Origin of the sequence: Pontibacter chinhatensis (assembly GCF_900113285.1) — a bacterium.
GTDB classification, from domain to species: Bacteria; Bacteroidota; Bacteroidia; order Cytophagales; family Hymenobacteraceae; genus Pontibacter; species Pontibacter chinhatensis.
In genome coordinates this window covers 1-115,343 of record NZ_FOOT01000006.1, presented here as the reverse complement: position 1 = coordinate 115,343, position 115,343 = coordinate 1, and the positions used below count along the sequence as shown (strand labels likewise).

At 52.1% G+C, this 115,343-nt stretch carries 96 protein-coding genes, 1 tRNA gene and 1 other RNA gene (1 of these 98 running past the window's edge); 58 read left to right on the top strand and 40 right to left on the bottom strand.

What is annotated here, in order from left to right:
* The 7 genes from BM040_RS16950 to BM040_RS16920 form a co-directional block, all read left to right on the top strand.
* Nucleotides 1-261, top strand: partial view of a lytic transglycosylase domain-containing protein gene (locus tag BM040_RS16950; RefSeq protein ID WP_092104024.1) — the end only. Its footprint begins 669 nt before the window's first position; only the last 261 of its 930 coding nucleotides appear in the window; its start codon lies beyond the left edge, outside the window; it ends in the stop codon at nucleotides 259-261.
* Nucleotides 262-525: 264 nt separating this feature from the next.
* The gene (locus BM040_RS16945) at nucleotides 526-1,065 is read left to right on the top strand and encodes a YceI family protein (protein WP_092104022.1); all 540 of its coding nucleotides are present in this window, start codon (nucleotides 526-528) and stop codon (nucleotides 1,063-1,065) included.
* 285 nt (nucleotides 1,066-1,350) lie between these two features.
* Nucleotides 1,351-2,286 (top strand): ring-cleaving dioxygenase, encoded by a 936-nt coding sequence (locus BM040_RS16940; protein ID WP_092104019.1) that lies wholly within the window; start codon nucleotides 1,351-1,353, stop codon nucleotides 2,284-2,286.
* A 350-nt stretch (nucleotides 2,287-2,636) separates the two neighbouring features.
* Complete coding sequence (locus tag BM040_RS16935) at nucleotides 2,637-3,002, top strand: cupin domain-containing protein (protein WP_245756276.1); 366 nt, start codon at nucleotides 2,637-2,639, stop codon at nucleotides 3,000-3,002.
* A 26-nt stretch (nucleotides 3,003-3,028) separates the two neighbouring features.
* Nucleotides 3,029-3,652 (top strand): alpha/beta hydrolase, encoded by a 624-nt coding sequence (locus BM040_RS16930; RefSeq protein ID WP_092104017.1) that lies wholly within the window; start codon nucleotides 3,029-3,031, stop codon nucleotides 3,650-3,652.
* Nucleotides 3,653-3,668: 16 nt separating this feature from the next.
* Nucleotides 3,669-3,950 carry a GNAT family N-acetyltransferase gene (locus tag BM040_RS16925; RefSeq protein WP_092104015.1) on the top strand — a complete coding sequence of 94 codons (282 nt, stop codon included), beginning with the start codon at nucleotides 3,669-3,671 and terminating at the stop codon, nucleotides 3,948-3,950.
* 34 nt (nucleotides 3,951-3,984) lie between these two features.
* Nucleotides 3,985-4,941, top strand: coding sequence for an adenylate/guanylate cyclase domain-containing protein (locus BM040_RS16920; RefSeq protein WP_092104014.1), 957 nt, complete (start codon nucleotides 3,985-3,987; stop codon nucleotides 4,939-4,941).
* On the opposite strand, the gene BM040_RS16915 is transcribed toward BM040_RS16920, so the two are convergent.
* From BM040_RS16915 to BM040_RS16905, 3 genes are all read right to left on the bottom strand, one after another.
* A complete protein-coding gene (locus BM040_RS16915) occupies nucleotides 4,934-5,506 on the bottom strand; it encodes an NADPH-dependent FMN reductase (protein ID WP_092104012.1) in 573 nt (190 codons plus the stop codon). The two genes, BM040_RS16920 and BM040_RS16915, sit on opposite strands and share 8 nt — an antisense overlap.
* A gap of 333 nt (nucleotides 5,507-5,839) precedes the next feature.
* The gene (locus BM040_RS16910; protein WP_092104010.1) at nucleotides 5,840-6,169 is read right to left on the bottom strand and encodes a 4a-hydroxytetrahydrobiopterin dehydratase; all 330 of its coding nucleotides are present in this window, start codon (nucleotides 6,167-6,169) and stop codon (nucleotides 5,840-5,842) included.
* Between the two features lie 76 nt (nucleotides 6,170-6,245).
* Nucleotides 6,246-6,749: a DUF421 domain-containing protein gene (locus BM040_RS16905; RefSeq protein WP_092104008.1), complete on the bottom strand. Its 504-nt coding sequence runs from the start codon at nucleotides 6,747-6,749 to the stop codon at nucleotides 6,246-6,248.
* Nucleotides 6,750-7,074: 325 nt separating this feature from the next.
* Between BM040_RS16905 and BM040_RS16900 the strand changes: the two genes are divergently transcribed.
* Both BM040_RS16900 and BM040_RS16895 read left to right on the top strand, forming a co-directional pair.
* Nucleotides 7,075-8,376 carry a DUF5690 family protein gene (locus tag BM040_RS16900; RefSeq protein WP_092104006.1) on the top strand — a complete coding sequence of 434 codons (1,302 nt, stop codon included), beginning with the start codon at nucleotides 7,075-7,077 and terminating at the stop codon, nucleotides 8,374-8,376.
* A gap of 8 nt (nucleotides 8,377-8,384) precedes the next feature.
* The gene (locus tag BM040_RS16895) at nucleotides 8,385-8,870 is read left to right on the top strand and encodes a hypothetical protein (RefSeq protein ID WP_092104004.1); all 486 of its coding nucleotides are present in this window, start codon (nucleotides 8,385-8,387) and stop codon (nucleotides 8,868-8,870) included.
* A gap of 69 nt (nucleotides 8,871-8,939) precedes the next feature.
* On the opposite strand, the gene BM040_RS16890 is transcribed toward BM040_RS16895, so the two are convergent.
* Nucleotides 8,940-9,311, bottom strand: coding sequence for a hypothetical protein (locus BM040_RS16890; protein WP_139217837.1), 372 nt, complete (start codon nucleotides 9,309-9,311; stop codon nucleotides 8,940-8,942).
* Nucleotides 9,284-9,580, bottom strand: a complete 297-nt coding sequence (locus BM040_RS16885) for a hypothetical protein (protein ID WP_092104000.1) — start codon at nucleotides 9,578-9,580, stop codon at nucleotides 9,284-9,286. Before BM040_RS16885 ends, BM040_RS16890 begins: the two co-directional genes overlap by 28 nt.
* 153 nt (nucleotides 9,581-9,733) lie before the next feature.
* Between BM040_RS16885 and BM040_RS16880 the strand changes: the two genes are divergently transcribed.
* From BM040_RS16880 to BM040_RS16860, 4 genes are all read left to right on the top strand, one after another.
* Nucleotides 9,734-10,357: a TetR/AcrR family transcriptional regulator gene (locus BM040_RS16880; protein ID WP_092103999.1), complete on the top strand. Its 624-nt coding sequence runs from the start codon at nucleotides 9,734-9,736 to the stop codon at nucleotides 10,355-10,357.
* Between the two features lie 683 nt (nucleotides 10,358-11,040).
* Nucleotides 11,041-12,444 carry a vanadium-dependent haloperoxidase gene (locus tag BM040_RS16875; protein WP_092103997.1) on the top strand — a complete coding sequence of 468 codons (1,404 nt, stop codon included), beginning with the start codon at nucleotides 11,041-11,043 and terminating at the stop codon, nucleotides 12,442-12,444.
* A 619-nt stretch (nucleotides 12,445-13,063) separates the two neighbouring features.
* Nucleotides 13,064-14,860, top strand: a complete 1,797-nt coding sequence (locus tag BM040_RS16865; RefSeq protein WP_092103994.1) for an arylsulfatase — start codon at nucleotides 13,064-13,066, stop codon at nucleotides 14,858-14,860.
* Nucleotides 14,861-15,001: 141 nt separating this feature from the next.
* A complete protein-coding gene (locus BM040_RS16860) occupies nucleotides 15,002-17,332 on the top strand; it encodes an ABC transporter permease (protein ID WP_092103992.1) in 2,331 nt (776 codons plus the stop codon).
* 210 nt (nucleotides 17,333-17,542) lie between these two features.
* Here the strand turns inward: BM040_RS16860 and BM040_RS16855 are convergent.
* The 4 genes from BM040_RS16855 to BM040_RS16840 form a co-directional block, all read right to left on the bottom strand.
* Nucleotides 17,543-17,617 (bottom strand) — tRNA-Glu (locus BM040_RS16855).
* 109 nt (nucleotides 17,618-17,726) lie between these two features.
* The gene (locus tag BM040_RS16850) at nucleotides 17,727-18,617 is read right to left on the bottom strand and encodes a transglutaminase domain-containing protein (RefSeq protein ID WP_092103990.1); all 891 of its coding nucleotides are present in this window, start codon (nucleotides 18,615-18,617) and stop codon (nucleotides 17,727-17,729) included.
* A 411-nt stretch (nucleotides 18,618-19,028) separates the two neighbouring features.
* Entirely contained in the window at nucleotides 19,029-20,147 is a 1,119-nt protein-coding gene (locus BM040_RS16845; protein ID WP_245756275.1) for a hypothetical protein, read from the bottom strand.
* Nucleotides 20,148-20,235: 88 nt separating this feature from the next.
* A complete protein-coding gene (locus BM040_RS16840) occupies nucleotides 20,236-21,027 on the bottom strand; it encodes an FRG domain-containing protein (protein ID WP_092103988.1) in 792 nt (263 codons plus the stop codon).
* A gap of 307 nt (nucleotides 21,028-21,334) precedes the next feature.
* Between BM040_RS16840 and BM040_RS16835 the strand changes: the two genes are divergently transcribed.
* Complete coding sequence (locus BM040_RS16835) at nucleotides 21,335-22,189, top strand: manganese catalase (protein ID WP_092103986.1); 855 nt, start codon at nucleotides 21,335-21,337, stop codon at nucleotides 22,187-22,189.
* Nucleotides 22,190-22,289: 100 nt separating this feature from the next.
* On the opposite strand, the gene BM040_RS16830 is transcribed toward BM040_RS16835, so the two are convergent.
* The 3 genes from BM040_RS16830 to BM040_RS16820 all read right to left on the bottom strand — a co-directional run bounded on the left by BM040_RS16830 (nucleotide 22,290) and on the right by BM040_RS16820 (nucleotide 25,220).
* Nucleotides 22,290-23,132, bottom strand: a complete 843-nt coding sequence (locus BM040_RS16830) for a DUF3298 and DUF4163 domain-containing protein (RefSeq protein ID WP_175491096.1) — start codon at nucleotides 23,130-23,132, stop codon at nucleotides 22,290-22,292.
* Between the two features lie 130 nt (nucleotides 23,133-23,262).
* Entirely contained in the window at nucleotides 23,263-23,736 is a 474-nt protein-coding gene (locus BM040_RS16825) for a lipocalin family protein (protein ID WP_092103982.1), read from the bottom strand.
* Between the two features lie 419 nt (nucleotides 23,737-24,155).
* Nucleotides 24,156-25,220, bottom strand: a complete 1,065-nt coding sequence (locus BM040_RS16820; protein ID WP_092103980.1) for a PA0069 family radical SAM protein — start codon at nucleotides 25,218-25,220, stop codon at nucleotides 24,156-24,158.
* A gap of 528 nt (nucleotides 25,221-25,748) precedes the next feature.
* Here BM040_RS16820 and BM040_RS16815 point away from each other — a divergent pair.
* From BM040_RS16815 to BM040_RS16805, 3 genes are all read left to right on the top strand, one after another.
* Nucleotides 25,749-29,192, top strand: a complete 3,444-nt coding sequence (locus tag BM040_RS16815) for a pyruvate carboxylase (RefSeq protein ID WP_092103978.1) — start codon at nucleotides 25,749-25,751, stop codon at nucleotides 29,190-29,192.
* A gap of 446 nt (nucleotides 29,193-29,638) precedes the next feature.
* Nucleotides 29,639-31,876, top strand: a complete 2,238-nt coding sequence (locus BM040_RS16810) for an ATP-binding protein (protein ID WP_092103976.1) — start codon at nucleotides 29,639-29,641, stop codon at nucleotides 31,874-31,876.
* Between the two features lie 49 nt (nucleotides 31,877-31,925).
* Nucleotides 31,926-32,222: an antibiotic biosynthesis monooxygenase family protein gene (locus tag BM040_RS16805; RefSeq protein WP_092103974.1), complete on the top strand. Its 297-nt coding sequence runs from the start codon at nucleotides 31,926-31,928 to the stop codon at nucleotides 32,220-32,222.
* Between the two features lie 738 nt (nucleotides 32,223-32,960).
* Here the strand turns inward: BM040_RS16805 and BM040_RS16800 are convergent.
* Complete coding sequence (locus BM040_RS16800; RefSeq protein ID WP_092103972.1) at nucleotides 32,961-33,293, bottom strand: tetratricopeptide repeat protein; 333 nt, start codon at nucleotides 33,291-33,293, stop codon at nucleotides 32,961-32,963.
* 65 nt (nucleotides 33,294-33,358) lie between these two features.
* Between BM040_RS16800 and BM040_RS16795 the strand changes: the two genes are divergently transcribed.
* The 4 genes from BM040_RS16795 to BM040_RS16780 all read left to right on the top strand — a co-directional run bounded on the left by BM040_RS16795 (nucleotide 33,359) and on the right by BM040_RS16780 (nucleotide 37,119).
* A complete protein-coding gene (locus BM040_RS16795) occupies nucleotides 33,359-34,099 on the top strand; it encodes an electron transfer flavoprotein subunit beta/FixA family protein (RefSeq protein WP_092103970.1) in 741 nt (246 codons plus the stop codon).
* Nucleotides 34,100-34,101: 2 nt separating this feature from the next.
* Entirely contained in the window at nucleotides 34,102-35,082 is a 981-nt protein-coding gene (locus tag BM040_RS16790; protein WP_092103968.1) for an electron transfer flavoprotein subunit alpha/FixB family protein, read from the top strand.
* Between the two features lie 18 nt (nucleotides 35,083-35,100).
* Nucleotides 35,101-35,706, top strand: coding sequence for a bifunctional nuclease family protein (locus BM040_RS16785; RefSeq protein ID WP_092103966.1), 606 nt, complete (start codon nucleotides 35,101-35,103; stop codon nucleotides 35,704-35,706).
* A 111-nt stretch (nucleotides 35,707-35,817) separates the two neighbouring features.
* A complete protein-coding gene (locus BM040_RS16780) occupies nucleotides 35,818-37,119 on the top strand; it encodes a NupC/NupG family nucleoside CNT transporter (RefSeq protein ID WP_092103964.1) in 1,302 nt (433 codons plus the stop codon).
* Nucleotides 37,120-37,196: 77 nt separating this feature from the next.
* Here the strand turns inward: BM040_RS16780 and BM040_RS16775 are convergent, their stop codons facing one another.
* A complete protein-coding gene (locus tag BM040_RS16775) occupies nucleotides 37,197-37,973 on the bottom strand; it encodes an ABC transporter ATP-binding protein (RefSeq protein WP_092103963.1) in 777 nt (258 codons plus the stop codon).
* Nucleotides 37,974-38,030: 57 nt separating this feature from the next.
* On the bottom strand, nucleotides 38,031-38,762 hold the full coding sequence (locus BM040_RS16770) for an MlaE family ABC transporter permease (protein WP_175491095.1): 732 nt from the start codon (nucleotides 38,760-38,762) through the stop codon (nucleotides 38,031-38,033).
* Nucleotides 38,763-38,873: 111 nt separating this feature from the next.
* Between BM040_RS16770 and BM040_RS16765 the strand changes: the two genes are divergently transcribed.
* From BM040_RS16765 to BM040_RS16735, 7 genes are all read left to right on the top strand, one after another.
* Nucleotides 38,874-39,581: an SDR family oxidoreductase gene (locus BM040_RS16765; RefSeq protein WP_092103961.1), complete on the top strand. Its 708-nt coding sequence runs from the start codon at nucleotides 38,874-38,876 to the stop codon at nucleotides 39,579-39,581.
* Nucleotides 39,582-39,748: 167 nt separating this feature from the next.
* Nucleotides 39,749-40,456, top strand: coding sequence for an SDR family oxidoreductase (locus BM040_RS16760; RefSeq protein ID WP_092103959.1), 708 nt, complete (start codon nucleotides 39,749-39,751; stop codon nucleotides 40,454-40,456).
* A gap of 88 nt (nucleotides 40,457-40,544) precedes the next feature.
* Nucleotides 40,545-41,462 carry a gliding motility-associated ABC transporter ATP-binding subunit GldA gene (gene gldA, locus BM040_RS16755; RefSeq protein ID WP_092103957.1) on the top strand — a complete coding sequence of 306 codons (918 nt, stop codon included), beginning with the start codon at nucleotides 40,545-40,547 and terminating at the stop codon, nucleotides 41,460-41,462.
* 91 nt (nucleotides 41,463-41,553) lie between these two features.
* A complete protein-coding gene (gene gldF / locus BM040_RS16750; RefSeq protein ID WP_092103955.1) occupies nucleotides 41,554-42,282 on the top strand; it encodes a gliding motility-associated ABC transporter permease subunit GldF in 729 nt (242 codons plus the stop codon).
* Nucleotides 42,276-43,967: a gliding motility-associated ABC transporter substrate-binding protein GldG gene (gldG, locus tag BM040_RS16745; protein ID WP_092103953.1), complete on the top strand. Its 1,692-nt coding sequence runs from the start codon at nucleotides 42,276-42,278 to the stop codon at nucleotides 43,965-43,967. The genes gldF and gldG overlap by 7 nt, the downstream gene beginning before the upstream one ends.
* A gap of 107 nt (nucleotides 43,968-44,074) precedes the next feature.
* The gene (gene dnaN / locus BM040_RS16740) at nucleotides 44,075-45,199 is read left to right on the top strand and encodes a DNA polymerase III subunit beta (protein WP_092103951.1); all 1,125 of its coding nucleotides are present in this window, start codon (nucleotides 44,075-44,077) and stop codon (nucleotides 45,197-45,199) included.
* Between the two features lie 160 nt (nucleotides 45,200-45,359).
* The gene (locus BM040_RS16735) at nucleotides 45,360-46,691 is read left to right on the top strand and encodes a sensor histidine kinase (protein ID WP_092103949.1); all 1,332 of its coding nucleotides are present in this window, start codon (nucleotides 45,360-45,362) and stop codon (nucleotides 46,689-46,691) included.
* Here the strand turns inward: BM040_RS16735 and BM040_RS16730 are convergent, their stop codons facing one another.
* The gene (locus tag BM040_RS16730) at nucleotides 46,692-47,759 is read right to left on the bottom strand and encodes an endonuclease/exonuclease/phosphatase family protein (protein ID WP_092103946.1); all 1,068 of its coding nucleotides are present in this window, start codon (nucleotides 47,757-47,759) and stop codon (nucleotides 46,692-46,694) included. It abuts the gene before it with no gap.
* A gap of 53 nt (nucleotides 47,760-47,812) precedes the next feature.
* Here BM040_RS16730 and gldC point away from each other — a divergent pair, with 53 nt between their 5' ends.
* Nucleotides 47,813-48,166, top strand: a complete 354-nt coding sequence (gene gldC, locus BM040_RS16725) for a gliding motility protein GldC (protein ID WP_092103944.1) — start codon at nucleotides 47,813-47,815, stop codon at nucleotides 48,164-48,166.
* Between the two features lie 104 nt (nucleotides 48,167-48,270).
* Here the strand turns inward: gldC and BM040_RS16720 are convergent, their stop codons facing one another.
* From BM040_RS16720 to guaA, 5 genes are all read right to left on the bottom strand, one after another.
* Entirely contained in the window at nucleotides 48,271-48,732 is a 462-nt protein-coding gene (locus BM040_RS16720; protein WP_092103941.1) for a hypothetical protein, read from the bottom strand.
* 177 nt (nucleotides 48,733-48,909) lie between these two features.
* Nucleotides 48,910-49,446 (bottom strand): dCTP deaminase, encoded by a 537-nt coding sequence (dcd, locus tag BM040_RS16715; RefSeq protein ID WP_092103939.1) that lies wholly within the window; start codon nucleotides 49,444-49,446, stop codon nucleotides 48,910-48,912.
* Between the two features lie 145 nt (nucleotides 49,447-49,591).
* Nucleotides 49,592-50,890, bottom strand: coding sequence for a glutamate-1-semialdehyde 2,1-aminomutase (gene hemL, locus BM040_RS16710; protein ID WP_092103937.1), 1,299 nt, complete (start codon nucleotides 50,888-50,890; stop codon nucleotides 49,592-49,594).
* Nucleotides 50,891-50,919: 29 nt separating this feature from the next.
* Nucleotides 50,920-52,620 (bottom strand): ABC transporter substrate-binding protein, encoded by a 1,701-nt coding sequence (locus tag BM040_RS16705; protein ID WP_245756274.1) that lies wholly within the window; start codon nucleotides 52,618-52,620, stop codon nucleotides 50,920-50,922.
* A gap of 99 nt (nucleotides 52,621-52,719) precedes the next feature.
* Nucleotides 52,720-54,249 carry a glutamine-hydrolyzing GMP synthase gene (guaA, locus tag BM040_RS16700; protein ID WP_092103934.1) on the bottom strand — a complete coding sequence of 510 codons (1,530 nt, stop codon included), beginning with the start codon at nucleotides 54,247-54,249 and terminating at the stop codon, nucleotides 52,720-52,722.
* Between the two features lie 833 nt (nucleotides 54,250-55,082).
* Between guaA and ffs the strand changes: the two genes are divergently transcribed.
* From ffs to BM040_RS16675, 5 genes are all read left to right on the top strand, one after another.
* Nucleotides 55,083-55,180: signal recognition particle sRNA small type (gene ffs / locus BM040_RS16695), an RNA gene on the top strand.
* A gap of 107 nt (nucleotides 55,181-55,287) precedes the next feature.
* Nucleotides 55,288-55,944, top strand: coding sequence for a fructose-6-phosphate aldolase (gene fsa, locus BM040_RS16690; protein WP_092103932.1), 657 nt, complete (start codon nucleotides 55,288-55,290; stop codon nucleotides 55,942-55,944).
* 83 nt (nucleotides 55,945-56,027) lie between these two features.
* The gene (locus BM040_RS16685) at nucleotides 56,028-56,231 is read left to right on the top strand and encodes a fructose-6-phosphate aldolase (RefSeq protein ID WP_092103929.1); all 204 of its coding nucleotides are present in this window, start codon (nucleotides 56,028-56,030) and stop codon (nucleotides 56,229-56,231) included.
* 9 nt (nucleotides 56,232-56,240) lie between these two features.
* A complete protein-coding gene (locus tag BM040_RS16680; RefSeq protein ID WP_092103926.1) occupies nucleotides 56,241-56,954 on the top strand; it encodes a cell division ATP-binding protein FtsE in 714 nt (237 codons plus the stop codon).
* Nucleotides 56,955-57,213: 259 nt separating this feature from the next.
* Entirely contained in the window at nucleotides 57,214-58,335 is a 1,122-nt protein-coding gene (locus BM040_RS16675) for a DegT/DnrJ/EryC1/StrS family aminotransferase (RefSeq protein WP_092103923.1), read from the top strand.
* Between the two features lie 363 nt (nucleotides 58,336-58,698).
* Here the strand turns inward: BM040_RS16675 and BM040_RS16670 are convergent, their stop codons facing one another.
* The 10 genes from BM040_RS16670 to BM040_RS16625 all read right to left on the bottom strand — a co-directional run bounded on the left by BM040_RS16670 (nucleotide 58,699) and on the right by BM040_RS16625 (nucleotide 71,818).
* Complete coding sequence (locus tag BM040_RS16670; protein WP_092103921.1) at nucleotides 58,699-60,186, bottom strand: lipopolysaccharide biosynthesis protein; 1,488 nt, start codon at nucleotides 60,184-60,186, stop codon at nucleotides 58,699-58,701.
* 68 nt (nucleotides 60,187-60,254) lie between these two features.
* Nucleotides 60,255-61,610: a polysaccharide deacetylase family protein gene (locus tag BM040_RS16665; protein ID WP_092103918.1), complete on the bottom strand. Its 1,356-nt coding sequence runs from the start codon at nucleotides 61,608-61,610 to the stop codon at nucleotides 60,255-60,257.
* A gap of 6 nt (nucleotides 61,611-61,616) precedes the next feature.
* Nucleotides 61,617-62,780, bottom strand: a complete 1,164-nt coding sequence (locus BM040_RS16660; protein ID WP_245756273.1) for a hypothetical protein — start codon at nucleotides 62,778-62,780, stop codon at nucleotides 61,617-61,619.
* 114 nt (nucleotides 62,781-62,894) lie between these two features.
* A complete protein-coding gene (gene pseI / locus BM040_RS16655) occupies nucleotides 62,895-63,938 on the bottom strand; it encodes a pseudaminic acid synthase (RefSeq protein ID WP_092103914.1) in 1,044 nt (347 codons plus the stop codon).
* A 19-nt stretch (nucleotides 63,939-63,957) separates the two neighbouring features.
* Complete coding sequence (pseG, locus tag BM040_RS16650; protein WP_245756272.1) at nucleotides 63,958-65,460, bottom strand: UDP-2,4-diacetamido-2,4,6-trideoxy-beta-L-altropyranose hydrolase; 1,503 nt, start codon at nucleotides 65,458-65,460, stop codon at nucleotides 63,958-63,960.
* Nucleotides 65,453-66,145 carry a pseudaminic acid cytidylyltransferase gene (gene pseF / locus BM040_RS16645; protein ID WP_092103912.1) on the bottom strand — a complete coding sequence of 231 codons (693 nt, stop codon included), beginning with the start codon at nucleotides 66,143-66,145 and terminating at the stop codon, nucleotides 65,453-65,455. The genes pseG and pseF overlap by 8 nt, the downstream gene beginning before the upstream one ends.
* The gene (gene pseC / locus BM040_RS16640) at nucleotides 66,142-67,317 is read right to left on the bottom strand and encodes a UDP-4-amino-4,6-dideoxy-N-acetyl-beta-L-altrosamine transaminase (RefSeq protein ID WP_092103910.1); all 1,176 of its coding nucleotides are present in this window, start codon (nucleotides 67,315-67,317) and stop codon (nucleotides 66,142-66,144) included. Before pseC ends, pseF begins: the two co-directional genes overlap by 4 nt.
* Before the next feature lie 111 nt (nucleotides 67,318-67,428).
* Entirely contained in the window at nucleotides 67,429-68,448 is a 1,020-nt protein-coding gene (gene pseB / locus BM040_RS16635; RefSeq protein WP_092103908.1) for a UDP-N-acetylglucosamine 4,6-dehydratase (inverting), read from the bottom strand.
* Between the two features lie 142 nt (nucleotides 68,449-68,590).
* On the bottom strand, nucleotides 68,591-70,222 hold the full coding sequence (locus tag BM040_RS16630) for an AMP-binding protein (protein ID WP_092103906.1): 1,632 nt from the start codon (nucleotides 70,220-70,222) through the stop codon (nucleotides 68,591-68,593).
* 273 nt (nucleotides 70,223-70,495) lie between these two features.
* Nucleotides 70,496-71,818 carry a glycosyltransferase family 4 protein gene (locus BM040_RS16625; protein ID WP_092103904.1) on the bottom strand — a complete coding sequence of 441 codons (1,323 nt, stop codon included), beginning with the start codon at nucleotides 71,816-71,818 and terminating at the stop codon, nucleotides 70,496-70,498.
* Between the two features lie 187 nt (nucleotides 71,819-72,005).
* Here BM040_RS16625 and ffh point away from each other — a divergent pair, with 187 nt between their 5' ends.
* Entirely contained in the window at nucleotides 72,006-73,340 is a 1,335-nt protein-coding gene (ffh, locus tag BM040_RS16620) for a signal recognition particle protein (protein ID WP_092103901.1), read from the top strand.
* Between the two features lie 847 nt (nucleotides 73,341-74,187).
* Here ffh and BM040_RS16615 read toward each other — a convergent pair.
* Nucleotides 74,188-74,673 carry a nucleoside deaminase gene (locus BM040_RS16615; protein ID WP_092103899.1) on the bottom strand — a complete coding sequence of 162 codons (486 nt, stop codon included), beginning with the start codon at nucleotides 74,671-74,673 and terminating at the stop codon, nucleotides 74,188-74,190.
* A gap of 647 nt (nucleotides 74,674-75,320) precedes the next feature.
* On the opposite strand from BM040_RS16615, the gene BM040_RS16610 reads away from it, so the two are divergent.
* A complete protein-coding gene (locus BM040_RS16610) occupies nucleotides 75,321-75,914 on the top strand; it encodes a hypothetical protein (protein WP_092103897.1) in 594 nt (197 codons plus the stop codon).
* Between the two features lie 7 nt (nucleotides 75,915-75,921).
* Here the strand turns inward: BM040_RS16610 and BM040_RS16605 are convergent, their stop codons facing one another.
* Nucleotides 75,922-76,515 carry a DUF429 domain-containing protein gene (locus BM040_RS16605; protein ID WP_092103895.1) on the bottom strand — a complete coding sequence of 198 codons (594 nt, stop codon included), beginning with the start codon at nucleotides 76,513-76,515 and terminating at the stop codon, nucleotides 75,922-75,924.
* Nucleotides 76,516-76,726: 211 nt separating this feature from the next.
* A complete protein-coding gene (locus BM040_RS16600) occupies nucleotides 76,727-77,305 on the bottom strand; it encodes a DinB family protein (protein WP_245756271.1) in 579 nt (192 codons plus the stop codon).
* 203 nt (nucleotides 77,306-77,508) lie between these two features.
* Here BM040_RS16600 and BM040_RS16595 point away from each other — a divergent pair, with 203 nt between their 5' ends.
* The 3 genes from BM040_RS16595 (at nucleotide 77,509) to BM040_RS16585 (ending at nucleotide 79,854) form a co-directional block, all read left to right on the top strand.
* The gene (locus BM040_RS16595; RefSeq protein WP_092103893.1) at nucleotides 77,509-78,216 is read left to right on the top strand and encodes a class I SAM-dependent methyltransferase; all 708 of its coding nucleotides are present in this window, start codon (nucleotides 77,509-77,511) and stop codon (nucleotides 78,214-78,216) included.
* Between the two features lie 15 nt (nucleotides 78,217-78,231).
* Nucleotides 78,232-78,867 (top strand): hypothetical protein, encoded by a 636-nt coding sequence (locus tag BM040_RS16590; RefSeq protein WP_092103891.1) that lies wholly within the window; start codon nucleotides 78,232-78,234, stop codon nucleotides 78,865-78,867.
* Between the two features lie 75 nt (nucleotides 78,868-78,942).
* Nucleotides 78,943-79,854 (top strand): YihY/virulence factor BrkB family protein, encoded by a 912-nt coding sequence (locus BM040_RS16585; protein ID WP_092103889.1) that lies wholly within the window; start codon nucleotides 78,943-78,945, stop codon nucleotides 79,852-79,854.
* A gap of 68 nt (nucleotides 79,855-79,922) precedes the next feature.
* On the opposite strand, the gene BM040_RS16580 is transcribed toward BM040_RS16585, so the two are convergent.
* Nucleotides 79,923-80,420 (bottom strand): hypothetical protein, encoded by a 498-nt coding sequence (locus BM040_RS16580; RefSeq protein WP_139217836.1) that lies wholly within the window; start codon nucleotides 80,418-80,420, stop codon nucleotides 79,923-79,925.
* Nucleotides 80,421-80,529: 109 nt separating this feature from the next.
* Nucleotides 80,530-81,546 carry a UDP-N-acetylmuramate dehydrogenase gene (murB, locus tag BM040_RS16575; protein ID WP_092103885.1) on the bottom strand — a complete coding sequence of 339 codons (1,017 nt, stop codon included), beginning with the start codon at nucleotides 81,544-81,546 and terminating at the stop codon, nucleotides 80,530-80,532.
* Nucleotides 81,547-81,776: 230 nt separating this feature from the next.
* Here murB and BM040_RS16570 point away from each other — a divergent pair, with 230 nt between their 5' ends.
* Nucleotides 81,777-82,961 carry a THUMP domain-containing class I SAM-dependent RNA methyltransferase gene (locus BM040_RS16570; protein ID WP_092103883.1) on the top strand — a complete coding sequence of 395 codons (1,185 nt, stop codon included), beginning with the start codon at nucleotides 81,777-81,779 and terminating at the stop codon, nucleotides 82,959-82,961.
* A 272-nt stretch (nucleotides 82,962-83,233) separates the two neighbouring features.
* On the opposite strand, the gene topA is transcribed toward BM040_RS16570, so the two are convergent.
* Nucleotides 83,234-85,669, bottom strand: a complete 2,436-nt coding sequence (gene topA, locus BM040_RS16565; protein WP_092103881.1) for a type I DNA topoisomerase — start codon at nucleotides 85,667-85,669, stop codon at nucleotides 83,234-83,236.
* Nucleotides 85,670-85,833: 164 nt separating this feature from the next.
* On the opposite strand from topA, the gene BM040_RS16560 reads away from it, so the two are divergent.
* The 10 genes from BM040_RS16560 (at nucleotide 85,834) to BM040_RS16510 (ending at nucleotide 98,520) form a co-directional block, all read left to right on the top strand.
* On the top strand, nucleotides 85,834-86,322 hold the full coding sequence (locus tag BM040_RS16560) for a SixA phosphatase family protein (RefSeq protein ID WP_092103879.1): 489 nt from the start codon (nucleotides 85,834-85,836) through the stop codon (nucleotides 86,320-86,322).
* A 102-nt stretch (nucleotides 86,323-86,424) separates the two neighbouring features.
* The gene (locus BM040_RS16555) at nucleotides 86,425-87,171 is read left to right on the top strand and encodes a ParA family protein (protein ID WP_092103876.1); all 747 of its coding nucleotides are present in this window, start codon (nucleotides 86,425-86,427) and stop codon (nucleotides 87,169-87,171) included.
* A gap of 150 nt (nucleotides 87,172-87,321) precedes the next feature.
* Nucleotides 87,322-91,563: a HAMP domain-containing protein gene (locus tag BM040_RS16550; RefSeq protein WP_245756270.1), complete on the top strand. Its 4,242-nt coding sequence runs from the start codon at nucleotides 87,322-87,324 to the stop codon at nucleotides 91,561-91,563.
* Nucleotides 91,563-92,171 carry a chemotaxis protein CheW gene (locus tag BM040_RS16545; RefSeq protein ID WP_092103874.1) on the top strand — a complete coding sequence of 203 codons (609 nt, stop codon included), beginning with the start codon at nucleotides 91,563-91,565 and terminating at the stop codon, nucleotides 92,169-92,171. The genes BM040_RS16550 and BM040_RS16545 overlap by 1 nt, the downstream gene beginning before the upstream one ends.
* A gap of 27 nt (nucleotides 92,172-92,198) precedes the next feature.
* On the top strand, nucleotides 92,199-92,576 hold the full coding sequence (locus BM040_RS16540) for a response regulator (protein WP_092103872.1): 378 nt from the start codon (nucleotides 92,199-92,201) through the stop codon (nucleotides 92,574-92,576).
* Between the two features lie 225 nt (nucleotides 92,577-92,801).
* Nucleotides 92,802-94,442 carry a chemotaxis protein CheA gene (locus tag BM040_RS16535; RefSeq protein WP_092103870.1) on the top strand — a complete coding sequence of 547 codons (1,641 nt, stop codon included), beginning with the start codon at nucleotides 92,802-92,804 and terminating at the stop codon, nucleotides 94,440-94,442.
* A 34-nt stretch (nucleotides 94,443-94,476) separates the two neighbouring features.
* The gene (locus BM040_RS16530) at nucleotides 94,477-95,124 is read left to right on the top strand and encodes a chemotaxis protein CheC (RefSeq protein ID WP_245756269.1); all 648 of its coding nucleotides are present in this window, start codon (nucleotides 94,477-94,479) and stop codon (nucleotides 95,122-95,124) included.
* A 507-nt stretch (nucleotides 95,125-95,631) separates the two neighbouring features.
* Nucleotides 95,632-96,966, top strand: a complete 1,335-nt coding sequence (gene speE, locus BM040_RS16520; RefSeq protein ID WP_092103866.1) for a polyamine aminopropyltransferase — start codon at nucleotides 95,632-95,634, stop codon at nucleotides 96,964-96,966.
* Nucleotides 96,956-98,026 carry an agmatinase family protein gene (locus BM040_RS16515; RefSeq protein WP_092103864.1) on the top strand — a complete coding sequence of 357 codons (1,071 nt, stop codon included), beginning with the start codon at nucleotides 96,956-96,958 and terminating at the stop codon, nucleotides 98,024-98,026. Before speE ends, BM040_RS16515 begins: the two co-directional genes overlap by 11 nt.
* A gap of 161 nt (nucleotides 98,027-98,187) precedes the next feature.
* Nucleotides 98,188-98,520, top strand: coding sequence for a phage holin family protein (locus BM040_RS16510; RefSeq protein ID WP_092103862.1), 333 nt, complete (start codon nucleotides 98,188-98,190; stop codon nucleotides 98,518-98,520).
* 78 nt (nucleotides 98,521-98,598) lie between these two features.
* Here the strand turns inward: BM040_RS16510 and BM040_RS16505 are convergent, their stop codons facing one another.
* The gene (locus BM040_RS16505) at nucleotides 98,599-98,934 is read right to left on the bottom strand and encodes a four-helix bundle copper-binding protein (RefSeq protein WP_092103859.1); all 336 of its coding nucleotides are present in this window, start codon (nucleotides 98,932-98,934) and stop codon (nucleotides 98,599-98,601) included.
* 173 nt (nucleotides 98,935-99,107) lie between these two features.
* On the opposite strand from BM040_RS16505, the gene recQ reads away from it, so the two are divergent.
* The gene (recQ, locus tag BM040_RS16500; protein WP_092104304.1) at nucleotides 99,108-101,240 is read left to right on the top strand and encodes a DNA helicase RecQ; all 2,133 of its coding nucleotides are present in this window, start codon (nucleotides 99,108-99,110) and stop codon (nucleotides 101,238-101,240) included.
* Between the two features lie 845 nt (nucleotides 101,241-102,085).
* Here the strand turns inward: recQ and BM040_RS16495 are convergent.
* Nucleotides 102,086-103,642: a S8 family serine peptidase gene (locus BM040_RS16495; protein ID WP_245756268.1), complete on the bottom strand. Its 1,557-nt coding sequence runs from the start codon at nucleotides 103,640-103,642 to the stop codon at nucleotides 102,086-102,088.
* Nucleotides 103,643-104,224: 582 nt separating this feature from the next.
* On the opposite strand from BM040_RS16495, the gene BM040_RS16490 reads away from it, so the two are divergent.
* Together BM040_RS16490 and BM040_RS16485 are read left to right on the top strand one after the other, a co-directional pair.
* Entirely contained in the window at nucleotides 104,225-104,980 is a 756-nt protein-coding gene (locus BM040_RS16490; protein ID WP_317040190.1) for a helix-turn-helix domain-containing protein, read from the top strand.
* A gap of 168 nt (nucleotides 104,981-105,148) precedes the next feature.
* Nucleotides 105,149-105,868 carry a pirin family protein gene (locus BM040_RS16485; protein ID WP_092104299.1) on the top strand — a complete coding sequence of 240 codons (720 nt, stop codon included), beginning with the start codon at nucleotides 105,149-105,151 and terminating at the stop codon, nucleotides 105,866-105,868.
* Nucleotides 105,869-105,985: 117 nt separating this feature from the next.
* Here BM040_RS16485 and BM040_RS16480 read toward each other — a convergent pair whose 3' ends face one another.
* A complete protein-coding gene (locus tag BM040_RS16480) occupies nucleotides 105,986-108,391 on the bottom strand; it encodes an ABC transporter permease (protein WP_092103855.1) in 2,406 nt (801 codons plus the stop codon).
* Between the two features lie 275 nt (nucleotides 108,392-108,666).
* Here BM040_RS16480 and BM040_RS16475 point away from each other — a divergent pair, with 275 nt between their 5' ends.
* The 5 genes from BM040_RS16475 (at nucleotide 108,667) to BM040_RS16450 (ending at nucleotide 114,513) form a co-directional block, all read left to right on the top strand.
* The gene (locus BM040_RS16475) at nucleotides 108,667-110,052 is read left to right on the top strand and encodes a sigma-54-dependent transcriptional regulator (RefSeq protein ID WP_092103852.1); all 1,386 of its coding nucleotides are present in this window, start codon (nucleotides 108,667-108,669) and stop codon (nucleotides 110,050-110,052) included.
* Nucleotides 110,042-111,397 (top strand): sensor histidine kinase, encoded by a 1,356-nt coding sequence (locus BM040_RS16470; protein ID WP_092103850.1) that lies wholly within the window; start codon nucleotides 110,042-110,044, stop codon nucleotides 111,395-111,397. The genes BM040_RS16475 and BM040_RS16470 overlap by 11 nt, the downstream gene beginning before the upstream one ends.
* Nucleotides 111,398-112,093: 696 nt before the next feature.
* Nucleotides 112,094-112,543, top strand: coding sequence for an OsmC family protein (locus BM040_RS16460; protein ID WP_092103846.1), 450 nt, complete (start codon nucleotides 112,094-112,096; stop codon nucleotides 112,541-112,543).
* 146 nt (nucleotides 112,544-112,689) lie between these two features.
* The gene (locus BM040_RS16455) at nucleotides 112,690-113,979 is read left to right on the top strand and encodes a type IX secretion system plug protein (protein WP_245756267.1); all 1,290 of its coding nucleotides are present in this window, start codon (nucleotides 112,690-112,692) and stop codon (nucleotides 113,977-113,979) included.
* Nucleotides 113,980-114,045: 66 nt separating this feature from the next.
* Nucleotides 114,046-114,513: a DUF4265 domain-containing protein gene (locus tag BM040_RS16450; protein ID WP_092103842.1), complete on the top strand. Its 468-nt coding sequence runs from the start codon at nucleotides 114,046-114,048 to the stop codon at nucleotides 114,511-114,513.
* Nucleotides 114,514-115,343 lie beyond the last annotated feature (830 nt).

The window sequence follows — 115,343 nt, the reverse complement described above, 5'->3', positions numbered from 1 at the left end:
TTCCGCATCCTGGCTCTGAAAGAGGTGTTGGGCAACCCGGGCAAGTATAACTTCGATTTGCCGGAAGAACGTGGTTACCAGCCGCTGCCCTCCCGCACAGTTAAAGTAACCTCTACGCTGTCCGACCTGCCCGCATACGCGCTGGAGCAAGGCACTAACTACAAAACCCTGCGCCTCTACAACCCCTGGATAAAGGGTTACAAACTGACCGTGTCGCAAGGAAGGGAGTTTGAACTGCATTTGCCAGCCGAAGCCATGTAAGGATAGCTTGGGCCGGTACCGCCATTGCCGTATAATACCCATCAGCAGAGGGCCGCGCTACCTGTGTAGCGCGGCCCTTTGTGCTTTCATATCCTTTAGTACTTCAGGCTCTTTAAAAATAAAATGTGACTGATAATGAGGGTTTTAATCAAAACTTGTGAAACTTTTAAAACTATTTATATGTATATACATTAAATGTACATACATTTGTGTTCAATCTTAAATGATTCATTAAACAGTTCAACTAAAAAACAAGAAAATATTATGGCAAACGTAAGATGGGTAGCAGACCCGATGCACAGCGAAGTACAGTTTAAAGTAAAGCACCTGATGATCACTACCGTGACAGGCTATTTCAAGAGCTTTGAGGTAGAGGCGGTAACGCCTGACGATACCTTTAAAAGTGCCGAGAGCATTGTGTTCACTGCCGAAGTAGACTCCATCAGCACCAACAACGAGCAGCGCGACACACACCTGAAGTCGGGTGACTTCTTTGATGCCGAGCAGCACCAGCAGGTTCGTTTCGAGGCCACAAACTATGAGCAGGTGTCGGACGAGGAGTATAAGCTGCACGGCAACCTGAGCATCCGCGGTGTATCCAAGCCCGTAACGCTAAATGTGGAGTTCGGTGGCATTGTGGTAGACCCTTACGGACAGACAAAAGCCGGCTTTACAGTGGATGGCAAGATCAGCCGCAAGGAGTTTGGCCTTACCTGGAACGCGGTGACCGAAGCCGGTAGCGTGGTGGTGAGCGACGAGATTAAACTGCACGCCGAAATACAGCTGGTAAAGCAGGCATCTTAAGTTAGCCCAAACCTGTATAAGAAATACCAAAGGCCGTATATCCGAACGAACCGGGTTGCGGCCTTTTGTTTTAAATATGAGTACAAGAGCAGATAGCAGTATATAAGCTAGCTGTCATTCTGAAGAAACTTGGTAGATGGGTGGTTAAGCTGATGCCACTGGCCAACAAGATCCTTTCAGGATGACAGTATAAGTTGCGCAAACAGTTGTCCTAGAGCAGTTTATGCTTTTAACACCCACCCTGTTCTTGAAGTATACTTCATCAGCCCCTTAAAATCTAACCTTATGGAAAACCGCATATTAGGCCTGCATCATATCACGGCGATTGCCGGCATGGCCAAGAAAAACCTCGAATTTTATACCAAAGTGCTGGGCCTGCGCCTGCTCAAGAAAACGGTGAACTTCGACGACCCGGGCACTTACCATTTCTACTTCGGGGATGAGAGGGGCAGCGCTGGCACCATCCTCACTTTCTTCCCTCACGAAGGTGCGCGTCGTGGCAGTGCCGGTACCGGTATGGCCACCAATATTGCGTACGCCGTGTCCGAGGGCAGCTTTGATTTCTGGATCGAGCGCTTCGAGAAGTATAACGTCATCTACAACAAGCCTTCGGAGAAGTTCGGGGAGAAGTACCTGACTTTTCTGGACCCGGATGGGCTGAAGCTGGAGCTGGTGATCCCCAAAAACTCGGACAACCGCACGCCCTGGGAAACAGACGAGGTGAAAGCCAACGTAGCCACCAAGGGCTTTCATGGGGTGACACTGACGCTGCAAAACAAGGAGAAAACAGCCCAGGTGCTGACGGACATCTTCGGCTATACTTTTCAGGAGCAGAGCGGCAACCGCTATCGCTACGCTACCGACGCCGTGGACACAGCCAACATCATCGACCTGGTGGAACTGCCCAATGAGGCGCGCGGCATCGGCGGGGCGGGCACCAACCACCACATCGCGTTCCGGGTGAAGAACGAGGAGGTGCTCATGCATTTCCACGACAAGATTGCTGGTCTGGGCTATAACATCACCAACAAAATAGACCGCAATTACTTTTACTCGCTATACTTCCGTGAGCCGGGCGGGGTGCTGTTCGAGATTGCCACCGACAACCCGGGCTTCAGTATTGACGAGCCGTGGGATAAACTAGGGGAGGGGCTGCTCTTGCCTCCGCAGTACGAATCACGCCGCGCGGAGCTGGAGGCAGTGCTTCCGAAGCTGGATTGAGGGTTTCTGAGATCTGCAGGAGGAAGAAAGCAGTTGCAGAAACGGGCGATTCATGCTCTGTCTCTGCCGCAAGTTTTCAACTTGTGGCTTATCAAGCGGTTGAGTTTTCAACTCAACTGAGGCGGAGGCCCAGCTATTGCCGGGGTGTAAGTGTAAACCCACCCCCGCCCCTCTAGGGAGGGGAATGAGAGAACGATTGTCACCCCCCTGCCCCCTTCATAGGGGGACTTTCGTGCAAGAGTATCCCCCTCCTGTTTCTAGGAGGGGCTAGGGGAGGTTTAATTCCCCTCTCGGGAGGGGCAAGGGGTGGGTTAATCGAACTTGGATTACAAAGTATAAAGTATAAAAGTATGAACATGGAAGCATTTGCCATTACGCGTGTCTACGCCGACGAGAACGGCGACAGTCGTTTCGAAGACCTGACCAGGTCCCTGAACCCGGAAGGGGAGATCGGCTTTTTGTCAGATCCGGAGGAGGTGGAAAGCATCATCTTCCGGAAGGTGGTGCCGACCTATGATTACGATTTTCATACAGCACCGGCCCGGCAATACCTTTTTCTTCTGGAAGGAGGTATTGAAATCGAGACATCGCTGGGCGAGAAGCGCAGCTTTAAGACCGGGCAGGTCCTGCTGCTGGAGGATACCACAGGCAAAGGGCACAGGACCCGCAACCTGCAGACCGCCGTTCGTAGCTCTGTCTTCGTAACACTCAGGTAAGGCTTTCAATCCAAAGTATAGCGAACATGTACACACATCAGAAAGATATTAAAACGCAGGGCAAGCCGCTGGCAGAAGCCAAAAAAGCACTCATACTGGTGCACGGCCGGGGCGCTACTGCCGAAAGTATACTTGGCCTGGCAGCGCACCTGCCCGTGCAGGAGTTTAGCCTGCTGGCCCCGCAGGCCACCAACCACAGCTGGTACCCCTACAGTTTTATGGCCCCCGAGGAGCAAAACCAACCCGCCCTGGACTCGGCCCTGGAGCAGCTGGATGAGCTGGTGAAAAGTATAGAAGCAGCAGGTATAAAAAGCGAGAATCTATACTTTGCCGGTTTCTCGCAAGGGGCATGTCTTACCTCGGAGTATGCCGCGCGTCATGCCCAAAAGTATGGCGGCTTGCTTGTTTTCACCGGGGGCCTGATAGGGCAGCGCCTGGACGAGAGCAGGTATAAAGGCGACTTTGCCGGCACGCCCGTACTCATCACCACTGGCGACCCGGACCCGCACGTACCGGTAAGCAGGGTGGAGGAAACCGTGGCCGTGCTGGAGAAGCTTGGCGCTAAGGTAACGAAGAAAGTATACCCGGGGCGTCCGCACACCATCCTGCAGGAAGAACTGGACCTGGCAGCCGGTATACTTAACGCCTAAAACGAAAGGGATTATTATGGATGTGGAAGTGAAAGACAACCCCGCCCGCCACCGCTTTGAGGCAACCGTGGAGGGCAAAACCGCCTTTATCGACTACAAGCTGGAACCGGGCGTGATGAAGGTGCTGCACACAGAGGTGCCGAAAGAGCTGGAAGGACGCGGCCTGGCCCGCACCATGACCCAGTTCGCCTTAAAGCACATCGAGGAGCAGAACCTGCAACTCGTGCCGCTGTGCCCCTACATGCGGTCCTTCCTGAAGAAAAACCCGGAGTACCAGCGGCTGGTAAAACAGAACTAAAGTATAAAGTATAGAAAAGGAACCCATTGCGCTTATGTCCTTTCAGGTTGAGTTTAAAGGTGAGAAAGCGGTTCCCATAAAAGAGGGACAAACGATACTGGAGGCGTCGCTGGCTGCCGGTATACCGCACTACCATGCCTGCGGTGGAAAGGGCCTGTGCACCACCTGCCGCATCATGGTGCTGAAAGGGGAGGAGCAGCTCAGCCCGCTCACCAGCTACGAGCGCACCATCAAAAAAGTAAGGGATTTTCCGGATAATGTGCGGCTGGCCTGCCAGGCATACGTCAAGGGGGAGGGCCTGCAGGTGCAACGCCTGATCCGCGACGAAACCGACCGCTATATCTTCATCAACAACAAAGAGGAAAGCAACATACGCGTTATTGGGGAGCAGCGCAAGCTGGCCCTTTTCTTCATCGATATCCGCAGCTTTACGCCGTTTATAGAATCTCACCTGCCTTTTGATGTGATCCATATCATGCGCCGTGTTTTCGCGCTTTTCCGCAATGCCATTGCGCAGTACCAGGGAGAAATCATTGATACGGCAGGGGATGGGCTATATGCGGTTTTCGGTCTGAATACCACCATCAAAAAGGCAACCGAAGGGGCGGTGCTGGCCGGCTTAAAAATTCTGGAGGACATCAAGATTTTTAACAACACCTACATGCGGCCATACTTTAAGCACACGTTTGAAGTGGGCATTGGCGTGCATGTGGGGCAGGTGGTGGTAGGTAACGTGGGCATCGGGCTAAGCAACAACCTGACTGTGATGGGCTACCCGGTAAACATCGCTGCCCGCCTGCAGGCCTCCACCAAAGAATTGAACAACAGTTTCGTGATTTCGGAGAGAGCCTATAAACTGCTCAAAAACCCACCCTACTCGCACGGCTGTGCCCATCTGCAGCTGAAGGGGGTGAGTAACTCCTACGAGGTACAGCTGATCGGTAAGCCCTACGAAACCATCCCCAAGTATACCCGGCCCAAAATTACGTAGCCTTTTTCTGCTCGCGCACCTGCTTCAGGGCCGTTCCCCAGCTTACCAGCTGGTCTAGTAGGCTGTTCAGTTTTTTCTCCTGGAAGGCGGCGGGCTTAAACACGCTGTAGTTCTCAAAATCTGTGAAAAGCGACAGGGCCACTTGTTCCCGCACATCGGCCATCTGCAGCTCGGCCACCGTAGCCCGCAGGTGCTCCACAGCCCTGGCTCCGCCGGCATTGCCATAGGCCACAAATCCGCAGGCCTTGTTGTTCCACTCTTTGTACAGAAAATCCAGCGCGTTTTTAAGAGCGGCCGGCACGCCGTGGTTATACTCTGCGGTAACAAACACGAAGGCATCGAAGGGCTCAATCCGGGCCGACCAGTCCTTGGTGTGCTGCTTGGTATACTTTTGCATAGCCGGCGAGTTGGGCTCATCCAGCAGCGGCAGGTTTACTTCCAGCAGGTCTATCAATTCATAGCTAGCGTCGGTGCGCTGCTTGGCGATTTCGTGCACCCATTTGCCAACGGCCTCCCCGTTTCGGCCCGGCCGCGTACTGCCGATAATTACTGCTACTTTTAACATGATGGTTGTGTTTGTTGATTTATAGTGTGATTTGCCAAGGTGAGTCAAGTATAAATTTCAGGTTGGGATCAACCCACCCCATACCCTTCATGGGAGGCAGGAGCGTTAAGTTCTAATTAAAGACACTAACTATTCATAACAATGAAGTTGAAAATAGTAAGAGCCAAATTCTCCCCTTGAGGGAAGTTGGAGGGGTGTTTACCCTTAGCGCAGGCTTTTGCCACTGGCTTTACACCCCTATAGTCCCCTCAAGGGGACAGTTCTCTGTAGAATTTGCCCTGCTCTTAGAAGGGGTGGGTTCGTCGCAACTTGAGTTGTAAAGTATATACCTGCCTACTGCTTTATCGCATCAACCTTTGCCGCTACAATAAAGTCGTTCTCCGATAAGCCTCCGATAGCGTGGGTGTACAGTTCGATTACTACTTTGCCCCAGGAAATGTGCAGGTCAGGGTGGTGGCCTTCTTCCTCGGCGATGGCGGCTACCTGGTTGGCAAAAGTCATGGCCGATTTAAAGTCCTGAAAGGTGAAGGTTCGTCGCAGCATTTTCTCATCCACCACATCCCATTTGCTCTTCAGCTGGCAGGTATAATTCTCTATTTCAGCTCCTTCAATGGCAGGTACGCCGCCTTCACACGGCACGCATTTTTTCTCTGTAAGTGTCATTTTCGTCTGGGTTATGGATGAAAGATATATTTCTAAACTACTTCCTAGGAGCGCTATACTTTATAAAAAGCGACCTCTAGCTATGTGCTGCATTTTTGCTGATAAAGCTGATATGCCCGTCCCCCTCCACATAGGCAAACTTGATTTCTTTGATATCCTCGATGCCCTCTCTGCGGAGGTGCTCCATCAACTCCTCTTCGGTCAAAAACTCGCGGCGCATGTTGCGGCGGAGCAACCTGCCATCCCTGACTACCTGCAGGGGAGGAGCCGATACGAGCTTCTCTACAAACGGTATATGGTAGCTCAGGGAGTTGAGGGTAAAGTTCCATGCTATCAGCGTCAGAATCATGATAAAGCCCTCCGTAACGGATGAATAACCGCCGAGCGAGTGGGTCGCAGCCTCCGCGATCAGGACAATAAAAAGCAGGTCTATCGTGGCCATTTCGCCCCCTGTTCGGCGTGGCATGAAGCGTAGCAGGAGCAGGATGCCTAAGTATAAAACCGTTCCCCTTAGCACCAGCTCTGCAACCGGTACTTCAATTTTTAAAAGCTCATTCAGGTTGATATTCAGTATTTCCATGTTCCGGTTAGCTGCTTGGGTAGTGCCGCAGCTTATGGTGATACTACTGGCGGCTTTCTGATGTTTTTATACTTGCGATTGCACCCGCAGCAGGTGCAGCCTGCCCTATGTACGGAGGCAGCGCAAATCAGATTCCATACTTACGACCGAACCTTCGGGTATGGCAGCTCCCCGGCAGGAGCGTAGGAAGGGTTATACTTTGAATAGCATGAATTATTCTATATAGCTGAACAATTATCCTCCCGTACTAGGTAAGTTTCATGGCTAATGATTACATTTCTAAAGGATTGGTGAATTTTTAACCCTGATACCCGGTAGCAAAAGCATGTCAGAAGCCTTAGAGAAAAATACCAGCCACGTAAAAGTTGGGCTATACGCAGCCGTAGTGGTTTTCCTGACCTACACCATGATCTTCGGCTTCCGGAAGTCGTTTACGGTAGCTACGTTCGACGGACTTGAAATAGCCGGCTATAGCTATAAAACGTTGTTGGTCATTAGCCAGGTGCTGGGTTACCTGCTGGCCAAGTTCTATGGAATCAAGTATATTTCAGAACTGAAACGAACCGGTAGGGGAGGTGTGATCCTTCTTCTGACAGGTATCTCCTGGTTAAGCTGGCTGTTTTTTGCCCTGGTGCCGCCACCTTACAACATTGCTTTTCTGTTTATCAACGGTTTCCCGCTGGGCATGCTTTGGGGAGTCGTTTTCTCTTATGTGGAAGGCCGCAGAAGTACCGATTTCATTGGGGCCACGTTAGCGGTCAGTTTCATCTTCGCCTCCGGTTTTGTGAAGTCGGTGGGCGCCTGGCTGATGGTGCAGTTTGGGGTAACGGAGTTCTGGGTACCGTTTTATACTGGTCTGGTCTTCGCGCTGCCGCTCCTGCTTTTTGTATTTCTGATGGAGCAAATCCCGCCGCCCAGCCAAGAAGACATCCAACACAGGGCTGTTCGAACCGCCATGTCCGAAGCAGACAGAAAAGGCTTTGTGAAGGAATTTTTCGCCGGCATCGTAGCCTGTGTGCTCATCTATTGCTTTGCAACCATCTTCCGGGACATCCGCGATAACTTTAGCGCCGAAATGTGGAAAGAACTGGGATACTTCGATCAGCCGGCCATTTTTTCGAAAACAGAAACGCCCATTACGCTCATCATCCTGGTCTTGATCGGCAGCATGGTGCTCATCAAGAACAATTACAAGGCACTGCAAACGGCGCATGTTTTTATCCTGATAGGATTTACAATTGCCGGCGTGTCCACTTTACTCTTTACCGCTGCATCCATCACCCCCATCTGGTGGATGATGCTGGTGGGGCTCGGCTTATACATGGTTTACATCCCTTTCAATGCCGTGTTTTTCGACCGGCTCATCTCTACATTTAAGTATACCGGAAACGTTGGCTTCCTGATTTACCTGGCGGATTCCTTCGGGTATGTGGGCAGCGTGGGGGTGCTGTTCAGCAAAGAGATTTTCCGCGTGCAGTTAAATTGGGTTACCTTCTTCTCCAACAGTGTGGTGGGCCTATCGGCGGTAGGCATCCTGCTGACCGTTTTCTCTATGGTTTATTTCGGACGGAAGTATGAAAGGCACAAAACCAGTCCAGTAAGTACTGCCAGAGCGGTGCAAGTATAAGTATAGGCATGAAGAAATACGAGACAGCCGAGCTAAGGGTAGATGATGCTGGTATAGCTCTCCTCAGAAGCAGGTATGCTTACAGAAAGTTCTCCTATGACGAGATTGCTGCGCTGCATATTCGTAGAGGCAGCCTGGTGAACAACCCGGGGGCTGTTGGCATTATGGGAGTTGGTCTGATTGCTGCAGGGATCTACATAGCCAATATGTTCAGTCCACTGAATATCACAGAGGCTGAGTTGGGCTTCAGGGGAGGTAAGGCTTTAGGATACCTCATTTTTGTGGTTTTCGGGCTTTTGTGTTTCGGAGGGATACTACTTTACAAGTCGGTGCAAAGAGATTTTGTTCTTGTAATCAGGGCTGAGGGCTTCAAGATGTCTTACCCCTTAACGGAGCTAAGGAAGAGCGGGGAGCTTGATAACTTCCTGTTAGCGTTGCAGGAAAAGGCAGGGGACAAACTTACCCTACTGATAAGGGAGCTGATATTAAAGTAACTTCAAAAACCACACTATCAGGGTCGCTACGCCACGGCAAAGTATAAGTATACGGACCTGCCCAAGCAATTACTTATTTAGAAACCTGTAGAAGATTATGCCACCTGCTGCGTAGAGCATTGCGTCTACCCAATCGCCGGTATAGCGGGGCATAAACTGGGGGAAGAAAATCTCAAAAGCGAGCGAAAAATACAGCACCGTAAACGCCACCTGGTACCCGGAAAGGCGAACCTGGGCACCGTAAAAGAAGCGCAGTACAAATAAGGTAGCGGTGAGCACCAGCGGCAGGCACAGCAGATCATCCAGGTAATGCCGCACCCACCAGGGCCGGGGAAAGTCTAGCCAGCGCCACCCCAAATGCCCCGCGTACACTGCCGCCAGTACCCAGAAAAGCGGGCGGAGAGTAGTCCAGCTCAGCCGGCCAGCAAGGCGATCAGCCACAGGAAAAATGAGATGATGGACACAAAGGCAATCTGAAAACCAAGTCCTATCCTTTTGAAGAACCTGATAAACCAGTGGTCGTCGGGGTTAATTTCTATAAACTTCAGGGAGTAACGCTCTTCCTCCTCCTGCCTGCGTTCCTCCCGCGCCTGCTGGCGGGCAACAGCAACCGGATCAAGTATACCTTGGCAATGCTCGCATCGGTCGGTCGGGTTTTGGCTCCAGCGGGACCATTGGCCGCAATGAGGACATTTCTTACTGGCGTTCATAGGTATTTCAAGTATAGCTCACCTGTACAGCAGCTTGCTGAAACGGGTAAGGGTACTACGGATTTGCATGCGTTTCATAAGGAAAAAATCCTCGCTCAGTTGAGCTAATACAAAGGTAATGATTTTTTCGTAATTTAGCTCCAAAGAGCTAAGATGAAAGAAAGGATTATCGGTCAGGCTGTGGAGGTCTTTAACAGAAAAGGCATTAGCAAAACCACGCTCCGCGATGTTGCCCGGGAATTAGCGATCAGCGATGGGCACCTGCGGTATTACTTCAAGACCAAGGAGGATCTGGTGCACGCTATCTTTTCTGAAATGGAGCGGGAGATAACCGCCTATGCGACCGAAACTGACAGCAATGTTACAGGTGCCCAGGCACTGGCAGCTCCCCTGACGAGTATTTACAGGGTCATGTACCGGTATGTTTTCTTTTTTGTAGAGTCGGCGGCTATACTAGAGACATTCCCCAAAGTATACACAGCCTATGAAAAGCTATTCCAGAGCAGAAGAGAATTGTTCTTAGCCATTTTTGAGGAGTACAAACGGAGCGGCGTATTTGAGGATAGCGTGGAAGCCCATTTGTTCCCACTGCTGTTTGAGCAGGTGTTTATCGTGTCGGATAGTTGGTTGCGGTACGCGCGCCTCCCGCAGAACCAGCACCTTACCCAAGAGAGCCAGATCCGGCATTACGTAGCTGTAACGGTAGCCTTGCTGCTGCCCTACTTCAATACTTATTTAAGAGAGGAAGTAACTACCTGGCTGAAGCAAAACGACTAAAACTACTGAGTAGATTATCGGGTGAAATCCCTTTCAAGCTACGCAGTTGTGAAAAGTATATTTCTCTTATTATCTGGTATTCGGTTAATCACCTGAAGACTCTGCTCGTATTAATGGGGTTTATGGTATTATAATAATATTTTTTATTAACTGAGCATTGCCGTAGATTTACCCGAACTTTCATTGCCTTAACTACTATTCCCTTTTATCCAGTGAAACGTTACCTCACTTATATCCTTTAGTAGCGTATGGTAAGTATAGACAAGATATGTCTCACGCTAGCTTGAGTAGGCCTTTCACTCTGCCATTATTGTTCTATTTCCCGTAGCAGACCCTTCAAGAAGCAAACGTTTCTAGTGCTCGCTTGTCTTATCCACTCCAATTGCATCAATTCTAAATTGTATGCCGGCAATCAACATTTCCTGATGGATGTTTTTGCGTTGCCCAACCTGCTGCATCTCCTGTGCAGTAACTGAGAACACCACAGTTAAACTGCTACTTTAAACTTGGAGCATCGTCTTCAGGGCAGTTTCCTTTATTTGCTTTTCTGGCATCCTTGATGCGCCGGCAGCGGAATCATGCTGGCTGGTCTGTGTCAAATCTATTCTGCGTACATCACCTTCTACCTACTAAAATCACCCTGCTAACGATGTTAAATGAGGTTGAATTAAAAGAAGCATATCATGAAAACAATTTTAAAAATTTTTGGAGGATTTATACTTCTCATCAGTATAGGTTCTTGTTCGAAGGATGATTTTGAACCCTTAGATCCGTGTAAGAGTGTTCATAACTATAACAATGGCATGATCAACTCTTACAGCAATGAAGTCGTGCTTCAATGGAATGAATTGTTGAGTCAGTCTGTCGATCAGCAGCTGCCGCAGCCAACTGAAGTGAAACTTTATGCCATGGTTACGCTGGCAATGCACGATGCCCTGAACAACGTGGTTCCGAAATACGAGACCTATGCCTTGGATAATGCAAATGCAGATGCCAGCAGGATCACGAAAAAGAACATTCATGCCATTGCCGATGCTGCGGTTTCGCAGGCAGCCCACGACATGATGGTACAGCTTTACCCACTTGCCACCGCGTCTGCCGATTCCTTATTAAGTCAGGTGTTGATGGGTATCGCAGAGTCGGATTTAAGAACCAGAGGTATTGATGTTGGCAGGAAAGCCGCAGCAGCCGTGCTGGATAAAAGAAAAAGTGATTTCCCGTTAGCCTTTGTAAGCTACCCCGGAGGCACTGCACCCGGAGAATACCGCGTTGATTATCCTCCATTCGTGAATGCCACCCCTGTTTGGCCAGCCAATGCTGTATTCGCCCCCAACTTGGGAAGCCTCACACCGTTCGGCATTAAATCCGGAGACCAGTTCAGAGACGATGAAGCCCCGTACCCATTAAATTCAAAAGAGTATGTAGCAGATTACAATGAAGTCAAATCGCTTGGTTGCAAAGACTGTCCCGGCAGAACCAGTGAACAAACAGAAATTGGCGCCTTTTGGGTTGAAACGTCCTCCAGTTACATGAACAGGATGGCCAGGGCCTTAGTCGAACAGAGGAAACTGAATGGCTGGGAAGCCGCAAGGCTGATAGGGCTTATCCAGATGTCGCTGATAGATGCCTACATCGCTTCTTTTGAGGGAAAGTACCACCATAAGACCTGGAGACCGATCACAGCTATAAGAAACGGGGATTCAGACGGAGTGGATGCTACCGTTGGAGATGCTGGCTGGGAACCAGTCTTTAACACGCCTCCTACTCCGAACTTTCCTTCCACACACGCTTACGGTGCAGCTGCAGCTGCAGCAGTTTTTAAATCCTATTTCAAGTCAGACCAAATCAACCTGAATGTTACCAGCCCCTACCACTTGCCTGGTGTTGAGCGTAATATCAGAAGCTTTTCACAAATGGCTTATGAAAGTTCTGTCTCCAGAATATATATAGGTTATCATTTCAGGCAAGATGTTGAAGTGGGGCAACGGCAGGGTAAGAAATTAGGAAAATACGTTTACGAGAACAACTTAAGGGAAATGAACCAATGTAACATGGAGGAGAATATGAGCGCTTCGCCTGAAATGTAGGGTATGGTTTAGTTGTGTGAGCAGGGGAGTATTGTTCAGAAAAAGACTTTACAAGCCTTGGTTGCTGAACCAGAAACTGTGCGTGCAGTGGTGTTGCGCATGTGCAGGCACCTGTACGAGCCAGTAAAAATTATGCTTATGATAAAAGCCGCTTCACATAAAATGGAGCGGCTTTTTTGCTGTTGTAGATCAAAGAACGGTCTTATAGAACTTTATTCACGGTAGTTTAAAAAATCGTTCCATACTTTCTGTAAGGAGCGAAAGAGGGTTCACAGCCAAATTATTCGGTCTACTTGAATGCAAAGAATTGTAAGTTCCCAGCAACAAATTGCCTTATACTTGGTGATCTTGATAGACGATGCGACTTTATCGACGTAAAAATACCTGTTACACACGTGGAGTTGCGCTTAGGTACTGAACTACCTTTTCCCATAGCTGCCTTAGGCAGTTCAAAACACCCTGTATTCATCTGCTCCTCCTTGCGTTGATGCAGCTGAAATAGAAAGCTCACCCTTTTCGCCCCTGCTAACAAGGTGCTCATCAACTGCACATGATGGTCATTTTGTTTTTTGCCTTGATGCCAGACCATGTAGTTGGAAGTATAAAATGAACGAGGGGTATGAAGAAAGTATCCTTTTTCCTTTACCTGATTAGTATCGGGTTATTATTCGCGGTGGTTGCCTGTGGCGACCGTAAAACCGAAGACAAAAGTGAAGCCAAAACAGATAGCAATACCAATGCAACTGCCAACCGCAGCAGGCCAAACATTCTCTTAATCGTGGTAGACGACCTGGGCTACTCAGACCTGTCACCGTTCGGCGGGGAGATCCGCACCCCGAACATACAGCGCCTGGCGGATAATGGGTTGATTGTGCAGAATTGTTATACCTCGCCGCTTTGCGCTCCCTCCCGTGCCATGTTCATGTCCGGCATGGACAATCACATCAGCGGCGTGGGTGCCATGCCTCCTTTTCAGGCGGCCAGCCAGTACATGCAGCCCGGTTACGAGGGGTACCTGAACGACCGCGTCATGACCTTGCCTGAAGTGTTGCGGGAAAACGGCTACCATACCTTTATGAGCGGTAAATGGCACCTGGGGCATGAGAAAGGCAGGAGACCGTTTGAGGAAGGCTTTGAGCGCAGCTTCTCCTTTCTGGGTGGGGGAGCCAGCCATTTTAGCAATATTTTCCCATTAGGGCCTGAGGAGGTGATTCACACCGTGTACTACGATGACAGCGTGCAGGTGAAAAAGCTTCCGGATGATTTTTACTCTTCCAATTACTACGCCGACAAAATGATCCAGTACATCACCGAGCAAAAAGACGATGCACCTTTCTTCGGCTACCTGGCTTTTACGGCACCCCACGACCCGCTGCACGTGCCCGACGAATGGATGGATAAGTATAAAGGCGCATACGACAAGGGGTACGATGCCATTCGCCAGGTACGGATGGACAACATGAAAAAACTAGGGCTGATACCAGAGGATCTGCCCATGAATCCGGGTTCCGGAGAATTCAAAAAGTGGAACGAGCTATCGGCGCAGGAGAAAAAGCTACAGGCCCGCCGGATGGAACTGTATGCTGCCATGCTGGAGATCATGGATCTGGACATTGGCCGTGTGCTCGATGCCTTGCAAAAGGCAGGCAAACTGGAGAATACGATTGTCATGCTGATCGGCGATAACGGCGCCAACCCTAAAGACCCATCGTTTTACAAAACGAACATGAAGCCGTTTGACAACAGCCTGGAAAACATGGGCAAACCCAACTCTTTTGTTTCGCTGGAAGGGGCCTGGGCAGAGGTGACCGCAACGCCTTATGCATACTTCAAAACCACCACGGGAGAGGGCGGCATCCGGGTGCCATTCATTATATCCGGGCCGGGCGTTACTTTGAAAGGCGTGGATGCTACCAACAAAATTCTAGGCACCGACATTATGCCTACGCTGCTCGACATCACCGGCATCGAACGACCGGACACTTATAAAAACAACAAGTTGGCAGCCATGACAGGAACATCTTTCAATGAAATGCTAGGCAAGAAAGGAAGTACCGTGCGGGATGAGGAGAACGGCTTTGGAGTTGAAAGCCTGGAAAACAAAGCCTACATCAAAGGCGACTGGAAAATCCGGCTTGTTATGCCTCCGTTTGGGGACGGAAATACCTGGCAGCTGTTCAACCTGAAGGATGATCCAAGAGAACAACGTGATCTGGCGAAGCAAAACCCCGACAAACTCAATGAGCTGCTTGGGGATTGGGGCGCTTATACGCAGGCGGTAGGCTATATTCAGTACAACGGGGGCAGAGCGTACGAAGTGCTGGGGCCAAAGAACTTCTTTAAATCGGAACTGGATTCTACGAACCGTGCCCTTCTAGAAAAAGCAAAGTTGGAAATGGTCCGAGGTGGAGAATAAGCGGCACCCGTGAAGTCCTCGCCTCATAGCAGGCAGGAAACTACAGATTTCCGATGTGATTCTTCTCAGTAGGTAGAAAGCGTGATTAATTGAAACATACCTTTCACCATCCTCTAAAAACCAAACATAGCAGTTTAAGTCATGCTACAGAATTATCTGAAAATCGCTGTACGGGTACTCTGGAGGAACAAGCTTTTCTCATCGGTCAACATCCTGAGCCTGTCACTGAGCATGGCGGTTGGTGTTATCCTTTTCACATTCGTAAAAGCCAATCACGATACAGACCATTTCCATCCAAGACTAAATCAGATAGTCCGGATACTCACGCAGGAGACAAATGCGGCGGAACAAACCAAATGGGCAACAGCTCCATTGCCCTTGGCGCCTCAGATGGACAGCATCTCCTTTGTTGAGAAAACGGTGAGAGTACGGCTGGCAGGAAAGCATAACCTGCAAACCGAGGGGGGCGATGTGCCTGTTGACATAAAATTCTCTGAGCCTTCTTTTTTCGATGTTTTTGGCTTCAAACTGCTGACAGGCAATGCCCAAAGGCTCGCCCATAGTGCCAATACCCTATTTTTAACTGAGAAAGCGGCTGAAAAGATATTCGGCAACGCCAATGCCCTGGGAAAAACCGTTCGGTTTGAAAAGCTGGGCGCTTATACCGTGGAGGGCATTATCCAGGACCCGCCCTTGGAGACCCATCTCCCCATGGAGGCCATGCTTTCCATGAATGCTGCTGAAATGCTTGAAAAGAGAGGGGCAATCCCTGAGGCGTCACAGAACTGGGCAGACTTCAAGAGTGCGGCCCTTTACGCCCGTTTAACATCAGCAGACAACATGGGGCAGCTCCATGCAACGCTCCAGAACTATGCCCGGAAATCGGATAAGGGCAAGCTTCAGTTTCTGGCACAGCCCCTAGAGGACATCACCCCCCGAAACAAGGACATCAAGAATGACCACCATGCGGGCGTCGATTGGGCGGGCATAAAAACGCAGCTGTTCTTGATTCTCTCCTTAACCCTTTTGTCTGCCTTCAACTACATCAGCCTGGCCTTGGCGCGGGCCTTCTCCCGGGCGCGGGAAGTAGGCATTCGCAAGACCGTAGGCGCAACACGGGAACAGATTATTGGTCAGTTTCTAATGGAGTCGACCCTTGTCTCCCTGCTGGCCATGATGTTTACGGTGCCGTGTGTTGAGATTTTAATGCACCATATACCCGATATGGATGTGGCGTTCACCTGGGACACCACCTTGGCTCTAGGCTTGCTGACCTACGCCGTCATCACAGGCCTGGTCGCAGGGGCTTTCCCGTCCTGGCTGTTGTCCGCGTTTGAGCCCATCCAGGTTTTGCGCAAAATGAAGAACGTGAAGCTGTTCCGGGGTGTGGCTGTGTACAAAGCCCTGGTGGTCTTTCAGTTTTCGGTGACCATCATGCTGATGGTATTCTTTGTCATACTGGCCGATTATGAAAGAAGGAACAATGCCACCATTAGCTCCATCATGACGCCTGATGTCCTGACACTTGATTTGAAAGGCGAAAGGTACGGAAACCTGCAAAACGAGATAAGACAGATAAGTCAGGTGGAAACGACTTTGGCAACCAACTGGTACTACGATGCCTTTAAGACGGGTAGTAGTACTGCACGGCTGCATGATAAAACGCTGAAGATAAAGTATGTGAGCATTGACCCGAAAACGATTGAAACAGAAGGCATCCGCTTGAAATCCGGGCAAAATTTCCCGAAAGATATGCCCCGGCATGTGGAGCAGTATGTGCTGGTGAATGAAGCTGCAGCAACATTACTGGCCTCTGAGCCGGAGACGCTGGTGGGGCAAAACCTGTTGCTCGACTCTGCCTCTGTACAAGTCATCGGCATCATGCCCGACCAGGTTTTTGACGAGCCCATCCCCTTAATCTACCGGTATTTGCCAAATGAAGTAACCTCCCTGGTCATAAAGATAAAGCCAGGTTCCGAAAGGGCAGTGACCCAGGTCATCCAGTCCCTGTGGGAGAACCATTTTCCTGAAAAAACGGCAAGTATTCAAAACCTGAAAGACCTCTATTCGGGAGAAGGCAGTAGGGAGAGGATAGGCTTTTTTGGGTTCTTTGCCCTTGTCGTCATGCTAATCGCTGCTTTGGGCATTTTAGGCATCGCCAGTTACTCGGTAGAGGTGCGCACGAAAGAGTTGGGGATACGGAAAGTGATGGGCGCGAGCAGCGCAAGGTTGGTGTGGACAGTGACCAGGGATTTCGTCATGCTTATCCTGATGGCCGGGCTTGTCGGCGTTCCGGCGGGCTTGTTCTGCGGTGATTTGTTACGCAAGGAAATGGGCCCTCATGTTGATGTGAGTTTTCTGAATACAAGCATCGGCTTTGCCTTGGTTGCCCTGGTCGGGCTGTTGACTGTGCTCTCCCAAACCATTCGAGCGGCGCAAATTGAGCCTGTAAGAGTTTTAAAGGCAGAGTAAAAAGGTATAGCATCCAGAGGCAGGTTATGATGATGGTGAGACATGTTGTGCTTGTCCGCGACACCTAGACGATCGCTAATTCAGGGTTTAATCTGTTCGTGAAGCAGGTTATTTAAAAGAGGGCCTCTCGGGATATAATAACTGCCGTGATATCCAAATAGCGGCAGAGGTACATAGAAAAATCCGCTCCAGTTTTAGCTGAAGCGGCTTTGGTAGCCCGTAGGGGAATCGAACCCCTGTTACCAGAATGAAAATCTGGCGTCCTAACCCCTAGACGAACGGGCCGTTCTGTCTGATTGTGGTGCAAATATAGCGCTAGTTTTCTTTAACGCAATAGCTCTGGTTGATTTTTTTGAAAGTTCTGTAGAAACCTGCTGAAGATCAGGGTGAAAAATTATCTGTCGAATGTAATCACGCTGTACAGCTCAGGCTCCAGGAACGGGCCTCCTGGGTGCTCAGCAGTGTAATCGAAGTTAATCCACAGGTCTTCTCCTGTCTCGTGGAAGTATATCTTGCCGTCGGCTACCTCATCCGGAAAGAGGGTGCGCACGGCAAAACTGACCTTATCCAGATCGTCCACGTGGCCTACCTTCACCTCCGTATACATATGGCTCTGTGTGATGACAATGCGTGCCTCGCCACCAATGGCCATCACCGAAGAAGCCATCAGGATAGAGTAATCATCGCAGTCACCGGCCAGCAGCTGCATACTTTCAGTAGGAGGGGAGTAGTAATCCATCCCCAAGGGATCGTTTACGTACCTCCAGTTCTGGCGCACGTGCTTAAACAGCGAGAAATAACGGGTAAGCTTGCCAAACTTGCGGTAGTATTCGTCGTGGAAGTAGCGGGTGGAACTCTCCACGGCAAAGGCCCGAACCCTAGGGTGGGTAGGTTGCATGGCAGTCTTTACGCGCTGGTTTTGGAAGTACGTGCCGCGCACCGGCTTAAAGTAAGACACCTTGTGCGGGTTGCTTGTCATGTTCACCAGCATGGCGTTATAATCATCGTAGATACCCTCAAACGTCTGATCCTTGAAAGTGCTGTTGAAGGCGAACATCCCGAGGATGCCGGCAAACATCAGTACGGTCAGCTTGCGGCTATACTTTGTCACGAGCACGGAAACGGCCGCTGCTACCATCAGGCACAGCATAAAGTGCAACTCGTAATTCATGGAACCAAAGGGCTCGATGTAGAAGCTCAGCAAAACGGCCATCGGGAAGACAATGATGATCTGGATGAACCGCACTGCAAAGTTCACAAGGTTCCGGTGTAAGTAGTGCGTCATAATTATCCTATTTAAAGGTTCGAGGGCTTCAGGAGAGAGGTTTGCTATAGGCAGACTTGTATTCTCTATTGGGCTAACGCAAAATCCAGGCCTTTTTACTCCCTCCGTAGCTTAATTTTTTGTCTTTTTTTTCGGTAGCTCCTCAGCGTACAGTTAAAGTCAATTTTTGCGTCTTATACTCCTCAGAAATTAGGTTGAATTCATCATCTGCACCCTTTCCGGGATATGCTTTTCAGTTAAACTAAGTCCATTCGTCCCTCGAAGGAATTATTCCGTGTTAAAATTTATAGCAAATGTAAATCAGCTACTTATATATGTGTAATGGCGCCTGAGTTTATACTTTAGGCAAATATAACCAGCCGTCTTTCCTTAAATCATGATCCATGTCATGGATTTGGAGTTATTCGTGGGTTACTGGTATTGGATATACAAAGGACTTGGCGAAAGCGCAATGATTTCCTCCGGTGTCATCAGGCGGGGGCTGTTGCGTAGGTCGTTCTTGTAGAAAACCTTGAAGCCTGTGAACTGTACCGGCTCCTTCACAATAAAGCGACGGTAGGTATCCTTCTTAAGCGCCGGCGAACCCCACCCATCCATGTGCATAACCACCTGAGTCTCCGGTCTTAGTTTGATGTCCTGGTAATTGGTGATCATGCGCTGTGTGAAGCGGTGCACAATGAGGAGCTTTGGCGGTATCTGGTTGGCCTTCACAAGGTCGGCTAGATAGCCGGTGGCATAGTTGATGTCCTCGGCATCGAAGGTGCCAATGCTGCGGCCGGGAATTTTACCTTCCTTCATGGCAAACTCGGCATCAATGCCCAGGTGCACGTGTGGCATCTTCAGGTATTTCTCCAGGTGGGGCAGCTCTTCCTGCAGGGTGCTGTGGCCTACCTGCACATCCAGAAACACAATGGCGTTGCGGCGGCTGGCCAGCTCGAGTACCTGGTCTATCATGTCGTGCTTCATGCGCAGCCTGTACTTGCCTCCGGCGCTGGGGTGCCCCTGGGCCGTAACGGCAATCAGGTGCAGGGCTGGCTGAACAGGGGTAAGCGAATCAGCTTTGCTCCAGTTCTCAACTTCGGCATCTAATTTCTCCAGCATTTCGTCCGGGTCCAGCTCGCCCAGTATTCCCATGCGGCGCGAGAGCAGGTTGCCGTAAAAGGCCACAATGCGCTTCTCCGGAAGGATGGCTCCTGGGAGAGGTCGGGGACCTGGGTAGTTCCACTCGGCGGTAACTGCTGGTGCGGGCGCACTGACGGCAGCTGTGGAGGCGGTCAGGGCAGAAGAATCGGCGGCGCTTATACTTTCAGTTGCGGAAACTACAGCGGCTGGCGTAACCTGTTCAGGCTGCAGTGTGGAGGCGCTGGCATCCTGCTCCTGTATGCAGGAGGTGCTCAGCAGCATCGCGGCAAGTATGGCCGCTCCGGAAGTATAACGAAAAAAAGAGGAAGAGGAGGTTTTAAAAAAATGGCAGCACGGAAGGGCTGGGCGCGAGAAGGGCAGCTCACGCATCATTCGGCACAGAATCATCAACTCGGGTATTAAAGTGTAATTGTGCCTTAAATTAGATAATTTTCAGGAGTAATGCCCGCTTCGGAGGTTAATATTTAGTTAAGGTTTAGGAATGCGTGTAGTGCCGTTTCAGCCACTGGCTCAGGCCCGACAAACCTGGCATCAGCACCCGCTCGGTAATATTGGCCTGGTCCAGTTTGTCGCGCACCTCCCACTTCAGCTCCTTCGGGATGATCACGCGAAAGTATAATTCTTCGTGCTGCTGCAGCCACTTTCCGAGTTCCGCCTTCACATCCGACATCATTGAGAAAAGCGCATACTGATGCACAATGCGAGTATCAAGCGAAGGCGGCTCCAGAAACACCACGTAATCTTCATTCTGAAAGCTCTTCAGCGACTTGAAGGAGGGGGCCACCGGCTCCAGCATCTCCGGTGTGAACACGTTGGAGCCTTCTTCTTTCAAGGTGTTGCGAAGTGTGGGAGGCAGGTGCTCGCTCGACTTAACATAATTTACGCACCATACACATCCGTCCTGCTCATACTGGTTCAGGTTGGCTGTGGCAAAGTGCAGCGCCACGTAAGGCGAGTAGGTCCAGTCGAGGAGGCGGGTGGGGAGGCCGTGGTGTTGGGCCAGGGCGAGCCAGTTCCAGATAGAGTCGCCGGGGCTATAGTTGCTGTAGGCATATTTGCGGAAGTTGCGGAGCAGGTGCGGCTCCAACTCCTCATACTTTGGCCCGATACGCATGATGCTGGTGCCCAGGTCGAAGAGCTTGCTGGAGGTGCCCCGGTACACATAAGCGGACCTAAAGCGGTTAATCGAGGTATCCCAGCTATGGTTGAAGAGGGCTTCCTGAAGCTCTGCCCAGGTTTCTACTACAATGTCCTGTCCGTGATGCATAGGTAAGGGTGGTTGTGTCTGAGTTTTCATACTGTAGCCGCTGCAGTTGGTTGCAGGTGCCACCACGTTTGCAGTAAGTAACAGGAAGTGGGATGATGTTAATACGAAATCCTCACACGCCCACTTAATCGTTCTTAAATAGCTAAATACTAATATAATATTTTCAGGAGGATTTTTTCATAGCTGTGACGTGCCTGAATGGCGCATGCTGGTATAAATACTGAATATGGCGTGAGGTTTAAGTATAACTACAGAGAGGGGAGGGCGTAAAAACGTGGAGTATTAATCCAAACTATGAAACAAGCTTATGTTTTATCACGACAGTAAATTACAGTACAACGTACGGGTCGAGAAACCCAACCCCGAATTTGCCAGGATGTTGCAGCAGGCTATAGGCGGTATTGAAGGCGAAATGCGGGTATGCATGCAGTACCTGTTCCAGGCGTGGAACTCCAGAGGTCCTCAGAAATACCGCGACATGCTGCTCGAGACCGGTACGGAAGAAATAGCCCACATAGAAATGCTGGCGACTGCTGTTGCCCTAAATTTAGAGGGGGCGCCCCTTTCCCTTCAGGAGGAGATGGCGCAGGACAGAGTGGTTGGAGCCGTCATGGGCGGGATGAACCCGCAGCACATACTCTCCGCAGGGCTTGGCGCCATGGCCGTGGACAGCAACGGGAACCCGTTCAATGGCTCGTGGATTGTGAGCAGTGGCAACCTGGCGGCGGATATGTATGCTAACGTCATGGCAGAGTCTACGGGCCGCTTGCTGGCTACGCGTTTGTGGGAGGCCACCGATGACCCAGGGATGAAGGATATGCTGTCCTTCCTGATTGGCCGCGATACCATGCACCAAAACCAGTGGCTGGCCGTGCTCGAAGAATTAGGAGGTTTGAATGGCGTGCACCCGATTCCGAACTCCTTCCCACAGGCAAAGGAAAATCAAGAGTTTAATTACGCGTTCGTATCCACGAAAATAAATGATGAGGACGGAGCTGCTGAGAGGATGAAGAGCGCCCGCTGGGGAAACGGCCCATCCATGGACGGAAAAGGCGAGTTCAGGGTAATCCCGGCAACGCCGGTAGGCGGGTTGCCAAAGCTGGCTCCCCCAGATCCCAGAGGGCACGCCCAGCAGGAGCAGATGGAAGGAAGCGGCATGTAGTAACCTGACTTATTGCTGGGGAATACTTGCCCAAGTATAAAAGCCTGATGGCCATAGCATATTTTTGCTGCAGCCATCAGGCTTTTATTTATACCTTAAACTAAGGTTTATACTTTGGATGGAGCAAGGAGGCCAACTGCTCGTAGCGCAGCAGCACCTCGGTGTCGCCGAACGCCCAGGGCCCAATTTCATACGGGTTATAGTATAGCATCAGCCCATCCGGGGTTAAAGCGACGTTCTGAGGCAGCGGGAGCAAGTCGCCTTCTATAAACAGCCCGGCATCTGCCAGCGGCTTGTCGCCCACCACTTCTTTTACTTTCCTGAACTCCTGCTCAGCCAGCTGCATCAGGGCCAACGTATCCGTCACCATATCAGAGACAGCCAGTTTTGCACCGTTTGGGCCGAAGCTCTGCAAAACACGGTAATGGTTGGGGTGCGCGCCACCTGTGTAATAGTATACCTGCAGCTGCAGCGACGTTGCTTTACCCGAGTTCAGCAGTGGCTCTCCCTTTACCTCCAACTCCCACCGAGCCACGGATGCCGGCATTTGGGCGCTGTCTGCAAAATCATCTGTCAGCTGCTCGTGTTGGCTTAGAAAGAAGCTAGCCAGAAACTCAGCTGCGTTAGTGCCACCGGACAGGGCTGCATCCGGGTTGAAGTCCAGTGCCAGATTGCGTAGCTTCTCCTGCACAAAAAGATTTACACTATCGCGCAGTGCGGTTTCGCCATCAACCGCCTCGGGATAGTTTATACTTACTTTGGCACATGTGCTGCTATCGGTGGCACAGCCAGGGGAGGAGCGCATTATACTCTGGGTCTTGAACTGGAGTGGAGCCTCTTGTGCCGCGGCCAGGGCTGCATCCGGGTTTTTGTCAGTAAGTTGGCTGCAGGAAGCCAGGCAAAGTATGGCCAGGGCAAAGCCTATATTCTTAAAGTATAACATGGCGAGTAATGGGGGTGGTGCTGTTGCAAGTATAGGCATTTGTTCACAATGTAGGCTACAAAACTGTAACGGGGTAGCAGCATGTTTCCTGTACTTGCTAATCAAAGTGCTGGTAACGCGCTAGTGGCCGCTATCTGCTGAACTCCTGCGTATACGTGGCACTGCTGGCAGATCGCCAATCACTATCCTTTAAATAGCTTTTACTGGGGTGCTTTCCATGCCAGATCAGTTCGTTTTCGGTTAGTTTTATGATTAAGTACTCCCATGTGCCGTTTGTAACCGAAACATAATCTTTTCCTTCCATGTGGCTTAGGCGGTACGTGGCACTGGTCCTGCCATTATCCGGCACGGAATACACGATAACAGAATCATCCTTGAAAAAATAGGTCACTCCCGTTATTTCGTGCCGTTCCTGATGCTCAAGGGTGCCAGCTGCGTCGTAGTAGCTGATATCTACAGCATTAAGCTTCCAGGAGCCTTTAATCAATTCAGCAGCTGTGGGAGAGGTGTCCTCTTCATCTTTGTCGCAGGCATAAAATACAGGTGGCAGTGCAGCAACCAGACATAGAAGCAGGAGACGGGTAAATGGTAGCGGTGTTTTCATATCCAGATGTAAGGTTAGTAAGCTGTTTGAGTAATGACTTTTAGCAATGTATTTGACTAAGTCTTCTACATAAGGGCTATAGCGTGTGCAGCGGCTGGGCTTTCCGCGCTTGCAGTGGCGGCTATAGTGGTAAAGAGTAAGCCAACAAGAAGCTCGCTATTGGTGAAGTTAGATAGCGAGCTTTCAAAACACCTGGCTATTAGATACATACAATGCTGTTGTAATGTAACGTAAGTTAGAAGTTTTATTATATAGTACTGTAATATTTATGTTAGATGCTCATTGACTGAAAGTATAGTCGTAAAGCTTGATTCTTATATGGTTCCCCGCTTCTCCTCTTAAAAAAAATGATGCTCATCATCCGCCTGCTTATATCGGTATAGCATAGCATCATACATAGAGCGCGTGGTTTCTAAACTTTAAAACAAATCCAGTTGCCTGCCTTTGCGCTGAATAAAATGGCTGTAGTTGTAAGGCTTCATGCTGCGGCCGGCCATGTACTTCTGCATGCTTACCCGGAAAAGGCGGCTCACCAACTCTGCAAACTTGCCTTCCCCGCGCATGCGCACCCCAAAGCGACTGTCGTTGAGCTGGCCGCCGTGGCAGTCGGCAATCTGGCTCAGCACCTTCTGCGCGCGGTCAGGGAAAGCCTGCTGTATCCAATCCTCGAAAATGGGACCGATGCTGCCGTTGAGCCTGACCATTGTATAAGCTGCGTTGCTGGCGCCTGCCTCAGCCGCTGCTTTTACCAGAGCCGGTATTTCAGAATCATTAAGGCCGGGGATGATGGGAGCTGTCATCACGTTTACCGGAATGCCAGCCGCGCTTAGCCGCCGCACCACCTCCAGCCGCCGGGTAGCCGAGGCCGTGCGCGGCTCCAGTTTCTGTCGCAGCTTTTCGTCCAGGGTCGTAATGCTGACGCTCACGTGCACCAAGTCATACTTGTTCAGTTCCTGTAGCAGGTCCATGTCCCGAAGTATGAGCGCGTTTTTAGAAATGAGGCTCACCGGGTGGCGGTATTGCAGCATCACCTCCAAAATGCGGCGGGTAAGTCGCTTTTTGGCCTCGATGGGTTGGTAGCAGTCGGTGTTGCCGGCCAGCATGATTGGCATAATCTGCCAGTTTGGGCTCTCGAGCTGTTTGGCCAGCATCTCCGGGGCATTTTCCTTGACGATGATCTTGCGCTCGAAGTCGAGGCCGGCGCCATAGCCCCAGTATTGGTGGGAGTTGCGGGCATAGCAGTACACACAGCCGTGCTCACACCCCTGGTACGGGTTCAGCGAGTAGCCCAAGCCCACGTCCGGACTATCTACCTTATTCACCACCTTTTTAGGAAACTCGGGGATGAACTCCGTCTTGGAGTTGGAGAGCAGTGGCTCATCGAGCCCCTCTACGTGCTCGGCCACATACCCCTGCTTCAGGTAGGGGTTCTGTGGGTTATACTGCGCACCGCGCCCTTTCAAGAATTCGTCTGGCTTTATCATACTACAAATATTTGCTAAATATATTAGAAATACTAACAAAATTAGCTTTGGGTTTAGGAGGGGATGGATGAAAAAGCCGTAAATGTCGCTGAAGCCAAGGTAGTAGTTCTCTAAGGAGCACTGACTTGGCAGGATTATACTTTGGCAGTAGGAGAGGGAGTGGAAAACCTGAAGTATAAACTAATGCGGCCTGGAGAGGCGGTAGTTAGCAGAAAGTATAAATCCTTTCATATCAGTCCTGCTACAATTCGGATGCAGATTAACTTGTTGGTTCTAAGTTTTTCAGAGCTGTTCAAAGAATAAGTTGACTTCCAGCAGCCGCTCATCAGGCTGTTAAAGTATAAAAATCTTGTTTTCAGTCTAATAACCTTCTGCAGAAAAAGCCTGTATTAGAAACATCTGAAATTAGTATCACGCTAACCTTTATTTGTACAATCAAAAGTTAAACACTGATTTTAACGCTGGTTGTGCAGATGTCCCTAATCACTGGAATTATAAAAACTAAACTTTTACAACCCCTCACCTTTCATGAAAATTAAAAAAGTACTTGTTGCCAACCGCGGCGAGATCGCGATTCGGGTGCTGCGTGCCTGCACGGAGATGAACATCCAAACAGTGGCCATTTATACCTACGAGGACCGCTACTCCCTGCACCGCTACAAGGCAGATGAGGCCTACCAGATTGGCAAGGACAACCAGCCCCTGCAGCCTTACCTCGATATAGACGGCATCATCCGGATTGCCAAAGAGAACAACGTAGACGCCATTCATCCGGGCTATGGCTTCCTGTCCGAGAACCAGCACTTTTCCCAGAAGTGTGCCGATAACGGAATTGTCTTCATTGGGCCGAGGCCGCAGGTAATGGCCTCGCTGGGGGACAAGATAGCGGCCAAGAAGGTGGCAGTCAGTTGTGATGTGCCCATCATCCAAAGCAACGACCTGGACCTGAACACCTTCGAAACGGCACTGGAGGAGGCGCACCGCATTGGCTACCCGCTGATGCTGAAAGCCGCTGCCGGTGGCGGAGGCCGCGGCATGCGCGTTATCCGGGATGATGAGCAGCTGGAGAAGGGCTTTTTTGAGGCCCGTAACGAGGCGCTGAAGGCCTTCGGCGACGACACGGTTTTCCTGGAGAAGTACGTGGAGAACCCCAAGCACATCGAGGTACAGATAGTGGCCGACACCTATGGGAACATCACGCACCTGTTCGAGCGCGATTGCTCGGTGCAGCGTCGTTTTCAGAAGGTGGTGGAGGTGGCTCCGGCCATCAGCCTGAAAGAGGAAACGCGCCAGAAGCTCTACGACTACGCCATCCGCATCTGCAAGGCGGTAAACTATAATAACGTGGGCACGGTGGAGTTTCTGGTGGAGCCGCACACGGATAACATTTACTTTATTGAGGTAAACCCGCGCATCCAGGTGGAGCACACGGTGACGGAGATGATCACGGGCATTGACCTGATAAAGACGCAGATTTACATTGCCGACGGGTACCGCCTGGATGACGAGGAAGTGCTGCTGGGGCCGCAGCACGTGGTGCGCGCCAATGGGGTGGCCATCCAGTGCCGCATCACCACCGAGGACCCGGAGAACGATTTCAAGCCGGACTATGGCACCATCATCGCCTACCGCAGCGCCGGCGGCTTTGGCATCCGGCTGGACCAGGGCAGCGTGTACCCGGGCGCCAAGATCAGCCCCTTCTTCGACTCATTGCTGGTCAAGGTATCCACGCATGCGCCTACATTGGCTTTGGCAGCGAATAAAATGGCGCGCACGCTCGACGAATTCCGCATCCGGGGCGTGAAGCACAACCTGCAGTTCCTGCAAAACATCATCAATCACCCCGAATTTATCTCCGGCGACTCTACGGTTGATTTCGTGAAGAACCACCCGGAGCTGTTCGTGTTTAAGCAGCGCAAGGACAGGGCCACTAAAATGCTCTCCTACCTGGCTGACGTGATCGTGAACGGAAACCCGGACGTGAAAAAGGTAGACCATAGCAAAGTGCTGCGCAAGCCAAATCTCCACCCGTTCAACACCAACAAACCTTACGAGAAAGGCACCAAGGACCTGCTGACCGAGCTGGGACCAGAGGCCTTTTCCGAATGGCTGCGCAACGATCCGCTCATCCACTACACCGACACCACCTTCCGCGACGCGCACCAATCGCTGCTGGCCACCCGCATGCGCACCTTTGATATGCTCAAAATTGCCGAGGCCTTTGCCAAGGACCACCCGCAGACCTTCAGCATGGAAGTATGGGGCGGCGCCACCTTTGATGTGTGCCTGCGCTTCCTGCACGAAGACCCCTGGGACAGGCTCGCGCAAATCCGAAAGGCGGTGCCGAACATCCTATTGCAGATGCTCATCCGGGGCTCCAACGGGGTAGGGTATAAGGCATACCCGGATAACCTAATTGAGGCATTTGTGGAGAAATCCTGGGAGACGGGCGTGGACATTTTCCGCATTTTCGACTCGCTCAACTGGATGAAAAGTATGGAGCCCTGCATCAACTTCGTGCGCAAGCGGACGCAAGGGCTGGCGGAGGTGGCCATCTGCTACACCGGCGATATCCTGAACCCGCAGAAAACAAAGTATACTTTAGACTACTACCTGCAACTGGCCCGGCAGATGGAAGAGGCCGGGGCGCATATACTGGCTATCAAAGACATGGCCGGCCTGCTGAAGCCCTACGCTGCCGCCGAACTCATCACGGCTTTGCGCGAAACGGTGAAGCTCCCCATCCACCTGCACACGCACGATACATCTTCCGTGCAGTCAGCCACTTACCTGAAGGCCATTGAAGCCGGGGTAGATGTGGTGGATGTGGCGCTGGGGGCGATGTCGGGGCTTACCTCTCAGCCCAACTTTAACGCCATGGTGGAGACGATGCGTTTTCAGGAGCGCCACCGCGAGTTCGACCAGAAAAGCCTGAACCAGCACGCCAACTACTGGGAAACGGTACGCGAGTACTACTATCCGTTTGAGTCTGGGCTAAAAGCGGGCACGGCCGAAGTATACCGCCACGAGATTCCGGGAGGGCAGTACTCCAACCTGCGTCCGCAAGCCAATGCGTTGGGCCTGGGTGATAAGTGGGAGGAGATAAAGGAGACCTACGCCGAGGTGAACCAACTGTTCGGGGATGTGGTGAAGGTAACACCCAGTTCCAAAGTGGTAGGCGATATGGCTTTATACTTGGTTTCTAATGATTTGACTACGGTAGATGTGCTGGAGCGGGGCGAGGAAATTTCGTTTCCGGAGTCGGTACAGTCGTTTTTTAAAGGCGAACTGGGGCAGCCGGTGGGCGGCTTCCCGAAAAAGCTGCAGGATATTATACTGAAAGACGAGCAGCCCTTTACCGACCGGCCAAACGAGCACCTGGCGCCCGTGGATTTTGAGAAAGAGTTTGCTGCGTTCCAGGAGAAATTTGGGAAGGAGACCAAATTCACTGATTTCCTGAGTTACCAGCTTTATCCCAAAGTATACGAGGCCTATCACAAGCACGTGGAGCTGTATGGAGATGTGTCTAAAATCCCAACGCGCCTGTTTTTCTACGGGCTGCAGCCCGGCGAGGAGGCCATCATCGACATTGCCCGCGGCAAGTCTATCGTCATCAAGTACCAGTCCACGGGCCACGTAAACGAAGACGGCATGCGTACCGTGTTCTTCAAGCTCAACGGCCAAAGCCGCAACATCGACGTGCGCGACAAATCGGTAAAGGTGGAGCGCGTGGAGCATCAGAAAGTAGACAAGAGTAACCCCAAACAAATTGGCGCGCCGCTGCAGGGGCTCTTGTCGAAGATACTGGTGGAGAAGGACCAGCAGGTGAAAAAGAACACGCCGCTCTTCGTGATTGAGGCCATGAAAATGGAAACAACCATCACCGCTTCGGCTGATGCAACGGTGGCAAGTATAACGTTGAAAGAGGGCGAACTAGTAAATACCGACGATTTAGTGCTGACGCTGGCTTAGCTATACTATAAGTGCTTAGGAAAGTCATCGATCCTTCACTGCTAAAAGGCTCTCTCGGATTTGCAATCCGAAAGTATAGGAACCGCAGATTTGAAATCCGTAGTAGCTAAGGCTATAGCTATTGACAAGCAGACGGATTACAAATCCCGAGCAGCCTAAAGGATGGTGAAATTACCCGCCTTGGACTACCGAGAACAAGAGTTCGAAGGTAGCGGGCGCAGCTCTAAGGGAGTGGGTTTATACTTACGCAACAGCGATAAATTGCAGCACAGGTTTATACTTCATCAAGCCAACTCCGTATAGGGGTTGGCTCTGTTGTTATAACTGCCAAGTATAAAGTATAGTAACATATAGGTTCTTAGAAAGTGTGCACCTGATGCTGTATTTGTTTACAATTTAGGTAAATTACACGCCTAACTGTTCTGAAATCAGCCCCCAGACCTTAAATGCAGAATTACCACAACTATAAAGTTGACCTCTCGAATTGCGATACGGAACCTATCCACCTCATCGGCAGGATTCAACCGCAGGGCTTCATGCTCATCCTCAACAAGCAGACTCTGGAAGTGGAGCAGCTTAGCGCCAACATTGGCGAATTTCTGCAGGCCGATCCTGCCATACTTCCCGGCAAGAAGCTGAATGCGATTGCTTTTAAAGAGGAGTATACTACCCTGGAAGAGAGAATACGGCTGCAACTGGACACAGGTACGCAAGTCGATTTGATAGAACTGCAGGGGAAGCAGTTTTTCGCTTTCCTGCATGAATCGCAGGGGAGCCTGGTGCTCGAGTGCGAGCCTTATATGCCGGTGCAGCATGGGCAGCAGATACTGGACCTGACAGGTGGCTATACACGCTTCCTGGAAAAGCTGGACCAGCAGGGAACGCTGGTATCACAAGCGCAACTGACAACCCAATTTGTGCAGCAGGTGCTCGATTACGATCAGGTAATGCTCTACCGCTTTGATGAGGACTGGCATGGGGAGGTAATAGCCGAAACGGCAAAGCCGGGGGTACATACCTATCTGCACCACCACTTCCCGGCCTCCGACATTCCGGCACAGGCGCGCGCGTTGTTGCTACAGAAGCCGGTGCGGCAAATTGCCAATGTGTCGGCTACGGCCGTGGACATCACGCCATACTTTAACCCGACTACCGGCCAGCCCTCCAACATCATCCGCTCCGAGCTTCGCAACCCCTCTGAGATTCACCTGCAGTACCTGCAGAACATGGGTGTACAGGCCACGCTCTCCATTTCCATCATCGTCAACGAAAAACTCTGGGGTATCATCGCGTGCCAGCATAAAACTGCTCTGTTTACCAACTATTGGAGGCGACAGCTCTGCCTGAACATAGCGCAGGCATTTGCCAACGGGGTGCTGGCTAACGAGGAGCAGCGCGATATGCGCCAACTGGAAGAGCTGCGGGTGCAGGAGGTGCAGCTGATGAACCAGTTGATGGCGAGCCGCAACTTGCAAGAGGAGCTGCAGAAACAGCAGGCCGCTGTACTTTCCCTGACCGAAGCAAGCGGCGTGGCCCTGCTGCTGGATGGTAAATGTTATACCTATGGCTACACCCCGTCGGAGCAAAGCCTCAGAAGCCTGGCGCAGTGGCTGGCGGAGCATGTGGGCAACAGTACGTTCCATACCCGTCAGCTTTCCCACGTTTACCCGGCTGCCGCCGACATGAAGGAGCAGGCCAGCGGCTTGCTGGCACTGGAGATTTCCAAGCTTAACAAGGAGTACCTTTTATACTTTAAACCGGAGATTTCGGAGACCCGCATCTGGGCGGGCAAACCTGATAAGGAGGTAGAGGAGCAGTCGGGCCGTATTCACCCGCGCAAGTCGTTTGCCCGTTGGGTGCAGGTGATAAAGGGTACGTCGCTGCCCTGGAGCCTGAACGAGATAGAGGTAGCGCAGACACTGGTGAAGGACCTGGTAGCCGTGGTGCTGCGAAACCAAAAGGAGCATTTGCTGGATCTGAACAAGAAGCTGAACCAGACGTCGGAGATGCTGCGGGCTAAAAACAGACGCCTGGAGGATTTCACGCACATCATCACCCACAACCTGCGCTCCCCGCTGGGCAATATGCAGGGGCTCATTGACCTGTATAACGATGAACCCACCGCAGAGACTGGTGTGCAGGTGATGCATCTGATGGACAACATGGTGCAGAACATGGCCACCACCCTCGACGATCTAGGCCTGATACTGGAAAGTGAATTAAGCACCGAGCTGGAGGACCAGGAAGTATACCTGCCTGACCTGGTGGAGCGGGAGTTACAGAATCTGCAGTCCATCATCCTGCAAACCGATGCCAAAGTACAGCTGGACCTGCAGGTAAAGCACATCACCGCCCCTAAAGTATACCTGGAAAGTATTACCCATAACCTCATTTCCAACGCCCTCAAGTACCGGTCGCCGGAAAGGCAGCCGCTCATACTTGTAAAATCCTGGCAGGAGCAGGAAGGGATATGCTTCTCTGTACAGGACAATGGGTTGGGAATAAACCTGAAGCGGTACGGCCATAAAATCTTCAAAGTATACAACACTTTCCACCAGAACAAAGACGCCAAGGGCTTGGGGCTATACTTAACCAAAGTACAGGCAGAGGCCCTGGGAGGAGGCATTAGTGTGGACAGCATCCCGGGAGAGGGAACCACCTTTAAAGTATGCCTGAAAGTATAAATCAATTAAAGAATTACACGCGCAAGTATAATTGCCACAATCATACCCTATGTTTATTGCATCCAGCACCTTTACCATCGCCAACGACATGGCGCCCGAAGTACGAGAAGCCTTTATCAACCGCCCGCACCTGGTGGATAGTGCCCCGGGTTTTATTAAAATGAATGTGATGGTGCCCCAGGATAACCCCAACGAAATCTGGCTCTTAACTTACTGGGACGACGAGGAAAGCTACAAAGTATGGTACAAGAACCACATGAAGGAATCGCACGCAGGGATACCCAAGGGCCTGCAACTCGTGCCCGGAAAAACGAAGGTGCGCTTCTTCGAGCTGGTGGGGGAGTAGGATAAAGTTAGCAGAAGCCTCTTCTATACTATTAAGGAATAGGAACGCTGTTTTTCATACTTTTTAACGCACCCAGCTGTAACTGCCCCTGTCCATCCCTTCCCAGAGAACAGGGAGGGAGCTATACTTAGTACTTTCTCCGTCATCTCGAGCAGGGCGAGAGATCCATCTGGGATTCTAGTTTAGATCTCTCCCGTAGGTCGAGATGACAGAATTGCGTTGGCTATCGATTCTCTTCCCAGCCTTTGGGTTGAGCGCCTTGTGAGATCCGGTGCCTGCCAAGGGCATGCTGAGCGCGAGCGAGGCAAGGAGGGAATACAGCGCGATGCCCGAAGGCGAGGCCTCCCGGCCTGGGAGGGAGCCAAGTATAGATGCAACGTTAGGTTTGTGGGAACTAGAGGAGGAAAGGTAGTTTGGAAGTATAGCTTGTCTCCAGTTACGGGAAGCCGTGGTCATGAAAGTATAAACCGGCAAGTATAAAAGTATAGCTCGGTATAAATTATAGCTCGTTTCTATCTGCTAAAAGCAGCAGCTAAAGTATAAAACCGCAGCATTCGCTTATGCCCTTTATCAAACCTCTAAGTTGATTTTTACAGACATTACACACCTCTAAACCATTCCTCCCAATAGCTGTTAGAAAATAAACCGAAACCGCAGCACCAAGTATAAAGTATACTTGCAAATATGATGCATGCATACTATTTTTGATGCAAGCGGTTCGGGGAGATGAACAGCCGGTTAATCGTCCTCGTAGTCCAGGCCCATCATTTTGTTGTAAGCCTGCTGCAGTTCCGAGAAAGCGTGCATGTTGCCCTCACGGCGGCTGATGAGCATCCCTTTCTTATAAGTTTGCTCGGCTACATCGTTTTGGCCCAGCTCCTCGTATAGCTTGGCAGCGTGATAATAAGTGCCTACGTAGCTCTCGTGTTCGCTCAGCAGCTTTTCGTAATATCCCAGCGCTTTCTGCGGGTCTTCCTTACGGTATTCGGTGGCTATGGCGTATAGTGTAAATGCGTCGTTCGGGTCGTCTTCCAGGAATTTGAAGAGCTGCGCTAATCTGCTTTCGTTCATTTCGTATTGCCTATATTTTATTAACTTCGCACAAATCTAAATTTTAAAAGCTAACATTTCTAACCATGAAAATATTAGTTTGTATCAGTAACGTACCGGATACTACATCCAAGATAAACTTTACGGCTGATAATAAAGAATTTGACAAAAACGGGGTGCAGTATGTCATCAACCCATGGGATGAGTATGCACTGACCCGCGCCATTGAGCTGAAAGAGGCTAAGGGCGGCACTGTAACTGTATTAAACGTAGGGGAGGCCGATGCCGAACCGAACATCCGAAAGGCGCTTGCCATTGGTGCAGACGATGCCATCCGCGTAAACGCGAAACCGGTAGATGCTTTCTTCGTGGCGCAGCAGATTGCGGCCGTTGCCAAAGAAGGTAACTACGACATGATCCTGATGGGCAAGGAGTCGATTGACTACAACGGCTCTCAGGTGCATGGCATGGTGGGCGAACTGCTGGGCATTCCTTCGGTAGTTCCTGCTTTCAAGCTTGATATGGTGGATGACAGCACGGCCCGCCTGGAGCGCGAGATTGAGGGTGGCAAAGAAGTGGTGGAAGTGAAGCTGCCTTTCGTGGCCAGCGCGCAGCAACCCATGTCGGAGCCAAGAATCCCGAACATGCGCGGCATCATGACGGCGCGTACCAAGCCGTTGGCAGTGAAGGAGCCAGTGGGCGCCGAGGCCAAGGCCGAGTACGTAGGCTACAGCAAGCCGGAGAAAAAAGGCGGCGTGAAGATGATTGACCCGGAGAACGCCGGAGAACTAATTACACTATTGAGAAACGAAGCTAAAGTACTATAACCATGTCAGTATTAGTATTTGTAGAAGGTCTTAACGGAGAGATCAAAAAGTCCTCTTTGGAGGCTGCATCATACGGAAGCCAGGTGGCACAGCAGCTGGGCACCACAGCCACGGCCGTAGCCATTGGTGAGGTTCAAGAAGACGCACTGGCCAGATTAGGCGAGCAGGGCATAAGCAGAGTACTGTACGACGCTGACAGCCGCCTGAATCAGTTTGTGGCCGATGCCTATGTAAAAGTGATTGCCAAAGCCGCGCAGCAGGAAAACGCGAAGGTGCTGGTGTTCTCTAACTCCAATATCGGCGCTGCGGTAGGTTCTAAACTGGCAGTTCGCCTGAACGGTGCGCTGGCGACTAACGTTACCTCGCTGCCTAAAACGGATGGTGGCCAGTTTGTCGTAACGCGCGGTGTGTTCTCGGGCAAAGCTTTTGCTGATGTGAACCTGGCGGCGGATGTGAAAATCATTGCCGTGAAGAAAAACGCTTTCGAGATTACCCAGACGGCTGGTAACACGGCTACGGTAGAAAAGCTTTCTGCTGAGCTTTCGGATGCCGATTTTGCCGCTGCTCCTAAAGAAACTGTGATGCAGGACACCGAAGGCGGCGTGCTGCTGCAGGAGGCGGAGATTGTGGTATCCGGTGGCCGCGGTCTGAAGGGCCCGGAGAACTGGCACCTGGTGGAAGATCTGGCAAAAGCGCTGGGCGCTGCCACGGCCTGCTCCAAGCCGGTTTCTGACCTGGACTGGAGACCGCACCACGAGCACGTAGGACAGACTGGTATTACCGTTAGCCCGAATTTGTACATTGCCATCGGTATTTCCGGGGCTATTCAGCACCTGGCCGGGGTTAACTCTTCTAAAGTGATTGTCGTTATTAATAAGGATCCTGAAGCGCCGTTCTTCAAAGCCGCTGATTATGGCATTGTGGGCGATGCGTTTGAGATCGTTCCTAAATTAATAGAAGCCGCCAAGGCTTTAGACAAATAGACTTTAGAAGGAGAAACTGTGGATAAAATTCAGTTAGAGATACTCGGCCTTTCTTCCAGCCAATCGCAGACGGGATCGTTTGCACTGGTGCTCGGTGAGAAAGAGGGAAACAGAAGGCTGCCCATCATCATTGGTATGTTCGAGGCGCAGTCCATTGCTATTCAGATAGAGAAAATAAACCCAAACCGTCCGCTCACTCACGATTTGTTTAAAACGTTTGCTGAGGAGATGGACGTCAGGGTAACGGAGATCCTCATTTCGGATCTGAAAGAAGGGGTATTCTACTCCAAGATAGTATGCACCAACGGCACCCGCGAATTTGAGCTGGATGCCCGCCCATCCGATGCCATTGCCATTGGCTTGCGTTTTGGCGTGCCGATTTACACGGTGGAGAGCGTGCTATCGGAGGCAGGAATCATCCTGAGCGATCTGGAAGAGGAGGAAGAGGAAAGTGATGAGATGGCGGTAAAGAACACTAGTACCTCTACTTCCAGCTCTGGTGCCAAAGAATCGCTGAGCCAAACCTCGGTGGATGAACTGAACAAAATGCTGAACGAGGCCCTCGAAAAGGAGGACTACGAGAAGGCAGCCAAGATTCGAGACGAGCTGAATAAGCGAAACTAATTTCCTGTTCGAATAAAATCAGAAGGTTCGGCGCCCGGTGGTGCCGAACCTTTTTGATTTAAAAGATATTCGGCTTAATTTTGGCCGTTTTTCTCTTTCAACCAAATATCAATGTACGATATTCTTAGAGGCGCCGGTGGTCTGCTGGTGCTGGTAGGCATTGCTTTCCTTTTTTCCAGGAACCGGAGAGCCATTGACTGGAAACTGGTGGGCTTTGGCCTTTTCCTGCAAATCCTTTTCGGGGTGCTGGTAACGCAGGTACCAATTGTGGCAGACGCCTTCGCTTTTGTGAGCAAGCTCTTTGTAAAGCTGCTCAGCTTCTCGCAGGCCGGTGCTGAGTTTTTGTTCGGCAACCTGGCCAATCCTGCCAATAACGGCGGACTGGGCTTTATCTTCGCTTTCTCCGTACTTCCCACCATCATCTTTTTTTCCACGGTTTCAGCTGGTTTATACTACCTGGGCATACTTCAGAAAATCGTTTTCGGCATTGCCTGGATCATGTCGAAGGGCATGCGCCTGTCTGGTGCAGAAAGCCTCTCGGCCGCCGGCAACATATTTCTGGGGCAGACGGAGGCGCCGCTGCTGGTGCGTCCGTTCATCAGCCGCATGACACGTTCAGAGCTGATGTGCCTGATGACAGGCGGTATGGCAACGCTGGCTGGCGGTGTTTTGGCAGCCTATGTGGCCTTTCTGGGTGGAAATGATCCGGCACAACAAGCCATTTTTGCGGCACACCTGCTTACGGCATCTATCATGAACGCCCCGGCAGGTATCGTGTTGGCCAAGATTCTAGTACCGGAAACTGAGCATGACAAGATCAACACAAGCCTTGAGGTGAACGAGGAGCAGCTTGGCGTAAACCTGGTGGATGCCCTGAGCCGTGGCGCTGCCGACGGTTTGAGACTGGCGGCCAACGTGGGCGGTATGCTGCTCGCTTTTATTGCCGTTATCGCGCTGCTGAACTATGTGCTGATTAAGGTAGGGTCTGTTACAGGCCTGAACGAGTTTGTGGTAGCCAGCACCAACGGGCAATTCAACGGCTTCTCCTTCCAGTATATTCTGGGCCAGATATTCCGGATTTTTGCCTTTATCATGGGCGTTCCATGGCAGGACACCCTGCAGGTAGGTAGTTTGCTGGGGCAGAAAACAGCCGTCAATGAGTTTGTGGCTTACCTGGATCTGGCTAATATGAAGAGTGCGGGCACCTTGAGCGACAAGGCGCTTATCATGGCTACCTATGCCCTTTGCGGGTTCTCAAACTTCAGCTCCATTGCCATCCAAATCGGGGGCATCGGAAGTATGGCTCCCAACCAGCAGGGGAATCTCTCCAAATTAGGTTTCCTGGCGCTGCTCGGGGCTTCCCTGGCCTGTATGATGACGGCCACCGTAGCCGGCATGCTGTACGTGCTTTAAAAGTATAAACGAATTATAAAGTATAAAAAAGCCTCCTGCAGTATCTGCAGGAGGCTTTTTTATACTTTGCTGGGGGTTTACTCGGCCTGGTTTCGCTCTTCTTCCTCCACCTTTTTGGCGTCGCGCATCAGGCGGTTGGCGAAGATAAACTCATTTAGTTCTGGCACATCAGAGTCCAGAATGTTGTCGCTGGTGCCTTCCCAGAGTTTTTTGCCTTCGTACAGAAACATGATGTTGTCGCCGATCTCTATCACGGAGTTCATGTCGTGTGTCACGACGATGGTGGTGATGTTATACTCCTCTGTAATCTCCTTTATCAGCCTGTCAATCTTCAGCGCTGTGAGCGGGTCCAGGCCAGAGTTTGGTTCATCGCAGAAAAGGTACGTACACTTGGGGGCGATGGCACGGGCGATGCCCACGCGCTTTTTCATGCCGCCGCTCAATTCGGAGGGCATTTTCTTATTCGTGCCTTCCAGCCCCACCCGCTGCAGGCAGAAATTCACGCGGTCCAGGCGCTCGTCTTTGCTCATCCCGTTAAGCATTTTGAGGGGGAACTCCACATTTTCCTCCACCGTCATGGAGTCGAACAGGGCAGAACCCTGGAACAGCATTCCTATTTTCCGGCGGATCTCCTGCTTGATGTCCAGTTTGTTGTTTGTGAAGTAGGTGCCGTCGAAGGTAACGCTGCCAATATCCGGCTTAACAAGGCCTACGATGCACTTGAGAAGCACACTTTTGCCGGTGCCGCTTGCTCCGAGCAGCAGGTTCGTCTTGCCTGTCTGGAACACGCCGCTCACGCCGTCCAGCACCTTTTTGCCGTTGAAGCTTTTATGTATGTTATGGATTTCTATCATGCACTGCGGGTTGAGAGGAAGTATAAGGCATGGCCCCTACTGTAAAGTATAAACGTATCAGAGCAGCAATTGGGCGCAGACAAAGTCAGCTATCAGCACGGCTATCACGCTGTTGGTTACGGCAGCCGTACTGGCAGAGCCTACTTCCAAAGCACCTCCGGAGGTAAAATAGCCCCTGAAAGAGGAGATGGAGGAGATCAGGAAGGCAAAAATAACCGACTTAATCAGCGCGAAGGTGATGTTGTAAGGTATAAAATCGATGCGGATACCGGTGATATACTCCTGTGCCGTGAGTTGCCCGGTTAAGGTGCCGGCCAGGTAGCCGCCCATCAGCCCCAGAAACATAGCAAGTATCACCAGCATCGGGAACACAAGCAGCGCCGCGATAATTTTGGGCAGCACCAGGTAGGAGATTGAGTTGATGCCCATTACTTCCAGGGCATCCACCTGCTCGGTAATTTGCATGGTGCCCAGCCCGCCGGCGATACTGGAACCCACCTTGCCAGCCAGCACGATGGAGGTGATGGTAGGCGCCAGTTCCAGGATGATCATCTCGCGCACGATAAAACCGATGGTGGAGCGTGGAATAAAGGCACTCTCCATGTTGTAGGACACCTGCACAGTAGACACCGCACCTATGAAGGTAGAAACAAGGGCGACGATAAAAATCGAGTTGATACCTATCAATATGGCCTCGTCCATCGTTCTGTTAAATAGTATCTTGGGAGACTCTCCCCGTACGACGAGGTTCTTCAAGAAAAGAAGGTACTTTCCGAAAGCTTGCAACATTTTGGGATGCTCAGGGTTTGAAAACGGGGTATGTGACGTCTGTTAAACAAAAATACTGTTAAATACCTATATTACGGATAAAATCAAAAAACATACAAATCACAGCATCTCATGCACAGATATATTTTAGTGACGGGGGGCACCAAAGGCATCGGTCGGGCGATTATAGAGCAGTTTGCCAAGGAGGGCTTCCATATCATCACCTGCTCCCGAACGGAGGGGGACCTGCACAAGTTAAAGCTGGAGATAGAGGAGCGTTATACTTTCTCCAAAGTGTTTTACCAGGAGGCAGACCTGAGCAACCTCGATTCGGTCAAGCGATTTATCTCCTACGTGCGCAACCTGAACGTGCCTATTGATGTGCTGGTTAACAACAGCGGCTTGTTTATCCCGGGCAAGGTTACAGAGGAAGACGAGGAGGCGCTGGCCTACATGATCAATACCAACCTGTACAGCGCCTACCACATTACCCGCGCCTTTGTGCATGACATGATTGCCCGCCGCAGCGGCCACATCTTTAACATGTGCTCCACGGCAAGTATCATGGCCTATACCAACGGCGGATCCTACAGCATTTCTAAGTTTGCTTTATACGGCATGAGCAAGGTACTCCGCGAGGAGCTGAAGGAGCACAACGTGCGTGTTACTTCTATACTTCCGGGAGCCACCTTAACAGCCAGTTGGGAGGGTGTGGATCTGCCTGCGGAGCGCTTCATGAAACCGGAGGACGTGGCCATGTCGGTATGGGGCGCTTATACCTTATCAGAGCACAGTGTGGTGGAGGAAATCCTGATCAGGCCACAGTTGGGAGACCTTTGAGTTAGAGAGTTGGGGAGTTTTGGAGTTAGAAAGTTAAAAGGTTAGAAAGTTAGAAAGTATATAACTGACTTTCCTATGTTTTCACTTACATGCTTCTTCGTCTTAAAATTCTGATTTTACATTCTCTCATTCACTCAATCACTCATTCAAAATTAAACTATAAAACTATGAATCTGGAAGGAAAAGTGGCAGTAGTGACCGGGGTAAGCAAAGGCATTGGCCTGGCTACCGTGAAGGCGCTGCTGGAGAAAGGAGCTATTGTGGCGGGATGGGGACGAACAGCCCCTGATCTGCAGCACGAGCAATTTCATTTCTTTGAGTGCGATGTGCGCTACCCCGAGTCGGTGCAGAATGCATTTGACCAAACCATAGCACGCGTAGGTACGCATGTGCAGGTGCTAATCAACAACGCCGGACTTGGTCTATCCGCCTACTTTGAAGACATGAGCCTGGACGACTGGCACCTGATGTTCGAGACGAACGTGAACGGCATTTTCTACTGCACGCGCCTGGTGCTGCCGGGTATGAAGGAGCTAGAGGAAGGCCACATCATCAACATTTCTTCCATTGCGGGTACCACTGGTATTGAGCAGATGGCCGGCTACTGCGGCACCAAGCACGCCGTGCGCGGTATTTCGCACTCGCTCTACAAGGAGGTGCGCAACTATGGCATCAAAGTTACCTGCATCTACCCGGGCTCCGTGCAAACCAACTTCTTCGATAAGATTGAGAGCGTGACGGTGAATGAAAACATGATGCGCCCGGAGGACATTGCCTCTACCATCATGCATGCCCTGGAGTCGCACCCGAACTACCACCACGTTGATATCGAGGTGCGTCCGCTGATGCCGAAGGGAAAAATTCAGAAGAACTAAGGTTTTATTCGTTGTTCGTTAATAGTTAATCGTTATTCGTTCTTAACTTTCTAACTCCTAAACTTTCTAACTTTCTAACTTTCAGGTTTTGTCTGTAGAAGTAAAGAACCTTACAAAAATTTACGGTACCCAGCGGGCCGTGGACGATATCTCGTTCACGGTGGATCAGGGGCAAATTCTTGGTTTCCTGGGGCCAAACGGAGCCGGTAAATCCACTACCATGAAGATAGCGACCTGCTACCTGCCGCCTTCTGCCGGCACGGTGGTAGTAGCTGGCCACGATGTGGTGCAGGACCCGATTGCCGTGCGCCGGAACGTTGGCTATTTGCCGGAGCACAACCCCCTTTACCTGGATATGTATGTGCACGAGTACCTGGAGTTTGTGGCTTCTGTTTATGGGCTCAAAGGGAAGTATAAGAAAGCTCGTGTGCAGGAGATGGTGGAGCTTTGCGGGCTGACGCTGGAACAGGGCAAGAAGATAGGTGCCTTGTCAAAAGGCTACCGCCAACGGGTGGGGCTGGCGCAGGCGCTGGTGCACGACCCGCAGGTGCTTATTCTGGATGAACCCACCACCGGCCTCGACCCAAACCAGATTGTGGAGATACGTGCCCTTATAAAACAGATCGGGCAGAACAAAACTGTTATTTTTTCCACGCACATCATGCAGGAAGTGGCTGCTATCTGCGACCGTGTGGTGATCATCAACAGGGGCAAACTGGTGGCAAACAGCGATGTGGCCAGCCTGCAGTCAGGAGTCAGAAACGAGAAGGTGACCCTGGTGGAGTTTGAGGCCCCGGTGGAGCTGGATGCCCTGCAAAGTATACCCGGCGTGCAGCGTGTGGAGCTGGCGCAAAATCATACTTACCGCATCAGTTCCAGCCTGGAGGCTGATGTGCGCTCTAATATTTTCCGCATCGCGGCCGAGCGCAACTGGCCTCTGGTAGGCCTAAAACAGGAGGAGCGATCGCTGGAGCAGATCTTTCAGCAACTCACAAAGAATGAATAGTTTGTAATGAATAATCAATGAATAATGGTACTAACACAATCGCTTGTCACTCATTAATCATTACTCATTAGTCATCACGCCTTAACAAAAGATGTTCGCAATCTTAAAAAAAGAATTTAACGGCTTCCTCAACTCCCTGATTGCCTACATGGTGATTGCGGTGTTTCTGGTGGCCATCGGCATGTTTATGTGGGTGTTCCCGGAGAGCAGCGTACTGGAGTATGGCTTTGCCGACATGCAGACGCTCTTTGCCATGGCACCCTGGGTGTTTCTGTTCCTGATTCCAGCCATTACGATGCGCACCTTTGCCGAGGAAAAGCGCGAGGGAACCATCGAACTGTTGCTCACCAGGCCTATTACTGACCTGCAGCTTATACTTGGCAAATACTTCGCTGCACTCTTGCTGGCCTTGTTTGCCCTGCTGCCCACACTGCTTTACTATTATTCCGTTTATACTTTAGGCAACCCGCAAGGCAACGTAGACTCTGCCGCCGTAGTGGGCTCTTACCTGGGCCTGATTTTTCTGGCCGGGGTTTTCTGTGCCATTGGTGTGTTTGCCTCCGCTGTGTCAGACAACCAGATTATCTCCTTCGTGATTGCGGTGTTTCTGTGCTACATCATCTACACAGGCTTTGATTTGATTGCCTCCATCCCTGTGTGGGGGAGCTACGAATACTTTATCAGCCAGCTAGGTATTTCCTACCACTATGCCGCCATCAGCAAGGGCCTGGTCGATTCCAGGGATGTGTTATACTTTCTGAGCGTGATCGCGATCATGGTACTGGCCACTAAACTTGTGTTGAGGAGCAGAAAATGGTAACGGAGCAGAACAAGAGCAAGCGCGGCCGCGACATATTGGTGTTTCTGGCCTCGGTGGCGGGCATCATACTGCTGAACATACTTGCCTCCAGCTACTTCTTCCGCCTCGACCTGACGGAGGACAAGCGCTACACCATTGCCCCTGTAACCAAGCAAATGCTGGGCGACCTGCAGCAGGAAGTGGTGGTGGATGTGTACCTGGAAGGCGACTTCCCGGCGGGCTTTAAACGGCTGCAGCAGTCGGTGCGCGAAACGCTGGACGAGTTCCGGATCTACGCCGGTGGCAACCTGCGCTACAACTTCATCGACCCCACTCAGATTGGCAACGAGGAGGAGCGAAACGAATTCTATACGTCGCTGGCCATGAAGGGCATTATGCCTACCAACCTCCGCGCCACCGAAGACGGCAAGCAGGTGGAGCGTCTGGTGTTTCCGGGGGCTGTGGTGAAGTATAATGGCAAGGAAGCGGCTGTAAACCTGCTGAAAGGCAACCTGGCGGCCTCCTCAGACGAGCGCCTGAACCAGTCGGTAGAAGGGGTGGAGTATGAACTGGCCACTGCTATCCGTAAGCTGGCTTTCCAGGGAGGCAAAATCATTGGGTATATTGAGGGGCACGGCGAGTTGGAGCAGTCGCAGGTGGCAGATTTGATAGGCTCATTGGGTCAGTATTACCGCGTAGCCCGCGGCGACCTGGCGCAGATTCCGTCGCTGGACGCACTCGACCTGATCATTGTGGCAAAACCCACCTCCGCCTTTTCCGAGGCCGACAAGTATAAAATAGACCAGTTCATCATGAAAGGCGGCAAGGCGGTCTTCTTTGTGGACCCGATGAACGCCAACATGGACAGCATTGGGGCGGGAGGGACCTTTGCCATGCCCTACAACCTGAACCTGGATGACTTGCTGTTCCGCTACGGGGTGCGCCTGAACCCCAACCTGATCATGGACCTGAACTCAGGCTTTATACCCATGGTCACCGGCTACCTGGGCGATAAGCCGCAGACGGAGATGGTGAACTGGCGCTTTTACCCGCTGCTGAACAATTTTGCCAAGCACCCCATCACCCGCAACCTTGATGCTGTTTACGCCCGGTTCGTCAGCACGATAGATACCGTTAAAGCCGATGGCATCCGGAAAACGCCGCTGGTTTATACTTCCACCTACTCCAGGATCATGGAGGCCCCGGTGCCCCTGACGCTGGAAGAGGCGCGGATGGAGGTGAACCCGCAGCAGTACCAGGCAGGGCAGCAGCCGGTTGGCTACCTGCTGGAGGGTAAGTTTACCTCGCTCTTCCGCAACCGCCGTGCCCCGGAAGGGGTGGCTAACACCCAGGTGCAGGAGCAGGGCGTGGAAACGAAAATTGCCGTTTTCTCCGATGGCGACCTGGTACGCAACGACGTGAACCCACGCACCGGGCAGGCCTATGAGCTGGGTTTTGACAGGTTCAACAACGTTACTTTCGCCAACAAGGAACTGGCTCTGAACACCGTGCATTACCTGCTTGATGCCGAGGGGCTGATTAACGTCAGAAGTAAGGAAATTGCGCTACGCCCACTGGATAAAGTGCGCGTGCGCGAGGAGAAAACGTACTGGCAGTTGCTCAACCTGGTGGCGCCGATCGTACTATTGGGCGTGTTTGGACTTACCCGCTATTACCTGCGCAAGCGTAAGTATGAGCGGTTCTGAAATTATCTGGCTATAACACAGCCAGCCACGAAAAAGCACTCGCAAAAGGCTTAGGATAAAAACGAAATATTTTTAACTTTGCCTAAATAACATTATAGGTATACGTAATGAAATTCATCGTCTCTTCATCTGCTCTTCTGAAGCAGCTTGCCAGCATAAACGGAGTGGTAACCAACAACCCGGTGGTACCCATCCTGGAGAACTTCCTGTTCGAAATCAATAACAGCACCCTCACCATCACAGCCAGCGACCTGGAAACTTCCATGATTACGCAGCTGCCGGTGGAGGCGAAGGAAAACGGCCGTATCGCCGCCCCTGCCAGAATCCTGCTGGAAACGCTGAAGAACCTGCCAGACCAGCCGGTGACTTTCACCATTGATGAGGAAACGTATACGATTGAGATTAGCTCCTCTAACGGACGCTACAAACTTTCCGGTGAGAACGCGACAGATTTCCCGCGCGTGCCGGTGGTACAGGGCGGAAACGCCATCGAGATTCCTTCCAACGCTTTGGCCAGAGCCATCAACAAGACCATCTTTGCGGTTAGCAACGATGAGCTGCGCCCTGCCATGACTGGTATTTTCGTGCAGCTGCGCAAGGAAAATGTGACGTTCGTGGCGACCGATGGACACCGCCTGCTGCGTTACCGCCGCACCGATGTGGGCACTAACCAGGAAGCCTCTATCATCGTGCCTCGCAAGGCCTTTACGCTGCTCAAGTCTACGCTGCCTTCTGAGGCTACTGCCGTGCGCATGGAGTTCAACCAGTCTAACGCTTTCTTCAGCTTCGACAACATCCGCATGATTTGCCGCCTGATTGACGAGCGCTACCCGGACTATGAGAACGTGATTCCGGTAAAGAACCCAAACAAGCTGGTGATCGACCGTACCGACCTGCTGAGCTCTGTGAAGCGTATCTCCATTTACTCTAACAAGACAACACATCAAATCCGCCTGAAGCTTTCCGGCTCCGAGTTGCAGGTGTCTGCCGAAGATCTGGACTTCTCGAACGAGGCGAATGAGCGCCTGACCTGCCAGTACGATGGCGAGGATATGGAGATTGGCTTCAACGCCAAGTTCCTGATGGAGATGCTCAACAACATCGACTCCGACGAGATTACCTTTGAGCTTTCTACACCTAACCGCGCCGGTTTGCTGATGCCAATCGTGAACGAAGAGGCGGAGGATGTGCTGATGCTGGTGATGCCGGTAATGCTCAACAACTACGTATAAAAAGTATAAGTATACTTATTGCTACAGAACAGGCGGGTCGTAATGGCCTGCCTGTTTTGTTTTGGATATTTTGGTACAATTAGGCGCTAAATTAAATAACTGCTGTATAGTTATACTTTTGTTATAACACCTTATATTTGAGGTACTTTTATTTGTGCCTATGAGGCTATACTTCTACCAATCTGCTCCTGAAGCGTACCGGCCTGGTTTCCGGCAGTACTATTCTCCCTTCAATGTAAAGTCTCTGCACTTGCTCTCCAGAATATGGCTTCTGATAGCCGTGCTGGTGCTGGTCAGTGATGTGCTCTTTAACTACTCCGCTTATTTTAAGGGCGCTGCCTTGTACAGGGTGGCTTACTATAGCTATGCGGGGGCAGGTCTGGCAGTGTTCCTGGCGTCCTGGTGGCTCCGGAAGAAGCGGGCAGGGGAGGAGCAACAGCAGGTATACCGCTACCTCTGCCTGGGCTATGCTTTTGTGTTCGCCATCACCTGCCTGCTCATGTCGGTGGCCGTGCAAGGCAACCCCATGAATAACATGACCATGTACCTGCTGGGCCTGGCCTTGGTAGCGACCCTTTTTGTTTTTGAACTGAAGGAGTTGCTACTGCTGGCCATACTGGTAGAGGCTACCTTTGCGCTAGGGGTAACGTTTCTGGATCTGCCCACTGACCGATTCATCATGAACCAGACGGGATCTGTCTTCCTCGTGCTCTTCTTCTTTCTAATCAGCAGGCTAAACTATAGTTTCAGGCTGAATCATTTCATCCAGCTGCAGCAGATTGAGCAAAAGAACGCGGAACTGCAGAAGCTGAGTAAAGCAAAGACCAACATACTCGGCATCGTAGCGCACGACTTAAGGGGGCCCTATGCAAACGTAGAAATGATGGCCAAAATGCTGCAGAGCAAAAGCATGCCCGCCGAACAGCAGCAGCGTTTCTATGAGATGATCCTGAAAAGTTGCCAGAGCGCCAAAAACATCATCACCGAATTGCTGGATATGGCCAGGCTGGAGCAGGAGGAAGCATGCGTGCTGGAGCCAACAGACCTGAACAGCCTTTTGCTGGACATTGAAAAGGAATGGAGCTTAAAGCTGAAAGAAACCCGGCATTTCCTTGTCCAGCGAACCGACGAGAATATCATGGCCGATATTGATGCAGAAAAATTCCGACGCGTTCTGAACAACCTGATTTCCAATGCGGTGAAGTTCACCCAGGAGAAGGGAAGTATAAAACTCCACCTCTCGAAGCAGGATAAGAAGGTGCTTTTAAATGTTTCGGATGATGGCATCGGCATCCCGGAGGACATCAAACCTTACTTGTTCGAGCCATTCTCTAAGGCGGGCCGCAAGGGGGTACGGGGAGAGCAGTCGGTCGGGCTTGGCCTAAGTATCACACGCAAGCTTGTGGAACTGCAGCAAGGTATCATCGAAGTGGAAAGCCAGGCGGAACGAGGCACCACCTTCCGGATAACGTTGCCAACTGCCTTAGGATAACTACCTGCTGCGCCTCACCTGAATAAACACCGGGAAGTGGTCTGAATAGCCGCCCCTGTACACGGTGCCGCTGTAGGTGTCTTTGGGGGACTCTCTATACCTGCCCAAAGTATACTTGATAGCAACCGGGTTATAGATCTTGGCAGATCCTCTGACGTACTCCAGCCCCTCTTTAGGCCCTATCATTGATTTAGACACCATGATCTGGTCCAGCATCTGGAAATCGCCCTGGTTGGCATAGCTGCCCCTGCCGTTCACAAACAAGAGGTAGTGGGTGTTGAACAGCTCTGTGGGGTAAGCCGGGTCAGGGCGGCCGGTGGCGTTCAGCGTTTTTTCCAGTACGCTGGTATTAGGCTCTACATCAAAATCGCCAATAACAATGATCTTCGCGTTAGGGTCGGCTTTCTGCTGTTTATCGATCTCCTGCCTGAGCGTGGCGGCAGCGGCCTGAAGGCGACGGTCGTCCCGTTTGCTGGAGCGGGCACGGCCACGGGCTGGCCAATGATTCACATAGATCGTTACCAACTCTCCCTGTAACTCGCCCTTCACCTGCAGGATGTCCCTGGAAGTATAGCCGGATTCCTGGAACTTAATTTTGATGAACTCAACAGAAACAGGCTTAAAAGCTCTGGGTTTGTAGAGAAGCGTAAGGTCCAGGCCCTGCTCATCGTTCATTTCCTGGTGAATGACGTTGTACCCGGCGCGGCGAAGGGGAGGCGTGTTAAGCAAGTCATCGACTACCTGTCGGTTTTCCACCTCGCTCAGCCCGATAATATCCGGCCCATTTTTGCCGCCGATACCGGCTATAACAGTGGCTATGTTCTGTAGTTTTAACTTATAGCGTTCCTCGGTCCACTCCATTTCGCCATCTGGGGTAAACGGATCATCGTTGGTTTCCGGGTCGTCTTTTGTATCGAAAAGTTTCTCGGTGTTATAAAAGGCAATCGTCTGAAGCTTCCCGCGCTTAGAGGCAATAGGAATGCTGGAGCAACCGGCCAGGGTGAGGACGGTAAAAAGGAGCAATAGGGTTTTAAATCCGTGGTGCATCGTGTAACTTTGTGCTATCATTAATTATTAGCATATTACGAGAACACTATACAATAAAGTTTAAATTTGAGCTTATGAAGAAGTCTGAAATATACTTTAGCATTGCCCTTGACGATAATCACATCCCGGAGGCCATTAGCTGGCGCGCCACGGATGCAGGGGAGAAGATACATTTTGCCAAAGCCATCAACATCTCCCTTTGGGACAGAGATGAGGCGGGCACCATGAAAATTGACCTTTGGACCAAAGACATGCCAGTGGATGAGATGAAGTATTTCTACATCGATACCATGGGCGCCATGGCACAAAGTATAGCCACTGCCACCAGTGACCAGGTAATGGCCGAGAAGATACGCACGCTTTGCCAGGAGCTGATGGAGCACGTGGAGCAGGACCGCCTGAAAAACGACCCGAACGCTGGCAAGTAAGCCACTGATTAAAAGTATAAAAGCAACGAAGCCGCCCATCATTTGGGCGGCTTCGTTGCTTTTATATTATATGTTCCTATTTATACTTTGTCGCTGGCAGTTGCTTAGTTTACGCCGACTTGGGCGTTAGTGCCAGCAGGATCAACTACAGCTATACTTCCATCTTCCTGATAGTTCAGGCTAGCCATAAACTTCTGGTCTTCTTCGCAATATACCTTTCTATCGCCAAAATAATGGTTATACTGCTCTGTGCTCAGTACATTCTCAAGCGCCAAATCACGGTCGGCATAAACGCTCTGGCACAGTGCCTCTATTTCCTGCTTGTTACCAGCATGCTGCAGCTCAATGGCAGAAATTTGCTCGGCTACCTGCATGTTTAATTCTCTTACTTTCTTTGACTGGTAATTATTTAAACGCAGGTCTTTAATCATCTGATCAGACAAGTGCTGGGCTCTGGCGGCAACAACAGCTTTGGAGACCTTCTCTTTCGAAGCTTTTTCTCCCGTCGCTTTTGAAGCAAACACACAGCCAAACATCATGCACATCATTACCAATACCTTTTTCATAATCTTATTCTTTTACTTGTACCTTCTCTCTTCTTATACTTTTAAAACGGCTCCAAGGGTATAAAAATTCCGCTTATTGCCTGTTTATTTTATGGTTTATAAGGTGCATATATCATGCCAAAAGCCCGTTTAAGCTAACTTAAACGGGCTTTTGTTGCTGTATATCAAAAAGTTATACTACCACTCGTTCATCCACATCATCGACTCTACAGGCGTGATGGTGCGGTGGTTATACTTGGCGTTTTGCTTCTTGTTATAGTAGTTCTCGATACCTCCTTTTACCTCGAAGTAGATAAGCTGGCCAATGGGCATGCCGTAGTAGATGCGCACTTTCTGAGACACGGAGATCTCTAGGGTCCAGGTATTGCAGAAGCCTACATCGCCCTTGCCGGCCGTAGCGTGAATGTCAATGCCCAGGCGGCCCACACTTGATTTACCCTCCAGGAATGGCACGTGCGCGTGCGTTTCGGTGTACTCCAGCGTTACGCCTAAGTATAATCTGCCGGGCTGCAGTACGTAGCCTTCCTCCGGAATCTCAAAAACCTCAATCTGGTTGTGTTTGCGCGCGTCCAGTACTTCGTCTACGTAGCAGGCCAGGTAGCGGCCCAGGTGCACGTCGTAGGAGTTGGTGCCGAGGCAGGAGCGGTCAAAAGGCTCTACCAGGATGGCGCCCTTCTCCATTTCCTCGAGTATCTGCTTGTCTGATAAAATCATGTTGGTGGGTATTTTAGGAATGTAAAAGTAAGGAGAACCGCTGATTAAATCACAGGTAAATTAAAGATAACAAAAAATGCGCTGATTTTATACTTCTACCGGTAGCGGGAAAAGTATAAAACCAGCGCATCTTACGTAGGACTTGTTACCCGTTCAGAGCTTCCTGCAGCGCCTCGAAGTTAGCCTTCACATACTGCTCGGCCAGTTCGTCCGTAATAGCCGTGGACACGAACAGCGCCTCATACTGCGACGGCGCCAGGTACACGCCTCGCTGCAGCATGCCGTTAAAGTAGCGGCCAAACAAAGCCGTATCCGAAGTCTTGGCAGACTCAAAATCGTACACCGGTTCATCGGTGAAGAAGATACTGAACATGGAGCCCACGCGGTTGATGGTGTAGTTTACGCCTAGCTTTTGCATGTTCTGCTGCATGCCCGCCACCATTTTACCGGTAACTTGCTCCAGTTGCGTGTATACTTCCGGGTGCTCTTTCAGGTAGGTAAGCATAGCCATACCTGCTGCCATGGCAATTGGGTTTCCGGACAGCGTGCCCGCCTGGTAAACCGGCCCTGCAGGTGCCACATAATCCATGATTTCCTGCTTTCCGCCGTATGCGCCCACTGGCATGCCGCCCCCGATAATTTTACCCATCGTGCTCAGGTCCGGCGTCACACCAAACAGCTGCTGGGCGCCACCAGCTGCCAATCGGAAACCGGTCATTACTTCGTCAAATATCAGCACAATCCCCTCTTTGTCGCACAGCGTACGCAGGCCCTGCAGGAAGCCTTCGGCAGGAGGAACCAAGCCCATGTTACCGGCTACCGGCTCCAGGATGATAGCGGCTACCTGCCCTTTGTTAGCATCCACTAGGGTTTGTACGGCCTCCAGGTTGTTGAAAGGTGCCGTCAGGGTATCGTTGGCGGTACCTTTGGTGACGCCGGGGCTGTCGGGCACGCCGAGTGTAATAGCGCCACTGCCTGCGGAGATAAGGAAAGAGTCGCCGTGGCCGTGGTAGCAGCCCTCAAACTTAATCATTTTGTCGCGCCCCGTAAAGCCGCGCGCCACACGAATGGCCGACATGGTTGCCTCCGTACCTGAGTTCACCATGCGCACCTTTTCTATACTTGGCATCATGCTCACGATGAGCTCAGCGATCTCCACCTCCTTGCGGGTAGGGGCGCCAAAGGAAAGCGAATTCGGGATTGCCTGCATCACCGCCTCGTTCACCACTTCTGCCGCATGGCCCAGAATCATTGGTCCCCAGGAGTTTATAAGGTCGATGTAGCGGTTGCCGTCCTCGTCGTACATGTAAGGGCCCTTGGCCGAGACCATAAAGCGTGGGTTGCCGCCCACGGCCCTGAAAGCACGGACAGGGGAGTTAACGCCGCCCGGTATACTCTTTTGCGCACGAAGGAAAAGCTCGTTGCTTATAGGTGCTTGTACCATTAGTCTAATGTTTTAAATGTTGATCTTGCTTAAAGAACCGGGTTCACCACCGTTAGTTCGAGGTTTTCGAGCTTTAGGATAGGCACATACTGGTTGTCCGGCTGTACCTGCCCGCGCTGGCTCTGGTCGGTGTAGCCCACGCCGCTGTAGAACACGCCCGGCTTCAGGCCGCTTGTGGCTAGCTGTCCGTTAAATTGCGGTCCGTACTGGTGCAGGAGCTGCCCGAAGTAAAAGAGCATCTCGTAGCCCGCGTAGGCGTAAGGCGACGGAGGCAAGTTATACCTGCGGCTATACTTTTCGAGGAAGCTTTTGTTCAGGGAGTTCTGCTTGTTCACATACTTCGGGCTGATGAAGTATACCTGCAGGTAATCAAGCTGCTGCAGGGTAATCTGGTTGATATCCAACCAGCTGTCGTAGGTTATAAGCGGCAGCTCCGGAGCCTTACTTTGCAGAAGGCTGGTGGCGTTCATGGCCGCTGTCATTTTGCCGGAGAAAACTGCCATGTGTCCTGCGCCTTGCAGGTTCAGTGAGCGGAAAGTAGTAGCCGTGGCCGCTGCCTCAGCCGGGTTGATGCGCTTGAAAACCGTTACTTTACCGCCCAGCTTCTGGAACTGCCGGCGGTAGTTGTTCGCATAGGTAGTGTCGTCTTTCGTGTTCTCGTAAAGTATAACCGCTGTTTTCGGAGAGAAATTCTGGTAGGCATACGTAGCCGCCTGGCGGGCTTGCGTGGCCACCGACGACTCGAATAAGAACACATTGCTGTTCCCGGCAGCCATCTCCAGGTCCTGCGTAAGCGGGTTGATGACGTTGATGTTATGCTGTGCCCCGAAACGCGCTGCCACCCTGGCTGTTGTTTTATAAACCGGACCAATGATCAGGTCCATGCTTTTCATCTCAGGCGTGTCCAGTACGCGTTTTACCGTAGCGGTGTCGGCGCCGGCATCATACGTATAAAGGTTGATGTGGATGCCCATCTGCTGGAGCGAATCCTGCGCCATTTGCATGCCGGCGTACATATCCGTAATAAATTGGCTCTTGCGGGCGGTGGTGGCGTAATCCTGCTTCAGCTGGAAGGGGAGGAGCACGGCCACATCCATGCCCTGGCTTTTCATCGCATCTTTGCTCAGGTAGCGCTTCGGGTCGAGTTTGAACTCCTGCACCAGGCTCTCCAGCACCCGGCGGTCTTCGGGCTTATACCAGCCACCTACCAGTTTATCAGCAAAGGTCTGGGCCACCACTCTGTCAGAACCGTAACGGCGCATGAGCTGCTCATACTTGGGACGGTCGTTCAGGCGGGTGAGGTAATAGCGTTTCAAGCCTTCTGCATCCTTTGCTAAGGGGGTGCCCTGTAGCTCCTGCAGTTTGCTTAGGGCACGCTCATATTCGTTTTGCTCAAACAGAACATTGGCCAGCAGATAGTCCGCATCCGCCATGCCTCCCCAGTTAGCGTGCTGGTTCTGCAACTGCAGTAGCATCTGGTAGGCCTCATCAGCCTTCCCGGACTTAAGAGCGGCCAACGCATATAAATAAGAAGCCTCCGCAGCGTAAGTGCCGTTTTGAGATGCAAGGGGCTTTAGCTCGGCCATGGCCTGGTCGTAGCGCTGTTGCTGCAGCAGTACTTTGCCGTTGCCATAGGTGGTGGCCGGGTCCTGGGTCTGGGCCAGCGCCGGAAGGCTCAGGGCACTCAGCAGCGCGAGGCCTGCCATCTTCTTACAGAAGCTTTTATTCATACTTTGGTTTGTTTTGAACATGCGAATGAGTGACTGCGTGAACAAAGTTGGATACTTCTTATTCACGCAATCACTCATTCAAAATTCATTCCTTTATACTTATTCCCACTCAATAGTGGCCGGTGGTTTAGAGCTGATATCGTAAACGACGCGGTTTACGCCTTTTACTTTGTTAATGATTTCGTTCGATACATCGGCCAGAAACTCATACGGCAAACGGCTCCAATCGGCGGTCATACCGTCTACGCTGGTCACAGCGCGCAGCGCCACTACGTTTTCGTACGTACGCTCATCGCCCATCACACCTACCGACTGCACCGGCGTCAGGATTGCGCCTGCCTGCCATACTTCGTCATAAAGGCCCGATTTCTTCAGGTTGCTGATGAAGATATGGTCTACCTGCTGCAGTACGTGGACTTTCTCCGGCGTGATATCACCCAGAATACGAATGGCCAATCCTGGACCCGGGAACGGATGGCGACCGATGATGATGTCGTCGATGTGCAGCGCTTTGCCTACCAAACGCACCTCATCTTTAAATAGTGTTTTCAGTGGCTCCACTACTTTCAGTTTCATGAAGTCTGGCAATCCACCCACGTTGTGGTGCGATTTGATGGTGGCAGAAGGACCTTTCACACTCACCGACTCGATTACGTCCGGGTAAATGGTGCCTTGGGCCAACCATTTCACGTCCTCAATCTGATGCGCCTCGTCGTCGAACACCTCAATAAACACGCGGCCGATGGCTTTGCGCTTCTGCTCCGGGTCGGTGAGGCCGGCAAGGGCGCTGTAGAATTTATCTTTCGCGTCCACGCCTTTCACGTTCAGGCCCATGTGCTTGTAAGAGTCCAGCACAGTTTCGAACTCGTCTTTGCGCAGCAGGCCGTTATCTACAAATATACAGTATAAATTTTTGCCGATGGCCTGGTGGATGAGCATGGCCGCCACGCTGGAGTCCACCCCGCCGGAAAGGCCAAGTACTACTTTATCGTTACCCAGTTGTGCTTTCAGCTCGGCCACGGTAGAGTCTATGAATTGCTCGGAAGTCCAGTCCTGGGCGCAGCCGCAAATGTGCACCACGAAGTTGCGGAGCAGGGCCTTGCCTTCCTCAGAGTGTGTTACCTCCGGGTGAAACTGGATGCCGTATGTCTCCTGGTCCTTGAGCTTGTAGGCAGCCACGCGCACGCTCTCGGTGCTGGCAATTACCTCAAAATTAGCAGGGATTTCCTTGATCGTATCGCCGTGCGACATCCAAACCACAGAACCCAGGGTGAGTTCTTTCAGCAGGCGGTCGTGGTTGTGTAGCTCGCTCAGGCGGGCGCGGCCATACTCACGGATGGTGGAAGGCGTCACCTCGCCACCGCGCTCGTGCGCGATCAGCTGGGCACCGTAGCAAACGCCCAGTACCGGGAACTTGCCCAGGAATTGATCCAAATTAATAGTGGGATGTTCGGCATCGCGTACCGAGCAGGGGCTGCCCGACAGAATTACGCCTTTAACTTCGTCTGTGATCTCCGGAATATGGTTATACGGATGAATCTCACAGTACACATTAAGCTCGCGAACCCTTCTGGCAATTAGCTGGGTGTATTGCGAACCAAAATCGAGGATGAGAATTTTTTCTGGCATGTGCAAAGGTAAGGTAGTTTGGGGGTATTAGGCAATTTATTTTGATGTTTACTCTATTGGGATTGATTCCAAGTGCCGGAATACCCATACTCGCAAGTTTCTCCTATCCGGCGCAGGTCTTGATATCCGGAATTGTTGAGCCATTTACCTATACTTAATACTTGGCGATTCATACTTTATTTTCGCTGGCGCGAGCTTGTAGCTCGTGACTTTTATACTTGCCGATTTATACTTTTATACTTGGTGGTTTATACTTTCCTAGCCACAGCTCCCGTCCTCTCGAACCAGGCTATCCTTACTAGCTCCTGTTCATCCTCTAGTTCCCACAAACGTCCCGTTTCATCTCCTGCTTTGGTGCCCTCCTAGGCCGGGAGGCCTCGTTTTCCCGCTCGGCGCTGGGAGCTTTTCCTGCCCTCGTGCCTCGGGCTGCCTGCGGCACCGGAAAAACTCGCATAGGCGCCTCCCGGAAAAACTGGGAATAGAATCGATAGCCGCTGCCACTGCTGTCATCTCGACCACCGGGAGAGATCTGAATAGAATTCCCGATAGATCTCTCGTGCAACTCGAGATGACAAGGAAAGGAGCAAGTATAAACTCCCTCCCCTGTTTTTAGGGGAGGGCAGGGGTGGGGTGATAATTCCCCGCCTTAGCCAAGGAGGGGCAGGGGTGGTTGGACCCGGCATTGCAATCTCACTTATCCTTTAATCCCGTAAATCCTGGTGCAGACAATTTTTAATCCTTTCACCATCAGCAGCATCCCCATTAAACTGATCTTTAATACTTATTTTTTATACTTTGAGCTTGCACTTGAAGATATTCTTCGTACTTTTGTAACGGCAAATCGGCACGGCCAGCTCCCGCTGAACTCCCCCAGGACCGGAAGGTAGCAAGGGTAGGTGGTTGAAGCGGCGCGATGTTGGTTTGCCACTTTTTTTTGCCCCTACCTCAACTTTTGCACCCCGCAAATTTCACACATTTCTTTCCGGATTCTGGATTAATACTTTAGCTTTGTAAGTATAACATATAGTATCTGGGACTATGAAATTCTTTATCGATACAGCCAACCTGGATGAAATCAAGGAGGCACATGACCTGGGCGTACTGGATGGTGTAACTACCAACCCCTCGCTGATGGCCAAAGAAGGCATTACGGGCCACGACAACATCATTGCGCACTACAAGAAAATCTGCGAAATCGTGGATGGTGACATTAGCGCCGAGGTAATTGCGACGGATTATGAAGGGATTATCCGTGAAGGAGAGTTCCTGGCCGAACTGCACCCCAACATCGTAGTGAAGGTTCCCATGATCCGCGACGGCGTAAAAGCGATCCGCTATTTCAGCGAAAAGGGCATTAAAACTAACTGTACGCTCGTTTTCTCTGCTGGCCAGGCGCTACTTGCCGCCAAAGCCGGTGCCACCTATGTGTCGCCTTTTATCGGTCGCCTGGATGATGTTTCCACGGAAGGCATGCAGCTGATTGACCAGATTGTGCACATTTACGGCAACTACGGTTACCAGACGCAGGTGCTGGCGGCTTCGGTGCGCCACGTAATCCACCTGGTGCAGTGTGCCGAGGTGGGAGCCGATGTGGTAACCTGCCCGCTGAACGTAATCACAGGTCTGCTGAAGCACCCGCTGACGGATATTGGCCTGGAGAAATTCCTGTCAGATCACGCAAAAGGTAACAAATAAGTATTGATGAGTAATGATGAATGGGTAATGCATCAAAATGCGACTCTTACACATTCATCATTATTAATTACTCATTCCATAAGATGTATATCATCAAAGTTAAGGGCAAGGCCAAAATTCCGGACTACATACAGCTCCGCGATGAGAATTTTGTGTTGATAGCCTACTTTAGAGCTGATCGTCCGCTCAAGAACCTCGACAGGTATGGTTTGGAGGGCAAAGAAGAAGCCCTGGCCGCCCTGATAGACTCGCTTGAGTTCGGTAAACTACAGAAATTAGATATTTAAAGCGTACGTATGAGTTTTTCCTCTTCGCCGGTGGTGTCGTTGCGCGACGTCACGATTTACCAGGATGTGCAGACTGTGCTGAGCAATGTGAATTTTGACGTGGAGAAAGGGGAGTTTGTGTACCTGGTGGGCCGCACAGGAAGCGGTAAAAGCTCGCTGCTGAAAACCCTTTACGCCGACCTGCCTCTGCAGACGGGAAACGCTGCCGTGGCTGAATTCCAGTTGGGCAAGCTGCGCCGCAAGCAAATCCCTTTTCTGCGCCGCAAGCTCGGCATCATTTTCCAGGATTTCCAGTTACTCTTCGACCGCACGGTGGCCGAAAACCTGGCTTTTGTGCTGAAGGCAACCGGCTGGAGCGACAAGTCGAAGCGCAAGCAGCGTATTTCGGAAGTATTAATGCGTGTGGGTTTGGATGCAGCGGCCAACAAAATGCCCCACCAGCTTTCGGGTGGGGAGCAACAGCGTGTGGTGGTGGCGCGAGCCCTGCTAAACGAGCCTGTTATACTTTTTGCCGATGAGCCTACCGGTAACCTGGATCCGGCCGTAGCCGACGGTATCATGAAGCTTTTCCAGGAAATTAACAACCACGGTACGGCTGTGCTGATGGCCACGCACAACTATGAGATCATCCAGCGCTATCCGCAGCGCGTGCTCAAGTGCGAGGACGGCCGCGTGCTGGACTCTAAGGTAGAGGAGTTCAACCTGGTAAACGGTTATCAGTAAGGCTTATACTTTAAGGATTTATACTTTGCAAAAAAGCCTCAGTCATATTAAAATATGGCTGAGGCTTTTTTGATTATAATGTGTTCGTGCTATTATACTTTGATAAATCAGGTAAAGTATAACTTTAGATAATTGCACCGTTTTTGGGGTGGAAACAAGTATAGATGCCGGTAGTGCCAGGGGGTATACTTTTCCTCTTCGATAACCTTTGCTTAAAGCCTTCCTTATATTTGTGTATCATCAGCCCTGATTCATTACGATGGAAGATATTAAAATGACCTCCACCAAAGCCCTGTATGCCAAACTGAAGCCCGAGCTTGATGCCGCTTTCAGCACGGTGATGGCAAGTATGGGAATGGAGGAGGGGCAGCAGGTGCAGGCTTTTGCAGAAAGTATAGTTAACTATTTACAGGTGCAGCACGCCACGCCTTGTGCCAACGGTGCCGATGCTCTGCAACTAGCTTTGCTATCCCTGCAATTGCCCGTCGACACGGAAGTTATACTTCCTGCTTTTGGCCACGAGGCCATCGCAGCAACAGTGGCTGCGGCAGGCTTGCAGCCGGTATTTGCAGATGTGGATGCGCAAACTTTCACACTCGACCCTGCCTCAGTAGAGCGACATATTACACCTGCTACTGGAGCGATTGTGGCAGTGCATCAATTCGGGCAGTGCGCGCCGATGCAGGAGCTGTTGGAGCTGGCCCAAAAGTATAAACGTTGGCTGGTGGAGGATGTGACGCAGGCGCTGGGGGCAGTTTATGTTGGGGAGGATGAAAAGGAGCGGAAAGCAGGCGCTATCGGTCAAGTGGGCTATACTTCCTTCTTTCCGACAAAGCCTCTGTTAGATTCCGGTGAAGGCGGCGCGGCTTTTACAAAGCAGACGGAACTGGCGGAGCGAATGCAGCAAATCTCCCAAAACGGCAGGAACGGAAGGTATACTTTCAACTCACGGCTGGACACGCTGCAGGCGGCCATGCTGGATGTGAAGCTAAAGTATACAGACGAATATAATGAGGCGCGGCAGGAGATTGCCCGTTTTTACGACAACGCTTTTGCCGAAACCGAACTGGTGCAGGCACCGCAGCGGGCTACCTACAGCTCGCAGACTTACCACCAGTATACCATCCAAGTAGCGCCTGAAGTACGTAACGGGCTGCAACAACACCTGAGCGATAACTTTATCCCAAGCGCCGTCTATTACCCGCAGCCGCTGCACCTGCTGGAAAAGTATACTTCCGGTAAGTATAAACCCGGTGACTTTCCGGTGGCGGAGCTGCTGAGCGAGAGTGTCTTGTCCTTGCCCATGCACTCGGAGCTGAAGGAGGACCAATTGGCTTATATCTGTTTGCATGTGCTAAATTATGTTAAGCAGAATAGCTGAGATTCGGAGTTTAAGAGTTAGAGAGTTTGGGAGTTGTAGAGACGCAATACGTTGCGTCTCAAGAGTTAGAAAGTTTGGAAGTTAGAAGGTTGAAAAGTTAGAGAGTTATAAAGTTGTGCTCTCGCTCGCCTCTGGCGAGTGTGTGACATTGACTGGCCTCTGGCCAATTTATATTTTATCCTCGGGTATTAGTGACGTCGAGACGCCGCCTGATAACTCTCGCTTGTCAGAGGCAAGCGAGGGAGTACAGTACACGCAAAGCAAGTGAATTTGTATAGATAGGTAGGAATGAATGAATCCTGTACATCCTTTAATCCTGAAAATCCTGATTCAGACAACTAACAACCAATAACGAGCAAGGAATTACAACTTCCAGCCGGTGATGCCGAAAATTACTTTGCGGAGCCAGGCGTTCATTTCGGGATAGATGTTCAGGTTGAGGGCCAGCCCCAGGTAAAGAGCCGTAATCAGCAGCGAGCGCACGATGATGTCGAGGAACACGTTGCCGAGGTAGGGCAGCAGGTAGGAGGCTCCCAGTGTGGCCGCCGCGATGGCCGTGATAGCCAGGGCGTGCCAGGTAAAGGGCTGGATGTGGTAGATAACCTTCACAAAGAGCAGGCGCGCCAGGTTCATGAAAACCAGCGATAACATCGAAGCAAAAGCTGCCCCCTCAATGCCGTACCGCGGAATAAAGTACCAGTTCGTCCAGATGGTGAGGCCGGCCAGCACCACGTTAAAGCCCAGGTCCCATTTATACTTATCCGAAGTGGCTAAGATGGCTCCGTTCAGGCTGGTTGCCAAGTCCACCAAGCGGGCCAACGCCAGGAACAGCACCACGTACTTGCCGCTGCGGTAACTCTCGGGCATAAAGTCGTAAAGGTTGTCGATATTGGCCCAGATACCGATAAAGAGCAGCAGCCCCACAATCAGGTTAATCATTGTCACGTGCTGGTAGAGGGTACCTATGCCTTGCATGTTGCGCTCTTTCCAGAACTCGGCCACCTGCGGGTGCGCAATTTTAAGTATGGAACGACCAGGAACAAGTATGGCGCTCGTCATAAAGAAAGCAGTGGTATAAATGCCGTTGTCGGATAGGCTGTAGGAGGAAATCATCACTTGGTCCACCGTGGTGATGATGGTTGTGGAGATGCTACCCAGCAAGGTGAAAAAGCCATAATAAAATAGCTCGCGGAGCGGCACAATGCGCATCACTGCCAGCGAGGGTTTCAGGTGCAGCTGCTTCAGCCAAATGGTATAACCCACCAGCACCAGCGCTCCCACCGAATTCACCACGATGTAGAGCAGTACGAAGGTGTGAAACTCCATCACCCCCAGGGCATACACGCTGATGAGCACTGTAGTAAGAATACGCAGCAGGAAATCCTGCACAAAGGAGGAGACAATGGTTTTATAGAGCGAGCGCAGGTACGCCGTGAACATGTTGAACAGCAGCGTGAACAGCGAAAGCGGAATTAGGTAATAATAGTAATCGAGGATGAGCGGCGAGTTCTCGATGTAATACTCGACCACCAACGGTTTGCAGAGCAGAAAAACAGCCGTGGAAAGTATAAACCCGAGCAGTGGCACCGACAGCAGCAGAAACAGGAACCCGTTGTGCTGCTTTTCCGGGTCGCGGAAGTAGGGGAAGTAGCGCACGCTCATGTTCACAAAGCCCAGGGCCGAGAACTGCGCGTACATCACTGAAATAGACAACAGCAGGCGCGTAAGGCCCACTTCAGCCTCGTCCATGAAATTGGGGAAGAGCAGCACCGTGTTCACATAGCCGATCAGGATGCCGGCATACGAAATGGTGGTGTTCCAGATTCCTTCGCGCTGTAAGGTTCTGCTCATGGGCTACACAGGGTGAACCGCAAAAATAGCAAATCCGGGGTATTTAGTTGTTGGTTGTGAGTTATTAGTTATTGGTGAGAATTAGCCTTTGCCATAGCGGCTGCTTCTGCGCAAGTATAAAACGTGGCGCCAGCCGACTTGAGGTGCTGCAGGATTTTCTCCAGCACCTCGCGCCAGCCGGGTTCCCCCTTCGGCACGGCATACTCGGTGTAGCGGGAGTAATTCTCGTTGTGCCACAGCAGCGTGAATAGGCCCTTGAACTTCTCTACCTCCTGCAGCATCGGCTGTACTTTCTCCAGCGCTTCCCGCGGGGTCAGGTGCATAAAATTCACATCGTAGAGCGTGGTATCCATCAGCAGCAGGGGGAGCTCCAAATACGTATGTGCCCTTTGGTTCTGGAAATCAAAAGGGTAGAAGGGGTGGCAGTAGGAGTTGCGGAAACCGAAGTGCTCGGAGAAGCCCAGCGTGCTGTCGTAGGCCAGGTTGCTTTGCTGCAACACCTGCGGGGTGGTTTCGGGTTGGTAGCAGAGGTAGTGGAAGCGGTTGCCCTGGGGCTGCAGCGGCAGTTTGCTCCGGTCCTGCTTCAGTTGCACCAGGTCGTTGGCCGTTCCGAAACTGCCGTGCAAAGCCACCTCATGCCCACGCTCCGAGATTTTCTGCATCAGGTGCTGGTACTTCAGCTTGGTGAGGTCGTGGTCGGCGTTGGGGTGCCCGTTGTAGCGCTGGTTGCTGGGCAGGAAAAAGAAAGTAGCCTTGGCGCCATACTTTTCAGCCGTGGCCATCACCTCAGGCAGGTTGTTCCAGGCATCTTTCCCCACGGCCTTTTGCAGCAGCACCTTTGTCAGGTCCAGCCCTTTGGCATGAAACAGCAGCTGCTTGCCCGCCACCTGCCAGGCCGAGTGCAACCGGTCCACGTCGCAGGTGAGGCAGGTGGCCAGGCTGTTGTTGCCCCAGTGGTCGTGCTGCAGCGTAAAACCATAAACCCGCTCCAGCACCTCACGCAATATCGCAAAGTAGTAGTTCACGACCGGTTTGGTGACGAAGTTATACTTTGCCTGCACGCTGGCCTTGTACGTATAGCGCTTGAAGCGGTCGCGCTCCGGACCGTAGTACTCCTGCCAGCCGCTGAGCAGGTAAAAGGTAGAAGCGATGATATCGTAGTTTATACTTGCCGAGCCGTCCGGGTGGTAGGTGATGAGTTCCGCCTGGTCGTCTTCCTCAAAAAAGAAAGGCAGTTTCTCCCCATGCCATTCCTTCCAGACAAACTGCTGCGGACGCGGGCGCTTTTTCTCAAAGAAGCTGCCGCTATACTTTTTGATGGTGATTTTGGCATCACCGCCCGAGCCATAGTTAAATGATAAGCTTTTTGCCTTGGGGTAGAGGAGGTGGAAGTGCTGTAAAGTATAATCGTAGATGTATTGCATATGGTATTAAAGCAGGAACTCCTGGATGTGCCTCAGCGCCAATTCTGCGCTACGGCCATCAAATGGGGTACCTACGGTTGCGTTAAAGTAGCTTGCTCTACTGTAAACGTTGGGTTTGTGCTCTATATTCTCTCGGAGTACAAATATTAATTCTTCCGGTCCCGCCACAGTATCAATCAAACCGTGTTGTACAAAACCGTAATAGTCCTCCAACTTATGCTTCGGGTTGAAGTCGTAGAAGATGGACCAGACGTTGAGCAGCACCGCCTCGAGGTGAATACCAGAGTTGCCACTAAGCTGCACATCCACCTGGCGCAGGTAATCAAAGGTAGGCACCGAGCGGCTGTCGGAGAGGCTGATTTGGGGGCTTATACGTTGGAGCTTGCCAAAGTTTCGAGTGTCGCGCGGGTGGGGGCGGAGTATAACCTTGAGTGTAGGTAGTTCTCCAGTGAGTAGGGTTAGCAATTTTTCTACTTCTCCCAGGTCATCCATCAGGTTGCAGCCGATGCCGATGGTTTGAATGGCCTCGCTTGTGTTCCGGAAGGGCACATAGGCGTCGGCTTTAGGCATGCCAATCAGTTCCACATTCCCTTCCACAGGACCGCATTGTTTATACTTGTCCAGCGCATCCTGCCCCTCCAGCAGGTTCAGGTCATAAGCCAGCGGCGGGAACATGGGGCTGACGCTGGCGTGCTGGATGTATACCGTTTTGATGCCCATTCTTTTTGCCGCTAAGAGTAAGGCGCGGGCATCGGCGTTGTGGTCGTTGGCAAAGACAATGGCCTGGGGTTTATACTTCTGTAGCTTGCGCAAGTATACTTCGTAAAAGCCCACGGCATCAAACAGCACATCGAAAAAACGAACCGTACTCGCTTTTTTATACTTTAAAAATTGAAGGAGCAGCGGCAACAACTTATAGTAGTACAGCAGCTTGCGTCGCAGCGAAAGGCGCTCTACCGCTGTGTTATACTTGCCAATCTGCTTGCGCTGTCCTGCCACAAACATAGCATCGGGCAGGGCTTCTTCTATAAACTTGAGGCTGTCGTAATTATTCTGGCTCACCACATACAGCCATACCTTGCCGCGCAGTTTCTCCGGCCGCTCTACCGACTCAAACAGGTTGCCCAAGAGGCGCACCACCGTATAACCGGCCATTTTTAGCAGGCGCATCAATGGGTTTTGGGGGGATACGGCACTCCTGGCACTTTCCGGGAGGCGTAGAAAAGCCTCTGAAAAGTGCAGATACAGGATGTCGCTATAGAGGGTGAACCACTTGCGCATGAGCTATACCAGGTCCCAGTTGAGCGGTGTGCCGGCCTTGATGTCCTGCTTGGCCACTTTGCCCAGCAGCGTGTCGTAGTGCTTGGGGGCCAGGCCCAGCCCCGGACGAATAACGCGGATGTTCTTCTTGGTCAGCGGTTCTCCGGCTTTGATATCTTTGGCCGCGTACACCGAGCGCTTGAACAGGCGGCTCTTCTCCTCGGCCCGCTGCACTCCGTACTGCACCTGCCCCAGCGCCAGCCAGGCTCTTTCCGATTCCACCACCAGCGTGTGCAGCTCTTCGGGCTCGAGCGAGAAGGCCGAGTCCACCCCGCCATCGGCACGGCGCAGCGTGAAGTGCTTCTCAATCACAGTCGCCCCCAGGGCCACGGCAGCCACCGCGGCGCCCACGCCCATGGTGTGGTCCGAGAGGCCCACCTGCACCCCATAAAGCGCGCGCAGGTGCGGGATGGTCACCAGGTTGGTGTTCTGTGGCGTGGCCGGGTAGGTGGAGGTGCACTTCAGTAGGATAAGCTCGCGGCAGCCTGCCGCCCGCAGCACCTCGACGCCCTCGGCCACCTCCAGTACTGTGGCCGCGCCCGTGCTCATAATCACCGGCTTGCCAGTGGCGGCCACCCGGCGCAGGAGCGGATGGTCGGTATTCTCAAAGGAGGCTATCTTGTAAACCGGTGCCCCGAGCTCCTCTAAAAAGTCCACGGCCGTCTCGTCGAAGGGGGAGGAGAAGGCGAGCATGCCGCGTTCTTTTGCCCTTTCAAAAATAGGCTTATGCCACTCCCAGGGGGTATAGGCTTCCTTGTAAAGGTCGTAGAGCTCGCGGCCCTTCCACAGCGAGCCCTCATCCTCAATCGTAAGCGCGCCAGGCAGGGTCATCGTGTCGGCCGTGTAGGTCTGCAGCTTGATGGCGTCGGCGCCCGCGTCGGCGGCGGCATCCACGATGGCCAAGGCTCGCTCGAGCGATTGGTTGTGGTTGCCCGACATCTCGGCGATGATGAAGGGCTTGTGGGTAGGGCCAACCAAGCGGCCGGCAATGTTGATATCTTGAATCATGTTGCTTTCTGTCTTGTGTTTATACTTTGCCTGTTTCCAGCACGAAGCGGTACGCCTCCGGGTGCTCCGGGTCAGGCGCTACGTAGGCGAAGCCCGCTTTCTCAAAGGCCCTTACGGAGGCGATATTGTCCCGCTGCACCAGCCCCTCCACCAGCGCGACTTCCGGGTGCTCGCGCTTTAGCTTCTCCACGCCTTTCAGCAGCACCGTGTGCCCGAGGCCCTTGCCGCGGTAGTTCTTGTCAATCAGGTAACTGAGGGTGGCCGTGCTGCCCGAGATGCTGAAGCGAATCTGGGCAGCTGGCACGCCTTGGACCTCTGCTACATAAATAGGAGTGTTATTGTCTGCAAGCCTGGCTCTAAACCAAGCCTGGTGGTTGGCCAGCGGTATGGGTCCGGGGTTAAACGACTGCCGCCGCACCTCGGGGGCGTTGTTCCAGTGGTAGATAAGCAGCAGGTCGTCCTCGGTCGCTTGCCGGAGGGTGAGGCTGGCTGAGCGGCTGAGCCTATGAAACTCCCCAAGCAACCGCTCCGGGCTCTTGCCGTCGAAGTAGCGGCGCTGCTCCTGCACCTGTTGTGTAAAAGTCTCCTCTATACTTACCGGGTTTATACTTTTCAGTAGTTTATACTTTTGAGCGACGCCCGATGAGGTCAGGAAGCTGTAGAGCCCCGCTTGGTTATCGGCCGTCTGCAGCACGTAGAGCAGGCCACCCACGGCAGCGTATTCGTAGGCCACGCCGCTAGCCGAGGTCACAGCCACCGCGCAGCGCTGCATCAGGCGGCACATTTCGTCAGCGTCCAGGTTTTGGTGCAGGGTGATGCTTTCCAGGTCCCTGAGCCACGTTTGCAGCTCCTCCAGGTGCCTATAAGCGCCGCCCACCACTACTTCGATAGTATGTATACTTTTATACTTGCTCAGCTCCCTTGCCAGTCGCAAGGTATGGTTGTCCGGGTCGGCCCCGCCCAGGCTCAGCAGCAGGCGCAGCGGCCCCTCCGGCACTTCTCTTTCATTCCTGGAGGCCTCCAGGAAAGGCGGGCGCAGCAGCGCGTAAGCTGGGCCCAGCAGGAGCCGGGTGTAGGGAGCGGTTTTATACTTCTCTTTTTCTACGCCGCCTGCAACGTTGAGCACCGCGTCGGCCACAAAAGGATAGGCCTGGATGTCGTCGAGGCACACCAGGGCGCAGCCGTGGTTTTTGATGACCTGCTGGTAGGCCGTATCAAAGCGATAGCCGTCGAGTACCACCACGTCCGTCGGGCGCAGCACCTGCTCACATAAGTATAACGCTTCCTGCGCGCTTACCTCTTGTTCCTGTAGCACAATGACCTCCGTACACACCTCACGCAGCTGTCGCGCCAGCCCTTCCTCCGGGGCTTGTATAGCAAACACGCAGCGAGACTCGCCGGAGAGCATCTGCGCCAGGGCCAGCGAGCGCACCACGTGCCCCAGCCCGATGCGGCTGTTGCCGTCGGCGCGGAAAACCACGCGTGGCCTCTCGGGTGCTATGGCAGTGCTTTGCTCAGTCAATGTTGTGCAGCAGTTTATACTTGAGTTCGGCCAGCTTCCAGTCCGTTACCGAGTCGATGTCCTGGGCCTCGAGCTCGGAGAGTTCGATGACGCCGGAGTTGCCGGTGAAGAGTTTTTTATCCTCCAGAAATGTATCTACCCTGAACCAGTAGAACTGCCCGGCGTCGTGGAAGGCGGCGGGCAGGTCCTGCGAGCGACTATTCAGGTGCTCGGGCCAGTTCATCGCGGCCTTGCCCTGCTCTACCTTCAGGCTGCGCCAGATGGGGTAGCTATACTGTAAGACCGGGAACACCGTATCAAAATCTCCCTCTTGGAGCTTTTTGTAGCTTTCCTGCAGCAACTTTGCGGTCACAAAGGGGGCAGTGGGGTAGAGGCAGCAGGCCGCCTCGAAGGATTTCCCCTGCGCTTTATACTTTAACAGTACCTCCTCCAGCACCTGCGCGGTGGTGGCAAAGTCATCCGACGCCCCAGTACTTCTCAGAAACGGCACGTTGGCACCGTACTCTTGGGCTACATGAGCAATCTCCTCGTCATCGGTGGAGACCATCACCTCGGCAAACAGACCTGAGGCGAGCGCAGCCTCAATGGAGTAGGCGATGATAGGCTTGCCCAGGAAAGGGCGGATGTTCTTTCTGGGGATGCGCTTGCTGCCTCCGCGGGCGGGTATAATGGCCAGGCTTTTCACTGCTGCACAAACTCCTTCACCTTCTTAATCACGAACGCCTGCTCTGTCTCGGTCAGCGTCGGGTACATGGGCAGGCTCAGGCACTCAGCGTAGTAGTGCTCGGCCGCCGGGAAGTCACCCTTCTTATACCCCAGGCTGCGGTAGTAGGGCATCGTGTGGGCCGGAATGTAGTGCACCTGGGCAAAGATGTGGTGCTCGCGCAGGTAGTCGTAGAGCCCCTTGCGTTCGGGCACGCGGATGACGTAGAGGTGGTAGGCGTGGCCGGTCTTCTCGCCGTGCAAGGCTTCTGGAGTAGTGGTCAGCGTCTGAATGCCTGCCACGCCGGCGAAGGCCTCGTCATACACGTTGGCGATAGCTCTCCTTCGCTCCAGGCCCTCCTCGGCACGGCTCAACTGCGAGAGGCCCAGGGCGCAGAGCATGTCGGGGATTCTATAGTTGTAGCCCAGCTCCTGCATCTCCATGTACCAGCCGCCGTGATTCTTCTCCATCAGCGCCGGGTCGCGCGTAATGCCGTGGGTGCGGTAGAGCAGCAGCTTCTGGTAGAGCTCCTCGCTGTTGGTAGTCACCATGCCGCCTTCGCCTGTGGCAATGTGCTTAACAGGGTGGAAGGAGAAGATGGCCAGGTCAGCATAGTTGCCGTTGCCGCAGTGCTGTTTCTCCCCTTGGCTGTCAATAAAATAGCCGCCCGGAGAGTGGGCCGCGTCCTCCACCAGCCACAGGCCGTGTTCATCGGCCAGTTGGCGGAAGGGCTCCAGGTTTACCGGGTTGCCCGCGAAGTCTACGGGGATGATGCCCGAGTAGTATCCCTTGGGCTTGCTCTCTATCAGCTCACGCACCTTCTCCACGTCCAAAAGGGCCGTGTCGGGGTCGATGTCGCTGAACTCAACTTGGCCGCCGCAGTAGCGCACGCCGTTGGCCGAGGCCACGAAGGTGATGGGCGTGGTGATAACTCTTGACTCCTGGCTAACGCCTAGGGCAAGCGAGCACAGGTGCAGCGCGGCCGTGCCGTTGGCACAGGCCACGGCGTACCTGGCGCCCACATAGCGGGCGAAGGCCTGCTCAAATTCGGCCACCTTCGGCCCCTGCGTCAGAAAGTCCGATTGCAATGTCTCCACCACCGCGGCGATATCTGCTTCGGTGATGTGTTGGCGGCCGTACGGAATAGGATTCATACTAAATTTCCCAATGAGTAATTAATAATGATTAGTTGAGTTTGGTGTGAAGGAACAGTTAGCTCTGGTTTTAAGCGTACCAGACAGTAATCATTCATTCATCATTACTCATTATACATTAAACGCCGGGTCTACGTGCTGGCGGATTTGCTCCCGTAGTTGTTCTACGGTCAGCCAGTCGGTGTTGGTACCGGAGTTATACTTAAAGCCCATCTCTACCATCCTGCCGTTGTGGGCCTTGAGAAACTCCTCCACGCTCCAGATGGGGGTGGAGGGAAGTATGATGTAGTATTTGTCAAGCTCCACGGTATTGAGGGAATCGGTCTCGGTGATCATCTCCTCGTGCAATTTCTCGCCCGGACGGATGCCCACGATTTCCTGCTCACAGTTTGGCCCAATGGCCTCGGCGACATCGGTGATGCGGTAGGAAGGAATTTTGGGTACGAAGATCTCGCCGCCCCAATGGTGCTCCAGCGCATGAAAAACCAGCTCCACACCCTCCTCCAGGGAGATGTTAAAGCGGGTCATGTCAGGGTGAGTAATAGGAAGCACGCCGTCAGCGCGTTTTTTCAGGAAGAAAGGCACCACCGAGCCTCTGGAACCAATCACGTTGCCGTAGCGCACCACCGAGAAGCGAATGTCGCGTTTGCCACGCATGTTATTGGCCGCCACAAAGAGTTTGTCGGAGCACAGCTTGGTGGCACCGTACAGGTTGATGGGGGCGGCCGCCTTATCCGTAGAGAGGGCCACTACATCCTTTACGCCACAATCCAGGGCGGCATTAATCACGTTCTCGGCACCAAGTACATTCGTTTTGATGCACTCCATCGGGTTATACTCCGCAGCTGGTACCTGCTTTAGAGCAGCGGCGTGAACAATGATGTCAATCCCCTCGCAGGCACGCTTGAACCGCTCGCCGTCGCGCACATCGCCAATAAAGTACCGGATAGAGTTATACTTACTGTGCGGGAACACCTGGGACATTTCGAACTGCTTGAGTTCGTCGCGGGAGTAGATAACTACCCGCCGCACGTTGGGGAAGCGGGCGTATACCATCTCCACAAACTTCTTCCCGAACGAGCCCGTGCCGCCCGTAATAAGTATAGCCTTGTTGTTAAGGTCTAGTGCCATGCTATTTTCTCTCTTTATACTTTGGGCATAAAATGGTCACCCAATCATGCTGCAAGATACTTATTTTAGCAAAAGCATGCTTGGGGAAGTATGGCTGCACATAAAAAGAAAGGCGGCCTAAAATAGCCGCCTTAAAAGAATTTTATACTTGCTGCATGACTTCTGCCAGGTTCAGTTCCCGGGTGGATATCTCCCGCATTTCCATCTTTCTGATCTTTCCGGTCACGGTCATTGGGAACTCCTCCACAAACTTCCAGTACCGGGGGATTTTGACTGTCGAGATTTTCCCCTTGCAGTAGGCGGTTAGCTCTTCCGGTGAGGTGGTGGCACCTTCTTTCAGCTTTACCCAGGCCATAACCTGCTCGCCATACTTGGCGTCCGGCACCCCGATGACCTGCACGTCCACCACATCCTTTTGCGTCATCAGAAACTCCTCCACCTCGCGTGGGGCAATGTTCTCACCACCCCGGATAATCAGGTCTTTGATGCGGCCCACGATCTTCACATAGCCCTCTTCATCCATTTCAGCCAGGTCGCCGGTGTGCATCCAGCCGTTTTGCAGCACTTTGGCAGTAGCCTCGGGCATGTCCCAGTATCCGAGCATCACGGAGTAGCCGCGGGTGCAGAGTTCGCCCTGCTCGCCGCGGGGAACAACCTGCCCGGTTTCCGGGTCCACTATCTTCACTTCCAGGTGCGGGTGCACGGTGCCCACCGTCGAAACGCGCTTGTAGAGCGGGGCATCCGGGCGGCTTTGGATGGAGACAGGGCTGGTCTCGGTCATGCCATAGCACACAGTCACTTCCTGCATGTTCATCAGCTGCTGCACTTTTTTCATCGTGTCGATGGGGCAGTTGGAGCCAGCCATGACGCCGGTGCGCAGCGAGGAGAAATCATACTTATGAAAATTGGGGTGACCCAGCTCAGCGATAAACATGGTAGGCACGCCGTAAAGCGAGGTGCATTTCTCGTCCTGCACCACCTGCATCACCTGTTCCGGGTCGAAAGAGGCGGCTGTGATGACCATGGTGGCGCCGTGCGTGATGCAAGCCATGTTGCCAATCACCATCCCAAAGCAGTGGTAAAATGGTACCGGAATGCATACGCGGTCCTGCTCGGTATACTTCAGAATTTCCCCGATAAAAAAACCGTTGTTGAGGATGTTGTGGTGCGAGAGAGTGGCTCCTTTGGGGAAACCGGTAGTGCCGGAAGTATACTGTATGTTAATCGGGTCGTCAAAGGTCAGCGACTGTTCCCGTGCCTCCAACTCCTGGGTATTTATACTTTTGCCAGCCTCCAGAAAAGCCTCCCAGTCGCGGTCAAAAATTACGGTTTGCTTCGGATACTCGCAGGTGGGGCGTATGGCTTCCAGCATCTCCACATAGTTGGTCTGCCTGAAGTTGGGAGCCGTTATCAAAAGGTTCACCCGGCTCTGGCGCAGCGCATACTGCAGGTCGTTGGTTTTATAGCCGGGGTTAATCGTGACAAGTATAGCACCTACGCGTGCGGTGGCAAACTGCACCAGCACCCACTCGTAGCGGTTGGCTGACCAGATGCCCACCCGATCGCCACGTTTGATGTTGTAGGCAAGCAACGCTTTGGCCACCTGCTCTACCTGCTCCCAGAACTCTTGGTAAGTGGCGCGGTAATTCTGCTCCACCATCACGAGCGCCTCGCGGTCTCCGTACTTTTTAACTGTTCTTTTCAGGCTTTGGCCGATGGTTTCGCCGAGCAAAGGAGTGGTGCTGGCGCCATGGCTGTAAGAAGGGGTATTCATATTTATTTGCGGTAATAAAAAGACACGCAAAATTCGGGCTTTAAGGCAGCTTGGGGTAAGTATAAAGGTAAGCTGCTACAATTTCTAAAGGAGAAAAAGCAAGTATAAGAGGCTAGTATAAAATGAGCAGAAAGACTATTTTACAGGAGTTTATACTTTAAATAAAAACAGGTATAACTACGATTTCTAACCCGGAAGGCAGCAGGTGCGAGTGAGCAGAAGTTGGAATTCCCCGGCAGAACGACTTCGCCGGAGAAGGAATTATACTTTAAATTACTTCAGCAGCTTTTCGATGATCCTGGCCAGTTCCCCGGTCAGGGACTCGCGGGAGAAACGGGAGTGGTTGATGTAGGGCAGGTCCAGGTTGGGGTTTATTTTCCAGGCGCGGCTGAGCTGCGTCATGTGGTCAAGCATCAGGTCGTAGGCGGTGTAGTGGAACAGGCGTCCTGCCCCGCACTCGTCGATGATATGGTCCATGTCAGAATGTACCGGCCCGAGGGCAATGATATGCTTGTTAGAAGCCAGGTACTCAAATAGCTTGCCCGGCACATTGGCGTATACATTCTCTACATCGGCTATGGCCAGGAACAGTACCGTGCTCTCCATCATATACTTTATGGCCTCCTGGTGTGGCACGTAGGGTATAAACTCCGTGATGCCCAGCACACCGGCCTTCTCGATGCGCTTTTTCATCCCCTCCGACACCTTGCCCACAAAGCGCAGCTTATAGTTTATCTCGTTGTGCACCGAAAGCAGGTGGGCCAGCACCTTCAGGAACACATCGATGTTATACTGTTCGGTGATGGTGCCGGTATAGGTTATCAGAAACTCGTCCTTGGGTGGGTTGCTGGGACAGGTGAAGTCGGCCCCGTCATACCCGTTAGAGATAACGTGCAGCTTGCGGGCGTCTATACTTGCCGGTTTGTTCAGGAAGAGGCGCTTGGTGTCCTCGCTTGTCACAATCACGGCGTCTGCCTGCTCCAGCACCTGGCGCTCATACTTCTGGTCGAGGCGTTTGGCAAGGGGCGTGTGCAGCAGCTGGTCGTAGTAATGGATGTTGGTCCAGGGGTCGCGCAGGTCGGCTACCCAGGGCAGGTTATACTTTTGCTTCAGCTTCAGGCCAATCAGCTGCGTGGAGTGCGGCGGGCTGGTCGTGACAATGGCTTTATACTTGCCGCTCTGCAACAATTCCTCCGCCTTGCGTATAGCATGCTTGTTCCAGCCCACGCGGGCATCTGGTATGAACAGGTTGCCGCGCACGAACTTGAAGATCTTGTCTACGAGAGTGTCCTTGGCCTGCTGGTTGGCAAAGCCGCTGTAGGGAATCTCTTTCTTGCCGGACAGCTTTTTATAGTACTCGAAAGGCTCAGAGGTGGCCGTGCGGTATACCAGCAGCTCCGCGGGAACTTCCTGGGCAAAGGATTCGTCCAGAAGGGGGTAGGAGGCCTGTTTCTCGTCTACCGTCAGCACGGTAGGCCGCACGCCGAACTGGGGCAGGTACTTACAAAACTTAAGCCCACGCTGCACGCCCGGCCCTCCGGATGGCGGCCAGTAGTAGGAGATGTAAAGTATGTCTGTCAGTTCAGTTTCTTTCAAAGCGATCGGCAATAGGCATTAGCTTTCAAATATAGTGAATAAATGTTTCACAAAAGGCTTTACGCAGCAATGTATCGGCTGTTGTGGCTATACTTTGCCGGGCCGGAAGCGTAAATTCTGATGTTGTGCAATAAAGTGGTAAGTATTCCTGAGAATCCTTACTTTTGTAGGTAAATCCAGAAAAAAGATGTTCGATAATTTAAGTAACAAACTAGACCGCGCCTTTAAAACGCTTAAAGGCCAGGGAAGCATTACCGAAATTAACGTAGCCCAGACCATCAAGGAGGTGCGCCGCGCCCTGGTGGATGCCGACGTAAACTATAAAGTAGCCAAGACTGTCACCGATAACATCAAGGAGAAGGCCCTGGGCCGCGATGTGTTGATCGCCGTATCGCCTGGCCAGTTGATGGTGAAGATCATGCACGAGGAGCTGACCGAGCTGATGGGTGGGGAGAAGCAGGACATCAACCTGAAGGGTGAGCCCGCTATTATCCTGATTTCCGGTCTGCAAGGCTCTGGTAAAACAACGTTTACCGGCAAACTGGCCAATTATATTAAAAGACAAGGCCGCTCTGTGATGGTAGCAGCCTGCGACGTGTACCGTCCGGCCGCGATTACGCAGCTGCAGGTGCTGGCCGAGCAGGTAGGTGTGGAGGCGTATACAGAGCCGGAGAGTAAAAACCCGGTGCAGATTGCCCTCAACGCGATTGAGCACGCCAAGAAAACGCACAAGAAAGTAGTCATCATCGACACCGCCGGTCGTTTGGCCGTGGATGAGGCGATGATGAAAGAGATAGAGGAAATCAAAAAGGCCATCAAGCCGACCGAAACCCTGTTTGTGGTAGACTCCATGACGGGCCAGGATGCGGTGAACACGGCCAAGACCTTTAACGAGCGCATCAACTTCGACGGCGTGGTACTGACCAAGCTGGACGGTGACTCCCGTGGTGGTGCGGCTCTTTCGATTCGTGCCGTGGTGGAGAAGCCGATTAAGTTTATCTCGACCGGTGAGAAGATGGAGGCGCTGGATCTGTTCTATCCGGATCGTATGGCGCAGCGTATCTTGGGCATGGGCGACGTTATCTCCCTGGTGGAGCGTGCGCAGCAGGCCTTTGACGAGGAAGAAGCCAAGCGTATCAACAAGAAGATCCGCAAGAACCAGTTCAACTTCGACGACTTCCTGACGCAGCTGGAGCAAATCAAGAAGATGGGTGACATCAAGGACCTGGTGGGGATGATCCCTGGCGTTGGAAAAGCACTGAAGGATGTGGAGATCGATGACAATGCCTTCAAGCCGATTGAAGCTATTATTAAGTCGATGACCCCGGCAGAGCGTGAGAACCCGGATATGATTAGCGGCAGCCGTCGTGCCAGAATTGCCAAAGGCAGCGGTACGGACATCACGCAGGTAAACAACCTGATGAAGCAGTTTAACGACATGCGTAAGATGATGCGCTCGATGAACAAGATGGCCGGCAAGCGCGGTGGCCTCGGCAACCTAGCGAATATGCTGAAGCGTTAAGCTGATTTTATACTTTATTTTAAGCGAGGGCTATACTTGTAATAAGTATAGCCCTCGCTTTTTTGTTAGATGGTCTGAGATGGAGAGGCTTTGCTTGGTGATACTTTATACTTGAGCTATACTTGCTGGTATACTTTAGCTGGCGCGAGCTTATAGCCCCTGTCCTTTTATACTTTGGATCTACTTTTCCTAGCCAACGCTTCCCGCAACTGGAGCTAAGCTATTCTTACTAGCTGCCGTTCATCCTCCAGACTTACTTACCTATTGTTTCATTTCCGGCTTTGGTGCCCTCCCAGGCCGGGAGGCCTCGTTTTCCTGCTCGGCGCTGGGAGCTTTTCCTGCCCTCGTGCCTCGGGCTGCCCTTGACGGGCACCGGAAAAACTCGCATAGGCGCCTCCCAGAAAAACTGGGAACGAACTCGATAGCTTCTTGCAATACAACGTGAACCAAGTCCCCCTTTGAAGGGGGTAGGGGGATGATAATCGCCTGCTGAGACAATTACTGGGATGAGACTCCATAGCTCCTGCTCTTGCTGTCATCTCGACCCAAGGGAGAGATCTCTTTAGAATTCCGGATAGATCCCTCGCGCTGCTCGAGATGACAGTAAAAGTAGTAATTATTATTCCCCTCCTCGGAGGGGCGGGGGTGGGTTTATACTTTGACTACGAAGATAATACTTCAGCACCAGTAATTACAGACTCCCCTCCTTGGCTAAGGAGGGGCAGGGGGTGGTTGGACCCGGCACTTCCAAACTCTTCTATGGCTAGTGGAGGGCCTGAGCGGGTTTATAAATACAATACAAACTCTCTAACTCCCAAACTCAACAACTCCTAAAGTCCCCAACTCCCTAATACCTTTGCTTATCCGGCTTCTTTTCCCAGGCCTCAAAAGCTACCTTGGCCTCCTCCGGGAGTAGCTGCACCATGGGGATGCGCCTTTTCTCAAGCGGCTTCTCGAGCTCCTCGTAGATAAAGGAGTCGTCGAAACCGATGCGGGCGGCGTCTTCGTGGCGGTTGCCAAAGTATACTTTCTTCAGTCTGGCCCAGTAAATGGCGCCCATGCACATCGGGCAGGGTTGGGAACTGGCGTACAACTCGCAGTCGGAGAGGTCGTGGGTGCCGAGTGCCTGGGTGGCGGCGCGGATGGCTTCCATTTCGGCGTGAGCCGTGGGGTCGTGGGAGTGGAGCACGTTATTATAGCCCCTGGCAATAATCTCCCCGTTCCGAACGATAACGGAGCCGAATGGCCCACCGTAGCCCTCCTGCATCTTTTCAAGGGACAGCCTGATGGCCTCCCGCATAAACTCCTCCTGCTTTGCCTGGTTGTTTTCCATAGTTCCTTAAGGTTGTAGTATGAAGTGTTTGTTAAATATGGTTTATACTTAGGCTAGTATGAAGGGACCACATTTCATACTGTATTTCTCACTGACACTTACTCCAAACCTAACGCTAAAGTTAGGCTCTGTGAAGCAGTTCAATATACGTAGTAGCGGGCAGGAGTCAGTGCGGCTACACAGGAATGCTGGGGAGGTAGCCGTAAGTAATGTGATGTTAAGAGGGCGGTAGGAGCAAGAGGTTCTCAGAAAAAGTTGAAGCTCTGGGTAGGCCGTCAAGAGGGGCCATTAGGTGCTGCTGAGGCCAAAAAGTAAATAGCTTATACTTCACTTGTGCGGTACGAATGCATACTCGAAGTATAAGCTATTGCAACTGTTTCCTCCTAAGAGGTGGTATGTTGGGTGATTATTACTATCAAAAAATATATCTATTGTAAAATAAGTTTAATATTTTCTTGCTTAAAGATTATTTACGAAGCTAATCCCTTAGGGTTATCATCTTTTTAAGTTTTATGCTGCGGCGGTAGGGTAGCAGAGATTGTAAAGACCGGGTTTAAGCATGCCTTCTTTAAGTTTTGAAAGATAATATCTTATAGTTTACCTGCGTCGTATCTGAGGGTATAGTACCACGTAACCAACGATATTGTATGAAGGGCATATTTAGAATTTTAAGCACATGTGCTGTGCTGGCAGGGCTGGTGCTTGGCTCCTGCACCGCTACCCGTGAGCAGCAGGTAGAGGACGACCTGGGCGACTTCAGGGCCTGGGTAAACGACTTTACGGCTAGCGTGGCCGACCGCACGGAGGAAGACTGGAAACGTGCCCGGGAGGATTTTAGCAAGCGCACCCAGGAACTGGACCGCAAGCAGGAAAACTTTTCGGACGAACTCAAGCAGGATTACCAGAACCTGAAGCAGGAGTTCCAGGATGCTGATGAAAAGTATAAGCGCAGCCACTCCGCTGGAGAGATGGAAGAATGGGAACAAAACCTGCTCGGGGAGTGGGCCACCACTACGCTAAATGAAACAAATGTAGAGGCCGCCTACGAAGCCTTTATGGAGCGCGTACGGGTTGAAAAAGAGAACTGGACGAACGAGGATTGGGAAATGGCCAAGCGGGTACTGGAGCGGCTCAATGAGCGCAAGGACGCGATAAGCGGTAATATCCCCACCGGATCAGAAGTGAAGATTAAGGCGCTGCAGATGGAGTTCCGCACTTTGGAAACAGCTGCCGACCTCTAAGCAGGGGCTATATGATAATCCTTCCCTCATACGGGTCGCCATAAAGTATAGATTGCTGTTGCTGATGCCTATGGCCAGATAGCCAGCAAAGTATAGCGTCAAACTGGTGCCAGTTTTCGGGAAGCGTGTGCAGTTTATAATTTAAGGTGCGCTGTAGGGCAGCAGTGTAATCCGGGAGTGCGGCTGGATCTTTTTTGTAGCCCTGAAGTTGGGGGAGCAGCAGCCTGACCGCCTCGGCAGGGTAGGTCTCCAACATGGCAACGCCCTGGTTTGCCATCAGCGCGCGCAACCGCATGGCCCGCGCCGTAAGCCCGCCCAGGAACATTGGCGACATGGCCTGCACCTCCCGGTCTGCCTGGCGGTAGAAGAAATCAGCGGCGGGGCTGGGTACTGCAAAGCCATATGCTTTGGGCAGGGTTAGCGGCGCGTCGATATAAATCACATTTGGGCTTTGCTGCCGCACAAGTTCCTGCAGCCACTGGTCCGCATCATTGCCCTTCTCGCATTGCCATACATACAGCTCTCCCTGCTGCACCATGGCGGCGGCCGTCGTCCCGGCAAGTTTGGAGCCAAAGTCTACCCCAAGGTGGTTGTCTTCCATACATCATACTATTGCTGCCCATTGCTGCTATACTCCCGAAGAGGGCTTATAGTTATGCGGAGCAGGAGAGCATGGTCAACCTGAATTTATAATGAAGCGATGTGCTGGAAACCTGTGGAGAAAGTATAAGTTGATGGCGAATTTATACTTTATATGCTATGTCTTAATTATATGAAGTACAACGAATAAAGGGATTTCGGAAGGGTGTCTACTATGCCTGCAGTTGGTTGATAAGCGCCTCCTTCTGGGCCATCATAATCTGCTTGTGGTGGATGAAGTGATCCTGCAGAAAGTTGAGCGTCTGGCAAATGGTTAGGTACCCCACCACCGGGTGCTTGAACACCCCTTTGGCCAGCAGCGCGGGCGGAAATCCGATTAGTTCGTCTTCCAGTTCAAAGCGCATCGTGTCCCACTGCTTGCGCAAGGCGCTCAGCTCCGATACCTCCGGCACGTTGGCCACAATGTCAGGGGCTTTAAATTTCTGCCCCGAGTGCAGTGCCACCTTCATCAGCAAGGCCTTTGCCTCCTGCGCGAAGGGTACGTCCTGCAGTTCCTCGGGACGCTGCAGCTTGTAGCGAATGTTTTCCAGCGTGCGTTGCTCCACCAGGATAAGGTGTGCCACATGTTGGTTTATACTCCACTTGCCGGGCGCAGGGGCTGCGTTCAACTGCTGATGGTCCAGTCCGTCCAGTTCATCTAGTAGAGGATTTCTGAGCTCTTCCAGACGCAAATACTTGGCTTCCAGTTTTGGGTTCATGAGCAGGTTATGGCTGAAGGCGTTAAGTGACATAGGCTTTGCTCTCAAAAAACGATGTTAAATCTATTGAAGTTTCGCAGATATGCAATATCACGATACTACTATTTTTAATATAAACGGCTGATGCAGTGATAACTGTATATAATGTCTTTGAATTTTATCATTTGATAAGTATAAATTGAGTTTGTCCGGACGCCTTTTGTGCCGAAATTGCAGACCTGAAAGTATAAGAGTACATGAAAAATGACCCGATTGGCGCTGCTGTGCTGGATTACCTAGCAGGAGCCGAAAATGCAGAGATCACCGTAGAAAGCAACCTGACCGAGGATGACGTGATTCCGGTGTATTACCTTTTCCGGACAGAAGAGCACATGCCTGAGCTGGAGGTACTTGCCCTAAACGCCTGCCGTGGAAGCGTGCTGGACGTGGGCGCAGGGGCTGGCTGCCACGCCCTGGCGCTGCAGCAGCGCGGAGTGGAGGTTACTGCCCTGGACATTTCGGAGGGAGCCGTGGAGGCCATGCAGCGGCAGGGCGTAATGCAGGTGCTGCACCAAAACCTGTTCGACCTGCAAGGCAAAAAGTATGACACGCTGCTGCTGCTGATGAACGGCATTGGGATAGCCGGCACGTTGGATGGCCTGCCGCATTTCCTGGAACACGCCAAAACCCTGCTCAAACCCGGTGGGCAAATCCTGCTGGAGTCATCCGACATCCTGTATATGTATGAGGAGGAAGACGGCTCGGTGCTGCTGGACCTGAACGCCGGCTATTACGGGGAGGTGAAGTATAACATGACCTACAAAGACCAGGAAAGCGGCTGGTTCAACTGGCTCTTCATCGACCCCTCCATCCTGGAAGACTATGCTCTAAACCACGGCTATACCTTTGAACTGCTGCTGGAGGGGGAAACGGGAAATTACCTGGCCAGGCTACGTGTGAAGTAGCAAGTGCGTGAAAGTATGATGAAGAAGTTCTCGATCTACAAACCGTACCGTTTTTACTGGACCAGAACATACATCAGTTATGCTTTTATAGCAGGTGTGGTGCTCCTCATTTTGGCCTTGAAGCATGTGGTGGGTACGCCCGAGTCCCACCCCATTTATTCTTACTTATCTGTTGCTCTCGTTCTGCCAGGTATTTACCACATTCTTCTGAGTGTGCTGGTGGTAAACAAGTATAGGCCCCTGAAAGGAGCGCTTGAAGGGCACATTGTTTTCAGCAAGGATGCCATTGAAATAGACAAACAAGTTTATCCGTTAAGTGCTATCAGGTATGTCGTATTTGAAGGGACAGATTGGCTCGGGGATGAAAGATCAGACAGAGGCTTCAGTAATTTTTTTGAGAACACCTTATCTCAGGGCGTAGAAAACACGTTGATACTGCATCTTCTGAATGGGCAGGTTGTAAGAACAAGGTTTCAGAAGCTATTTGCCTGCGAGCTGAGGGACGTCGAAGACACAATACTGCACTATTACCTCCACAATAAGCTTACCTACCTACAGACTGTAAATGCGCTATGCCTTGGAGACAGAGAGGAACAACATAAACTGAAGGAGATGAAGTTACATCAGACGGAAGCTAATCCCCTCCTGTAAGTATCATCGAGCTAGCGTTCGCCGTACGTATACCTGTTCTTGAGGGGCGTCAAGACCAGATATAAGTATGATTGCATGAACAAACAGCTAAAACGGAGCTGGAAACTCACCAAACTGACCTTTAAAGAGTTTGCAGACGACAGGCCGCTCGACTGGGCAGCCATCATTGGGTTTTATACGATTTTCTCCCTGCCTGCCGTGCTCATCATCACGCTGCGCATTGCCGGCATCGTATTTGGCGACGAGGCGGTGCAGGGGGAGCTGGCCAAGCAGATTGGCGGCATTGTGGGCCGCAGCAGCGCGCAGCAAATCCAGAACATTATTGAGAACGCCGACCGCTCCGCTTCTACCACTATTGGCACTGTCGTTGGCGTGGCCACCATGGTATTCTCAGCTACCACCGTATTCGTGTCGCTGCAGGACTCCCTGAACGCCATGTGGGAGGTAAAAGCCAAGGCAGAGCTGGGCTGGCTGAAGCTGGTGGTGGACCGTGTGCTGTCGCTGGCGCTGGTGGTGAGCCTGGGCTTTCTGCTGCTGGTGTCGCTTTCTGTTGATATCGTGATGGGGCTGGTCAGCGATTTTCTGCGGCAGGAGATGTCGGGTGTAGCTGTATACTTGATAACTGTGGGCAATGTGCTGATTTCCGTCCTTATCAGCACGGTCATTTTCGCGGCCATTTTCAAGGTGCTACCTGATGCTAAAATCCGCTGGCCCAATGTGTGGGTAGGCGCCCCCGTGACGGCCATCCTATTCGTGCTGGGCAAGTACATACTCAACATATACTTCCAGCACGACCCACTGGCCGATACTTACGGCGCGGCCGGTTCGCTGGTACTGATTCTGGTGTGGGTATACTACGCGGCAGTAATTTTCCTGCTTGGGGCCGAGTTTACGCAAGTATATTCCCGGGAGCACGACCGCGGCATCCACCCTCAGGACAACGCCGTGAAAGTGGAGACAAAAGAAATAGAGAAGAAAGAAGAATAAATAGGGGAGAGCCTTTAGCAGCAGCGGCCCAGTAGTTTACATACCGGGCCGCTGCTGCTAAAGTATGGCTACTTCACAAACCGTAGTTCTGCATTCACAGGGTTTCCGCCTGTAAAGGCTTGAATCAGCCTTCTGTCCACCCCGATAATGTCTCCGAGCAGATTCAGGTTGTCCACATCGATGGTAGTACTCAGGTCCATGTTCGTCATCGTGAGGCGCTCAATATCAAGTACGCCCAGGTTCTCCAGCGTAATCTGCGTCTCATCGTTGTTGAACTCCCAGCCGCCCTCATAGGTTTGGTCCTGGCCGTTAGCCTGGAAAGTAGCCTTGTAGGTTTTGTCCGCCTTTACATTCAGCCGCAACGTCTGGAAGGTATTTGCATTTTCGCCAACCCCCGGAATCAGGGACACATCGATGCTGTTAAGCAAAACCTTGTCGCCCCGCCACTCGCCGGAGGTAATGATTTCAGTTTTAGTGGGTTCTGGCTGTGCATCATCGTCGTCATCGCAGGAGACTAGCGCACTACTTGATAAAAAAAGGAACAGGTAGAGTAAAATGTTTTTCACACGCATAATAGTAACTGGTAAAAGGTCATACAGTACACTATATAGCGCAGAAAAGGGCAAATGGTTAGGGCAAACCAAGTATAAATTTACCGGTCGGAATAGCCCCGCCTTACATGATATTCACCTCCGGGTGCAACCTGATGCCAAACTGCTGCTCCACCGACGCAATCACCTCGAAGGCCAGTTTCCGGATGTCCTCGCCGCTGGCCCCGCCATAGTTTACCAGCACCAGCGCCTGGTTCTTGTGCACCCCGTAGTTGCCGATGACCTTGCCCTTCCAGCCGCATTGCTCAATCAGCCAGCCGGCCGGTACTTTCACGGTTGTTTCCGAAACCGGGTAGGAGGGGATGCTAGGGTATTGCTTTTGCAGCTCCTCGAACTGACTCAGCGGTATTTCCGGGTTCTTGAAAAAGCTGCCTGCGTTTCCGATTTGCTTCGGGTCTGGCAATTTGCTTTGCCGGATGTGGCACACAGCAGCACTTACGTGATGGATGGTCGGCTCCTGCACCTGCATTTCCTCCAGCGTAGTTTTAATGGCGCCGTAAGAGGTGTTTAAGGAATGCTTTTTATGCAGCCGGAAGGTCACGTGCGTCACGATGTACTGGCCTTTCAACTCGTTTTTGAAAACGCTCTCGCGGTAGCCAAATCGGCAGGTTTCATTGTCAAAGCTGCGTACTTCAGCGGTTTCGATGTGCACTGCCTCCAACTCATGAAAAACGTCTTTTAATTCCACACCATAGGCACCGATGTTCTGCAGTGGCGCGGCGCCCACCGTGCCCGGTATCAGCGACAGGTTTTCCAGCCCGCCCAGGTTCTGCGACAAGGTATAGAGTACAAACTCGTGCCATACTTCGCCGGCGCCCGCTTTCAGGTATACATGCTCCTCGTCTTCGGCTACTTTCTCCACTCCCTTTATGCCATTCTGCAGCACAAGCCCGTCAAAATCCTTAGTAAACAGTAGGTTGCTGCCGCCGCCAAGTATAAGCTTAGTTTCCTTCCGCAACTCAGGCATTTGTAGCAGCTCCTGCAGCTCTGCCACCGTGTCGAAGCGGGCGAAAAGCTTGGCCTTCACGTCGATGCCGAAGGTATTGTAGGGTTTTAAAGGAAAATCGGTCTGCAGTCTCATAAGCGGGTGTATTTGCGGCAAAGATAACTTTAGTAGTTAAGAGTTAAAAGTTAAGAGTGATGAGTTAGGGAGCCTGTAAAACGGTTAAACTTTAATAGGACGCAGCATGTAAGCCTACAGTGCTGCTGATAGTTTCCTAAGCGCTTAAATTGAACGGGTGACACTCTTAATTTTTAACTCTCAACTCTTAACTCTTAAACTTATCTTTGCACTTTGATAAAGTATAAAGTATGGCGAAGAAGACGCAAAGCGAGAATTTTAATATCATAGCCACCACGCTGGCCGGTCTGGAGGAGGTATTGGCAGCCGAGCTGCGCGAGTTGGACATGGAGTATGTAAAAGTGGGTAACCGCGTTGTGACCTGCTCGGGTAACCTGCGCCAGCTTTATGAGGCCAACCTGTGGTGCCGCACCGCCATCCGTATCCTGAAGCCTATTCGCCAGTTTAAGGCCCGCGACGAGAAAAACCTCTACGAGCAGGTGCAGCAGACGGATTGGTCAGAATTTTTCGACTTGGATATGACCTTCGCCATCGACGCGGTAGTAAGCCACTCTACTTTCGAGCACTCGCTGTATGTGTCCCAGCTAACCAAGGATGCCATTGTGGACCAGTTCCGGGCCAAAACCGGGGCGCGGCCTTCGGTAGACCGCATCCGGCCCGATGTGCGCCTGAACCTGCACATGTACGACAACTTGGTTACCCTTTCGCTCGATTCCTCCGGCGACTCGCTGCACCGCCGCGGCTATCGCCTCCAAACCAACGTGGCGCCGCTGAACGAAGTACTGGCTGCGGGCATCATTGCCCTTTCCGGCTGGGACAAAAAATCTCCTTTTATAGACCCTATGTGCGGTTCAGGTACCTTCCTGATAGAGGCAGCTTTAATGGCACAGAACATCGCACCAGGCCTCTTCCGCCGCGACCCTTATGGCTTCGAGAAGTGGAAAGACTATAACGAGTCGCTTTTTGAGATGGTCTGGAACACAGCTGAGGCGAAGGAAAAGCGCACGCCGCAGGCCCATATCATTGGCTACGACCTGGATGCCGATTACGTAGAGGCAGCCCGCAATAACATTGCCAATGCCGGCCTGGAAAACATCATACAAGTAGAGCAGGCTGACTTTTTCGAAACCCAGGCACCGGAAGGCCAAGGCGTAGTGGTGATGAACCCGCCCTACAACGAGCGCATTCAGTCGGAAGACATCAACGAGCTTTACAAAAACATCGGCGATACGTTAAAGAACAACTACCAGGGCTACGACGCCTTCGTGTTTACCGGCAACCTGGAGGCTGCCAAAAGTATAGGCCTGCGCACCTCGCGCCGTGTGCCGCTCTACAACGGCTCTATCGAATGCCGTTTGCTGAAGTATGAATTGTACCGCGGCTCCCGAAAAGGCGGAGGAGAGGAAGTGGCTTAGAAGTTAGAAAGTTAGAATGTTAGAAAGTTATAAAGTGGGGGAGTTGCAACAGTTCTGATGCACTTTTAATACGGCTAGCATTTAAGTAAAAATAGGCACAAAGACCCTCGCTCGCCTCTGGCGAGTGTGTGCTATAGGGCGGCCTCTGGCCGCTTTGAGTATAAGTATAAGTATAAGTATAAGTATAAGTATAGCGGATTGAGTCGTTAGCTACTAAAAACAGAAAGAGCACCTCATGCAGGTGCTCTTTCTGTTTGAATGTGTACTTAACGTTATGCCTTTTTCTTCGGCGCGGCTTTCTTGGCTGTGGTTGTTTTTTTAGTTGCCGTGGCCTTTTTGGTGGCTGCCTTCTTCGCAGCCGCAGGTTTTTCTGCTTCAGCTTTCTTTTTGAAGCCGCCGCGACCTTTCTTCTCAGGCGTAGCTTCGGCCAGCGCCAGGCATTCTTCCAGCGTCAGCTCAGCCGGCTCTTTGCCTTTCGGAATCTTCACATTCTTCTTGCCCGCCGCGATGTAAGGTCCATACCGGCCATTCAACACCTGTATGTCCGGGTTTTCCGGGAAGGTTTTAATGACTTTCTCCGCATCTGCCTTGCGCTTGGCCTGTATCAGGTCTACAGCCTCCTCGGCTGTCACCAGCATCGGGTCCAGCGTTTTGGGCAGTGAGTAAAACTTGCCGTCGTGGCGGATGTATGGCCCGAAGCGGCCCACGGCTGCGGTCATCTCCTTTTCCTCGAAAGTACCCACAATGCGCGGTAGTTTAAACAGCTCCAGGGCATCCTCCAGCGCCAGGCTCTCAATGAACTGGCCTTTGCGCAGACTGGCATAAACTGGTTTCTCGCCTGTTTCAGGGTTTTCCTCTCCCAACTGCACATAAGGGCCAAACCTGCCTAGCTTAGCTACCACCGTTTTGCCGGAAACAGGGTCTGTGCCCAGCTCGCGGGCGCCAGAAACCTCTGCTCTGGAGATATTCTCACTTGACTCGATGCGCTTGTGGAACTTCTCGTAGAACTTCTCGAGCATGTCTTCCCACTCTTTTGAGCCCTGCGCAATCTCGTCAAACTCGGCTTCTACGCGGGCTGTGAAGGAATAATCAATCACGTTCGGGAAGTGCTCCACCAAAAAGTCGTTCACCACCATAGCCGTGTCCGTTGGGAACAGCTTGGCTTTTTCCGCACCCGTAATCTCGGTTTTGGTTTGGGAGGAGATGTTTTCACCTTTCAGCGTCAGTACCCGGAACGGGCGCTCTTTTCCCTCGCGGCTGTCTTTCTCTACATACCCGCGTTTCTGAATGGTAGAGATGGTAGGAGCGTAGGTAGAAGGACGGCCAATGCCCATTTCCTCCAGTTTCTTTACCAGGCTGGCTTCAGTGTAGCGGGCGGCAGGGCGGCTGTAACGCTGGGTGGCCACCATCTGGCGCAGGTCAATACTTTGGCCAATGCTCAGAGGCGGCAGCATGCCTTTTACATCCTCGTCAGCACCTTCCTCCTCATCGTCTTTCGATTCGATGTATACTTTCAGGAAGCCCTCAAATTTGATTACCTCTCCGGTAGCCTGCAGCTTTTGGTCAGGCTGTGTAGAGATACCTATGGTTACAGTAGTCTTCTCTATCTCTGCGTCGGCCATCTGAGAAGCAATGGCGCGTTTCCAAATAAGCTCGTACAAGCGCTGCTCGTTGCGGTCGCTGCTCACGGTCATCTGCGAGAAATCAGTCGGACGGATGGCTTCGTGTGCTTCCTGTGCTCCGGAAGACTTGGTTTTGAAGCGACGTGTTTTCACGAAATTCTCCCCGAAAGAGCGCTGTATTTCGCGGCTGGCACCCTGTATGGCCTCCTCCGACAGGTTCACGGAGTCGGTACGCATATAGGAGATTTTACCGGCCTCGTACAGGCGCTGGGCAATGGTCATGGTCTGGGCCACGGAGAAGTATAGCTTCCGGCTGGCTTCCTGCTGCAGGGTAGAGGTGGTGAACGGCGGAGCAGGGCTGCGTTTAAGCGGCTTTTTCTCCAGGTTCTCAATCTTATACTCTGCACCAATACATTGCTGTAGGAATGCTTGTGCCTCCTCTTCGGTTTTGAACTTCTGCGGGAGCTCGGCCTCCAGGGTACGGCCCTGTACGTCGAACGATGCCGTGATTCGGAAAGCTGCTTCTGCCTTGAATCGCTCAATCTCGCGCTCGCGCTCCACCACTAGGCGTACCGCCACCGACTGCACACGACCAGCCGAAAGGCCGGTCTTTATTTTCTTCCACAGTACCGGCGACAGCTCAAAACCCACCAGGCGGTCCAGGATACGGCGTGCCTGCTGGGCGTTCACCAGGTCCATGTCGATGCCGCGCGGTGAGCTGATGGCGTTAAGTATGGCGTTTTTGGTAATCTCGCGGAAAACGATGCGGCGCGTCTTGGCGTCGTTCAGGTTCAGGGCCTCGGTCAGGTGCCACGAAATGGCTTCTCCCTCGCGGTCGTCGTCCGATGCAAGCCAAACTGTCTCCGCCTCCTTTGCCAGCTTGCGCAGCTGCGATACCACCTCCTTTTTGTCGCTGGAGATGACATAGGTGGGCTTAAAACCGTTCTCTATATCAATGGCGTTGTTGTCCTTAGGCAAGTCGCGCACATGGCCGAAGCTGGATTTCACAACGAAATCCTTCCCTAAATATCCCTCAATCGTCTTTGCCTTGGCAGGCGACTCTACTATGACTAAATTTTTTATCATCCTTTATCTTTACAGGGCGAACAGGTGAGATTTGGCCCAAAGTTCAAATTTTTTTTTCAACAATTACAACCCAATCCGTATAAGAGAGGTTTAACTACGCAATTAAAATCCTGCCGGCCGTGTGCCGGGCCAGTACAAGTACTATACGGTCATCCGACAAATCTATGCAACGAATCGTGCTCCTATGCCGCCATGCGGAAGCGTATGAACCCTTTCCGCTCCAGCCCGACTTTGAACGCGAACTAACTCCAAATGGCCACCAGCAGGCAAAATCGACTGGCCAGTGGCTGCGTGAAAAATTTTCTAAAGTGGATGCTCTGTTGGCCAGTCCCGCTGCCCGGGCAAACGCCACTGCCCGCATTCTTGCTAACCGTTTATACTTTGACGAGGAGAATATAACCTATAACCCGGACCTGTATAATGCCCGTGAGGCAAATTTGATAAAAAGCCTGGGGGAGCTGCCGGATAATGTGAATCAGGTACTGCTGGTGGCGCACAACCCCGGCCTTACCCGCCTTGCCCGGGAATTAACGGAGAACCTGCGCCTTGGTTACCTGGAGCCCGGGGGCGTGGTGGCCGTTGCCCTTCACCTGGAGCAATGGCAGGAAATTCACACCACCACCGGCCTGCTGCTGGACCAGTTTGCCTCCTGAAGCATTGCTCCCTTATATTAGACTTTTTAAATACTTCACTTTTGCTTAGTTTAGTGGTGCGGCTGGTAATTGACGATCATCCAGCACCTATAATTTCATACCATGAAGACGAAGGTAGTAGCCGTCATAAACCAGAAAGGCGGCACCGGCAAGACAACTACAACCATTAACCTGGGCAGTGCCCTGAGCAAGCTAGGCAAGAAGGTGCTCTTGGTAGACCTGGACCCGCAAAGCAATCTTTCTTACTCACTGGCCATACCCAACCCGGAAAAAACGCTGGCCGGTGTGTTCCTTGGCGATAATAGCCTGCAGGAGACATGGGTGGAGAAGGACGGTCTCTGGGTGGTGCCTGGCTCCAACGATCTGGTGGATGTGGAAATCTCGCTGGTGACAGAGCCGGAGCGGGAGAAGTTTCTCAAGACGATTCTGGCAGAGGCAAAAGGCTTTGATTTTATACTTATAGATTGCCCGCCCTCGCTCTCCGTGCTAACGCTAAACGCCTTAACAGCAGCGCACGAAGTACTCGTCCCCTTACAAATGGAGGTGCTCACTCTACAGGGGCTTGACCAGATCATGAACACGATCCAGAAAGTAAAAAAAGCTTTCAATTCGCAACTTAAAGTAAAAGGAATCGTAGTGGTGATGTTTGACGTGCGCCGAAAGCTAAGCCAGGAAGTCCTGGAGTACCTGCACGAGAATGTTAAAGAGAAGATATTCCGGAACCATATCCGCATGAACGTAAAACTTGCTGAAGCCCCCTCTTTTGGACAAAGTATTTTGGACTACGACGCTTCCTCCAACGGCGCGCGTGACTACATGGCACTTGCCGAGGAGTATCTGGAAAGCTGATAAACAGTTATTAGCATAAGCGGGAAATTTTATACTTTTATAGTAAATTGCACTACATACATCCTGCAGCAGCATATAGTTTGATGCAAAGGCGTGCCACCTGGAGTGGCACCGCGCAGGAGAGACACCCTATTCCAACCAAACGAATATATGGCCTTAGGTAAAAACTTGAAGCTGAGCAAAGACAAGCTCATCAGTGACGTAGAAGCCAAAGAAGAGAAGAAAACCACTCCTCAGGCTAAAGCGGAGAAAGGAGCTGCCACCACGGCTGTGGGGGATGCACCGGCCAAACCAGCGGCCCCGGCCCCGAAAGAGTTGCCTGCTAACGCTGCCAGATTAACGGCAGATAAGGCTGACTCTACAAAAAAAAGACAAGGCAAACTGCCAAGTAACCCCGAATACATCAGCGACCAGTTGAACAGGGTACTCTATGCCCTCGACGCCTTTAAAAAAGGAGACGTATCGGTGCGCCTGACCAAGCAGAACGACGATATTTTCGCCGACATCGCTGAGGCTTACAACTCCATGGTGGAGATGATCGGTGGTGTAGGCGGTGAGGTGTCGCGTATCTCGAAAGTGGCCGGAGTGGAAGGAAACCTGAAGGCCCGAGCCTCGGCTGAGAATGCTTCCGGTTTCTGGAAGGACATGATCAACAACATTAACGGCCTGGTAGACTCAATTGCGGTACCGGTACTGGAAGTAGGCAAAGTACTTAAGAATATATCCCGCGGTAACCTGGACGAGACATTCCAGATCCCTGTATCCGGCGACTTCAAGGTCATGGCCGAGACAATAAACCGTACCATTGACAACCTGAACCTGTTCGCCGGCGAGGTAACCCGTGTGGCATTGGAGGTAGGTACCGAAGGTAAACTGGGCGGACAGGCATCGGTGCCGAACGTGGCCGGTGTTTGGAAAGACCTGACTGACAATGTAAACACGATGGCCTCCAACCTGACTTTCCAGGTGCGAGACATCGCCAATGTATCTACCGCTGTAGCCAAGGGTGACCTGACCCAGAAGGTATCGGTGGACGTGAAAGGTGAGATGGCCGAGCTGAAGGAGAACATCAACCGCATGGTGGACTCGCTCAACATCTTTGCCGGTGAGGTAACGCGTGTGGCCCGCGAAGTAGGTACGGAAGGGCGCCTGGGTGGCCAGGCGAAAGTGCCGAACGTAGGTGGCGTGTGGAAGGACCTGACCGACAACGTGAATACAATGGCCTCCAACCTCACCTCCCAGGTGCGCGACATCGCCAATGTATCCACTGCGGTAGCCAAAGGCGATTTGACGCAGAAAATCACGGTAAACGTTCGCGGGGAGATGGCTGAGCTGAAGGAAAACATCAACCAAATGGTGGACTCGCTCAACATCTTCGCCGGTGAGGTAACGCGTGTGGCCCGCGAGGTGGGTACTGAGGGTAAGCTAGGCGGCCAGGCCAACGTACCGAATGTAGGCGGCGTGTGGAAGGACCTGACAGACAACGTAAACTCCATGGGTTCAAACCTGACGCTGCAGGTGCGCGATATTGCTAACGTGGCGACTGCTGTGGCCAAGGGCGACCTGACGCAGAAGGTATCAGTGGACGTGAAAGGTGAACTTGGAGAGCTGAAGGACATCCTGAATGAAATGGTGGACCGACTAAACGTGTTTGGCGCGGAAGTAACCCGCGTGGCGCGTGAGGTGGGAACCGAAGGGATGCTGGGAGGGCAAGCCAACGTACCAAACGTTGGTGGTGTGTGGAAGGACCTGACCGACAACGTGAACTACATGGCCTCCAACCTCACCTCCCAGGTGCGCGACATCGCCAACGTATCTACAGCGGTAGCGAAAGGTGACCTGAGCCAGAAAATCACAGTGAATGTGCGTGGTGAGATGGCTGACCTGAAGGAGAACCTCAACCAGATGGTGGACTCCCTCAATATCTTCGCCGACGAGGTAACCCGCGTGGCGCGTGAGGTAGGTACGGAAGGACGCCTGGGTGGCCAGGCCAACGTGCCGAACGTGGCCGGAGTTTGGAAAGACCTTACTGACAACGTAAATATCATGGCCTCCAACCTGACCACGCAGGTGAGAGGTATAGCAAAAGTAGCCACCGCCGTGGCCAAGGGTGACTTGACCCAGAAGGTATCGGTGGATGTAAAAGGCGAGATGGCCGAGCTGAAGGAAAACCTCAACCAGATGGTGGACTCGCTCAACATCTTTGCCGGTGAGGTAACGAGAGTGGCACGCGAGGTGGGAACCGAGGGTAGGCTAGGAGGACAAGCCAATGTGCCGAACGTGGGCGGCGTGTGGAAAGACCTGACTGACAACGTGAACTACATGGCCTCCAACCTCACCTCCCAGGTGCGCGACATCGCCAACGTGTCCACCGCCGTGGCAAAAGGTGACCTTAGTCAGAAAATCACGGTAGAGGCCCGCGGCGAGCTGCTCGACCTGAAGGAGAACCTCAACCAGATGGTGGACTCCCTGAACATCTTCGCTGACGAGGTAACGCGCGTGGCACGTGAAGTGGGTACGGAAGGACGCCTGGGCGGCCAAGCCAACGTGCCGAAGGTGCGTGGTACTTGGAAGGAACTCACCGATAACGTGAACACGATGGCCTCCAACCTAACGCTGCAGGTGCGCGACATTGCTAACGTAGCGACTGCCGTAGCCAAGGGAGATTTGAGCCAGAAAGTATCGGTGGATGTGAAAGGCGAGCTGAATGAGCTGAAGGAGAACATGAACCGCATGGTGGACTCGCTCAACATCTTTGCCGGTGAGGTAACGCGTGTGGCACTGGAAGTAGGTACTGAGGGTAAACTGGGCGGCCAGGCCAACGTGCCGAACGTAGCCGGTGTTTGGAAAGATCTGACTGATAACGTGAATACAATGGCCTCTAACCTGACAACACAGGTAAGGGGTATTGTAAAAGTAGTAACAGCAGTATCCAAGGGTGACCTGACTCAGAAACTGACCCTGCAGGCAAAAGGCGAGATGGCCGAGTTGGCCGACACCATTAACACGATGGTGATCGACCTGAACCGTCTGGCCGGTGAGGTATCGCGTGTGGCCAGAGTGGCGGGTGTGGAAGGTAAACTGACAGAGCGTGCCACGCTGCAAGGTGTGGGCGGTAGCTGGAAAGAACTGGTAGATACCCTGAACGACCTGCTGGAGTCTATCGTGACGCCGGTGCTGGATGTATCGCGGGTGGTACGTGCCATCTCTGAGGGTGACCTGACCCAGCGCGTGGAAGCACAGACTGCAGGCGACATTCTGGACATGGCCAATGCCCTAAACCTGGCCGTTGACAACCTGAACGCCCTACTGGGTGAAATTAATGACTCATCGCTGGTGGTGGGCTCCTCTTCTGAGGAAATGGCCGCTAAAGGCCTGGACATGAACAAGGTGACGCTGGATGTGGCCCTGGCGATGCAGCAAATGGCTGAAGGTGCCCAGAACCAGGCCCTTAAGACCGACCAAACTTTCAAGCTGATTGAGGAAATCATGAAAGCGACGAAGGAAACGGCAAACCGGGCTGAGGTGGTGAACAAGTCGGCTTTGCTTGGTGAGGAAAGCTCGCAGATTGGTCTGAAAACGGTGGCGGAAGTGGTGAAGAACATGGAGGAAATCTCCAGCTCTGCCGCGCTTACCGCCAAAACGATTGAAGTATTAAGCACCCGTTCCCAGGAAATCTCTAAATCCCTGGGTGTTATCACAGACATCGCATCACAGACAAACCTGCTGGCCCTGAACGCTGCCATTGAGGCGGCCCGTGCCGGGGAAGCCGGCCGCGGTTTTGCCGTGGTAGCTGAGGAAATCAGGAAACTGGCCGAGGGCTCACGCAAATCTGCCAGTGAGATTGCCACACTCGTGGATGATGTGAAGAAAGATACAGCTTCAGCCGCTATGGCGATTTCAACGATGGAGGGCCGGGTATTGAAAGGAAAGAACGCTACGTTTGAGGCGTCCGGAGCCTTCAAGAACATTGCCGCATCCAGTGGTGAGACCCTTCGTACCGCACAGGACATCCTCACAGCGACAGAAGTACAGAAAACCACCATTGGTGACGTAGTGAAGTATGTGGAGGAAGTGGTGGCCATTGCCGAGCAAACGGCCTCAGGCACACAGCAGGTGGCGAGCACAGCCAAGCAGCTCTCCGCCTCCATGCAAGAGCTTACCTCATCATCGCAAAACCTGAACGACATTGCGGCAGACCTGCAGGTAAGTATCTCCGCCTTCAAGCTGGTTGACGGCAACCTGGTGTTTAACGACAGAAGAAGGCTGATGTCCACCATTCCGGTGAACCAGCGCAAGCAGCGCGGCAATCAGGCGGTTAGCAAGCGAATCAATTCGGAAGTGCCGCAGCGATTTAACGATGCTCCATTGGGTGACAGGAAGAAGAAATAATGCCAAAGACATCAAAAACCAATAAAAAGGCGGAGCCGGAAACATTAAAGGCTCTGCCCGAAACAACATCCGCGGAGGTGGCTGCCTCTGAGGCGGGTAAGGGGGAGGCAACTGTTTCGGAGTCTGCCCGGGAACTGGTGTCCCCTGAAATGGTGCACCTGATCGTGTTCAAGTTGGGCACAGAAGAGTATGCCATTCGGATTGATCAGGTGAAAGAGGTGACCGTGACCCCTGAAATCACCCGCATGCCCCGCACACCAGACTTTGTGAAAGGAGTAGCCAACATTCGCGGTGATATTATTGCCATTATAGATCTGGCCAGACGCTTCAACATCAGGCCTGATACCGCGGCGGATGGGGTGAATACCAGCTATACGTTGGTGGTGGAGACCGACACCTACAGCATTGGCGTAGATGTAAGGGAGGTGCCGCAGTCGTTGAACCTGCCCCTTACCAAAATCGACAAGACGCCGTCCTTTTTACAGGATGTGAGCGTGAGCGAGAACTTTATTGAAGGAATAGCCAAGACCGACAACCGACTCATCATTGTGCTGGACATGCATAAGATTCTGACACATGAGGAGGTGAACCAGTTGCCTAACTTATAGAACTAAAAAGTATACTTTATAAAAGGTATGAAAAGAATATTGATCGTAGATGACTCTTTCTACATGCGCACCATGCTTAAAAACATGCTTAGCGATGCCGGCTATGAAATTGTGGGAGAGGCTCCGAATGGGCAGACTGCGTTAGAGTTGGCAAAGGAAACAAAGCCGGATCTGATTACGCTGGATGTGATTTTGCCTGACAGCACAGGGCTGGAAGTACTGAAAGGGATCCGGCAGGAGCAGCCAGACCAGAAGGTGATTATCGTAAGCGCCGTAGGGCAGGAGGTTATCGTGAACGAGGCCATGGAGTATGGCGCCAAATCGTATATCGTGAAGCCTTTTTCGGAGGAGAACGTGCTGGAGGTGGTAAGCAAGGTACTGGCTGAGGACACGCCTAAAAGCTAATCCTATACTTAATCATAAACTTGCTAATCCAGTAGGAGCATAGCTTTGTAATCCGGACAGCAGAGCGTTTAAAAGTCCTTTACTGTCTCCCAGTTTCGGGGCGGGCCAGTGGCCTTGCTTGTCTGGGAAAGTATAAACTTGTCCTTCCTGAACCAATTGTAGCCTGAGCGCTGTGCGGCGGGCTGTTTATGGCGGGAGGTCGTGTCAGTACGACTGACGTTACGTATGAAATCGAGAGAACAGGAGTATAAAGAAATATTTATTGCCGAGGCCCTGGAGTACTTTGATGCTCTGAACAGGCATATCAGCATACTGGAGAAAGAGCCGGAAAGCGACGAGACGCTTGCCGAGATATTCCGTTTGCTGCATAACCTCAAGGCGAACTCCAAGGCAATTGGATACCTTCAGATCTCCGATGTTTCTCATAAACTAGAGACGGCCTTCAGCCTTATTCGCAACAAGGAATTGTCCTTCAGCGATGAGGTGGTAAAGGTGCTGTTTGATGGCGTGGACCTGCTAGGCGAGCTAATCCATAACGTGGACAACCCGAACTACGGGGAGCCTGATCCGCTTTTGCTTCGCAACCTCGATATCATTGTGGAGAACCTCTCCGACAGTACCATCGAGCTGGCCAAAGTGCAGCGGTACAACACGTCAAAAAACCTGGCGCTGTCAGAGCTCATCTATATCCAGATCCGAAAGCTGGACCATATGATGAACCTGGTGGGCGAGCTGATGATAGACCGCGACCGGATTCTTTCCATCAGCAGGGAGCTGAACAGCGATGAGCTTAAGAGCGTGAGCTCGCACTTGTACCGTATTACGGAAGAGCTGCAGTACAGTGTGATGGACGCCCGCCTTGTAAACATAGGGTCGCTCTTTAATAAATTTCCGCGCATAGTGCGCGATGTGGCCGCCGCAGAAGGAAAGCAGGTGAACCTGGTGCTGGAAGGGCATAACATCCAGATTGACAGGAACATCCTGCAGATAATGGCAGACTCGCTGCTGCACCTGGTGCGGAACGCCATCACGCATGGCTTAGAGAAACCCGAGGAGCGCCAGGCAGCAGGCAAGGACGCGACAGGGCAGTTGAGGCTGGCAGCGCAAAGCGATCGGGAGAACGTGCTGCTCCGGCTGATAGACGATGGCCGGGGAATAGACCTGAACGTGGTGCGGCGCACGGCCGTTGAGAAGCAGCTCGTTTCGGCGGATACTGCACGGACCATGGCTGAGCACGAGTTGCTCTCGCTGCTCTTCGAGCCGGGTTTCTCCACGGCAAAGGAGGTGACCGAGTTTTCGGGCCGGGGTGTGGGGCTCGATGTGGTGAAGAATGCGATCGACTCGATTGGCGGACGTATCAGTGTCAGCTCCGTAAAGGGTTCGGGTACCACTTTCAGTATGCAGCTGCCGACCTCTATTGCTGTAAAAGGAGCGCTGCTGTTTGAGGTCGATAGTATTTACTTCGCCATCCCGCTCATACACACAGAGCAGGTAGTGTCGCTGGATAAGGACGAGCTGCATGAGGTAGGGGGAGTGCTGATTGCCGACCTGAAAGGGGAGACGGTAACGGTGGTGTACCTAAACGAGTTGCTGAATGCCCCGGAGCAGGAAATGAGGCTGGGGGATAAGACGAGGTTAAACGGGCAGGTACAGAATATCATTATCGTATCTTACAACAACAGAAAGCTCGGATTGATTGTAGACAAATTATACAGGCAACAGGATATAGTAGTAAAGCCGCTGAGCAAGCCGCTGGAACAGATTGATATTTACGGGGGCGTGACACTGCTGGGCACCGGCAAAGTATGCCTGGTGCTGGATGTGCCGGCCATTACCCGTTATTTTACACAAAGAAGGCAGATTTGAGGCGATGGGTAAATCAAGTACAAACGAGATAACTATGATGATGGAAGCTCATATTTCAGAGTTGGAGAGAGATATTATCAAAGAGATACTCAACATTGGGTTGGCCAGGGCAGCCGATTCTTTTGCGGCTATTGCAAAAGACAAAGTGCTCCTGAAAGTGCCGGATCTCAAATTGATCGAAATCAAAGAGCTTCTCAGCTTGGTCTCGGAGTATGAGAGTACCCACGTGATCATTCAGTCTGACATTAAAGGCGATTTTAACGGCGCTACCCTGATGCTCTTCTCCGATAATCACATTGCGCGGCTCACACAGGTTTGCCTAGGCGACGACAGTGGCTATAAGGGAGAGCTGTCGGTGATGCAGGAATCGCTGCTGCTGGAGATCAGCAACATTATTACCGGAGCCCTGGTGACGCAGATGGCCAATATCCTGAAGGCCAACATTTACGGTTCCCCGCCTAAAGCGCCCAAAGGATACATTGCCGACTCTCTGAAGGATATACTGGTGCAGCACCCGCTGTTTCAGCCGCTTGTGTTTACGGTCATCACCCGTTTTACCCACAACTACAAAAGCGTGGAGCTGCCCCTGCTGCTGTTCTTCGACTCTAAGACATTCCTGAATATCATCGATATCATCCGGTCGTTTGAGCTGGGTAAGAACAATCTGCTGGACACCGAGTAAGTTTATTTGCAGTAGTCTGCGTTTTTAGAGAAAGTATAAGTATAAAGTATAGACAGCCGTGGATTTATACTTTAAAGTATGATAGCGGCCTTGCCGCGGCTAGGCAAAAATAAATACTTGCCGTTTTCCCCGGTGCTTGGACGGAAGTTCCAAGTATAAATTGCCTCAGGTAACAGAGCAAAAGCTATCTGGTGCTCTCCATACTTTTTACTTGCCCTAACGCCTTCTACCTGAGTATCAGCTGTCCCTCTCAATTCTGGGTATACTTTTAAAGTATAGTTTAAGGCGCTTGGCTTTATCGTCCCGGCCATCTCACCCGCCATGCGCTTTCCCCGCGCTGCCCAACTGAAACAGAAGTAGAAGCCAGCCTGCGGCGGCTTTCAGGAAATTATTAACCCTCTGGGAAACAATAAAGTATACCTTGATGCTGGCCTTTTACCTTTGATTATAGAGCCAGATTTCGTTTTTTTGCCCACTTTTCATTTTTTAAACCTTCTATACTTATTGATGAACGCTTTAGGCAGACACATTCTAGTTGAGTTTTACGATTGCTCCCCGGAACTGATGAACGATGTGGTTCACATCGAAAACAGCATGGTTGCCGCCGCTGAAACGGCAGGCGCCACTGTCATCAACAGCACGTTTCACCATTTCTCGCCTTACGGAGTGTCGGGTGTGGTGGTGATTCAGGAAAGCCACCTGGCCATCCATACCTGGCCGGAGTATGGCTACGCCGCTGTAGACCTTTTTACCTGTGGCGATTCTGTAGATCCTTGGGTGTCTTACAATTACCTGAAAGAAGCCTTCGAGGCAGGGCATGGTTCCTCTATGGAGCTGCGCCGTGGCCAACTGAACCTGCTGAAGCGAACTGACTTTAACCTGGAGCAACTGCGTGATGTGTCGGCCAAGCCTCAGGAAGAGCCGGGCACCATTACCCGCGACGTGTGGTTTACCGAGCGTGACGAGAATATTGCCCTGTCGCTGAAGCACACGGGCGACCAGCTCTACAAAAAGGACTCGCCTTACCAGCGCGTGGAGGTGTACGAGACACTGGCCTACGGCAACATGCTGACGCTGGATGGCATGGTGATGTGCACGCAGAAAGATGAATACGTGTATCACGAGATGATCACGCACGTGCCGATGATGAGCCATACCAAGGCCAAGCGTGCCCTGGTGATTGGCGGCGGCGATGGTGGTACGGTGCGCGAACTGCTGCGCTACGAGCAACTGGAGGAGGTGACGCTGGTGGAGATAGACGAGCTGGTGATTGAGGCCTGCAAGCTGCACCTGCCCGAAACGGCCGTTTCGTTCGATAACCCGCGCCTGAACCTGTTGGTGGAAGACGGCATCAAGTATATCAACGAGTGCGAGGATGGCCGCTATGACCTTATCATCGTGGACTCCGCCGACCCGGTTGGCCCGGGAGAGGGCTTGTTTACAGCCGAATTCTACAGCCAGGTACACCGCTGCCTGACACCGGACGGTGTGATGATCACGCAGTCGGAGTCGCCGCGCTTTAACAGTGCCGTGTTTGTGGAAATCTACGATACCTACAAGAAGATTTTCGGACAGGACAAGGTACACTGCTACCTGGCAGCCATCCCGACTTACCCAACCGGAACCTGGAGCTTCTCTTACTCGTCTAAGGGTAGTTCCAACCCGCTTCAGTTCGATAGGGAGGCGGCAGCCAGGTTCTCTAAAGCGCAGGGCCTGAAATATTATAACGAAGAAATACATGCAGCTGCCTTTGCACTGCCTAACTTTGTAAAGGAACTGCTTGTCAGCGGTTCCCAGGAAGCAATTGAAGCATACTCAGCTGAACCCACAAATGAACAGTAAAGAACAGAAAATTCAGAACTTCGACCCGAACGGTGTCGGCGACATCCACGGGGGACTTTTCGGACTGCCCTTTACGATAGAGGAGTCGGAGGTAGTGATTATCCCGGTGCCTTGGGAGGTAACCGTATCCTATAGTGCTGGTACGGCGCAGGGGCCGCAGGCCATCAAAGATGCCTCTCCGCAGCTCGACCTCTATGAACCAAGTATAAAAGACGCCTGGAAGCTGGGTGTGGCCATGGAAGAGATTTCCGAAATATGGGCTGCCACCAGCGAGGCCCTTCGCGACAAGGCGGAGGCTTACATCAACTGGCTGGAGGCCGGAAGCCCTGAGGTAGGAGCTTCAGAGTTTGAGAACCTGCCTGCCGAGGTGACGGCCAAAGGGGAGGAGCTGCTGGGCTGGCTGAAGCAAAAGGCGCTCGGCTACCTGGACCAGGGTAAACTGGTAGGCGTGCTGGGCGGTGACCACAGCACCCCGCTGGGACTGATGCACGCGCTGGCTGAGAAGCACGAGGAATTCGGTATACTTCAGGTAGATGCCCACGCCGACCTGCGCGACGCCTACGAAGGCTTTGCGTATTCGCATGCCTCCATCATGTTCAATGCCCTTAAGCTGCCGCAGGTGAAGAAGCTGGTGCAGGTAGGTATCCGCGATATTTGCCAGGCAGAGTCGGAACTGGCCGAGCAGTCCAACGGCCGCGTGACCATTTTCTACGACGCCACACTGAAGGAGAACATGTATGCTGGCGAGAGCTGGAAGAAAGAGTGCAAGAAGATCATCGCGCAGCTGCCGCAGAAAGTATACATCAGCTTCGACATCGACGGACTTGACCCGAAACTCTGCCCTGGCACGGGCACGCCGGTTCCGGGCGGTTTGGAGTTTGAGCAGGCTGTGTACCTGATCAAGCAGCTGGTAAAATCGGGCAGGGAGATCATCGGCTTCGACCTGTGTGAGGTAGGCCCCGGCGAAAGCGAGTGGAACGGCAACGTAGGAGCCCGCATGCTCATGAGGCTGATCAACTGGATGGCGGTGTCGCAGCAACGCCTGGAGGCACAGTTTTAAAGTATAGCTAAGTATAGATTTATACTTACAGGAAAGCCCGCAGCTGTTGCGGGCTTTCTTTTTATACACCGGCCCTGGCCATACTTTATACTTTGCGCTGCGTATGTATAGCGCAGCAACTATAACATGCTTTTACTATATTTCGTCCAAAAAATAAAACTATGGGATTTATACTTAAACTTATTCTAACGGGCGTGGCAGCCATGATAGCAGCCTATGTGTTGCCCGGCGTGTCAATAGACGGCTTTCTCACCGCGCTGATACTGGCACTGGTGCTGGCGGTACTGGATGCCATTGTGCGGCCTGTCCTTGTTTTCCTTACCATCCCGGTAACCATACTTACCCTGGGGCTTTTTCTGCTGGTCATCAACGCTGTTATCATACTTCTGGCGGACTGGCTGGTGGCAGGCTTCGATGTGGCGGGCTTTTTCTGGGCGCTTATCTTTAGTTTGGTGCTCTCCATTGTCTCTGCCATACTGGATATGATCTTCTGAGGCAGCGGAAGCCTAATAGATAAAGCAAAAGCGGCGGTTCATTCTCATGGGCCGCCGCTTTTGCATGTATAAGTAAAATTACTTTTGCTGCATCCACTGCTCGCAGGCGTCGGCGCACTCGCGGCAGGCGTCGGCGCACTTCTGGCAATGGTCGTGCTGGTGCTTGCGGCACTCTTCCTCACAAAGGCGGCAAATTTCGATGCACTCCTTCATCACGTGCTTGGCGTGGGGCGAGTTGCGCGCCACAAAGCGGGCGGTCAGGGCGCAGATGTCGGCGCAGTCGCGATCGAGCATGATGCAGCGCACCATCATTTTTACATCGTCTTCCTGCAGGCACATAGTAGCGCAAGTCTCGCAAGCGGTGATGCATTTTATCAGCACGTGCTCCAAGTTGTTGGTTATCTCTGATTTCATAGCTTATAATTTATATTAGTTATCCTGTTAAACCTACGCAGCAGGAGGGGCATGGTTCTTAGTTTGTTGAAAGCCGGCCGGAGGTTCGTAATTGCGCAGGCGATTGGTTATCTTTGAAAGATAAAACATGGCAGGTGCAGCCAGAATGCGCTGCCACTGTGAGGAATAAGGGAATGGTTACGATCAGGGAGGCGCGCGAGGCCTTAAAATTATACTTTGGATACGAGCAGTTCCGGCCCATGCAGGAGCAGATCATCGACGGTGTGCTGCAGGGGCGGGATGTGGTGGTACTGATGCCGACCGGCGGCGGTAAATCCGTCTGCTACCAGGTGCCGGCGGTGGTGCAGCCGGGCATGTGCGTGGTGGTGTCGCCGCTGATTGCCCTGATGAAGGACCAGGTGGAGGCGCTGCTGGCCAACGGTATTCCGGCAGCGTACATCAACAGTTCCCAAAACGCCGAGCAGCAGTATGCGATCGAAAACCAGTGCCTGGAGGGCAAGCTGAAATTGCTCTACGTGTCGCCGGAGAAGTTGCTTTCGTCTGGTTTCCTGGCTTTTCTGCGCCGGGTACGGATTTCTCTTTTTGCCGTGGACGAGGCGCACTGTATCTCTTCCTGGGGCCACGATTTCCGGCCGGAGTACACGCAACTGAAGGCGCTCAAGCAGCATTTTCCGGACACGCCGGTTATCGCCCTTACCGCTACCGCCGACAGGCTCACGCAGAAGGATATTCAGGAGCAGCTTTACCTGCGCAACCCGCAAGTATACGTAGCCTCCTTCGACCGGCCCAACATCAACCTGATGGTAAAGCCCGGCCGCGATCGCTTTAACAGAATCACCGATTTTCTCTCCCGCAAGCCGAACCAGCCCGGCATTATCTACTGCCTGAGCCGGAAGGCCACCGAAAGTCTGGCCGATAAACTCAAGCGCAGCGGTTTTAACGCCACTTTCTACCATGCCGGCATGTCGGCTAACCAGCGGGCCAAGGCCCAGGAGGATTTCCTGAACGACGACGTGCAGATTGTGTGCGCCACCATCGCCTTCGGTATGGGTATCGACAAATCCAATGTGCGCTGGGTTATCCACTACAACCTGCCCAAAAACATCGAGGGGTATTACCAGGAAATCGGCCGTGCCGGGCGCGATGGGACTAAATCTGATGCCTTGCTTTTCTATAGTTATGCCGATGTGCAGAACCTGCGCACCATGCTGCAGGATAACCAGAACGAGGCGCAAACAGAACTGCAACTGGTAAAGCTGGAGCGCATGCAGCAGTTCGCGGAGGCCGCCGCCTGCCGTCGCCGCATCCTGCTGCAGTATTTTGGCGAAAGTATGGAGAAGGACTGCGGCAACTGCGACATCTGCCGAAATCCGCCCACCCGCTTCGATGGGACCGTGATAGCGCAGAAAGCCTTGTCGGCCATTGCCCGCACGCAGGAGCAGGCGAATATGGGTTTGCTGGTGGATGTGCTGCGTGGGGCCCGAAATGCCCAGGTGCTGCAAGCTGGATTCGACAAGGTGAAAACCTACGGTGCCGGTCGGGACATCAGCACCCTCGACTGGAACCGCTACCTGCACCAGATGCTGAACGAAGGGCTGATTGAAATGGCCTACGACCAGGGCTATACTTTAAAGCTGACTGAGCAGAGTCGTCAGGTACTGTTTGAGGGCAGGAAAGTACAGCTTGTTAAGTTTGAGGATGTGAAGCAGGAGGAGCCGGCCGTTAAAGCCCGTCCGAAGCGCGAGCTGATCAAGGATGCTCTCTTCGAGAAACTGCGCGCGCTCCGCAAGAGCCTGGCCGATGAGTATGGCGTGCCGCCTTACGTGGTGTTCACCGATACCACCCTGCAGGAAATGGCTGCCGAACGTCCCACGAACAAGATTGCCATGCTGGCCATTTCGGGCGTGGGCGCCCAGAAATATGAGCGCTACGGAGATGCCTTCATCACCGAGATCATCGATTTTATAAACGAGGAGCAGAATAAGGGCAATAAGATGAAGGGGGCCACCCACCTGGCTACGCTGGAGTTGTTGCAGCAGGGCCTGAGCATCGAGGAGATTGCCAAAATGCGCAGCCTGAACCCCGTAACGGTTTTCTCGCACCTGGCCACCCTCTACGAGCAAGGCTACGACGTGGATCTCTCCAAGTACGTGAGCAACGCAGAGTATAAAGTTATCGCCAAAGCCATCGCTAAATTTGGAGTTGATGCCAAGCTAAAGGACCTTTTTGAAGCTTTGGGAGAAGCATATGCCTATTATAAGATCAGGCTCTCGGTTTCGATTTACAAGAAGCAGAATAGTTGGTAAGGATGCTGTTAAGCGTAGGGTGCGAATTACGATAAGTTGAATTTGTGAGCCGTATGGCTTGCAAATTCATGCTTTATACTTTGGCTATACTTTTATACTTTCCTGGCACAGGCGTCTGCTTGTGTCTTTGTTAGCTACAGCTCTTCTTCCACTTGAACCAAGCTATTCTTACTAGCTACCGTTCATCCTCCAGATTTAAATGAGCTATTGTTGCACCTCTAGCTTTGGAGCTCTCAAGCCCGAGAGGGCTCGCCTTCGGGCATCGCGCGGTGTTCCCTCCTTGCCTCGCTCGCGCTCAGCATGCCCTTGACGGGCACCGGATCTCACAAGGCGCTCAACCCAAAGGCTGGGATAGGTTCGATAGCCACGGCCATTGCTGTCATCTCGACCTTTGGGAGAGATCTCTTTATGATTTAATACAGTTCTCTCGCGCAGCTCGAGATGACAAGAATGTAGCAAGTATAAATTCCCCTCCTCTGGACTAGCCGAAACGGGAGTTTTGAGCTAGCGAGCGGAGTTCTAAGGGGTGGGTATATACCTAGTAGGGACAGGTCGCGACCTGTCCGCCCAAGAACTGAGACAATAGAACTTATACTTCAGCCAAAGCAATTACAGGCTCCCCGCCTTAGACTACCGAGAACGGGAGTTCGAAGGTAGCGAGCGCAGCTCTGAGGGGCAGGGATGGTTGGACCCGGTTAAAGCAGGAATATCCTCTCCTTTGATAAATAAAAACAGAAGGTGGTTTACACTTTGAGAGTCATCCTGAATCATATTCACAACTAAAAATAAATCATCCGGGCCGCCTATACTTAGGCGGCCCGGATGATTTATACTTTTGCTGCTCTTTATTTTAAAGAAGCAATCGGATCCGGAGTACTGTCTTTGTCGCCGGTGATGTAGCCTTGGCTGAGCACCTCGCCACGGAGAGCAAGTATACCTGCCACGTGAGGCGCGGCCATAGAGGTACCGTAGTGGCCACCAGAGAAACTGCCGTTTCTAGTGGTGGTTGTCACGTTAACACCCGGGGCTGCAAAGTCTACGCTGGCGCCGAAGTTAGAGGAAGCCCACATTTTGTGATAGCTATCCATGGCCGAAACAGTATAAACACCAGGGGCATCAACACGGGCTGGCGAAGAACCGGCGCAGTCCACGTTGCTGTTGCCGGCTGCAATGGCGAAAAGAATACCATTAGCTGCAGCAGTTTTCACGGCATTGTCCAGGGTAGAGGAGATGCCGCTGCCCAGGCTCATGTTTACCACATCACCCGGCTTGCCGTTTCTGTTTACATAGTTTACCGCTGAGATAGCCCTTGAAACAGTGCCGGCGCCGGCGTCGTCAAATACGCGCAGGGCAACGATAGTGGCGTTAGCCGCCACGCCCAGCATGCCTGAGCCGTTGTTTTTTGCCGCGATAATGCCTGCCACTGAGGTGCCGTGGCCATAGCCATCCTCTATAGACTCGTTTCCATAGATAAAGGAGAAGCTTCTGGCAATATCCACGTTCAGGTCCGGGTGGTCGGTGTCGATACCGGAGTCAATTACCCAGATAGTTTTGCCTGTGCCGTCACCGTAGCCAGTACGCTCGATGTTCCACGGAATGGTTTCACCGGCGAGCGGGGTGATGGCGCTATAAGCAGGGGCAGGATTGGTTGGAGCAGGCTCAACCGGAGCTGGGTCTGTAGGAGTAGGCTCGGCTGGGGCCGGATCAGTCGGAGTTGGCTCAGATGGAGCTGGTTCTACAGGAGCCGGCTCTGATGGGGCCGGTTCAGATGGAGCGGGTTCGGTTGGGGCTGGCTCAGTCGGTGCCGGCTCAGTAGGAGCAGGTTCAGTAGTACCGCCGCCTTTTCCGTTTCCTTTGCCATTACCTTTTCCAGTAACATCGCCATTGCCTTTCCCGTTGCCGCCGTCTATTTTAGAGGAGCCAACAGCGTTGTTCCGCTCTCTGCCGTTTCCTTTTTCAGTTATCTCAGACTTTTCTGACCACTTTGGGGCAAGGGCAATGATACGGTCTTGCTCTACATAGGCTACTTCCGGGTTATTACGCAATGCTGCTAACTGTCCGGGAGTAAGGCGGGCTGCAAAGCCGTTCACCACGCCTTCATATACTTGCTGCACCTCTTTGCTCTCAATTTTGGAGGCTGTTAACACGCGGTCGCGCTTCATGGCGGCTTCTGTTTTGCTCACCTTAAAGTCCTGGCCATTGCTCGTGTTAAAGGTGTTGCCGTTTTTCAGCACCACAATGTACTGACCTTCAATCGCCTGGCCGTCCTGAGCAGAGAACGATGCCTGAGGCTGGGTGAATTGGTTTTCCATCAGTTCGTCTTTCTGACAGCCTGACAGAGTCATAATGGAGGCCAGGGCAGCAAAAGCCACTGTGCGACCGGGGGTAATCATACGAATCATAGCTAAAAGTTGAGTAATAGGGTTGTAAATGGTTTTTTGAGTTTAAAGTGCAATAAATACCACACCGAAACCTGGGTAAACTTTAAAAAGTTCACTTTTAGGTCCGTATTAAGTGTAAATTTTAATGGTGTGGCTTTGTATAGTTATATACAGGGTATAAGGAGCAGACCCACATGCGGATGTGGGGAATGTTGTGCCGAAAAATCAAAGTGTATTGGATTTTTCTGTACTATCGTCGGAGGGTTATTGGATGTAGAGTTGTTTCAAATAGAATTTCTGTTTTTGCTGTGCCTTATAATTGTGCTATAAAATTCTGCTATTAAAAGCAATTCTCAAAGTATAAGTACATTATTGCTATAACATAAAGTTGCACTATAGAAACAATTTTCAATATTCTTAGAAACGTAAAATTTATTCTGTTATTTGGATTATACGATTTTCGTATAAACTTAGTATTTCTGCTAATAAAGTTAGTATTATTGCTAATTATTTATTAGTTTTACACGCGAGCGGCTAAAAATTGGCTGACCGAAGTATAATTAAGGAGCTACTATGCAGTTGGTTACATTAAACATTAGACACTTGCGCAAGCAGGCAGGCTATACGCAGGCACAACTTGCCGAGAAGCTGGATATTAAGCGCTCCCTGGTGGGTGCTTATGAGGAGGGAAGGGCAGAGCCGAAACTGAGTACGCTGGTGAATGTGGCCAGGCTGTTCGATGTATCGCTCGATGACCTGATAACCCGCGACCTGGTACACGAGGCCCCATCGGCTTCAGAAAATACTGCTGCCCGTGCCAATGGCGGCAGCCTTCGTGTGTTGGCTATCACCGTGGACGAGCAGGAAAACGAGAACATTGAGTTAGTGCCCTACAAGGCCAGCGCCGGTTACCTCAATGGCTATGCCGATGCAGAGTTCATAGAGGAGCTTCCGCGTTTCCGTTTGCCGATGCTCGGTACCGGCGGTACTTACCGTGCCTTTGAGATTAATGGCGACTCGATGCTGCCGATTGCTTCAGGGACTGTTATCGTGGGCCGGTTTATTGAGGACTGGAGCCAGATAAAAGACGGCACCCCGTGTATCATCGTGAGCCAGAAGGAGGGCGTAGTGTTTAAGCGCATCTTTAACAAACTGAAAGATGCCTCCGTGCTTCGCCTGCACTCCGATAACCCGGTATACTCGCCTTATGAGGTACATGTCGGTGATGTGGTGGAGATATGGGAGGCCAAGTCCTACATCAGTTCCACATTCCCTATTGCAGACCTGTCCCTCGACAAGCTTTCGAGCATTGTGCTGGACCTGCAGAAAGAGATGCAGAAACTGAAGAAGGCAGAGTAAGTACTAACGTCTTTTTATGGAAGCCTGATGCAGCCATGGGTGCTGTATCAGGCTTTTTTGTTGCCCTGCCTGCCATTAGCTAACAAGAAATCAACGGTATCCGTAAAGCCTAAGCAAACAGGGCGCGGCCTGCGGCCTGTAACGTTGTGCATCTTAGAAAAACCAACTATGATAAAACTGATACCTGCTGCTGAGCATCATCATGCTAAAATAGGAGACTGGCTGGAGTCGTACTATCTTTTCTCCTTCGCCGATTACTATGACCCCGCCAACGTGCAGTTCGGTCCGCTGCGTGTCTTCAACCACGACCGCATAACCGGGCAAAACGGATTTCCGCTGCACCCGCATGCCGAAATGGAGGTTGTAACCATTGTACTGAATGGTGAGCTGACCCACAAGGATAGCCTTAGCAACGATATTACCCTGAAAGCAGGGGATGTGCAGCGCATGACCTCAGGCACCGGCTTCTCCCATTCCGAGTCCAACAACTCCGACAAAAACACAGAGCTGCTGCAGCTGTGGTTCCTGCCCAACAAAAAGGGTCTCGCCCCGGCCTACGAGAGCATGTCTCTTGATTTTCTGGATGCCAAAAACAAACTGGTGCCGCTCGTAACAGGTCAGAAAGTGCTCGAAAACGTGGTGTACCTCAACTCTAACTCCACAGTATATTATGGGCATGTAGGGCGCGGGGAAAGCATCGATTTTAAAACATTCAAAATCCGGAAGGCACTGGTGTATGTGCTGACTGGGGGAATGCTGGTTAATAACGTGGAAGCCGAAACCGGGGACCAGGTGCGGCTTGAGAGCCAGGATATTATCAGCCTGCACGGCAGCGCCGAGGCCACATTTATACTGGTAGATGTGCCGGCCACTGAGGTGAATTACTGATTTATACTTTACCTTATACTGATAGGAAAAGCCGGCGCCACCTGAGGAGGGTGGCGCCGGCTTTTATACTTTACATTTATACTTCAGCCAAAGTATAAAGGCTGTAGCTGATACTTTCTACTCACTTTTCAGAGATATCACCGGATTCGCCAAGGCCGCCTGCACGGCTTTAGCACCCATGGTTAGCAGCGCAATAAAGAGCGTCGCCAGGCCAGCCAGCACAAAAGGCCAGTACTCTATACTTACGCGGTAGGTAAAGTCCTGCAGCCAGAGGCTGATAATGTAGTAGGCAATGGGTGCAGCCAGCACGAAGGCTATCGCTACTAGCTTGATGAACTCCTTGGAGAAAAGGATGGCAATATTGAAGATGGAGGCACCAAGCACCTTCCGGATGCCCACCTCTTTGGTACGCTGCGCGGCCATGAAGGCCACTAATCCATACAGGCCAAGGCAACCGATAAAGATGGCGATGAAAGAGAAGATCTTGAACAGCTTGCTCTGGCGCGCCTCTTCCTGGTAAAAGTTAGCGATTGTCTCGTCCAAAAACTCGTAGCTGAACACATCATCCGGATAGGCCATGTTCCATACTTTCTCCAGGTGCTCTATCGCCTCCTGCTTCTGGCTCATGTCAATTTTGGCGTTCATGAACAGGTATTCATCCGGCCCGGTGAACATGATAGTCGGGTCGATAGGGGCATGCAGCGAATTCTGATGGAAATCTTCCACCACTCCAACTATCGGAGCTTTGTAATCCCGGCCGACCCGTATTGTTTTGCCTATGGCTGCTGCAGGGCTCTCAATGCCAAGTCTGCGGCGCATGGTTTCGTTGATGAGCACGGCTAACGAGTCAGAGTTGGAATAGGCGCGTCCGGCGGCCAGCTTGATGTCGTACAGCTTCAGGTAGTGCTCGTCCGCAAACTTCAGGTTTGCCTCAAAAGTGGCGTCCTCGCTGGAGTTATTGTAGGCAAAGTTAGAGCCCCAGGTAAAGTTGGATGAAGGCGGGGCACCCGAAAAGCTTACACCAAGTACGGCGGGGTTGGTGAGGAACTTCTCATATAGGGGCTGTATCTTTTTGCCTGCCTGGTTTGGTAGCAGCACCGTTACAATGGCCTCTTTCGTGAAGCCAAGGGGTTTGCTTCGGAAGTAGTCCATCTGCTCGTTTACAAGTATGGTACAGATAATGAGCACCTGGCAGATGGTGAACTGCAGTACCACCAGCGCCTGCCGGATGGGCAGGCCAGCTACCTGCTGCGTGTTAATCCGGCTCTTGAGCGCGGCGATAGGCTGGAAATTGGAAAGTATGATGGCAGGGTAAAGGCCGGCAAACAGAGTCACCAGCAGCACCTCCACTACCAGGAACAACAGGATGGCCGGATCAGAGAAAATACTGAACGAGATCTCCAGCTCCAGCAGGCTGTTGAGGTAGGGCAGCGACAGCTCAGTAAGTATAACCGAGCAGAACGTAGCCAGCAGCGTGATCAGGAAGGTCTCGCCGATAAACTGCAGCACCAGCTGGTTTTTGCTGCTGCCCAGCACCTTTCTCACGCCCACCTCCTTGGCGCGCTTCACGGCCTGTGCGGTGGCCAGGTTAATGAAGTTGATGCAGGCCACCATCACCAGGAATATCCCTACCAGCGCCATCGACCAGATAATCTCCTTGGCGATAGTGCGCTGCCCGAAATTGCCTAAATCCGTGTTAAAGTGCAGGTCGTTCAGGGGTTGTAGCTCATAGCTTTCTTTCCCTCTTCTGTCTTTCTCCCGGTGTCTGTTAACGAAGGCTGATATCTCCGCTGACTTTGCTTCAGGAGAAACGCCTTCCGGCAGCAATACATACAGCTGAAAATTACTTGTCAGCATGTTATAGGTGGTCATGTCGAACTTGGTGTAGTTCTTAATGGTAGGGTAGGAGATAAGCATGGTGAAGGGGAAGTCGGAGTTAGAGGGCGGATCGGGAATAACGGCCGTCACCTTCAGCGTCACGATGTTGTTGAAGCGGATCATTTTTCCAACAGCGCCCCCCTCCGGAAAATACTTGTCGGCGGTACTTTGGGTAAGCACCACGTTGTTCGGCTCCGCCAAGCCGGGCCGCGGGTCTGTCTCTCCCGTCTCAAAGCCAAAGATGTCGAAGTAGTACGGCTCTACGAAGGCAATCGGTTTGTCTTCCAGAAACCGCTTCGGAGCGTCACCTTTGTCGCTGATAACGTTAATCTGGGCCGACTCCTCGCCATAGACAATGGTCGTCTTTTCCATACCCAGGTTGTCATTGCTTCGTAGCAGCTCGGGGATAGGGAACCGGGTACCGATATGGTGTTGCGCTTCGTCGCCCGCATTGTATACGGTGGTGAGGCGGTAGATGCGATCGGCCTTGGAGTGGAAGGTGTCGTAACTAAGTTCATACTTTATCACCAGAAAAAGCAGGATACTGCAGGTAATGCCCAAGGTAAGCCCCGCAATATTGAGCAGGCTGTAGCTCTTGTTGCGCATTAGCGAACGCAGGGCCGTGAGGAAATACATCTTTATCATAGTTCTACTGTTTGAGGTAGGCATCTTGTTCCTCTACACCAAATGCCAAGAGCTGTGCCAAAGCCTTAAAAGGGCACTACAGGCTGGCAGGCGTAAGTATAGGCTTTCTGCTATGTCCACTGCCGGACACTTTCTGTCCATCACCGGACAACCTGATTCATACTTTATGCGCTAATTTGCCTATATTAGATGAATGTAAAACTGGCATAGTATTTTTATACCAGGTAGAAGTATAGCGTTGCTCCATCACATAATCAAGCATTCAAAACAAAACTATGGAAGAACAAAATCTGGGGCGCATCCTGGTGATTGATGATAACGAGGACGTGCTGTTCTCGGCCAAAATGCTGCTGCGGCGACACGCCAAAGAAGTGGTGATGGAGAAGAACCCCAAAAAAATCCCGTTCCTGCTTTCTAACGAAGACTTCGACCTCATCCTGCTCGACATGAACTTCAGCCAGGATATTACGAGCGGACAGGAAGGGTTTTACTGGCTTAAGGAGATCCTCAAGTACGACCCTTCGGCGGTGGTGGTGATGATTACTGCTTTCGGTGATGTGGAGATGGCGGTGCGGGCCCTGAAAGAGGGTGCCACCGATTTTGTGCTGAAGCCCTGGCAGAATGAGAAACTGATAGCCACGCTGTCGGCCGCTGCCAGACTGCGCAACTCGTACCGGGAAGTAAACCAGCTGAAAGAGGTAAACCGCGCGCTCAACACCCAGCTGAACACAGGCAGAAACATCATACAAGGGGAGAGCCGGGCCGTGCGTCAGTTGTTCACCATTATCGATAAAGTAGCCAGAACAGATGCCGACATCCTTTTGCTTGGTGAGAACGGAACTGGGAAGGAGGTGATCGCCCGCACCATACACGATCGTTCCTCTAGGGCCGATAAGGTGTTTGTAACCGTGGACATGGGCGCTATCACCGAGTCGCTTTTTGAGAGTGAGCTCTTTGGCCACAAAAAAGGCGCCTTTACCGATGCCAAGGAAGACCGCGTCGGAAGGATAGAGGCGGCCAACGGCGGCACATTGTTCCTGGATGAAATCGGAAACCTGTCGCCGGCCATGCAGGCCAAGCTGCTCACGGTGCTGCAACGGCGCGAAGTCATCCGGGTTGGCACCAACCGACCCATCCCGGTTAATGTGCGCCTGATTTGTGCCACCAACATGCCCCTGAAAGAGATGGTGCAGCGGGGCGAGTTCCGTCAGGACTTGTTGTACCGCATTAACACTGTGGAGCTGCACCTGCCGCCCCTGCGCGAGCGCCTGGAGGACATCCCGCTTTTTGCCGATCATTTTTTGCAGGAGTATGCCCATAAGTATAAACAGCCCGTTAAGCGCCTCGGAGAGTCGGCCCTGACTCGCTTGAGGCGCTACGGCTGGCCTGGCAACGTGCGTGAGTTGCAGCACGCCCTGGAGCGCGCCTCTATCATGAGCGATAACCGCGAATTGCAGGCCGAAGATTTCTTCTTCCTGTCGGAGGAAGGGCCTGCCGCTGCACCTGCTGTTACCGCCCAAACGCTGGACCTGGACGACCTGGAGCGTGAGGCGGTGCAGCGGGCCCTGCAGAAGCACGACGGCAATATCTCCAAGGCAGCCAAGGAGCTGGGCCTGAGCCGCGGTGCCCTCTATCGTAGATTGGAAAAGTATGAGCTATAGGCACTATAAACTCAAGCTCCTGCTGCGTGTGCTGCTGCTGGCCGTGTCCGTTTTTATACTTGCAAAAATCGAGTTCAGGCAAGAGTATAGCGGCACGCTGGTGGGACTGAGTCTCTTTATACTTTTGCAGGTCTGGTTGCTGATGCGGTACATGGAGCGCACCAACCGGCTGTTCCTGCGCTTTCTCAACTCCATAAAGTATGACGATTTTACGGAGCAGTTTCATGTAGGAGGCGAGGGCAAGACGCAGCGGATGCTGGCGATGCGCCTAAACGAGGTGATGGAAAAGTTTAAGGAAGTGCGGGCAGAGAAGGAGGCGCACCTGCAGTACTTCGAGGTTATCGTGCAGCACATCGGCATTGGCATTATCACCTACAAACCCGACGGGAGTATACTTTTGCTCAATAACGCCGCCAAAAAGCTGCTGCAAGTGGTGCAGCTGCGGCAGGTGCAGGATCTGGAGCAAAGCAGCCCGGTGCTGGGGCAAAAGCTGCTGCAGCTTGAAAGCGGCGAAAAAATGCTCGTGCCCATGCGGCAGCAGAGCGAGCAGGCAAATATATCGGTGCATGTTATCGAGCTGTCGCTGCTTGGCGACAGGGTGCGGCTGGCCTCGCTGCAGAACATCCAGACAGAGTTGGAGGAGAAAGAGATGGAGGCCTGGGGTAAACTGATCCGGGTACTGACGCATGAGATCATGAACTCTGTTACGCCCATCTCGTCGCTCTCGGCCAGCGCCTGCGAGGAAATCCATACTTACACCGATACCGATGCCGAAGAAATTACCCTGCTGCGTGAGGAGCTTGAGGACATCGGGCAGTGCCTGCAAACGATCAGTCGCCGATCCGATGGGCTTATCCGCTTCGTGAACGAGTTTCGTAACCTCACCACCATCTCCAAACCACAAATGAGTCGCTTCGACGTGGGGGAGCTGCTACGGGAGATAAAGCTTTTGCTGCGGGAGCAATTTGCACGCCACCAAGTGGACCTACAGGTGCAGAGTCCGCGCGACAATATGCTCCTCACCGCCGACCGAAGTATGGTGGAGCAGGTGCTGATTAATCTGGTGAAGAATGCCATGGAGGCGGTGCACGAGCAGCCCGACGGGCAGGTACTGCTGCGCGCTGCCCTGGATGAGCGCAGCCGTGTCACCATTGCCGTGGCAGACAATGGGCCAGGTATGACGGAGGAGGCCATGGCCAAAATCTTCATCCCTTTCTTCAGCACTAAAAAAGCCGGATCCGGAATCGGTCTCAGCCTCTCGCGCCAGATGATGCGCCTGCACAAAGGCACTATCTCCGTACAGTCCGAGCTCGGGCAAGGCACTACCTTCCTGCTGCGGTTTTAGAGCGGTTTTCTTGTAAGTAACCCCAGCCCGGCCCTCCCCTAAAAACAGGGGAGGGAGATTAGCAATGCCGCGCCCAACCACCCCTGGCCCCTCCTTAGCCAAGGCGGGGAAGTCTGTCATTACTTTAGCTGAAGTAAAAGCTTCGTAGTTGCTGTTCTAGCGCGGACATGTCGCGACCTGTCCCTACAAAGTATAAACCCACCCCCAGCCCCTCCGAGGAGGGGAGTTATACTTACCACGTTTCCTGTCATCTCGAACGCAGTGAGAGATCTGGCTGGAATTCTAAACAGCTCTCTCCCAAAGGTCGAGATGACAGCAATGGCCGTGGCTATCGAATGCTACCCAGCCTTTGGGTTGAGCGCCTCGAGAGGTTCCGGTGCTGAGCGCAAGCGAGGCATTGCGACGCCAGGAGCAAAGGAAGCGAAAGCAGCGCGATGCCCGAAGGCGAGGCCTCCCGGCCTTGAGGGAGCCAAATTTGAAATGAAACGTTAGGTTGGTGGGAACTAGAGGAGGAACGACGGCTAGAAAGAAAAGCTTGTATCCAGTTGCAGGAAGCCGTGGCTAGGAATGAGTACTAAAGCATTAAGTGCGGGCACGCGCACATTTACTTAGCAGTTATACTTTCAACAGGACTTCCTAAAACCTTTCTACCCCATCACCATATACTTATACAACACAGCACCTAAAGTATACATCATGAGCTTAGAAGAAAGAGAAGGTTTTGTAACTGTTTACACCGAGAGCACCGCCCCTTTGGTAGCACACATCAGCGCGGGAACTGATGCCATGACCATTGATGAGTCCGGGATAGCACAGGGGATAAAAGAAGGTGCTGATCCGTACGACTTTATCCTGGCGGCACTTGGCTCGTGCACTGTTATCACGCTGCACATGTATGCCCAGCGGAAAGGCTGGCCGCTAGAGCGGGCTGAGGTAAGCCTGCGCCACGAGCGCATCCACGCTGACGACTGCCAGCACTGCGAAGAGAAAACCGCCAAGCTAACAAATGTGGTTAAGCACCTGCGCCTCACAGGAAACCTAACAGAAGAGCAGCGCCAGCGGCTGAAAGGGATAGCCGGAAAATGCCCGGTGCAGAAAACGCTGGAGGCGGGAATAGCTGTAGAAACGCACCTGCTGGAGGATTAAGCCCCAAGTATAAATCTAATATAGAATCGCATCTGTTGCAGCAGGCTAGTACTTTTTAGCTATATTCGTTCTGATAACCCTACAGCTATACTTGCAAAGTATGGCCAACCCAAACGAAGATGCTGAAAAGACAATTATATACTTGCTTGATAACCAGTGCACTGGCAGCAGGTGCTACGGCATGCGTGCCTCTGGAGCAGCAGGTGCAAAGTAGTTCTGCCACGCAGCAGGCACAGCTCCGCTACGAGGATTTTATTTATGACGAAAGTATACAGTCGGTGCAAGCCTACGTAGCGACCGGCTTTGAGGAGGAGGTGCTGGAGCCACCGGTAGTCGAGTTAGGCTCCGGCGTTCCGGTTATACTGGAATTCGACAGGCTGAACGCGACGCCTAACCGGCTGGTGGCCAAGCTGATTCACTGCGACGCCAACTGGAAGCCCTCCGGCCTTAACGACTCGCAGTTTCTGAACGACTTTAACGAATTCTTTATCACCGATGCACAGAACTCGGTAAATACGCGCGTAAACTATGTGCACTATACGTTCCGGGTGCCGCGCGTAAAGCTGAGCGGAAATTACCTGTTGCTGGTGCAGGAGGAGGGTGGCAAGCCGCTGCTGACACAGCGCCTGCTGGTGTATCAGAAACTGGTGGCGGTAACCAGCAAGCTGGGCGCTCCGCTTGGCCCCAGAGGCAGGGAAACACGCCAGCCGGTGGAGTTCAATGTGTTCTATGCCGACTATGAAATTGTAAACCCTTCTGCCGAGGTAAAGGCCGTAATGCGCCAGAACTACCGCTGGGACAATGCCAAGCGACTGGCCCGCCCCACCTATGTGCACGATGCGCAGCGCCGCCTGGAGTATGTTTTCTTTGAGCCAAATGAGCTGTTTAAGGGCCTAAGCGAGTTCCGAGCCTTCGATACCCGCAGCCTGAATTTTAAGGGTCTGGGGATAGATAACATTGACCTGCAGCAAAACCCAACCGTCGTATTCCTGCAAACCGACAAAAACCGCAGCGGCCAGGCCTACAGCCAAGACCCGGATATCAACGGCAAGCGCATTTTCGGCAACCGCCAGTACGGCAACGGCGATGTGAACGGCGATTATACCTGGGTGGATTTTGAGCTTCAGGTGACAGAGAAGGTGCCCGGCGAAGTATACCTGCAAGGCGACTTAACAAACTGGCGACAGACTGAGGAGGCCAAATTAACCTTTGACGCGGAGCGACAGGCTTACACCGGCCGTATGCTTCTGAAGCAGGGCTACTACAACTACTACTATACTCTAAAGTCCGGCAGCGGCTCAGCCGACGACAGCTACTTCGAAGGCAGCCACTTCGAAACCGGCAACGACTACGACATCCTCATCTACTACCGCCCACCCGGCTCCCGCGCTGACCTGCTAATCGGGTACGACAGGTTATACTTTAACAGGAAGTAGGTATTACGTACATAGTACAGATAAGCGTAGGTTGACGTATGTCCAGTAGTTATAGCCAATTGTAAAATGACGACACAAGACGACAATTACGTTAAAATATTATTCCGCTTTCATAGCGACATTTTTGACGAAGAAATGGCCGAGACAATGTGGGCGACAATTGTTGACAAGGACAGAGGACTTTATAAGCTTGACAATATTCCATTTTACGCTCCTCTTGTAGCATCGGACGACATTGTATTTGCGGAGTTTGACGAGCAAGAGCAAATGTTGACATATAGAAGGACCGAAAACTATTCTGGCAACTCGACAGTTCAAGTTGTGCTTATGGACAAGTCGCAAAACATTAATTCAATTCGCGACACTTTCGAGAAACTTGGTTGTGTTTCAGAAAAAGTAAATGAAGGATATTTTTCAATGGAAATTCCAGTGTCGGTCGACTACAAACCGGTGAAACTAAAACTTGACGAAATGGAAGCAAAAGAAATAATTGGTTATGCTGAACCATGTTTATCGGACGACCACAGACACTAAAACAACTGGCTATAACACGGGTTTTGCGTCAGGCGGGCTGACGTGCAACCTTGAAGCTTTGTGCTTCTAATGAACTTTAGTAATAAATTGAAACTTTGTGCTCCGAAACCCGCCCGAACGCAAAGCCCGAAAACGTTGGCCGTGATTGGGATTATTTTCAGGTTTTAAAGTGGCGTGTCTTTCAGGCTTTTTAGGGACTGGAGGGCATCAAAGGCCACTAAAGCTCATCAAGGGACAGAAAAAGAGCCAAAGGAAGAAATGGCGTTTCTGACTGGAAGTCTTGCTCGGCGATGCCGGGAGAAAGCCAGGTGCTTTCGGACGGGGCGTCCAGGCAAGACTTTGAGCGGGCGAAGTTAGCGGCGGGAATTGACAAAGTCAAGGGGCTAGCTTCGGCTGAGTGGCTCTTTCTCAGCCGCTTGCAGGCCATAGAGAGGCCAATGATAAGCTAGTTTTTCTTTTGATGGTGGCCTGCCCGGAGCCTGACGCCTGTGGCAACATTGCTAATACCCCGCTATTAACAGTATTGCCGCCGGCTAAAGCGCCACTTAGAATGGAATTTAAAAGGAGAAAATAACCCAACCAGGCAGGTTGTTTTCCCTAAGTAAAAAAAAACACAGTACCGGGAGAAAAAAGGGAAAACAACCTCGACCAACACTGTCTAGATGCCATTGGAGGAAATTTGCTGAGCACAGCGACCCTCCAACGAAACACCATCTAGACTAATCGTTGGGTGGTATTCCCCCCATATTAACTATTGATTTCTCCCGCTAACGTTGCTGCGTATCTATTTTGTATCCCTTGCAAGACCGGTTTCTAATTGACGCTTTAAA

Bases quoted from the DNA above. Each gene is read 5' to 3' on its own strand.
- BM040_RS16945 (WP_092104022.1), top strand. From the start codon at position 526: ATGGCAAACGTAAGATGGGTAGCAGACCCGATGCACAGCGAAGTACAG.
- BM040_RS16940 (WP_092104019.1), top strand. From the start codon at position 1,351: ATGGAAAACCGCATATTAGGCCTGCATCATATCACGGCGATTGCCGGC.
- BM040_RS16935 (WP_245756276.1), top strand. From the start codon at position 2,637: ATGAACATGGAAGCATTTGCCATTACGCGTGTCTACGCCGACGAGAAC.
- BM040_RS16930 (WP_092104017.1), top strand. From the start codon at position 3,029: ATGTACACACATCAGAAAGATATTAAAACGCAGGGCAAGCCGCTGGCA.
- BM040_RS16925 (WP_092104015.1), top strand. From the start codon at position 3,669: ATGGATGTGGAAGTGAAAGACAACCCCGCCCGCCACCGCTTTGAGGCA.
- BM040_RS16920 (WP_092104014.1), top strand. From the start codon at position 3,985: ATGTCCTTTCAGGTTGAGTTTAAAGGTGAGAAAGCGGTTCCCATAAAA.
- BM040_RS16915 (WP_092104012.1), bottom strand. From the start codon at position 5,506: ATGTTAAAAGTAGCAGTAATTATCGGCAGTACGCGGCCGGGCCGAAAC.
- BM040_RS16910 (WP_092104010.1), bottom strand. From the start codon at position 6,169: ATGACACTTACAGAGAAAAAATGCGTGCCGTGTGAAGGCGGCGTACCT.
- BM040_RS16905 (WP_092104008.1), bottom strand. From the start codon at position 6,749: ATGGAAATACTGAATATCAACCTGAATGAGCTTTTAAAAATTGAAGTA.
- BM040_RS16900 (WP_092104006.1), top strand. From the start codon at position 7,075: ATGTCAGAAGCCTTAGAGAAAAATACCAGCCACGTAAAAGTTGGGCTA.
- BM040_RS16895 (WP_092104004.1), top strand. From the start codon at position 8,385: ATGAAGAAATACGAGACAGCCGAGCTAAGGGTAGATGATGCTGGTATA.
- BM040_RS16885 (WP_092104000.1), bottom strand. From the start codon at position 9,580: ATGAACGCCAGTAAGAAATGTCCTCATTGCGGCCAATGGTCCCGCTGG.
- BM040_RS16880 (WP_092103999.1), top strand. From the start codon at position 9,734: ATGAAAGAAAGGATTATCGGTCAGGCTGTGGAGGTCTTTAACAGAAAA.
- BM040_RS16875 (WP_092103997.1), top strand. From the start codon at position 11,041: ATGAAAACAATTTTAAAAATTTTTGGAGGATTTATACTTCTCATCAGT.
- BM040_RS16865 (WP_092103994.1), top strand. From the start codon at position 13,064: ATGAAGAAAGTATCCTTTTTCCTTTACCTGATTAGTATCGGGTTATTA.
- BM040_RS16860 (WP_092103992.1), top strand. From the start codon at position 15,002: ATGCTACAGAATTATCTGAAAATCGCTGTACGGGTACTCTGGAGGAAC.
- BM040_RS16850 (WP_092103990.1), bottom strand. From the start codon at position 18,617: ATGACGCACTACTTACACCGGAACCTTGTGAACTTTGCAGTGCGGTTC.
- BM040_RS16845 (WP_245756275.1), bottom strand. From the start codon at position 20,147: ATGATTCTGTGCCGAATGATGCGTGAGCTGCCCTTCTCGCGCCCAGCC.
- BM040_RS16840 (WP_092103988.1), bottom strand. From the start codon at position 21,027: ATGCATCACGGACAGGACATTGTAGTAGAAACCTGGGCAGAGCTTCAG.
- BM040_RS16835 (WP_092103986.1), top strand. From the start codon at position 21,335: ATGTTTTATCACGACAGTAAATTACAGTACAACGTACGGGTCGAGAAA.
- BM040_RS16830 (WP_175491096.1), bottom strand. From the start codon at position 23,132: ATGTTATACTTTAAGAATATAGGCTTTGCCCTGGCCATACTTTGCCTG.
- BM040_RS16825 (WP_092103982.1), bottom strand. From the start codon at position 23,736: ATGAAAACACCGCTACCATTTACCCGTCTCCTGCTTCTATGTCTGGTT.
- BM040_RS16820 (WP_092103980.1), bottom strand. From the start codon at position 25,220: ATGATAAAGCCAGACGAATTCTTGAAAGGGCGCGGTGCGCAGTATAAC.
- BM040_RS16815 (WP_092103978.1), top strand. From the start codon at position 25,749: ATGAAAATTAAAAAAGTACTTGTTGCCAACCGCGGCGAGATCGCGATT.
- BM040_RS16810 (WP_092103976.1), top strand. From the start codon at position 29,639: ATGCAGAATTACCACAACTATAAAGTTGACCTCTCGAATTGCGATACG.
- BM040_RS16805 (WP_092103974.1), top strand. From the start codon at position 31,926: ATGTTTATTGCATCCAGCACCTTTACCATCGCCAACGACATGGCGCCC.
- BM040_RS16800 (WP_092103972.1), bottom strand. From the start codon at position 33,293: ATGAACGAAAGCAGATTAGCGCAGCTCTTCAAATTCCTGGAAGACGAC.
- BM040_RS16795 (WP_092103970.1), top strand. From the start codon at position 33,359: ATGAAAATATTAGTTTGTATCAGTAACGTACCGGATACTACATCCAAG.
- BM040_RS16790 (WP_092103968.1), top strand. From the start codon at position 34,102: ATGTCAGTATTAGTATTTGTAGAAGGTCTTAACGGAGAGATCAAAAAG.
- BM040_RS16780 (WP_092103964.1), top strand. From the start codon at position 35,818: ATGTACGATATTCTTAGAGGCGCCGGTGGTCTGCTGGTGCTGGTAGGC.
- BM040_RS16775 (WP_092103963.1), bottom strand. From the start codon at position 37,973: ATGATAGAAATCCATAACATACATAAAAGCTTCAACGGCAAAAAGGTG.
- BM040_RS16770 (WP_175491095.1), bottom strand. From the start codon at position 38,762: ATGTTGCAAGCTTTCGGAAAGTACCTTCTTTTCTTGAAGAACCTCGTC.
- BM040_RS16765 (WP_092103961.1), top strand. From the start codon at position 38,874: ATGCACAGATATATTTTAGTGACGGGGGGCACCAAAGGCATCGGTCGG.
- BM040_RS16760 (WP_092103959.1), top strand. From the start codon at position 39,749: ATGAATCTGGAAGGAAAAGTGGCAGTAGTGACCGGGGTAAGCAAAGGC.
- gldF (WP_092103955.1), top strand. From the start codon at position 41,554: ATGTTCGCAATCTTAAAAAAAGAATTTAACGGCTTCCTCAACTCCCTG.
- gldG (WP_092103953.1), top strand. From the start codon at position 42,276: ATGGTAACGGAGCAGAACAAGAGCAAGCGCGGCCGCGACATATTGGTG.
- dnaN (WP_092103951.1), top strand. From the start codon at position 44,075: ATGAAATTCATCGTCTCTTCATCTGCTCTTCTGAAGCAGCTTGCCAGC.
- BM040_RS16735 (WP_092103949.1), top strand. From the start codon at position 45,360: ATGAGGCTATACTTCTACCAATCTGCTCCTGAAGCGTACCGGCCTGGT.
- BM040_RS16730 (WP_092103946.1), bottom strand. From the start codon at position 47,759: ATGATAGCACAAAGTTACACGATGCACCACGGATTTAAAACCCTATTG.
- gldC (WP_092103944.1), top strand. From the start codon at position 47,813: ATGAAGAAGTCTGAAATATACTTTAGCATTGCCCTTGACGATAATCAC.
- BM040_RS16720 (WP_092103941.1), bottom strand. From the start codon at position 48,732: ATGAAAAAGGTATTGGTAATGATGTGCATGATGTTTGGCTGTGTGTTT.
- dcd (WP_092103939.1), bottom strand. From the start codon at position 49,446: ATGATTTTATCAGACAAGCAGATACTCGAGGAAATGGAGAAGGGCGCC.
- hemL (WP_092103937.1), bottom strand. From the start codon at position 50,890: ATGGTACAAGCACCTATAAGCAACGAGCTTTTCCTTCGTGCGCAAAAG.
- BM040_RS16705 (WP_245756274.1), bottom strand. From the start codon at position 52,620: ATGAATAAAAGCTTCTGTAAGAAGATGGCAGGCCTCGCGCTGCTGAGT.
- guaA (WP_092103934.1), bottom strand. From the start codon at position 54,249: ATGCCAGAAAAAATTCTCATCCTCGATTTTGGTTCGCAATACACCCAG.
- fsa (WP_092103932.1), top strand. From the start codon at position 55,288: ATGAAATTCTTTATCGATACAGCCAACCTGGATGAAATCAAGGAGGCA.
- BM040_RS16685 (WP_092103929.1), top strand. From the start codon at position 56,028: ATGTATATCATCAAAGTTAAGGGCAAGGCCAAAATTCCGGACTACATA.
- BM040_RS16680 (WP_092103926.1), top strand. From the start codon at position 56,241: ATGAGTTTTTCCTCTTCGCCGGTGGTGTCGTTGCGCGACGTCACGATT.
- BM040_RS16675 (WP_092103923.1), top strand. From the start codon at position 57,214: ATGGAAGATATTAAAATGACCTCCACCAAAGCCCTGTATGCCAAACTG.
- BM040_RS16670 (WP_092103921.1), bottom strand. From the start codon at position 60,186: ATGAGCAGAACCTTACAGCGCGAAGGAATCTGGAACACCACCATTTCG.
- BM040_RS16665 (WP_092103918.1), bottom strand. From the start codon at position 61,610: ATGCAATACATCTACGATTATACTTTACAGCACTTCCACCTCCTCTAC.
- BM040_RS16660 (WP_245756273.1), bottom strand. From the start codon at position 62,780: ATGCGCCTGCTAAAAATGGCCGGTTATACGGTGGTGCGCCTCTTGGGC.
- pseI (WP_092103914.1), bottom strand. From the start codon at position 63,938: ATGATTCAAGATATCAACATTGCCGGCCGCTTGGTTGGCCCTACCCAC.
- pseC (WP_092103910.1), bottom strand. From the start codon at position 67,317: ATGAATCCTATTCCGTACGGCCGCCAACACATCACCGAAGCAGATATC.
- pseB (WP_092103908.1), bottom strand. From the start codon at position 68,448: ATGGCACTAGACCTTAACAACAAGGCTATACTTATTACGGGCGGCACG.
- BM040_RS16630 (WP_092103906.1), bottom strand. From the start codon at position 70,222: ATGAATACCCCTTCTTACAGCCATGGCGCCAGCACCACTCCTTTGCTC.
- ffh (WP_092103901.1), top strand. From the start codon at position 72,006: ATGTTCGATAATTTAAGTAACAAACTAGACCGCGCCTTTAAAACGCTT.
- BM040_RS16615 (WP_092103899.1), bottom strand. From the start codon at position 74,673: ATGGAAAACAACCAGGCAAAGCAGGAGGAGTTTATGCGGGAGGCCATC.
- BM040_RS16610 (WP_092103897.1), top strand. From the start codon at position 75,321: ATGAAGGGCATATTTAGAATTTTAAGCACATGTGCTGTGCTGGCAGGG.
- BM040_RS16605 (WP_092103895.1), bottom strand. From the start codon at position 76,515: ATGGAAGACAACCACCTTGGGGTAGACTTTGGCTCCAAACTTGCCGGG.
- BM040_RS16600 (WP_245756271.1), bottom strand. From the start codon at position 77,305: ATGTCACTTAACGCCTTCAGCCATAACCTGCTCATGAACCCAAAACTG.
- BM040_RS16595 (WP_092103893.1), top strand. From the start codon at position 77,509: ATGAAAAATGACCCGATTGGCGCTGCTGTGCTGGATTACCTAGCAGGA.
- BM040_RS16590 (WP_092103891.1), top strand. From the start codon at position 78,232: ATGATGAAGAAGTTCTCGATCTACAAACCGTACCGTTTTTACTGGACC.
- BM040_RS16585 (WP_092103889.1), top strand. From the start codon at position 78,943: ATGAACAAACAGCTAAAACGGAGCTGGAAACTCACCAAACTGACCTTT.
- murB (WP_092103885.1), bottom strand. From the start codon at position 81,546: ATGAGACTGCAGACCGATTTTCCTTTAAAACCCTACAATACCTTCGGC.
- BM040_RS16570 (WP_092103883.1), top strand. From the start codon at position 81,777: ATGGCGAAGAAGACGCAAAGCGAGAATTTTAATATCATAGCCACCACG.
- topA (WP_092103881.1), bottom strand. From the start codon at position 85,669: ATGATAAAAAATTTAGTCATAGTAGAGTCGCCTGCCAAGGCAAAGACG.
- BM040_RS16560 (WP_092103879.1), top strand. From the start codon at position 85,834: ATGCAACGAATCGTGCTCCTATGCCGCCATGCGGAAGCGTATGAACCC.
- BM040_RS16555 (WP_092103876.1), top strand. From the start codon at position 86,425: ATGAAGACGAAGGTAGTAGCCGTCATAAACCAGAAAGGCGGCACCGGC.
- BM040_RS16550 (WP_245756270.1), top strand. From the start codon at position 87,322: ATGGCCTTAGGTAAAAACTTGAAGCTGAGCAAAGACAAGCTCATCAGT.
- BM040_RS16545 (WP_092103874.1), top strand. From the start codon at position 91,563: ATGCCAAAGACATCAAAAACCAATAAAAAGGCGGAGCCGGAAACATTA.
- BM040_RS16540 (WP_092103872.1), top strand. From the start codon at position 92,199: ATGAAAAGAATATTGATCGTAGATGACTCTTTCTACATGCGCACCATG.
- BM040_RS16535 (WP_092103870.1), top strand. From the start codon at position 92,802: ATGAAATCGAGAGAACAGGAGTATAAAGAAATATTTATTGCCGAGGCC.
- BM040_RS16530 (WP_245756269.1), top strand. From the start codon at position 94,477: ATGATGATGGAAGCTCATATTTCAGAGTTGGAGAGAGATATTATCAAA.
- speE (WP_092103866.1), top strand. From the start codon at position 95,632: ATGAACGCTTTAGGCAGACACATTCTAGTTGAGTTTTACGATTGCTCC.
- BM040_RS16515 (WP_092103864.1), top strand. From the start codon at position 96,956: ATGAACAGTAAAGAACAGAAAATTCAGAACTTCGACCCGAACGGTGTC.
- BM040_RS16510 (WP_092103862.1), top strand. From the start codon at position 98,188: ATGGGATTTATACTTAAACTTATTCTAACGGGCGTGGCAGCCATGATA.
- BM040_RS16505 (WP_092103859.1), bottom strand. From the start codon at position 98,934: ATGAAATCAGAGATAACCAACAACTTGGAGCACGTGCTGATAAAATGC.
- recQ (WP_092104304.1), top strand. From the start codon at position 99,108: ATGGTTACGATCAGGGAGGCGCGCGAGGCCTTAAAATTATACTTTGGA.
- BM040_RS16495 (WP_245756268.1), bottom strand. From the start codon at position 103,642: ATGATTCGTATGATTACCCCCGGTCGCACAGTGGCTTTTGCTGCCCTG.
- BM040_RS16485 (WP_092104299.1), top strand. From the start codon at position 105,149: ATGATAAAACTGATACCTGCTGCTGAGCATCATCATGCTAAAATAGGA.
- BM040_RS16480 (WP_092103855.1), bottom strand. From the start codon at position 108,391: ATGATAAAGATGTATTTCCTCACGGCCCTGCGTTCGCTAATGCGCAAC.
- BM040_RS16475 (WP_092103852.1), top strand. From the start codon at position 108,667: ATGGAAGAACAAAATCTGGGGCGCATCCTGGTGATTGATGATAACGAG.
- BM040_RS16470 (WP_092103850.1), top strand. From the start codon at position 110,042: ATGAGCTATAGGCACTATAAACTCAAGCTCCTGCTGCGTGTGCTGCTG.
- BM040_RS16460 (WP_092103846.1), top strand. From the start codon at position 112,094: ATGAGCTTAGAAGAAAGAGAAGGTTTTGTAACTGTTTACACCGAGAGC.
- BM040_RS16450 (WP_092103842.1), top strand. From the start codon at position 114,046: ATGACGACACAAGACGACAATTACGTTAAAATATTATTCCGCTTTCAT.